Below are 115,343 nucleotides of genomic sequence, written 5' to 3'. Positions count from 1 at the left end.
CGACGTAAGCGGGGTAATCATAGTCGATAAATGTTAAAAATACTAAAGCGAATTGTACAAGATGTAACTACGGCAAATCATCTGAATGAAGCATTGGCTATTTTGGTACAGCGAGTGCGCAAAGCTGTTGATGCCGAATCAGTATCCGTTTACCTCATTGATAACAAACACGCCGAGTATGTTTTAATAGCCACCGATGGTTTAAATAAACAAGCCGAGTTTAGAGTTCGTATCGGGCTTGATCATGGCCTAATTGGCTTAATTGGACGTCGTGAAGAACCAATCAATATTGAAGATGCCCCCTCTCATCCCGATTTTTATGAAAATCCTTTATTAGGTGAAGAGCGCCTAAAAGGTTTTTTAGGGGTTCCCGTTATTCAGCATCGCAAGCTCTATGGGGTAATCACCGCACAGCGACTGGATGAATGTTGTTTTGATGATGCGGAAGAAGCGTTTTTAATCACGCTCGCTGCTCAATTAGGCGGTATTATTGCTCATGCCGAAGCTACCGGCGAGCTTGCTTTACTAACACAACCGAAGCCCCTGGGCGCCAACAAACTTGAGGTTACGTCAACCGCTCTTACCGGTGTAGGCAGTGTTCCAGGTGTTGGTATTGGGACTGCCGTAGTTGTTTATCCTCCTGCAGATATTGATTCTGTCCCAAGACATACTGTGGATAATGTTGAAGAAGAGATTGCTATCTTTTTAGAAGCTTTGCAAGCAGCACGTGAAGATATGCAGCGGTTGAGTCGTCGTATGAAATCAACAGTTGCTGAAGACGAACATGCCCTATTTGATGTTTATCTTCGAATTCTTGATAAGGATAGTTTAGGCGCAGAGGTTGAAGAGGTGATTCGCGAAGAACAACTTAGTGCTCAAGCTGCGTTATCGACGGTAATAAAAAAGCACGTTCAACAATTTGAGAATATGGAAGATGACTATCTACGAGAGCGTGCTAGTGATTTCCGCGATTTAGGCCGTCGAGTGTTGGCGGAATTACAATTGTCGCAACGGGAGGAAATTGCCTATCCGCGACGAACAATTTTAATTGGTGAAGAGATTACTGCATCGGCGCTTGCTGAGGTGCCTGAGGGTTGTTTAGCTGCTGTCGTTTCGGCAAAGGGTGCCAATAATTCACATGTAGCTATTTTGGCACGTGCCTTGGGTGTGCCCACTGTGATGGGAGTGCGTGGTCTTAAGGTTGAGCATCTATCCCGCCGAGCAGTGATTGTCGATGGTTATTATGGCCACGTCTATATTTCACCATCCAGAACAGTACTTGCCGAGTTTAAAAAGCTTGCGCAAGAGGAAGAAGAACTGAATCAAAGTTTAGTGAGTCTTCGCGATAAACCTGCTGAAACACTTGATAGCTATCGAGTATCCTTGCAAGTTAATACGGGTCTTGCTATGGATGCGGGATTGTCATTAAGTGTAGGGGCAGAGGGGGTCGGACTTTATCGCTCAGAAGTACCCTTTATGAGTCGTGACAGATTTCCTTCGGAAGACGAGCAATACATTATTTACCGTCAAATACTTAAAGCCTTTGCACCAAGGTTTGTAACCATGCGTACCCTGGATATTGGCGGTGATAAAATCTTGCCTTATTTTCCCGTTGAGGAAGATAACCCTTACCTGGGTTGGCGGGGAATTCGGGTAACACTTGATCATCCCGAAGTGTTTTTGATGCAGGTACGCGCTATGATGCGAGCCAGTGAAGAACTAAATAACTTGCGTATTATGTTACCCATGGTGACGACCTTAAGCGAGGTTGAAGAGGCCGCTTTTCTGCTGGAGCAAGCATTTAAAGAATTACTGGAAGAAGGTTGTCTTATTGAAAAGCCAAAATTGGGCGTTATGATAGAAGTGCCGGCTGCCGTTTACCTTGCTCGAGAATTGGCAAAGCGTGTTGATTTTATTTCCGTAGGCAGCAATGATTTGACGCAATATTTACTGGCAGTTGATCGTAATAATGCGCGGGTAGCAGGTCTTTATGATGCATTTCATCCAGCGATGTTACGAACTTTAATGAAGGTTGTTGAAGGAGGACATGCCGCCGGAGTAGAAGTAAGTATTTGCGGCGAAATGGCAAGTGACCCACTGGCGGTCATTCTTTTATTAGCAATGGGTTTTGATACGTTAAGTATGAACTCTACCAGCTTACCACGAGTCAAATGGGTTATTCGCAATGTTTCCATGGCAAATGCTCGTAAAGTATTAGCTGATGTACTTGAACTTGAACATCCTGCTGAAATTCGCATGTATTTGCAAAAAGCACTAGAAGAAGAAGGTCTAGGTGGCTTAATTCGAGCTGGCAAATCGTGATCTTAACAGCAATGGCCATCAGCGGTGGTATCTATGCTTTAGCAGGTACTTTTGCTGGGTTGCTTTCCGGAGTATTAGGTATTGGTGGTGGCATAATTGTTGTGCCTTGCTTATTGTTTATTTTTTATCATAATCCAGCTTTTCCACCCGAGTTAACGATGCGCATGGCCGCAGGCACTTCGTTGGCGGTGATGGTTTTTACGACCTATGCTTCTTTACGAACACATGCCAAAGAATGTGTTATTCAATGGGAAATTTACCACCAATTATGTCCTGGCATTATTATTGGTACGGTATGTGGTGCCTTGCTTGCTGCGCAATTACCCACCGCCTGGCTCAAAACATTCCTGGCTTTATTTTTATTGAGTATCGCAATAAAGATGCTCTTTGATCTTAAATTTATCCCTAATCAACGTGATTTTAAATTGCGACATACCAAGGTAATAAGTTTTTGTATTGGTTTAAATTCAGGCTTATTGGGTGTGGGTGGCGGAACCCTCATCATTCCCTATCTTAGTTACTGTGGTTTAGAATTACGTAAAATTATTCCTATCGCAGCGCTTTGCACTATGACAGTGGCTTTATTAGGGTCACTAACCTTTATAATGGCTGGGAGCAAAGAGGTGATGTTGCCACTTTATAGTACGGGCTATATTTATTGGCCGGCAGTAATTTGCTTGGCGACTCTAAGCAGTATTTTCGCGCCAATAGGCGCAAAAATAACTTATGCAGTTCCTGTTAAGCAATTAAAGTATGGGTTTATTTTTATTTTATTAATATCAACAATTAATTTATTAATGAAATGATTCGACTATTCGCATCTCATTAAAGATTTTATTAGTTGTTCAGGATGAAGAAATAAATTTGTATCTAACTTGACGTGCGAATGCTAACTTAATACCAGGATACGTCCTGGGAATTTTTAAATGTGCTGAGGCAAGTAAATGTTAATATTTCCTAATATAGATCCTGTTGCTTTCTCGATAGGGCCCGTACAGGTACATTGGTATGGTCTAATGTATTTATTTGGTTTTATTAGTGCTTGGGCTTTAGCTCATTGGCGAGTAAAACATTACCATTTAAATTGGACTTCCGAACAAATAGGCGATTTGATTTTTTATGCTGCCTTGGGTGTGATTATTGGCGGCAGGCTTGGCTATATGCTTTTCTATAATACAGAGCAATTATTTACCAAGCCTTGGATATTATTCAAAGTATGGGAAGGTGGTATGTCCTTCCACGGCGGGTTATTGGGAGTTGCTATTGCCTTGTTGTTATTTGCATATAAAGCAAAAAAACCGTTTCTGGAAGTTGGTGATTTCATTGCGCCTTTGGTTCCTTTAGGGCTTGCAGCAGGGCGCGCAGGAAATTTTATTAATGGTGAGTTATGGGGGCGAGTGACTGATGTGCCTTGGGCGATGGTATTTCCTAATTCAGACGGTGAACCACGTCACCCATCACAATTATATGAATTAGGATTAGAAGGTATTCTTTTATTCGTTGTTGTCTGGTGGTATGCGTCCAAGCCACGTCCTGCAGGTTGCGTATCGGCAGTTTTTTTAACGGGTTATGCCATTTGCCGTTTAATTGCTGAGTGTTTTCGTCAACCTGATGTGCAACTCGGATTTATTGCCTTTGATTGGCTGACTATGGGACAATTATTATCTATTCCAATGCTGATAGCTGGTATATGGTTATGGTGGGCTAAACGATGAAAGCATATTTAAAACTTTTAGAACATATTCTTGAACAAGGCGTTGAAAAAACAGATAGAACAGGTACGGGAACGCGTTCAGTTTTTGGTTATCAAATGCGATTTAAGTTGGATGAAGGCTTTCCTTTAGTAACAACAAAAAAACTGCACACACGTAGTATTATTCATGAATTATTATGGTTTCTGCGTGGTGATACAAACATTGCCTATCTTAATGAAAATGGTGTCACAATTTGGGATGAGTGGGCTGATAGTAATGGTGATTTAGGACCTGTTTATGGACGTCAATGGCGTTCCTGGCCAACCGCTGACGGCAGAACAATTGATCAGCTTTCTGAGATATTGGAACAAATTAAAACGAATCCCGACTCGCGCCGGTTACTCGTCAGCGCCTGGAATGTTGGGGAGCTTGATAAAATGGCATTAATGCCTTGTCATGCTTTATTTCAGTTTTATGTTGCTGACAAACGCCTTTCTTGCCAACTATACCAACGCTCTGCAGATGTTTTTTTAGGCGTTCCCTTTAATATTGCTTCTTATGCCCTATTGACCCATATGGTGGCGCAGCAATGTAATTTGAATGTTGGCGATTTCATTTGGACTGGTGGGGATTGTCACTTATATTCAAATCATATAGTGCAGGCTAAAACCCAGTTAGAACGCAGCCCCTTACCTTTACCGCAGTTAAAAATTAAGCGTAAACCTGCCTCATTGTTTGCTTATGAGTTTGCCGATTTTGAATTTCTTAATTACCAGTCACATCCGTCAATCAAGGCACCTATTGCTGTTTAATACAGTATTAACAATGAATATTAGTTGAGGGAAGCATGAAAATTTTAAAAAATCCTGGTCTCTGGATTGGCTCAATGCTGTTATCTTTTTCAGCGGTTACTATTGTAGAAGCGGCTAATGCCCAATCTGAATCTGATGCAGCACGAATTTTCATGCTAGAAAAAGCATTAGCACCGAAAACTCCTGGTGATGTTGCATCTAAATTTGCTCAAGCAAATAAAGATCGTAACGGGGCTGTGCAATTTATGTTGTTTTCTGATCAATTAAAAAAACAATATAAGGAGAATTGGCCTTCCTGGGTATCGGGAACTTCAAGTCCGTGGATCACCTCCTATACCATTAAAAAAATGACCCAGAGTAAAAATTCTGCCAAATTTGTAATTATTTATCAATGGGCTACGTCTTCTGGTCCATTTGAACCACCATTAACTCAAGCGATAGTTGTAGAGCCTGTCCCTACAACCGTTAATTCTTCACAGCAGTGGTGGATAACTCAATTAAGTGAGCGTTAATCAACAGCACTTCTTCTAATTGTAGATAGCCTAAAGGGAATTTAAGTTTAGGGAAGACAAGAAATTGAGGGAAAAAAAATTACATCTATTAGGGGAACAGCTTCTCAAGGCAGGATGCAATGCGGTTAATAAAATTGCGCAGCCATTATTTGAATCATTTGATTTAACGTTTTTTTCCTACAAATTATCGATTGATGATCAATTTATATTTTTAACAAATAATTATGATTGGCTTAAAAATTGTATTGATAAAAATTATGTGGACTATCTTTCTTCATTTCAACCGGAGCACGATACTATTCTTTGGGATGCAATAAATAAAGATAGTCAAGTGATGGTTGTCTATGAGGATGCGCGCCTTAATTATAATATCGATCACGGTTTTACCATAATTAAAAGCTCTGAAACAATGGAAGAGCATTTCAACTTTGCAACCACAAGAAATAATTATCAAATCAATGATTTTTACTTACATCATCAAGATATACTTGAGCGTTTTATTCTTTATTTTAAAGACAAGGCAAAAAAAATTATTGAGGTTGCTTTAAACCATGCTATTAACTTAAAGGACTTAGGCTTAATTAGGAATTCATTAGCGAAAGAAGAATTTTACAGGGAGATTGATTATTTTATAGAAAATACTCAAATTAAAACGATTCAAATTCCAGTTAATCAAACAAACATTGATATTAATTATACTCTTGCCCATACGGCTTATTATTATCTACAGGGATTAAGCTATAAAAAAATTGCCCGCGCTATGTATGTTTCTGTTAAAACAGTGGAAGCACGAATGGCAAAATTAAGAAAAGTGACAGAAACAAAAAGTAAAGCTGATTTAATCCATTTATTACAAAATCCAGAAATAAAAAATATCCTTGATTTAGCTTTATTTGATAAAACAAGGCATAAACGCATCAAGCGTGGCTGGATACGACGACTTTTTTAGTCAAGGTAGACGTCGTTATTCTAAATTTTTTTACAGACCCTATTTATTTTGGAATAGGGATTTTCACCTAAAATCCCTACCTATTCGCCTGAATTGCCATCCCACTTAAAGCCATTGTTATCCTGAGAATGTGTCTTACATATAGTCACGACCAGGAGATTATCATGAATAAATTTGCTGAATTTTGTTTTGCTAATTGGAAAGAGGCATATCAATTCAAACAAAGTGCGAATTTAAAACTTAAAATGTGCCTACAAGAATCCAATGCATCACAATCTAATCGAAATGATAGTTCGACTAAAATTGCTGAATCGCTCAATAGGCTTGATAAATTATTTGTAGCCTATGAAGAATCTGAGAAAGCAGATAGAGAATATTCTGCAGCAACGGAGCAACTCGCCAAATTAAGTACCAAAAGTCTTTGTGAAATGTCAGTTTCTTTAAAAGAAAACGATCCAATGCACGAGGAATTTTGCACACCATTTTCATCAAGAATAAAGAGAGGTTCGCCTAGTGCACAAGCTAGTTTCCATGTCCGAAGGAACGAGGCTGCAAGATTAAAATTTGAGTATGAACAATTAACAGGAATGTATCAGGTTCAATGCAATAAGAAAGTAAACAAAACAAATGAATTGCAAAATTTAAATAGCGATCCCGAAAGAAGTAGACAACTGAGAGAGTATAAAAACGCGCAACAAGAATACGAAAATCTTTTATCAGAAAAGAAAAGATTTGAAAAAAAGATTCGTGAGCTTAAAGCGCGACAGGAAAAAGATAAAGACCAAATAGCAGTAGCTGATACCACTACTTCAACTAATGAAATGACAAAAAAATCCAATGAACAGATAACAACATTTGAAAATAAAATTACAAGATTAAATCCACAAATTCTAAACGCAGAGAAAAAGGCAATCCAACTTAAAAATCAAATTAAACCTTTAGCAGATAATAGTAATAAGAAACAAGCGATTAATCTTGAAATAGAAGAAATTAATGAGAATATAGAAGCACTAAAGTTTAATAGAGAGGAAATTGCAGCAAATATTTATAGCTTAATGAAATGGTCACCTGAACCAATTTCATATGGGAAAAAGGCTGTCATTAATTCAGATAAAAACTTATTAGATGCGGAGTTTAAACAGAAAAAAATAGATCCTTCTACGTTTGATTTGGCAAGAGACATTCAAAGCAAAATAAAAGATTCTAAAAAATCTGATTCCTTCAAGATTGATAAAAAAGAGTATTTACTTCCTTGTTCATTTTATTCAATCAAAGGCAAGTTATATGCTTCTTCAGAAGAATTTTATTTCGGAAAGGGTGGTGGAGGAAAAGTAAAGATACTACAGGCAGAGGATGGTAAAAATGTCGCTTTAAAAAGAATAGAAGCAACGGGCTCCCATCCAGATACTGTCCCTGAGTTAGAGAAGATATCAAAACGAGAAGTTACGGCCCTTCAAGCACTTAATAAATTACAGGGTACATTCTTCTCTAAGAGTGCAATTGACTTAAAAACAGTCAATGAACCTCCTTCAATCTATGTGGGAAGTAATATGAGAATCCAACATCGACAAGGGAAAATGGCAGAACAAAGAGAATATATTGCAATGGATGTGGAAGAGGGCATTTCTTTACAGCAATTTTTGCAGCAACATGGAAACGCTTTAACTCTTAAGCAAAAAATCTCTTTGGCCATACAGTGCGTTCAACAATTAGAACAATTGCATCAACGAGGTATCATTCATGGCGATGTTAAACCAGAAAATTTTCAAATAAGTCAGAATAAAATTAAAATAATTGACTTTGGGACAGCCACTTTTGTTGGTTCGCAACATTCTGCTGACTATTATGAAGATATCAAGTTTTTACATAGCGCCTGCACAGAAGCTTATGCGCCTAATACTAAGGAAGCAGACTATTCATTTGACATTTACTGCTTAGGAAAAACTTTTTCACTAGCTCCACCAGGTGGGTTTGGACTAAATTTAGGAGCTTGTCAGATCTCAGAGATGTTAACTACTACAGGAATGACACTTAATACAGTGAAACAGAAATTAGAAGGTTTACTACTGGAAAAAGAAAGCACTCATTCGTATAAAAAGGGACTTCAAAATATTAAAACTGACGATGACACTGACATTGATGATTTTGATGTTCCAAGACTAATGGGTTGCGGTAGTTAATTGAATACGACAGCTTGTGGTGAAAATCTTATGGACCCGCCCCAACCTATTTTGATTGGGGCATTTATTATAGGTTATCAAACTCAGATATTTCTACACTTGCTTCATGATTAGGAAAGCCAGATTATTTTCCTTCATAAGCTTTCTTGAGGGCTGCGATATCAAATTTTTTCATCGGCAAAAACGCTTGTGTCACGCGATCAATTTGATCAGGGGAGCCATTTTTCATCATTTCTTCCATAATTACAGGAACAATTTGCCATGAAAGGCCGTATTTGTCCTTAAGCCAGCCACACTGCTCCGCTTCAGGTACGAAGGAGAGTTTCTCCCAGTAGTAATTTATTTCCTCCTGCGATTCACAGTTCACCATGAATGAGATAGCTTCATTGAAAGCAAAATGATGCATTTGAGCGCTATCCATCGCAGCGAACCATTGTCCTGAAAGCATAAAGTCCGCAAACATGAGGGTTCCTTCTTTATCTGGAGCTTGCTTGGCCCCGTAGCGGGCAATAAAGCCTTGTTTGGAATTTTTGAATATGGAGGTATAGAAATTAATCGCCTCTTCAGCTTTGCCGCAAACGTCGCCAACAAACAGAAGTGACGGCATGATGAATGGTTTTTCCTCACCAGTGGGATTTGTGAGAATGAGTTGCCATGAAAGACCGTATTTGTCTTGTATCCAGCCATAGTGTTTACTGAACGGATATTCCTGCAGTGGCATAAGCACTGTGCCTTTGTGGCTCAACTTGCCCCACAGCATGTCGAGTTGTTCTCTCGCATTTTTTTTCTGTGATGGATCGAAATTCACAATAAACGAAATGGAGGGATTGAATTTAAAAAAAGGTCCCGCGCTAATCGCCATAAACGATTTATTGCCTAGTTCAAAAGAAACAATGTCACAATCTCCTGAAGGTGTATCGTGGATTGTTGTGAGATTCGTAATTTTCGAGTCAGGAAATAAAGAAGTATAAAATTCTGCAGCTTCCTTTGCTTCTTTATCGAACCATAGATGTGGTGTGATTTTTTGCATGTATAATCTTCCTGTTAACGGGTTAATTTTCAAGAATTTATTCTTCAGCTTGAGTGCTTTTATTACTTACGTTGAATAATTCCTGCAACTAACAGAGATTGCGCCAGGTAATAACTAAAAATAACAAGAATGTTGGCGATATTGCTGTTCTCCTGAAAAACAAATTGGGTCATCGCAAAAATAAAATCAGACAACAAAAATAAGCAAGCACCGCTAATTATAAATAGAGGATGCTGGAGAACTTGAAAGGAGCAAAAGACCATTAAGGTGAGAAAGCCTAAGTAAATGGTTACTGGAATTGCCATCTCTCCAAAGTAGGGAAGCATGTATGAATAACTTAAAATAATGAACAGGAATACCGGTAGAAAGTAAAACAAGCGTTTTGTTTGAAATTGTGCGTCTTTAAGATAAAGAGTGATATATGCACCATGGGCCAGCATAAATGAAATGATCCCACCCATGAGTGCTTTATCACCAGGTAAGGTGAGAATAATATCTCCTATAAGCGACAATACTAAGGCAAAAATCAATAAAATCTTTATTTGTGGGCGTGCAGAAGATTGTAAGCTAATAATAAGTAATAAAAAAATAGGAATTGGTTTTATTACACTCGAAAATGGATAATGAATAAAAGATAAAAGCCCAAGATAACATGCTGCACTTAAAATGAAGAGAGTGATAGATAATTTTGGTAACTTTCCTGTCATCGCTAATTCCTTTGTTATTAAATTTTCGCTATATGTTTACTTTGATTCAGCAACAGAGAATAGGGGGTTTTCTCTCCCAAACTTGGTAATTTGTTAAACTTGTGGTTTAATATTGCCCTTACTGCGTTATTTTGGATCGAAGTATGAAAAAAGTGATTATTCTCCTTATTGCGGCAATGTTTCTTTCCGTAGGCTATGCCAGCAAGCTTAGTAAATTTTTGAATAAGATGGAAGCGGAAGATAAAGCACGTCAGGAACAAGAATGGCAGCAAGACATGGATTTTAAAGATTTTGCATTTCGCCTGGATAAGCGCTATGTCGATGATCGTGGTCAAAAATGTCGTGATTATATTTTTAGAGCTCGCTCTAACCCATACCGTCATGGTTATTACACAGTTTGTGATGAGCGTTAAACGGAATTCATGTTGTATATAAGAAATAAGCGAGGATTACGCGCTTATTTCTTATAAGCTACCACCGTTGGAAACATTTTTCCTTTGTCATAAAAAAATTCAATTTCGGTGAAACCGACTGTCGCTAATTGATTGCGAGTCTGTTCTGTGGATCGATAGCATTGAAATTTGGCATTGAGAACATCAACAAAAACCATTTTTTGTAGTAATAGATCCTGAGGGACAATAACAGACATATCCCATTCGCAATGCGCAGTTAAGTTAGGGGGCGGCGTTAAGAAACTCGTCACCAATTTCCCTTGTGGCTTTAACGCATTATAAAAACCTTGAAATAAAGCGATAACCCGTTCATCACTTGGTTCATAGATGGTTAAACCATTGCTCGAAATCAAGTCAAATTCATCATGAATATTTAAATGCCAAGCATCAGCATGATGAAGCTTCAACTTATCAGTAAGTTGTTTTTTTTCTGCTAAATGGCGAGCGTCGTTTAAAGTTTCCAAATCGTAGTCAATGCCCACAAGACTAATATCTGTGTAAGATGTTAGATCGAGGTAAAGTAGTTCACTCATCATCCCACACGGAATACACGCCAGTTTTGCCCCATTCCGCGCCGCTTTTTGATTTTCTCGTAAGAATATTTCAAAACGTTCTTGCGTTCCTAACATGGTGGGGGCTTTATCGAGGATAAAACGCTCTAATGCGGAGAAGGGTTTGCCACGATTGTTTTTACCTGTCATTCGCCCGTGCAAAGGATGGGTGACCATATAATGGGTCCAATAACCATTAATGCCACGATTTTGTAATAGAAAACGACCAAAATCAAACTCTTGTAACTGAGCAAGAATAGTCAATTGCTGCTTAAGAATGTCGTGAGGTTTTTCCTCTTGTTGCAATCTGGTACTAATTTTCTGCACGCAGACTTCTAGTGGTTCTTTGATATCTTCATGCGAAATGAGTTGCTCTTCAGTAAACTGAGTCATGAATAAGTCTCGCAATAGCAATGTCCCCTATTGTGTGGCAAACAATTTACGAATAACGTCAGGAATAGGAACTGATTTGTTTTCTATATAATTAACCCAAACAATTTTACTCGTTCCTTGAGTCATTAAAATATCATTTTGATAGATTTCATGATCCATCATAATGCTGGAATTACCAAGACTATGAACGCTGCTAACCAGGCTAAGCATAGCGGGATAAATAATTGGTTTTAAAAAGGTGCAAGCCACATGGATAACGACCGGGCCAATCGGTTGATTCATATCTAAATGAAGGCTTTCTAACCATTCAATGCGTGATTGCTGAAAATAGTCAAAATAACGACCATTATTGACATGACCCAAGGCATCCATATCGCCCCATTCAATGGCAAAAATTCGTTTATGAACGGCTATTTTTTGTTCAGTCATGATAAATCCATCGGATCAACGTCCACATTCCAGCGAACCAGGGTGTTTAGTTTGTTTATTGTTAACCACTCCCTAAGTTGCGTCAATCTTATTTGTAGCATTTTACGAGAAGGGGATTTAAGTAGTAATTGCATTCGATGTTGATTGGCTTTACGAGCAAGTGGTGCAGGCGCTGGTCCTAACGTAGTGAGACCATTTATCAATAATTGTTCTTTTAATACATGAAGAAAATGCAGAACTTTCGATGGTGATTTATCTTGCGCACGGATTAATGCTAAAAAATGAAAAGGTGGAAATTCAGTTTGTTGTCTTAAATTTAATAAGGCTTGTGCAAAGGGATCATAGCCTTGTTGGATAAGCAAATTCAGTAGAGGATTATGGGGTAAATGTGTTTGAATAATGACTTGGCCTGCATTTTCGGCGCGTCCAGCACGGCCGGAAACTTGCGTTAGTAATTGCCCCAAGCGTTCAAGTGCACGGAAATCCTGATTATAAAAACCTGCGTCGGCATCGAGGATAACAACTAACGTTAATTTTGGGAAATGATGTCCTTTGGCTAACATCTGGGTACCAATAATTAATTGTGCTTCTCCTCGCTGAATAGTTTCCAAATGATTGACGAGTGCATTTTTTTTCTGCACCTCGTCGCGATCAATGCGTAATAATTTTGTATTAGGAAAACACTGTCCTAAATATTCATGGATACGCTGAGTTCCGGCGCCAATGGGTAACAATTCTTTATTCTGACAAGCTTTGCAATACGGAGGTATCTTTTCAATGCGACCACAGTGGTGACAAATGAGACGACCTGATTGGCGATGCAAGGTAAGATGACAATCACATGTAGCGCAATCGGCCATCCAACCACACTGGTGGCAGAGTAGCACAGGAGCAAAGCCGCGACGGTTAATAAACACCATCACTTGATTGTTTTGTTGGAGATGCTTGGCAATAATCGCCAGTGTTTGCGCCGCTAAACCATGTTGTAATGCGGCATTACGAATATCAATAATTTGATAATGCAGAGGGGAAGTGCTTAAGGCTCTACGGCTAAGTCGTAAAAGCGTGTATTTATTTTGGCTGCAGTTATGCAGGCTTTCAAGACTTGGGGTGGCAGAACCTAAAATAATAGGAATCCCACTTGCGTGCGCCCGCATCAAAGCGGTATCGCGAGCAGAATAACGCACACCCTCCATTTGTTTGAGTGAACTGTCATGTTCTTCATCAATCACAATTAAACCAAGTGCTGGCATTGGTGTGAATATCGCTGTACGCGTTCCAATCACCAGCTTCACTATATTATCTTTGGCAAGTTGCCAGGCCACCTGTCGCTCTGTTTCATTTAAATTGGAATGAATGACAACCATCGGTTCAACAAACCGTTCTGTAAAGCGAGCCAGGAGTTGTGGTGTTAATCCAATCTCAGGAACAAGTACCAGCACTTGTTTATTCTGTGCTAAAACCTGGGCAATAACTTGCAGGTAAACTTCTGTTTTACCACTCCCAGTAACACCCTCTAACAAAAAGCAGTGGTAATTATGCAAATGCTTATAAATAGTGTCTACGGCAATTTTTTGTTCGTCATTTAAGGTGAGAGGGAGGGTAACGGTATTATTACTTTGATAAGGCAAAATAATTTCTTGCGTTAACTTAAGAATTTTGAGCGCTAAGAGATTAGCTAATTGAGTTTGGGTAAATCCTTCCTGCAACAGTAATTTTTTGCTAACGGCTTGCTTTTTTTGCTGAAGAAAATCGATAAGCGCACGTTGCTTGTGAGCTCTTGCCCCAATTAATTGATAGGCTTCTTCCACAGGTAGAGCGAGTTGCAGATAATCACCCAGCGGCAATTGGCATGGTTTTCCCAAACGATAGGCTTTAGGTAAGGCCAAGGGAATAACTTCCGATAAAGGTGTTTGATAATAATTGGCGACCCATTGACATAAAGCCAGCATGGAGGTAGTTAATATCGGCTCCTCATCAATGAAGGAAATAACCGATTTAAGTTCCCCGTGTTGAGGCTGGGTTTGTTTAGCGATGACAAAACCTAAACGCGTTTGTTTACGAAAAGGGACCCATACCCTTGCGCCAATACTCGGGATATGGGAAGAAATTTGATAGTCAAAAAAGTCGCGGTAAGTATGAGGAATGCATATTTTATAGACTGTATCCATAACACTCCCGTGGCTAAAGAAGTTGCAAAGTCATTGTTGGCGTTGCCACTCATGACTTGCAGATTGCCCAGGGGCTGAAAAAACTTTTACCACTACTTTTTCAATGCGATGTCTGTCAAGCTCAGCGGTATCTTTAATTAGTTCCTGGACAAACCAGCGCGATAACTCTTCGACGGTTATGTTAGTTAGAGGCATGAGTGTGACGTCTTCCTTTAAAAAAGGCATCTTTTTATTATTGAAAGTAAAATAATAGTACTCATCGTCTTCGGCAAATTGCAGAAAAGGAGAAAATTGTGGCATTAAAAAGGTTTGATTTAAAAAGCGACATAATTTGTGAATACGCTCTTTATAATAGCGATAGTCGAAGGTCATGCCGTTTTCTTCAACCCAGGTTGTTAACGCTAAATACACGCCATACATATGACCATGCAACGGTTCACGCTTAGTGGCAGAAAAAATGGTTGTATGACCTGCGGAAAATTTCATGGATTCTTTTTGCAGTTCTACTGTCGTTAAATATTTCTTCATCATAAACTCGCTCGTTTATCCTGCAATTGAAAACCAAGTAATGGTAATTCTATATTTTTACTAAGGGCGATGACCTTGAATAATTCGCCCATCTCGCTAGGCTGTAGCAATTGTTTGGCTGCCTGCTGGGATTTAATGCGAAACGATTCGTTATTAATTTCAGCTAATAAGCTTAACAAACCATTCGCAAGCAAAAAAGAGGCTTGATTAGTATAACCTGCCACATGCAAACCCGCATTATGTCCGGCTTCTGCAACATGAGTAAAATCAACATGCGCTGTGATATCCTGTTCGCCAAGGTGAGTGAAAGGATTGGTATGCGCATGATGGCGATAATGACACATGAGTGTGCCTGTATTCCTGTCAGGATGATAATATTCATGTCTCGGGAAACCATAATCAATAAAGAACATGACTCCTTGCTCAAGCATGGTTGCGCATTGTTTAATCCAATCATCAATAAATAAATTAACTTCTGATTGATAAGGAAAAAAATCTTTGGGCAAAACCTGCTGCACGTGTTTTATCAAGCGTTGATTGGTGCAGGGTTTAAATGTTTCTGCTAACTCATTGTTAATATTAATAGTGACATAACTTTCCAACAACGCGTTCTCTGTTTGCAGGAAGCGATGAACAGGCATGGCGTCAAGCACTTCATTGGCAATAATAATTCCTTTAAATGCTTTTTGTGGCCACTGTGAAAGCCAATGAATGCGCGTCGCTAAATGAGGAATTTTTTCCTGAATTAATGCTTGTTGGCGTTGTTTTAAATTACCACTAACTTCCAGAATATAATAAGCATGTGGTAGTGTTTGCAACTGCTCTAAATGCGTTAAGATATCTACACATAATCGGCCCGAGCCCGCACCAAATTCAAAGACGATAGGTTCATCTAAAACACCCAGTACCTGTTGGCATTGATTGGCCAGTGTTTGGCCAAATAACGGCGTTAATTCCGGGGCTGTAATAAAATCGCCATGGGGCCCAAATTTTTGCAATCCGGCACTATAATAGCCAAATTGCGGGGTATATAAAGCATGTTGCATAAAATCAACAAAAGGAATATCGCCTCGTTGTTGAATCTGCTCACGTATTAGAGAGAATAGGTCCATAGCTAAAAATAGTAAAAATGGGGAACATACCTTGAATCAAGCCAACAAACAAGCCGCAAAAGTGGCTTTAGTCACAGGATCTGCAAGACGAATTGGCGCTGCTATTGTTAATAAATTGCATCAAGCTAATTTTAAAGTAGTTATTCATTGTCATCAATCCTTAACCGAAGCGGAAGTGCTTGCCACAACGCTCAATAAACAACGTCCCGACAGTGCCTATGTGGTGTGCAGTAATTTAAATAGTATAAAAGCAGTCGAAGAAATTTTGACGAAGACTCTGAATTGGGCAAAGCGTTTAGATGTGTTGGTCAATAATGCTTCCGTTTTTAACCGCACGGATTTAACAATTGTCGATGAGCAAGAATGGAACAATTTGTTCGATATAAACGTAAAATTTCCTTTCTTTTTAAGCCTTGCCGCGCGTTCACAATTGGCAAAAAATCATGGTGCCATTATTAATATCACTGATATTCATGGAAGGATGCCACTTAAAGGATATGCTGTTTATTCTCAAACGAAGGCTGCCCTTGCTATGCAAACCAAAGCCTTGGCGAGAGAGTTTGCACCGGAGGTACGTGTTAATGCTATTGCCCCTGGAGCCATTGCCTGGCCAGAGCATGACAATGTTCTAAATATAGAAACACAACAAAAAATTATTGCAAAAACCCCGTTGAAACGTCATGGCTCTCCAGAGTTCGTTGCTCAAGCTCTGCTCGGGTTAGTTGAAAATCCATTTATTACTGGGCAAATTTTGAACGTTGATGGTGGGCGCAGTATCATGTCCTAAGAGCAGTGTTGATAAATCTTTATCAAATAGTTAACGTCATTCAGCCTCAATAGTTTTACGGTCTATACACACATTTATCCACAGATTTTGTGGATAAATAAAGAGGGTAAGAAAAAGAAAAAAATAGCTCTAACCTTATGTATATAAGGATTCATTCGACTTAATGGAGCAAGAAGGAAACATGGGAATAGTAAGTTTGAAAAACTTATCCACAGAACGGATTGGATTAAAGAATCCTACTGGGTTTGTCATAATAGCTAAATAAATTTTAAAAAAATAGTCTTGACAGGTGAGTTTTTAGAGTTTTTCAAACCTTTACCAATTGTTTTAAAGAAGCTTTTGCTTTTTGCCAAAGCAGAAAAGTTCGCTTAAAAAAGTTATGGTATCGAGAACTTATTTTAATCAGGAGAAATACATGTGGAGTAAGGATTTGTTTATTGATATCCCTGCGCGAGACAATGCACCGGAAACTAGATTACATATACGAATAGTTTGTGAAAATGAGGACAATCTCGACAAGTTACCTTATGTTTTTATGCTTCCAGGCGGTCCGGGCGCCAATCATTCTCACTACAAGGATTATGAATGTCTAGCTACAACAGGCAATATTGTATTTATTGATCCTAGAGGATGTGGATTAAGCGATAAAAAAGAACCCTCATCATACACAATGCAAAATTACATTCAGGATGTGGATGAAATTCGTAAATCACTCGATCTGGAAAAAATAGTTTTATTGGGTAAGTCTTATGGGGCAATGTGTGCATTAGGATATACCCTTTCCTATCCACAATATGTTTCCAGTCTTGTCCTGGCTGCAGGTTCTCCAAGCTATAAAAACATTGAGACAGCCCGCCTGAATGTTAAAAAAAGAGGCACCTTGGAGCAACAACAAGCCTGTGAACAATTATGGGACGGAAGTTTTAAAAATGTTGAAGAGGTAAATAAATTTTTTGATGTCATGGATACTATGTATTCCTGGAGAAAAAGACATAATCTGTCTGTAGAACGACCCGGCGCGGAATATCCTTTTGCTTATGAACCTTTAAACCAAGGATTTGGGGGATTTTTAAGAACCTTTAATTATGAAGATCGCTTGCATAAAGTAAGATGCAAAACACTCATTCTTGTGGGCGAAGAAGACTGGATTACAGATAAAAAACATTCCGAATTCATGGCGAGCAAGATACCGGATAATCAATTAATCGTGTTTCCTCATGCAGATCATTCCATGGAGTCTGATGTCCCGGAAGCATTTTTTTCAAGCATCCGAGACTTTGTGAAAAGCCAGTATGAAAAAAGGAATCCTCATCACTTTTTTAAAGAAAGTGAGGATACTGGAAGGGGAAAGCCTAATTTAATTGCTGATGGAATTAAAATTACTTTTAATTAGGTTAATCTGAATAAGTAATTTTTCACTTAATAAATTGTACCCAATAGATTTTCTGAGATCCGATTATTGAGTAATCAGATCTCATTCAATGACAGAATTAAGTGTTTTAAGTGATGATACTAACTTTTATAACGAATCATTGACTCTATGAAAAGAAGCATTCAAGCTCAACAACTCATCGGGCTTTTAAAAGTTTATTATGGAATTGATGCTCGTGCAGCACAGCTCCTCTCGGGTGGCGCTGATATGAATGCATTTGCCTATAAAATAGATGCACAATCTAAGTCTTATTTCGTAAAGTTAAAATACGGCGATTATAATGAAATTAACTTCTCAATTATCCGTCTTTTATATGATTCTGGAATAAAAGAAGTTATTTTTCCTATCCACACACTCGAAGCAAAATTATTTCAGCAATTGGATCATTTTAAATTAGTTGTGTATCCATTTATTCATGCACCCGATGGCTTTACTCAAAATTTAACAGAGAAACAATGGAAACTATTTGGAAAAATACTAAGAAAAATTCATGAAACATCCCTTCCCACCTCGATTCAACAACAATTAAGAATAGAGATGTATACAACCAAATGGCGTGAAATAGTCAGGTCTTTTTATAGTAAAATTGGATTTGATAGTTCAGATGATAAAATTACTGCGGATTTCAAGACTTTTTTTAAGAAAAATAGCAACTCAATTCGGCAACTTGTTGACTCTGCAGAAGAATTATCAAAAAAAATTCAACCAGATTTAGATCACTATGTGCTATGTCATTCTGATATACATGCGGGCAATGTGCTGGTCGTTAATGAGGATTCTATTTATATCATTGATTGGGATGAACCCATGTTAGCACCGAAGGAACGTGATTTAATGTTTATTGGCGGTGGCGTGGGTAATGTATGGAATAAGCCCCGTGAAGTTCCCTATTTTTATGAAGGTTACGGCAAGGCAATCGTCGATAAAACAATTTTAGCTTATTATAGACATGAGCGAATTGTCGAAGATATAGCCATGTATGGACAAGACTTGCTTTTACATGATCAAAACGATCAATCCAGACTTGAAAGTTTTAAACATTTTAAAGCGATGTTTGAACCAAACAACGTTGTTGAAATTGCTTTCGCTACAAATCAGTGAATATAGGAATAATCTATAATAAAATTAATAACCAAGTCCTAGTTTTATACGATTACAGGGATCGTTCAATATGAATTTCAGTCATTGGTTTCAGCTTGATAAAATTCCAAGCAATGCAATTTATGGATACTATGATATAGGCTTAGTGATTCTTTCTTATGTAGTTGCTGTTTTGGCTTCTTACGTTGCCTTGGATCTAGTAGGTAGTCTACGGGCTGAACGTCGAAAAAGAGCTAGAATCTTTTGGTTAATCGGCGGTGCTATTGCCATGGGTGCAGGTATTTGGTCTATGCATTTCGTGGGTATGTTAGCTTTTATTATGCCGATGCCAATGCAATTTGAATTTACCTGGACAGCTGCTTCTTTACTGGTTGCTATACTTGCTTCCGCCCTGGCTCTTTTTATATTGCAGAAGAAGGACTATTCATTAATTCATTTAAGTTTCGGCGGTATTATAATAGGTTTAGCAATAGCTACCATGCATTACATGGGCATGGAAGGGATGAAAACCCATGTTAATATCCACTACTTACCGGGTTTATTCATACTGTCAATTATTATAGCAATTGCTGCTGCCGAAGCAGCACTTTGGTTAGCACTACGCAGCAATAGAGGGACTAATCGACAGCAATTTTATTTTAAGCTGGTAAGCGCACTCATAATGGGAGTTGCTATCTGTGGCATGCATTATACTGGCATGGAGGCATCTGTCTTTACCCCTCTTGCTACACACCATACTTCCTCAAAGATGCAAATAATTACGTCTGATTATTTACCTTTTTTTGTTGCTGGCACAACAATTTTAATTTTAATTTTGGCTTTAACAACCAATACTTATAAGAAAATGATTAATAATGAAAAAGAGTTTTTAAAAGCCATGTTAAACAATTTGGAAGACGGTATTATAGCTTGCAACGCTTTGGGAAAAATAACCGTGGTAAATGATGTTCTTCAGAGAAAAATAGCTTCCAATATCAAAGGAAAACACGTCGACGATCTTCCTAACTATTTTAGTATTTTTTCAGTCAATAATGATAAGATTTTAGATGAAAAATCACCCCTAAAAAGAGTGCTAAATGGCGAAAAAATTCAAAAATTACCCTTGCTGATGAAATTTAAGAATAATTTAGTCAATGATGTTGTAATTGATGGCCAAGAAATTCTTAATGCTAGCGGTAAAAAGCTGGGGGCTTTAACTGTTATTCATGATGTGACTGAATTAAAAAGAACAGAGAAATTAAAAAAAGAATTTGTTTCTATTGTTAGTCATGAATTACGTACGCCACTTACCTCTATACGAGGCTCACTGGGACTATTAGTCAGTGGTGTTATGGGGAACTTTACTGATAAAGCGAAAAAATTACTGGAAATTGCAAATAATAACAGTGAGCGATTACTTTTATTAATCAATGATATTCTTGATATAGAAAAAATTGAAGCCGGAAAAATGGAGTTTCAACTAGTCGAAACAGATTTACAAAGCTTGGTAAAGGAAGCCATTGAAAGCAACAAAATGTATGCTGAAAAATATGGAGTGGAAATTAAACTCATTGACTCTGAAGAACTATTTAAAGTCAAAGTTGATCCTGACCGATTAATCCAGGTATTAAATAATTTAATTTCTAATGCTTGTAAATTTTCTGATAAAGAAAAGGAGATTGTAATTTCAATTCAAAAACAAGGCACAATGGTGCGCGTTTCAGTCCTTAACCATGGACCTGAAATTCCCATGGAATTTAGACCACGTATTTTTCAAAAATTCTCTCAGGCAGATGCTTCAAATACTCGTGGAAAAAGTGGTACAGGATTAGGTCTGAACATAAGTAAAGCAATTATAGAAAAACTAGAAGGGAAGATAAATTTTTCAAGCTCTCCCCAGGGCACTACTTTTTATTTTGATCTTCCGTTTCTTGCAGATCAAACTTTAAAAGTATCTCTTAACCAGGAGGAGACCTTTCCTAATTTGGATAAAAAATTATTAATTTGTGAAGATGATGAAGATCAAGCTAATTATTTAAAAGCTCTTTTAGAGTCTGCAGGGTATGTGGCTGATGTAGCGCATACCGTTAAAGAGGCAAAAAAATTTTTAATGCTTAATCAGTATAGGGCCTTGCTATTAGATTTGGTTTTACCAGATCAAGATGGGGTATCTTTTATTCGCGAGCTACGTGCAAATTCAGAGACTAAAGATATCCACATTATTGTTCTTTCAGTCATGGCTGAAACAGGACGTACCTTATTAAATGGTGATGCAATCAGTGTAATTGACTGGTTAGACAAGCCTATTGATTTAAAAAAACTATTAACTGCAATTAATAGAATTAAAAACGTCGATAGCATTCATAAGCCAAATATTCTGCATATTGAAGATAACCCGGATCAACAACACGTTATGGCAGTTTTATTAAATAAACACGCCAATGTAGCTACTGCAGCGAATTTACGGGAAGCCAAAGAAATGTTGCAGCAAAGAAGATACGACTTAGTTATTTTAGATTTGTTATTACCAGATGGTAATGGAATAGACATTTTACCTTGGTTAGCCAAGTATCACTTTCCAGTATTAGTGTTGTCAAATCTGGAGTTAAGTCAAGACTATGCTAAATATGTTAGCGAAGCATTAGTTAAATCAAAGTCTTCTAATGAAGTATTGCTTAAAACAATAACTAATCTTTTATAGAAAAATTTTTAGAGCGTCATCTATTGAATAGAGGATAGAGTTTATGACAAAGAAACTTACAAATATTTTATATGCTGAGGATGAAGAGGATATTAGATCAATTGCACAAATTGCATTAGAAGACATCGGTGGATTTTCAGTAAAATATTGCACCAATGGTGAGGAAGTTTTGTCTGTAGCTCAAACGTTCATTCCTGACTTAATACTTCTTGATGTAATGATGCCTGTCAAAGACGGGCCAACTACACTGTGCGAGTTAAGACAGATAAAGGGATTTTCTTTAATTCCAGCTGTTTTTATGACTGCTAAAATACAAGCTAAAGAGATTGAAGAGTACAAAGCACTGGGCGTTGTTGACATTATTGCTAAGCCATTTGACCCAATAATGCTAGCGGATGAACTTAATAAAATATGGATTCAATGTCATGGAAAAAGTAGAGAATAAATTACAAGCGCTTTTTATAAGTTACTCGAAAAACTTGCCTAATAAGATTGAGCAGATAGCACAGGCTTGGCAAGAGCAAATTGCTTGCTTTGATAAGGAAAAATTTAAGGTTTTTCATCGCAATGTACATAGTTTATGTGGCTCCGCAGGAACCTATGGGTATACAGAATTAAGTAAGGTGGCACGAGAATTAGAGATTTATTTAAAAAATTTATTAGATAATTCCAGCTTGAGTGAAGAAGAACAGCAAACCATATCCCATTTATTAATTAAGTTAGAAGAACAGTTAAAATTAGCTCCCTCTAAAAGCATGTTTTCATCAACCTTGGAAACAAAAATAATAGAAAATAAAGTAATCTACATTTTAGAGCAGGACGCAGCGTTAGCAAAAGAGCTCATGAGTGGGCTTAACCAAGCTGGTTATTCTTCAGAATTGCTATTAGATTTAAGTGAGTTAGAAGCCAAGGTTGAACAAAATCAACCTGTAGCTTTATTGGCCGACACCTATTATTTAATGACTAGTCAGAATCAAATGTCGCTGGGAAATCTTCTTAAAAAACAAAATGCTTCCATACACTTATTTTGTATTGTACCTAACTCTGAATTGACGCCACGTTTAATCGCTGTACGAGCAGGCTGCAGCGCATTTTTCCAAAAACCAGTAGATGTATTTCATGTGATGCAAGTAATTAATCAGAAATGTAGCTTTGCGACAAATATTCCATTTCGAATTTTGATAGTTGATGATTCTGAATCACTTGGCGAATATTATTCTTTAATTTTGAAAAAAGCAGGCATGGTTGCTGAAGCAATTAACAATCCTATGGATATTTTTAGCCACCTTGAAAATTTCCGACCCGATTTAATTTTAATGGATATTTATATGCCTGAATGCACGGGAATTGAGCTTGCTTTAGTACTACGTAAAGAAAATAAATATAATAAAATACCCATTATCTTTCTTTCAACCGAGCATGATAAGCGTAAGCAAATGACAGCCTTAAGTGTGGGCGGTGATGATTTCCTAATTAAGCCCATAACGCCTACTCATCTCGTCTCTGCTGTAAGAACACGTTCGCAAAGAGCTGGGGTATTAAATTACTATATGTCCACCGATAGCTTAACGGGATTATTAAATCACTCAAGCTTTTTAAAGCGCTTGGAACTCGAGTTAAACTATTCTAGACAAAGCAACTTTCTCTTATCCTTAATTATGATTGATATTGATCACTTTAAAAAAGTGAACGATACCTACGGTCATCCTTTTGGCGATATAGTTATTAAAAAATTGGCAACGCTATTAACGCTGCGTTTACGAAATCAAGATATTGTTGGCAGGTATGGTGGTGAAGAGTTTGCTATTCTACTACCTAAAACCAATGCACAGGAAAGTAAAAAAATAATCGAAGATATAAGACAGCAATTCTCGCAAGACTATTTTCCAAATACTAGCTTTTCCGCAACATTTAGTGCGGGTATTGCGCAAATGAGTCAAGATAGCAATATGAAGGAACTAGTTAATCAAGCAGATCAGGCACTTTATGAAGCGAAGCATTTGGGTCGTAATCAAATAGTGATTTTTAAAGATATAAAATAAAATTTTTTAAAGCCGCCAATTCATTTTGTAGTCAAGAGAGTATGCAAGAGAGCGTTGAGACTAGTATTACTCACAGTTTGTTATCGCATTCGGTCGCCACTTGCTTGAATGTATTAAATTAATAACGTGGCGAATTAGTGCGTTCTCATTTCCAAGAACTATATACCCATGCAAATATTCAAATACTAACAAGAGATTAACACATGATTGAAAAAGTTGTTTCAGGAGGGCAAACAGGTGTAGATCAGGCTGGACTGTTGATAGCAAATGAGATGGGAATGACTGTTGGCGGCTGGTGCCCAAAGGGGGGGATGGATGAGAATAGTGAAAGTATTTTAAAGAAATATCCGTCTTTAAAAGAAACTACAACGGAGAATTCTGATGAAAGAACTAAACTCAACATTCGTGATTCTGATGGGACCCTAATCATTGTTCCTCGCTGGCCTCTTTCTGAAAATATCAAAGATGGCACTCGATTGACAATTGAAGAGGCTGAGAGACAAAAAAAGCCATATTTAATTATTAGCCTGGATATAAAAAAGGATGCTTCTGTGATGATAAAAGCTTGGGTCAATGAGCATAACATTAGTGTATTAAATATAGCGGGTCCTAGAGAATCTAATAGCCCAGGTATACATGCAGAGGCGTGTAACTTTTTTCGAGAACTATTTTGTGGTTTAAGTGCAAAAAAACTTTAGAAACATTGCCGTTGCTACTTAAGAGATGCGTGGTATTAAATCAAGTGCTGTTACATGATTTTCAATGTCATTTAAATTTCTGAGAGCATAAAATTCTTGTAGCTGCTGTGTATTAATGCGATTTTTAAAATAATAGCGAAACAGGGATTTGCTTTGTAGCATGGCTTTAAAATCATCTTCTAACTTGGCAAGTCCCATTAAATGATTCATAAACAAAAACTTAAGTTGATTATTATCAAGAAAAATTTCATTTCCGCTTAATAAACTTTCATAAAGCCAGGGTTTTCCAGTACCTGCACGGCTTATCATATAACCGTCGCAGCCACTGATGTTGATGGCTTGTGATAACGTTTGTTTGTCAAAGATGTCGCCATTGGCAATGACGGGAATAGTGATGGCTTGTTTTATGGATGCTATTTGTTGCAGATTACATGGTTGCTCATAATCGACGGACCAGTGCCTGCCATGCACAATAATGGCATTAGCTCCCGCTTCTTCAATTCGCTTTACCAAATCAATATCTGCAGCATTTCCTTGAATACGAATTTTTACAGTTAAGGGAATAGTGATGTTTTGACGAACGGCAGTAATGATGTCAATCAGGCGTTGTGGTTCTTCAAGTAGAGCACTACCAGCTCCCTTTTTACGAATTTTAGTTTTGGGGCAGCCGCAATTGATATCAATTAAATCGGCGCCGATGCCTTCAAGATGAGCGGAAGCTTGGGCCATGGTGGTTACATCATTACCAGCAATTTGATAACAAAGAAGCTTTTCTTCAGGTGAACGAAAAAGATAACGCGAATGCAGTTTATGTTTGTATAATAGGTCATGTGCAGAGATCATTTCGCTGACGCAGTAAGCCGGGGGCGTATAAGTTGAAAACAATTCGCGAAAGGGAGCACAACTAAAACCGGCTAGAGGACCTTGAATTAAGCGATGCTCTAAACGTAACGAACCGATGGTTAGAGGGCTATTAAGAAAACTCTGCATATAATATGTGAGACGCACTTCATTTGAGGTAGATTCATATTATACCTCAATTTGTGTTGTTTATTTTGTAATAATTTCTTTGCATCGTGCTGTTTCATAGGCAAAGAAGTTGAATTTAATTTGTGAGAGCATAAGAATAACTATGGATAAAAAAGATCTTTCTCCTATAGAGCTAATAGAAGTTGCCACACAACATGCTTATTGTGCACAACACTTGTTAGATAATAATGGGGAAGTAGCGGGTATGGGGTATAGAACCATCGATGCATTGATTCCAATTACATCTCTGATGTATACGGCTTTTGAACTGACCTTGAAGGCCTATCTTCTTCATGAGCACAAAAAAATTAACCAACCATTAAGATTAATGGAGTTGGTTGAATTAAATAGCGATTTAGAATTATCTAGCCAAGATAGGCAATTAATTAAGCATTTGGCGCAATCGCAAGCTTTTCGCAAAGGTCTTGACTATGAGCTTTGGGAAGATAGACAAGATTTACAAAAGTATTGCGCACAAATGCTTATTGTTTTTGAGCGCTTGCAAGAAGTAATGCCAATAGAGTTACACCCTAGTTATCATCAATAATGGCAATGATTAAATTACCCGATGAATTGTAAACTTGCCGTTATTATCCCATGCCAGGTTTAGTTCACAATTGCTCAGTGCCGAGGCTGGATAAAAAATACGGTTGGGCATAAAGAAGTAACTTAAAGGCATAGTAATTTGATAGCTAGGTTTAGGTGGATTGACAAGGCACACGGACCAAGATTTGTTTTTTAACTGTGCCTTCGCACTGTCTACCAGGTTGTAAATCTGATAGAGCTCATTAGGTTGATAAAATTTTCTCATGCGTTCAATTTTTCCGCCTACTAAAAGTGCTGTGGCGAGCAAGACAATAATCATTGGTGCTGGTTTAAACAAGGACGCGTAAGCAGTGGTCTTACTTGCATCAAGGGCTATAAAAATAATTAAACAAAACCAGGGTAGAAAAAGCATATTATAATAGCGATGGAAACCAAGAATTTCTTTATTTTCATGGCCTACAGCAAATACAATAGCTTGTAAGCAATATAACATCACGAGATATAACAAAGCGAAAGTTGCAAAAACCCCCATGGTTTTATTTAATCTGGTTTTATCGATGGGAGATTTTTTTAATAATCCACACCACAATCCACCAATAAACAGGTAGATCACGATATACGGGATCTTGATTAGATAATCGAAGCTAGCAAGAAAGATTTCTTTCACATAAAGGAATTGTACTTTTTGATAGTATTGGTTGAAAGGATTCAGTGCTGAAGCGGCTGATTTAAGAGAAATGCCTTGCGAAAAACTATGAAAACCATAAGTACTAACATGCAATTTCCAGAGTAACTTTGTCGCCAATACCGCAATGAATATTCCGAAACATTGGAATAGAATTTTGCGATTTTTAGACTCGAGCAAAGCTAGCAAAATAAGAGAAAGCACCGAAAAAGCTAAGCCAATTTCCTTAATCACAGAGAGAAAAATGATAGGAAAAAAGAGACATTGTGGTTTGTTACCTTTCTTGTAAATGAGCCAGGTTATTGCAAAGAGATAAGCTGCGACATAAGCATCAACTTCCATTCGCGCAAATATGGTTCCGTAAGCCAAGGTGAACAAAATCAGCCATAAGCCTAAAAAAACAAGCGAGCGCAAACTATTTTTGGCATCAAAAAAAACTACCATGGCCGAGATTAAAACTAAACCTTGAGCAAAATATCCTAATAGCTGCGAATATTGGTTTGCCAGGCTATATAAAAGATAATGAAAGCTGGCCATGCCAGGGATGTAAGTAAGATAACTAGGATTAATATAATCACTATTAACCGGCAAACTATGAAAGATAAACAAATATTTACTAATGGTTCCCCAGAAAGAATAGTCATCAATGCTGCGAAACTTTAGGCCGTAAGCGATAAAAAAACATAAGCAACATAATGCTAAATAAACGCAAATAGTACGGAGATTTTCCCTAACATCAGGTAGTTTATGGCGATTTTTTACTTCATGAAGGATAAAAAAAATAAAAAGAAAACCACCAAAACCAAGAAGCATTAGGCTCATTATTTGTGGGATTGAAAATAAAAAGCCATAAAATATTAGTAAACCAGAAAATGCTGTGGCATTCAGCAATCCCTCTGCCAGGTTAGTTTTAAATAAGCGATTAAATAAAAATCCCCAACCAATTAGGACAAAACTGAATAAAGCGCAAAAAACAAATAGCATAATATTTCTCTGCCAAGTAATTCGTGTTACCAGATTGAACTATTTTCTGAAATTTGCTAGCTTATGACACGCTCTAGCTAGCTGAAATTCTGTTAAAATATCAATCTGTGGTGGTTCTCTATATTCTACTTGGAAAGTTAAAAAGTAAATATAGAAATTGATTATCAATGCTTGTGAAATCATCCGCTAATTAACGGTAATTTCAATCACAGCTGATTCAGGAAGTCCTATTTATGTTGCTTAAAAATTTTCCAGTTTTGATTATCCCGGCCTATAATCCTGATGAGCGACTCATTGAACTATTAAAAGAACATAAAGCACTTTTTAGTGAGCAGGCATGTATTATTGTTAATGATGGTTCCCATCCACATACCTTGGCAATTTTTAATCAATTGGAAGCTCAGGGCTATACGGTTTTACATCATGAGCGAAATCAAGGCAAGGGCGCGGCGCTTAAAACAGCCATGAATCACTACTTAGCTATTTTCTCAGAAACGACGCCGGGAGTCATTACTGCCGATGCGGATGGTCAGCACAGTGTGCGCGATATTATTAGCCTAAGCAAAAAATTCTGTGATAAGCCTGATAAACTATATCTTGGCGTGCGCCAAATCGCGAGAGGAGATATTCCCTTGCGTAGTCGTGTTGGTAATATCCTCACGAAATGTCTTTTTAACTTACTTACTCGAAGTCGAATTAAAGATACGCAAACAGGACTTAGAGCTATTCCGACGGAATTGCTAAGAACATTGGTTATGACGTCAACAACACGTTACGAATTTGAATTTGAAATGTTTTTTGTCGCTAAGAAAAAGCATTTTCAAATTGAACAAATTCCTATTCAAACGATTTATATTGATAATAATAAGAGCTCGCATTTTAATCCCTTAATCGACTCATTGCGTATCTATTTTATCTTTTTACGGTTTTGCTCGGTGGCTATCTTTTCTTTTTTACTGGATTTTAGTTTATTTTCCATTTTTTATCTGGGCTCTAATCAAGTGGCCTTGTCTGTCTTTGCGGCAAGAATGATTTCAGCCCCAGTTAATTTTATTCTTAATAAGAATGTCTCTTTTAAATCACAAAAGAAAATTCTGTTATCCGCCTTACAATATGCTATTCTGGTGACGATAATGGGGATATCTTCCTTTTATGTAATGAATTTTATTCACTATACGGGGTTAAATATTTATTACAGTAAAATAGTGGCGGAATTTTTAATATTCGTCGCCAATTTTTTAATCCAATATCTGGTAATTTTTACCAAACGCTCTAACCTGATAGGTATTAATTCATAATGGAACAGTTTACTTCCCGTATTCTAAAGTAGAGAAAATGCTTTCTACTGTTTGCTGACTTTGTGGGGTATCAAAAGCAAAAAAGCGATGTTGAAGTAGAGGGTTACCGTCTTCGTTAGAGGTTAAATCATTATTCCATTGGCGAATATTTTCCCTGTAGGCGCTTATTGTACAAGGCTGTCGTTCCAATTTATTGCCCAGTTCGCGAAAATAGGCTTGTTTCTCTTTCCGGCTATCGGTAAACCAGGAAAAATGACCTTTATGCTTTATTTCGACATCAACTTGTTTTTTAATTTTTTGACAAATAAAAAATTCATGCAGGGCTTGTTGAGGGTTAGGTTGTGTGGCGAAGCCAATTAACCATTTTGAATAATTAAGTAAGCTACTCATATGCCCATGCACGTTAAGTGGTTGCAGGGCGTGTTCCATCTCATGTATCAAACCCAGCAACTTCTCTGTATCTGAGCAAGTTTGTATTTTCTCCATAAAATCCTCCAGATTTAGCTGAGAGTGACTACGGGAGAATCGCGCATGCCAAGGTTTGTTGTAGGTCTTTAATAGACTAATGACCAAGTCATTGAGATTAAAGTTACTGGCACTGACATTACTAAAAAATGCGTTGCTCAAGGCATCATACTCAACCAAAGCACGTTTGTTTAAAATCAGATTACGATAATTAACTTGTTGAGTTGGAGTTGGTGTTGAATTGACTAATTCTTGCCTTTCTCCTATTTTAGGAACGACAACAGAAGTAGTAATAATATCAATGATATCTTGGGAAGAAAGCGTTTGTTCTCCGTCAAAGATCATTTGCTTAATCAATTGCTCGATGCCGTTAAAGACCTCCAGCTCGTAACTACGCAAATGCAAATTTCTCCAGGCTGCATCTTCTTTAAAAGCAGCAATAAGACGATTGCGACTATAAAAGGTATCTCGTAAACGTAAATTGCCTAATTTGAATGTTGCAGTATGGTTATAAATGGTTTTAACCGTTTTTGCCTGCAGAAGAAAAGCGTGGATATCTTTTTCTTCCGCGCGTAATTTTTTATAGTTTGCGAAAAGGATTTTAAAATGCATTAAAATAGCATCGGCAGAAGATTGATGTGTTGATTTCATATCCTCTCTGACGTCGTCTGGACCACCAGGTTGAATGGAGGTTTTAATGTTAAAAACTTCAGTAACCGGTTCAAAGGTTTTGTCTGCCATTAAAGCGGTATCGCCAGCAAAATAAATATCACCGTTAAGCGTTGGTGCTTCAAAAACATAGCCATTAAATGCGGAGTGATGAGCATCACATAGTCCGCGTCCTGACCAGTGCTTGGTTGGTACAGCAGTCATGTTGAGAATTTTGTTATTTTCGTGATGAATGGCAATTTCTTCCCACCATTTTAATTCAACGATGTTATTAAATCCTAAATCGGCAAATAATTGATAGTCACCTTCTGGAATGACCATGAGTGGTTGTTGTTCTATCAATTTTTGTAGTGTCGCTATGTCGACATGGTCGCGGTGATTATGAGATATGACGACTATATCAATTTTAGGTAACATAGGTCTTTGAGAGCCATCGATCTTATTAGCCTCTTGGGTCATGCGTGGATAAAGCAAGGCGTTTAAATGACCCTCAACAGGATCGGTTAAAATATGTAAAGGACCGTGCGCAGTGGGGATTTTAATTAAATTGGTTGCATGTCCCACCCAAAAATGACTGCCATTTTCATCATTAAAAGGATCAACACCTAAATCATCGGCGTAAATCTCTGTATATAAATAATCATGCTCTTCGTAAGAGGCCTTTTCAAAAATGTAAATGCCAAGTTTTGCAAACCAATAATTGATAAAACTTTTAAAACGCTCAATTTGTGTTGAGAAAAAAATTCGTTGAGCTTCTTTGCCATGTCGATGAGCCATTTCATCATCTGGTGAGGTATACAACCCCGTTTTAGAGTCGTGGTTTATAAGCGTCAGATCTTGCCGGTGATAAAAGCGATTTTCCGGCGCAGAAAGAGGATGTTTCGTAACGGAAAAACTGCGAAATAAATTTTCGGGCAGACGCAAATTTAAATCCTTAAGGAATTTTGGCTTAAGCTGCAAGAGCTTTTGGAAACTTAATTGGAGTTGCGGGAATTGTTTTGTAACTTGCGCTTCTTGAAGGTCATCGATTAAATCTTGTAAATAATTTTTTACCAGTTCTCTAGTTTTTGTTTTTAAAAAACGATTAGCAGAAATTTGATGAGCAGTAGATAATTCAAGATACGCGGCGTCAGTATAGCTATGATGAAGTAAAAAATGGATATTGTCTTGAGCTAATTTAATTGCAGCTTTGCTTGTCAGAATTTTAGGCATTTTTCAAAGTATATGAATAAACTAATGCCATTATAGCTGCGTTTTATTAATACAGTATTAAAAATTAAAAGGAAAAAGTCGAGTTTCAGGGTTATTTTTTCTTGATCTGCTAATTCCTTATAAGTTAGGATTTTGTTCGCAGTTACGTTCTCTTGCAAGAAAAAAAACGGAAAATTCGAGTGTTTTTGAGTCTTTCTCTTAATAAAATAACCAAACTATTATAAGAAAAATTCTTCATATTTTATCCTCTTAATTTTTGCTCGAATTTTTGGATAAAATTTAAAAAAAAGATTATATGAAAATATTTTTCGAAATAATCTGGGTGTGAAAAACATAAAAAAACTGATCCAGAATTCCAGATATCTTCTGGATAAAGGATGGAGAAATTTTTATGATTAAATTTTTGGCTAAAGCCGTGATACATATAAAAAAGGCCAGTGTTTACTCTAGCCATGGATTACAAGTAGCTTTTAAAGAGGAACTGGCTTTTCGTCTTGAGATACTCTGTCTCATGGTTGCCTTACCCACTGCTATTTTGCTAGGTCATTCAGCATTAGAAAGAGTAGCATTAATCAGTTCTGTATTATTAGTTCCTATAATGGAGCTTCTAAATTCAGCCATTGAAATTACTTTAGACAGAATTGACTTGGCTTGGCATCCTCTCACTAAAAAGGCAAAAGATATGGGGTCGGCAGCCATCTTGTTGGCCGTTGTAAATGCAGTTATTGTTTGGTCCATCATTATAGTATCTTATTTTTAAATAACTCCATAAAAATATCCGGTTTTTGACTTAATTGGCACATTCAGAAGTGGAAACTATGTCTGCAATTTATTCTGAAATTTTTTATTGTTGAAGTTATGCGAAGTGATAAAAATTTTCTGTGAGTTTTAGTTGCGGAAATTGCAGAAATTATTATTTTAATAAATGAATATTTCATGAGTTTTTAAAGAAGTAATTTGTTTGAATTTATATGGTATAATTATGCCATTTTTTTGAGTTGTTTCTTAATTTTTAAAGTAAGTCAAATTGATTGTCTGGTTGGTTTTTTCTTGTTGTATTCAAGCAAATATCTAAGTCCAAGATAAATAAGCCATTCTTATTAAATGGGTATAACTTTAGTTTTTTACATTTTGTGATTGTATTTTCTAAGAGATTTCCTGGAGGACATTGGTAATGGGTGCTCGTGATATATTTGTTTTAGATAGTAGTGATTTAGCAATGCCTTATGCAAAGTTGGATCAGATCTATCCAGATTTTATGAAATTAACAGCCGGTGAATATGTAACGCGTATTGGGGGTACCAATATGCCCTGGGAAACATTAAATGGCCGCGAATTACCAAAAAAATTTCCTGATACCAAGACTTTTGCTGAATTTCATTCTAGCTTTGCTGATTCTCAAAAGGACTCTCCCTGGAAAATTCATTTAAGTATTCATCCACATGATCTGGCTAAAGCATGGGATATCATTTATCCCGTATTGGTTGCAAACAAGCTGCCGAAATTTAAGGTTGCAAGAATGGCTGTATCACGGATGCTTTTTGATGCGATGAAAAACATTAGTGATGATTTTCTGGCTAAACGTAATATATCACAGCAAGACAAGGAGCAAGCGCTTCAAGACTTTTTGCGTGTTTTTAACGGCATGCAGGTGACAATTTATATTCCTGAAGAAAAAGAAAAGGAATATAACAAACTTTTAGACGTAATTGAGCCTTTGTTGTACAAGGCGGGAATTAGACCAGGGGTTATTGATAAAAGTGATCGCGCCATTGGCCTTTACAGTTCTGTTCGTCATGTCGGCAAAGGATATGTTTCTCATGATGTGGCTACTGGTTATAAAGCTGTTCATGAGATGGATAAGTTTAAGGCCGTCAAGCTTAAGTGGGATGAAATTCAAATTAAATGGAATGGTCTTGACTATGCAAATCATATCTTCAAAGCAAAAACTACCCTACAGCAAGTGATTGATGCCAAGAGAATGTATGACAAGGGTTTGAGTGATAAACGTGTGTTTGTCCAAGTGTACGAAGTCGCCTTAGAATATTTTTCACGCTGGCATAAATTACTAAAAAATTCTGAGCTTGCGGGATTATCAATTAAGGATCAGAAAGCATTTACAGAGTTAAAACAATGGATTGATGATGGCTATAAGTTATTGCCTACGTTAAGAGAACATCATGCAGAAAAAACGAAAGAAGATGAATATCGTGCAGATTTACCATTACACATTGAACCTTTACCTGTGGTTCTGCCGCCACCCCCATTAAAAAGAACAAAAGGACGCCGCAACTTAAATTGGCAAGGTCAAACTGCAGGCTCAGAGAATAATCATAATCCTACTGAGCCGGAAGGTGTGGATACTAAAGAAATTCTTCAAAAATTGTATGAGCACCGAAGAAGTTCATTTAAAGATTTACAAAATAGAGCCGTTAAAACCAAGTCCGAAGGTTTTTTAGACATGCTGGATAAACATTTTGGTAAATTATGTGGAGGATTAACCGGGGCATCCGGTGGTGCTTTAATTGCGGGTCTTTTCCTTGGTTCATGGATATCAGGTGGTTTGTTTTTGCTCTTGTTATTATCAGCAGGTGCAGCAACAGGAATTGCTGGCTACTTTGCTGGTGATATTTTATTTGATAAACCAGCTTTGGCACATGAGCAGAATGAAAGTAATTCCCTGGCGATAAATGAGACTCTTGCGGTTGAGAGGAAAAGTAGAGCTATCTCAAAGGAGCAAGCGTCTGTGCCTCTGTCATGGATGTATGGGACAACAAGTTCGCCAATGCCTTTGGAAAAACCAACCGTTGATGAAGAGCACACTGCTGTACCAAGTATGTAGGATTCCTCGATAAATTAATGGAGCGCATCAGATTAATGCGCTTCATCCCAATCATGACCTATACCAATAGAAACTTGTAAAGGCACGGATAATTTGACGGCATGCTCCATTAACTCACGAATGGTCTGAGTGGTTGCCTCGACGAAGTCTTGATGTACTTCAAAAATCAATTCGTCATGAACTTGCATGATCATTCTTGAATAAGGCGTGGTTTGAGTTGCTTGCCATTTTGCAATTGCTAACATGGCTTTTTTAATAATATCGGCAGCAGTTCCTTGCATGGGAGCATTAATTGCCATTCGCTCAGCTGCTTTTTGACGTACCATATTGCGGGTGTTAATTTCCGGTAAATGAAGACGACGGCCAAAGAGCGTTTCAACATAGCCCTGTTGATGTGCTTGTTGACGAGTACGCTCCATATATTCAAGAACGCCAGGATAGCGCTTGAAATAAGAATCCATATAATGCTGCGCATCCTGACGTTCAATACCTAATTGTTTCGATAGACCAAAAGCAGACATTCCATAAATCAAGCCAAAGTTAATGGCTTTAGAGCGCCGACGTTGTTCATGACTTACTTCAGCTAATGGTATTTGGAAAATTTCACTGGCCGTTGCTGCGTGAATATCCCAACCCATTGTAAATGCCTGCAATAAATTTTCATCCCGTGATAGGTGCGCCATAATACGAAGTTCAATCTGTGAATAATCGGCTGCAACTAACACATGCTCTGATGGTGCAATAAACGCTTTACGGATAAGACGTCCCTCTTCATTGCGAATAGGAATATTTTGCAGATTCGGATCACTTGATGATAAGCGGCCAGTTGCTGCCACTGCCTGGTTATAGCAAGTATGGACACGATGGGTTACTGGGTTGATGCATTTGGGAAGTGCATCAATATAGGTACTTACCAGTTTACTTAAGCTACGATATTCAAGAATAACTGCTGGTAAGCGATAATCAAAGGCCAGTTCTTGTAAAACTGATTCTGCAGTAGATGGTTGACCAGTCGGGGTTTTACTAAATACCGGCAATTTTAATTCATCAAAAAGAATTTCCTGTAATTGCTTGGGCGAGTTTAAATTAAATGGCTTGCCGGCCAGTGTTACGGCTTCTCGCTCAAGTTCAATCATACGGGCCTTTAAACGTTCCCCATGCTTCTCTAGCGTTTTTTCATCAATGAGAACGCCTTTAAATTCCATATCAGCAAGAACAGGTAACAAGGGAATTTCAATTTCTTGCAATACCTTTTTTAAAGGCTCATCCAGCATTGCATAAAGTTTATTATGCAACTTTAAAGAGACATCTGCAGCGCCGGCGGCAAAAGGGGCAGCTTGTGCTACGCTAATCTTATCAAATGCTATTTGTTTAGCACCTTTACCAACGACCTCTTCATAACTGATGGCTTTATGACCCAGATACTTTAACGAGAGCGAATCTCTGTCATGTTTACTTGCATTACTATTTAAAACATAGGATTCCAGCATAATATCGAAGGTTGTACCTTTTAGCTGGATATGGTGCTTTTTTAAAATGTTGAAATCGTATTTTAAATTTTGCCCTATTTTATTGATATCTGCATTTTCAAAAATGGGCTTTAATGCCTCTAAAACACGTTCTCGTGGTAATTGGATGCTACCATCTTGATGGGCTAAGGGAATATAGAAGGCCTGCTCTTCTTTAATGGCAAGACCAAAGCCAATAATAGCGGCATCTAAGGAATTTTTATTGTTGGTCTCGGTAGTGAGAGAAAATGAATGACAGGTTGTTAATTCAGTCACTAGTTCAAGCAATTGGGCTTCTGTATTAATAATTGAAAAGTTAGTTTTTACTGAAGGCGCTATAACCTCTGCTGCTCCATTTTCTTGTTCCTCCAAAAGTTCCTTTAACCAGGTTTTAAATTCCATGTCGCGGGTTAAAAAAATAAGTTGCTCGCGATTTGCTTGTTTAGTTCTTAAGTCAGATAAAGTAAGTGGTAGCTTCACATCCGTTTTAATGGTAACCAAGCGTTTGGATAGCGGAAGATGGGCCAAACTATCTCGCAAGTACTCACCAATTTTACCACTGATGTTATCTGCACTTGTCAGCAAATTGTCGAGAGTTTGGTATTCCAGGAGCCATTTCGCTGCAGTTTTGGGACCACATTTAGTAACGCCTGGAATATTGTCGACACTATCGCCAATCAACGTCAGATAATCAATCATTTGTGTTGGACTGACCCCGAATTTATTTTTTACCCCTTCAATGTCGAGCACTTGACCGGTCATGGTATTCACCAAAGTGACATGTTCATTGACTAGCTGGGCCATGTCTTTATCACTTGTGGAAATTAAGACGGATTGTCCTTGTTCTGTAGCCTGGTAAGCGAGTGTGCCAATCACATCATCGGCCTCAACCCCTTCGATAATGAGGATAGGTAAGCCCATGGCATCTAATAACGTCATTAAAGGTTGAAATTGACAGCTTAAATCATCTGGCATCGGGGCGCGATGAGCTTTGTATTCTGGATACCAATCATCACGGAATGTTTTCCCTTTTGCATCAAAAACGACAGCAATTTGTTCGGGAGAATAATCTTTAATGAGTTTTTTAACCATGTTAGCAACCCCGTATACAGCGCCAGTGGGCTGACCTTTTGAGGTAGTAAGAGGGGGAAGCGCATGAAAAGCACGAAAAAAATAAGAAGAACCATCGATTAAAATCAGTGGTGCGGTCATTAGTCAGTCTCTTGTTGGGCTAAACGTTGACTAAGTTCATCAACCTTTTCGCTTAAATTTTTTAAATTTTTACGCATCAACGGGATACGTGTTACAGCTAACTCCTGTTCGATGGCCTTATCCTTAGGGCGAGCAGGACTACCTAAATAAACATTTCCTTGTTTTAAGTGTTTTTTGGGCGGTACACCGGCGCGGGCAGCTAAAATAACACCGTCATCGATACGAACATGATCACTAACGCCCACATTTGCGGCAAAGATTACATGATTTCCACTGGTGGTGCTTCCTGCAATGCCTGTAAAGGCACAAAGGATATTATGCTTACCTAGTTTGACCGAGTGAGCGATTTGTACCAAATTGTCTATTTTTGTACCTTGTCCAATTCTTGTCGCCCCTAGTGTGGCTCTGTCAATAGCGGTATTCGCGCCAATTTCCACGTCATCTTCAATAATCACATGGCCAATATGAGGAACCTTCATATGGTGATTATCTATAAAAGTATAGCCAAAACCATCCGAACCGATTACGGTTGAGGCATGAATAGAAACCCGTGAACCAATCTGACATTGTTCATAGATGGTTACATGAGGGTGAAGGGTGGTATCGGAGCCGATAGTTACATTTTCACCAATATGCACGTGGCTTTTTATCACACAGTTGTCACCAATTTTTACACCCGATTCAATGTTGACATAGGGACCAATGGTAACGTTTTTACCAAGAATGGCATTTTCAGCGATAACGGCAGTTGGGTGAATTCCAGCTATAGCCTTTTTGACTGGATGAAAATGATGGAGCAATTGGATAAACGCTTTAAAGGGATTAGCAACCTGAATGACCGGTTTTACGGTACTGGTAATGGAATTGCTAACCAGGATAGCCATGGCAGGAGAATTCTCCGCCAATTGCAGATTGTCAGCGCCATCAGCAAAAACCAATGACCCAGGAATAATATTATCGATCGGTGCCAGGGAAGAAATGTGCGTTTTTTCATCACCTAGCGCAACCCCGTCGACTAATTTGGCTATCTCATACAGCGAAACATTCATCAATGTACCTTTATAATCGTGCAAAATATGCGATTATAACTCGAGGCTGCCTCAGTTGTGAATCTTTATACCCGGCGCAGCAATAAAGCGGCATTAGCTCCACCAAAAGCAAAATGATTTGACAAGGCAATATCAATTGGTTGTTGACGAGCATAATTAGCAACATAATCCAGATCACAGACAGGGTCAGGCTCATGCAGGTTGATGGTAGGCAGTAGTAAATCATGCTGCAAACTTAAGGCTGTAGCAATGATCTCCATTGCGCCGGCAGCGCCAATTGCATGGCCAGTCATGGCTTTTTGCGCAGTAATAGGTATTTCATAAGCGCGTTTGCCAAATACCGCTTTGATTGTTTCTGTTTCAGTTACATCATTTAACTGGGTTCCAGTGCCATGCGCATTAATGTATTGCACATCGCCAATAGATAACTTCGCATCATCTAAAGCTGCATGAATAGCTCGTACCTGACCCTCCATATGCGGTGCTGTCACATGATAGGCATCACAACTGGCGCCAAAACCGATAATTTCGGCATAAATCTTAGCACCGCGGGCCTTAGCATGCTGTAATTCTTCAAGAATTAAAATACCTGCTCCGTCAGCCATAACCAAGCCATCACGATTTTTATCGAAAGGGCGGCTTGCCAGGTGGGGGTTTTCATTTTGGGTAGACATTACACGTAATTTACACCATGCGGCCATGATTGTTTCCCAAAGCAATGATTCGGTACCACCACATAAGGCGAGGGGTAGTTGACCATGGGCAATTTGCTGATAAGCACAGCCTATTGCTTCTGCTGAAGAAACACAGGCATTGGAAATGGTTGAGTTGGGTCCGCCCAAACCAAAAGCAATGGCAATGTGATTGGCTATTGAATTAGGCATACCGCGTATGACACTAAGTGGGGGAATTTTTTTCCAACTTTGAGTGAAAAAAACGTTATAGGCTGCTTCAAGTTCAGGTGCACCACCCAGACTAGTGCCAATGTAGGTTCCGGCCTGGCTCAATTCAGCAGCAGTCAGACCTGCACGCTCAATGGCATGATGTGCACAGTAAAGTGCATATTGAGCAACACGTGGGTAGCGTTTCGATTTATCAAATTCTGGCAAATGGGTTAAGGATAAATTTCTAATTTCACCCGCTATTTGCGTGGGATAAGGTGTGGGGTCATAAGCTTGAATACGCTCAATACCGCATTGGCCGTTAATTGCTGCTTGCCAGAAGGCTTCAAGCCCATTACCGATGGAAGATACTATTTCCATTCCTGTGATAACAACTCTTTTTTTCATTCCATCCCCTCTGGCGGCGTTCCTGTCGCAATAAAAAAGCAAATACTAAAGGCCCTTAGGAAAATCTGTCAAGCTGATTTCTCTGTGTGCTATGTTTCAATCTCATTCTTTCCGCAGATTAGCATTTCATCCTTTGTCAGGAGATGATTATAAAGGCTTAACACCAATTCACGAGAGTGATCATTTTCTTCGTTAGTAGCACTGTTCAATAAGGCGCTAATGATGACCTGATTACAAGGAACATAGATGTAAAGAGCACGATAACCTAGCGTTTCGCCCTTATAAAACCAATAACGTCCTATCTTTTGATCGTAACCTTGGCTAATACCAAGACCAAATCCTAATGGATCCTTAGCGCTTGTTATTGGCAGGGGTAATCCGGAAGAAAGAGAAATTAACTGCTGCATTTTTTCTTTTTGAGCATCGCTAAGGAGCTTGTTTTCAATAAATAAGTCATTAATCCAATGAATCACATCTTCACTATTAGCAACTACAGCACCGGCTGCACCTGCCCAGCTTAAATTATTTTGAGTGACATCCTGTCCTAATAACTCAGGATTGTCATAAACATTGTAGGAATATCCTCGTGCCAATCGAGCCAGAACTGGCGCTGGATAATCAGGTATTGGGTAATAAGTATTTTTTAAATTTAGAGGTTTTATGATTTTTTCTACAATTAAATTCTGGAAAGGCATTTCATAAGCCTTTGTTAAAATTTTATCCATTAACACATAACCTGTATTACTATAGAAAAAACCTGCTTTTCTTGGTGGATTATAGTCTTTGAAATAAACGAGATTAATCAAATCATCTTGACTCCAATAGTGGCGTAACTCTTTACTTGCAAGGTAGTTAAATGTAGGCGTATTGGAATAATTTGGAATACCAGTGCTCATATTGAACAGGCTTGTTAAAGTCAGTTCGCCCCAGTGCGGATAGTCTGGTAAATAATTACTTAAGGGGTCTGTTAATTTAATTTTGCCCTCACTTTCTGCAAGAAGTGCAATGGCTGCAGTAAAAGATTTTGTAATACTTCCAATGTTAAAAAGAGTATTAGCATCCATGGGAGCGCTTCCGGGCGTATGCGCGCGGTAGCCAACAGTATAAGTATTTATTTTATCTTTTGCTTTAATCGAAACTTGAATGCCTGAAAATAATTCCTCCGCCCCATATTTTTTTAAATGCTGTTGCAAAATTTGATTGATAGCATTGTTGGATGTTGTAGCCACTGCAACAGCAGCAAAACAGGTGAAAAAAACAGATAAAATTATCTTCATAATCAATGGGGCCTAACAAATGCTGGGAAACCTGTCAGCGGTTAATGATGGGATTGGTTAAGCTAACATGATTGCAAGAAACAGCGCAACTGTTGACATTACAGAAAAAGAAAGGGGCACTATCGCCCCTTCTTAAGTTAATTATTGTCTTAGGCTGCGGACGGTGCAACGATAATTCGAGCATCGTCAGCTTCAGTGTCTGATTTTTGCACCCAGGTTGTCAGTTCGGCTTTCCTATCAGTAGGCATACTGCTGAAAAAGAAAGTTTTATCAGAAAGAACGCGAGCGCCGCCAATAAAAAGTCCTAAACCTGCAAACAACACACTAATCATCATGAGAACGTCTGCTATTAAACGACGCGTGCTATGACGAGGTCTAAATTCCTTTTCTGCGGCATTAACGATGGCGCCTGCCTGCTCTTTAATGGGGGCATCAGATAAACGAATCGTTAATGCTTGCTGATAGAAGTTATCGACTGAGGTAGAGTAGTCTTCACCAAAACCCTTATCGTGATTAAGAGCTTGTTTAGCATCGCGAAACTTTTTTAACTCCAGCATGTCAGCTATCACCTCAGCAGAAAGAGCGCTTTTCTTGGTTTCTGCAAGAGCACCCCAGAGAATTTTATCGTTTATAGCATTTTCCATGAAGGTTTCTCGAGTTGATGCCTCGATTGTAGCTGGTAAAAGTGCGTCTAATTTATTTAATGCTTGATTGACTTCAGCCATTGTCGTATCACCAGGCAAAAGCTCATTAACAGCAATCTGGGCTAAGACTTGATGACTCTTTAGAATTTCAAGATGAAGATCTCGCATAGAGACATTATCTTGTATGTCTTTAGCGGCACTTGTTAGTTTTGCATACCCCTCAACTTTTTTAGCTAAAGTTGGTAATTTGATATAACTATTAATCCCTTGATAAAACACATGAATCTTCTTTCTTTGATCAAATGCTTCTTGATATTTTGTTGCAAAAACTTCAGGGAATTTAGTAAAGAAGTCTTGCATTGCTGTAAATTCTTGTATTTTATCTTCAAGTTTTTCTGCGCTTAGCTCGGTAACTACACTATCGAATCTCGCGATATGACACAACCAGACGCGTTCTATTGCGTCGTGATATTCAGGCACATAAGCTGTTTTCAAAGAAAGAGGGAGTGCTTGATAAGCTTCTGCCAAAGACGAAAATGCAGTAATTTTGTCGCCAGATTCTTCAAATAGAATCTTCTTGGATTTGTAATTATTATCGAGCGTTTTTAATTTACTTAGCTCTAATTCTGCTTCAGCTACACTGTCGCTGATTGCCGAAAACTTGCGGCTGAATTTACTCGCTACCTCTTGCATTGCTTTGAAAGCTATTTCTTTGGCAGCAATATTTGTCGAATCAGTGCCTTGAAATTCTAATTCCTTAGCAAAAAACTCTATAACATTAGCGCGTAATTCCCGCAATTCCCCGATTTTGTCTTTGGCATTATCTACCCGTGCAAGGAACACGTTCTCTTGCTGTGTAAAAGCCTTTTCCATAAGCTCCCACTGGGAAGTATTTTTAATGATGCGAAATAGCAAAGCACTAGGTTCAACATCGTTTAATTCTTCCAGGCAAATCGTAGCCAGCTGCGCTCCGTTCATCTCTGCTAATTCTTGCTCACTAATGGCATAGAAGAAATTACTTTCAAAAGTCAAAGGCGAGCCTGGCAATGAGCGTTCGAAAAAAGTGCCTAGATTTATACTATATTCGTTAAATTTAGCAATTGCATCTCGCAAACCTGCTACTGCATGCACCATTTCTTGCGCAAGGTCCGTTTCTTTGAATTCTGTAGAAGTTTGTAATTTTTGAATTGAGCGAATGTGACCAATAATTGCGCTGCCTGCAGTTGAAACTTCTTCTACCGCTGTCCATAGAGACGGTACATTATTCTGTTTTCGGTATTCGGACACAGCACTTTCATAAGGGGTAAAACGATAAGCTCCCGTTTTGTCAAGGTTTAGAGTAAATAAGCGACGCAAGATGGTGCCTTCGCGATATTGAGGGACAAAGGCATGTCCATTTTGTAGCTCTGTATTTCCCTTATAGAAAGGCACCAATTGGTTATGATTGCTTTTTTCCTGATGCGCCCAAAAATTATTTACCTCCGTCTGGTGAGCGATAAGATCCAGGTGGCGATTAAATTGACTAGCTAATTGCTTTAAGTCCAATTTACTAAAATCAAGTAAACGGGGATTTGTCCAGATTGTTTTCTCGTCCAAGAATGTAATCACATCAGGAAAAGCAACATCTTCGCTTATGGACAGCACTTCTGCCTTGGTTTGAAAAGTACTTTGAAAGAGAGTGTCATCTGCTTTGGGAGTATATCGTTCTTTTAGTTCAGTAATTTTGCTTAATCTGGAATCGAGAGTTTGGGTAAATTTGTTAGCAACAGCGGCATAATTACCCTCCGCTCCAAAAGTAACCGTAGCAAACTCAGGAATATCAAGATAAGTGGCCAGCTCTTTTTTGGTTTCATCATCCAATAAGTCACTTGGTATCTGGCTAAGGGCACTGTTAACCATCTCAAGTAACAGGATAGCTGTTTTGCCTTCAGGGGCGAGTTCTTGCATTTTCTTTTGGATGTCTTTTCCCTTCCCAGCTATTGCCGTGAAAAGACCCATGATATTACGATAATTCTCAATATAGCCTTTCGTAAATTTTTTGAAATTCAAAAATCCGTCATACTCGGCAGGGGACAGAATGTCTTTATTGTTTTCAGGTGATGCGAAATGTCGGAAAGCATCCCCCCAATCAATACGGGCAAATTGTTTGATAGACTTCTCTAAAGGATGAGCATTTGCAGGTGTTAAATACACCATGTTACCACTGTGCACGCTGTAAGCACCAAACCACAGAGAGAACATCAAGGAGATGGATAGACCAAAATATTGGCCGCCCTGCGTAAGAAGAGGATAGGCTGAAGGGCCGTTTAACATTTCAAAAAATGGATCGCGATCAGAACCATCTTTATAACCAGTACCAATCAAGCGAAATAATTCAACGAAAGAAACGAACGGTTGAATTAAGGCATAAGAACCATCTTCCAGTTGGATGAGGTCGGCAAAAATGAGTGAGTCAGCATAGCCTTTGGGAAAAACTTCTGCCGCAATGAGAGGTTCTATAATGCGTTGCTTAAATTCCTTTAATAAAAGACCGGCAAATAATTCGGTGAATATTTCTTTTTTCTCAGCCCCTTTGGGTTGTTTAATAAAGAATTTCTCGCCGGTTTCCGTGGTGTAGAAGCCGTTAATATCACCCTTTGTTTTGCCACCGGTTTTATCGCCGACTTTAGTTAACTGTTTTCCTTGATAGATTGGCATGGCTAGAACTCAAAAAAATAATTGAAATGATATAATAATGAACAAAGATTAAGATAGTATTAAGAATGGGTCGCATTTTTTGCAGGGAAGATGATTACAACCCGCCAAAATAGGTAGTGTAGATTGCCAAATAAGAGCCGTCTTGTTCAGTTGCCTGAATCTGCTGATTAATCTGTTGAATTAATGCCCCATTTTGTAAAGAAGTCATGATACCCATACCATCACCAACAATAGAAGGCTGGCCAAGCACCCTAAACTGATTACCGCCATTTTGTTCCCAATAAAGAGCCGTGGATTCGTGAATAAAAGCAGCGCCGATGGCTTTACTACTGAGGGCTGTAATAAGATCTTCAATATCATCAAACTCAACTGATTGGAAAATACCGGGGTAGTTGTTGTTTAGATAATTTACATACACATTACCATCCTGCCCTCCCTTGATGACACCAATTTTTTGATTTTCCAGGTCCTGAATAGTGTTTGCATTATTGCTCTGTAATACTAAAAATTGCCCGCGGCTTAACATATAAGGCAAGGAAAAAAGGTGCCATTTTTCGCGGAATGGCGATATAACGATGCCACCAATAGCAAGGTCAATTTCCCCATTATCCAGAGCTGAGAATAATTTACTAAAATCCATGGGAGTAAAAGAGCAATTGGTCTTCATTCTTTGACAAAGAAGTCTCATAAATTCAATATCAAAGCCTTGATCTAAGGATACAACGAATGGGGGGTATAAAAATACAGTGCCAACCTTAAGATCTGCCTGAGCCGGCAGGATATAGATCGACAGAAGTAATGAAAGTAGCAAGGCTTTTATTGTTTTCATTCTATCATCCGTGGCTAGTAATGCTCGCAATAGGGACTGCTATTAGTTATAAGTGTAGTTGATGTGTGACAATTTTCTCGTCAACTTTAGCCGACAAGACTAAACGGTTTAATCAGGTGTAATAACCAGATTAATATCATAAGAATAACAATTTGCAGAATAAGCGACGGTTGTTTTTTATTAGTGAAAAGTCGATAAAGATAAGTTAAAAAATTATTCAAAATTAACAACAATAGCCAGGTAAAAGATAAAATAATCAAAGCGAGGTTAAAACAAGACCAATTAAAATAAAAAGGAACAAATTGTGTGTGAACTCCGCCTCCCCTGCGATAGCAAAGTGAGAAAAAATAATGTCTATCAAGCGTTGCTAAAATAATTAAACTATAAAATTGCAAAGCATAGGGATGATAAAAAAATTTTTTCATAAAATCATAAAACTATGGTTTGAGAAATAATTAGATGCCCCAATCATAGGCTAAATTTCGAAGTGGGATCATCCAATAATCGCTAATATTAACTGTTTTAAAACCATGGCGAGTATAAAGACTAAGCGCATTGCGATTTGACGTTTCAACATCGAGTGCCAGATGATTTTTACCAGCACTTAACGCATGGTTGATACAATAAGTTAGCAGCTCACCTCCCAACCCTTGTTTCTGAAATTTTGGCAAGACAGCAATGTCAGAAAAAATGACCCTTGAGCCTTGCCAATGGATATGGGCTTTACCGACAACTTCTTTTTTATAATAAGCGATTAATAAAGTGTAATTACTATCATTGAACAATATATTAAAGCGGATAGTCATGTTTTCCTGCTGGCCCGGAAAGCAGGCTGCGTCGATACTGCATAGAGTGGGTATATCATCAATAGTCGCTTTGCGTATATCTAATTTTTGACTAGGCATGAGAAAGGGCTCATAGCTATTTCGTTGCATATGGTATTCGCTATTACGGTAAGTAAATCCGAGCCTGGTCAACCAGCTCTCATTAACAGCAGCAGGACTGGAGAAAATTAGTTTGTCCATTTCCTTAGCGATTAAAAGAGGAAAAATCGTATGGAGCAGCTGTTTGGCAATTCCTTGACGACGGTATTTAGGGGCAACCATAAGACTGACTTCACAAGCATCTTCGTAAAAGAAGTAAACGCTTAAAAAAGCAATTAACTGTCCCTCTTGAAAATAAAGGACATTATTCTCCGTAGGGCGTTTTTGCAAGAGTAGATGATTGTAGAATGTGGGTGTTCCACCGTCATGTTCACGGCATTGTGCAGCCAGGTCAAGAACAGCTTGTAACTGCGCATCATCTAATTGGCTATTACAAATAATCATGATTTTTTCTTCTTAAATAAAATAAGTATTGCATAGTTTGAGCGTAAATTTTGCAAAAAATGACCCCGTCATATTAAATATATTTACAAAGATTAATGGATAGAAAAAAACACTATAAATAGTAAGCTTAAAACAAATAATAATGGATTAATTTGCTGACGTGTAATTAGCTTTAGCAATGTATAAAGAATAATCCCAGCACCGATACCATCAGCAATTGAAGATGTAAAGGGAATCATCATAATGGTTATCATGCAAGGGGCAGTTTCTGTGAAGTCAGTTAATTGCAAATCCACTAGATGTTTCATCATGCAGCAAGCAACGTATAAGAGTGCCGGTCCCACTGCATAACCAGGGATCATTTGAGCCAGAGGAAAGAAAAATAACATTAAAAGAAAGCCAACTGCAATGATTAATGCGGTCAAGCCACTACGTCCACCTGCTTCAATTCCCGCAGCTGATTCAATATAAGGAGAGGTACTGGCAGAACCTAACAATCCAGCAAGTGTTGAGGCTGCGGCATCGGCAGTAAGGCTTTTGCTTAAGCGTTGCTGGTAATCTTCTTGAGCTTTAAAAATAGATTGATTGAGTAAACCAATCAACGTACCTGTAGCATCAAACACGGCGATGAGAAAAAAAGTAAAAATAGCTTTGAGGGCGGAGATACTGCTAAGTCCAGAAAAATCGAGCTGCAAAAATGTAGCTTCTATTGGTGGCGGTAGCGCAATTAATCCCCGCCAAGGAGTTAAACCAAGCAAAAGACTAAAAATACTGATAGTTAAAATTCCGATGATAATGGCTGCAGGAATGCGGTAATAATCTAAAATTAAAATCAATAAAAAACCGAGGATAAATAAGCCGCTTGGCAATGAAGTTAAATTGCCAAGGCTCATTAGGGTGTGTGGATTACTCACAATAAGTTGATTAGTTCGTAAGGCAATTAACGCAATCAATAAACTAATCCCAATAAGAATACCGATTTGCAAGTTGTGTGGCATGGACTCAATTAGTAATCGTCTTAAACGCGTAACACTGAGTAATAAAAAAAGAATGCCCGAAATAAAAACCATTGCCAAGGCATGTTGCCAATCAATGCCCATCCCTTGCACTACACCATAGGTAAAATAAATATTTAGTGCCATCCCAGGCGCTACACCAATGGGGGTATTCGCGAAAACGCCTGTAAATGCGCAAGCAAAAGCAGTTACTAGGCAGGTGGCAGTAAATACTGCACCAGGTTCCATTCCTGCATCATGTAAGATACTAGGATTAACAAAGGCAATATAAGCCATTGTTAAAAAAGTAGTTATACCGGCCAAAATCTCCGTTTTTAAAGAAGATTGACTTAAAAAACGGGCATGTAAGCGGTTCATAGGCGTTGTTCACGGGTAAAAGTTGATACTACAAAAGTTAAAGGCCACTTGCAAATAGAAGCGTTTTGGTAAGGGGATATTCCATTAAAAAATACAGTATTCATTGAGAAAAAATAAACTGCTATTCTGAGAAATAACTTATTCGAAAAACATCGTCATTCTGAGCGTAGCGAGGAATCTTCTACAACTGGCACAATGCCAAACTCCATGGGATTTAATCAAGACATTAACAAAGATCATTGGTAAACGCAGGATATTCCTCGCTACGCTCAGAATGACGGTGTTTTTTTGAGGCTAATAGTTTATTTAGCGGGTAGCGAAGCTTTGGAAGCTAGGGGATACCTACCTAGCTAAACAAAGTTTACTAAAAATGAATATTGAGTAAAGCCATAATAATTTCTATGGCGATTAATACAATAATAATAATTTCCAGGCTATGTGAGTGTCGGGTTTCCAGATAACTATTAAACATATCAAAGATTTCATTAAGCGTGTCTAAACGATGATTAATGGCGTTAACTCGACGTTGAATATGTAAATAACGTTCCATCATCGTATAATATTCTTCAAGTGTTGGGTGCTGCCAAAAATATTTGGGATGATACAAAAAGTTACTGATTAAGTTCATTTCACTTTTTGCACCTAAAATTTCGCCAATGACTTGCCGGATTTGATTACGAGTAACAGGCATTTCTCCTTTGCTGGAGAGACTTTGAATCATTGGATTATATTTTTCAATCAGCGCCTCAATGATTGTTTCAAAATACTGTAGTTTTGCTGACTGCGAAAAACCATAAGACAAACTTAGCTTTAATTCATCGCTATCCGCGTCAATGGTTAGACAATCGACATCAAAAAAATCATGAGGTTCAATAGCCGTTTTGTCTCCAAGTTGATAACTAAACTCATCGCGAACCAAAAAGGTGACAAGCTTATCACCAAAAGGTCGAATGATATCGAGATAGGTACCAATTTGATGTCGCTTCACTCCCCAGGATACGACAGTTCCGTTTTTAAAAACGAAAACTAAAGTATTACTTGCGTCACAATGACTTAGCTTTAATACGTCACGTGAGCGAACAGAGCTGTAGCCAATTAAAGTATTTTTAAAATGTGTATCTAGACGTGTTAAATCTATTGAGCTGGCAATGCAATAACTTAAGCATTCCATGATTCATGACCTTTGATAATTTTTATTGCCACTCGTGATATTTCAAATATCACGAGTATTCTATCATGAGTATTATAGCTTAATTACTACAAAAGACTACACGCTTTCTATAGTTTCTCGTCCTGGATAAGCTTTTTTTCTATCAGTTGCCCCACCCAACCACTGAGGACAAACTTCTAATACCTCTGCTATTTTATCCAACTGCTCTGGCGATGGCAGCAAATGACCAAAAATCATAGCATTGGCTAAATGTCGCGTAACACCAAAGACCTTGGAAACGGCTTTAGTTTTCTCTGCTAATTCTTCTGGAAAACCTAACAAAGATAACTCACGATTAAATCGTTGTGAAAATACTTTACTATTCACTTTTCACTCCATGAAAAAAAATCCACTATCAGCTTTCATGCTGACCCCTCTAACCCGTCAATCCTTGATACAGGTTAGTTCTGTTATAACTTATTTTTACATTGACGCAAAGTATTTTCTATTTTTTTTAAAAACAATTAGTTATCGCCTTATTATTGATAGGGAATGATGAATAATTAAAGACTATTGAATAATGCAATTAGCCCATTATTTTTAAACCTGATTTTTTATTTTGGGTGAGAATCATCGTTAGGCTTTGAAAAGAAAGCTATGACAGGAATAAAAGAACAGCATCGCTCTCTTATTCCTGACGGGAAGAGTTATTCGTGGTGACTAAAATAATTTAAATCCAACTCTCTTGCAGCTTTGACATCATCTAAGCGTTTCACGGGTAAACTGTAAGGTGCCTCTTTCAACAGATTAGGATTTGTTTCTGCTTCATGGCGAATGGCTTGCATGGCACTAATAAAACCATCTAGTTCCTCTTTAGCCTCTGTTTCAGTCGGTTCAATAAGTAAACATTCTGGAACTAATAACGGGAAATAAGTCGTCGGTGCATGAAATCCATAATCTAATAAGCGTTTGGCTAAATCCATGGCGGTAATACCGTAGAGTTTTTTCTCCTGGCTTAGTGTAAGAATAAACTCATGCGTAGCTCGTCTTTCTGGATAGGCAGGTTTGAAGCCAGCATTTTTTAGCTCTGCAAGTAAATAATTGGCATTCAACGTTGCAAATTCGGAAACGCGAAGTAAACCTTCCTTACCTAACACACGTATATAAAAATAAGCGCGCAGTAAAATACCCGCATTACCCATAAAACAGGATAATCGTCCAATACTTTGTGGGTAGTCTGTGCGTGTGGCCCAACGATAATTATTCTCTTCTTTAACAACTACAGGCAAGGGCAAATAAGGTAATAGGCGTTTGCCCACAGCAACTGGACCTGCTCCTGGGCCGCCGCCGCCGTGTGGAGTCGCAAAGGTTTTGTGTAAGTTTAAATGCATGACATCAAAACCCATGTCGCCAGGTCGAACTTTACCTAAAATGGCATTTAAATTGGCGCCGTCATAATAAAGGAGTCCGCCTGCCTGATGAACAATTTCAGCAACCTCTTTAATTTGACGCATGAATAACCCGAGTGTTGAGGGGTTAGTTAGCATAATGCCTGCTGTTTTAGGACCTACTTTGCTGCGTAGTTCTTCTAAATCGATATCACCATCGCTTGCTGTTGTGAGTTCAATGACTTTAAAACCACACATCACCGCAGAAGCAGGGTTAGTCCCGTGTGCTGCATCCGGGATTAGGATTTCATCACGGAGTGTATCGCCTCTGGATTGATGATAAGCCTTAATCATAGCAACCCCTGCAAATTCACCTTGAGAGCCAGCCATGGGCGTCAGCGAAACACCGGGCATGCCCGTAATCTCAGCTAGATAAGTTTGCAACTCATGCAGAATTTGTAGATAGCCTTGACTTGCCTTTTCTGGTGCCAGTGGATGGCGATTTATAAATCCAACTTTTGACGCGGCATTATGGACACCTCTGGGGTTATATTTCATAGTACATGAACCCAGAGGGTAAAAGTTGGTATCGATAGCAAAATTAAGTTGTGATAATCCAGTAAAATGGCGAACCACTTGTAATTCGGAACAGGCTGGCAATCGTGGTGGTGTTTTACGTAAAAAATGGGCGGGGATAGCCAATTGCTCCATCACTTTTCCAGGCATTTGCGCTGTGGCTTTTCGTGTTCGCTTTGAACGGTTAAAAATTAACATAATTTGCCTTCCGTTTTCTGAATTAGATCCTTAAGTTCACTGCAATGCTTTACGGGGGTAAACTCAATGATCTGGTAATCAGCAATTTCAGCAAGATAATAGGGATCTTGCTTGAGGACTGATTCCAAATGTTCCCTATCACTGGTCGCCGCAATAATAATACCGCCGGTTCTTGGTTTCATTGGACCTGAGGCAAGCAGTAACCCTTGTTTGTAGTAATAATCAAGATATTCACGATGTGCTTGTAAATATTTATCCACTTCGCTAAGTGGCGTTTTAAACGTTAACTGCACAATAAACATCAATCTCCTCGCTTAGTCATAATAGATTTGAGTGAATTGGCGTAATGGTTAATTTCTTCAAGGGTGCGCATTTCTGTTGCGCACACAAGAAACGTGTTTGCCAATTGTGGATAATGTGATTCGATAGCATAACCACCGTTAATACCTGCCGCACGTAATTGAGTCAAAACCTCATCAACAGGGCGATTTAACTTAAGTAGTGCTTCATGAAAATAAGGTGCTGAAAATACGGTATCTACGCCATCGATTTTTGTTAATTCAGTCACCAGATTTTGCGTGTTAATGTGACATTGAGATGCGACCTGTTGTAAACCGTCAGCACCAAGCAAACTCATATGAATCGTGGCTGCTGTTACAAGCAAACCCTGATTGGTACAGATATTTGAAGTTGCTTTCCCACGGCGAATATGCTGTTCGCGGGCTTGTAACGTTAAAGTGAATCCTGTTTTCCCATCTTTATCAACGGTGCGTCCAATTAAACGACCAGGCATTTGTCGAACATGCTCTATACGCGTGCTGAAAAAACCAAAATAGGGGCCGCCTGAAGCCATGGGAGAGCCTAAGGGCTGTCCTTCGCCACAAACGATATCAACGCCATGCTGTCCCCATTGTCCAGGAGGTTGCAAAAGACCTAGCGAAACAGGATTTACCTGTGCAATGCTGATGCTACCGTTAGCATGGGCCCAATCGGCAAGCTCATCAACTAATTCAAGGCAACCAAAAAAATTGGGCTGAGCTATTACCAGAGCAGTGATATCTTCGCCGCGATATTTATCTAATACTGAAAGAGCAGTAATGCCTTGCTTCTCATCAAAAGGCAGGGTGATGATTTCAATATGCTGAGTGCGAACAATGGTTTCCAAGGTTTCGCGGTAAAGAGGATGAATCGTCCCGGCAACTAAAATGCGATTGCTTTTACTACGCTTGTTGAGGCGAACCGCCATTAAAATAGCTTCCGCAAGTGCCGATGCGCCATCATACATAGATGCATTGGCAACATCCATCCCGGTTAATTCTGCAATCATGGTTTGGAATTCATAAAGCAATTGCAGTGTGCCTTGGCTAGCTTCCGCCTGATAAGGTGTATAAGCAGTTAAAAATTCGCCGCGTGATGTAATATCCCACACAGCTGCAGGAATATGATGTTCATAGCTGCCTGCTCCCATAAAACATAGGCCATTATGGTTCTTATTCGCTAAATGTTGTGCTTCTTTTAGCATGGCCATTTCGGAAAGACCCTCGGGAATATTTTTCAACTCACCGTAAAGTAGGGCTGCGGGTATTTCATCAAATAACTCTTGCGTCTTTTTAATGCCGATGCTTGCCAACATCGCCTCGACATCTTCCTGAGTATGTGGAATATAAGGCATTGTTAATGACCCTCGTTAATTTCGTTTTGATATTGTTCAGCATTTAACAAACTATCGACCTCGGTTTTATTAAGCGCTCTCATTTTTACTAGCCAACCAGCGCCGTAAGGATCTTTGTTAACCAAGGCTGGATTGTCACTTACCTCTTGGTTAACGGCGACAATAACACCACTAATCGGAGCATAAAAATCAGAAGCTGCCTTCACTGATTCAACGACGCCAATTTCATCACCAGCATTAAATTCATCACCTTCTTCAGGTAGTTCAACAAACACCATGTCACCTAACAATTCTTGCGCATGCTCTGTAATACCCACTGTAAAATCATCGTTATCTGCGCGGAGCCATTCATGAGTTTTGGTAAATTTCAAATCAGTCATTTTTTTCTCTCTTATTATTTTTTTAATTCAATGAGCTGCCAATTCAATTTGTTGTTATAAGATTTTTCCTCGTTTAACAAAACGTGGTTTGCTAACTTTAGCTGGAATCAATTTGCCACGAATATCAACAAATACATTTTCTCCGGTTGCTGACGGCACTCTTGCTAAAGCAATGGATTCACCACGCGTTGGAGAGTAAGTGCCACTGGTAATAATGCCATCTGGACTACCTTCAACAACGACTCGTTGTCCTGTGCGCATAACGCCTTTGTCTTGTAAAATCAAGCCTACTAATTTGCGTTTAATGCCTTGTTGCTTTTGCGAAAGCAATGCACCCATCCCAATGAAATCTCTATCTTCTGGTTGCCATTTTACAGCCCATTCCAATCCTGATTCCAGAGGGGTGGTTGACTCATCCATATCTTGACCATAGAGAAGCATGCCTGCCTCAAGACGTAAAGTATCTCTTGCCCCCAGGCCGCAAGGCTTGATGCCGATTTCTAACAAAGAAGACCAGAATTGAACAATTTCTTCTTTAGGTAAAATAATTTCGAAACCATCTTCACCAGTATAACCTGTACGAGCAAAAAAACGGTGCTCCACATCAACGCATTCAAAATTAGTTAAAGTCGATACCGCATCAATTTGGGCAGGTGTCAGAGTTGCCATTGTTTTGCTAATGGCTTCCGGTCCCTGGACTGCTATCATGGCTAAATCATTCCTTTCCTGCAGGCCAACAGAAAAGCCTTCGCTTTTAGCGCGAATCCATGCCAAATCACGTTGCCGAGTTGCAGAGTTGACTACCATGCGATAGTTATCTGGAGCACGTTGGTAAACGATTAAATCATCAATGATGCCACCGTGCGCATTGCACATGCAGCTATAAAGCGCACGCCCTGTATGCTCCAATTGATCAACATCATTGGTTAGCAGTTTGCGTAAAAATTGTCGTCCTCCTGCTCCCAGGATATCAACAATCGTCATGTGTGAAACGTCAAACATTCCCGCATGCTGACGTACTTGATTGTGTTCATCCAGTTGTGAGCCATAATGTAGTGGCATCTCCCAGCCATGAAAATCGACCATTTTGGCGCCTAGTGCTACATGAGTAGCATTTAGTGGTGTTTTTGCGAGCATTTTATTCCCTCATTTCGCGCGTTGGTTGCGAAAGATTATACCGGTATGAGTGGCCGCGACAAGAGCGATCATAAGCTCTTATTTTTTAAAGAACAGATTTTTCTTAGCAGCAATAGCCCCACGTATCTTTCGTGGCATGGGGCTGCCTTCTTTTTAAGTATAGAAGCCGCAAATTTAAGTAGAGATGCCTGATGAAAATTTTTTTTAGGGCTTTTGCTCATAAAGCCCTAGTATTTTCTTGTAAAGCATACTGTTGAAAAAGAGCCATTAATTGATTTGCAGAGGGACCGATTGTTTCTGGATTGTGATGCACCAGGTAAAGTGGGTAGGTACGAATGTTGTTTTGCTTTAGCTTGAGGGGTTTAATGGGCAAGTTGCGGTTTGCTATTAATTGCGTTGGTAACCAGGAAAAACCAATACCTTGTGCAACACATTGAATCTTCATTTCCATAGAGCTTACTTTCCAATGAAATTCTGAACCTAACCAACCTTCGTTCCGTTTGTTTTTAGTTCCTGAGTCTTGCGCAATAATATAACGTTCATCATGGAGATCCTCTAAGCTAAGTTCCTTGGCGTGCAGAGGACTATCAATATGCGCATAGGGAAGAGATTGAATATCGAGTAATTTCTCTCCAAGGTAGCCTTCAGGAATTCTTGATACAATAGCTAATTCGGCATTGCCATTAAGCAATAATTCACCAGGACCAGATAAAAGGCCATGATTAATAATCAAACGTGTATGTTGATTATTGCAACCAAATTGTTGCAGCACTTTAAGCAAGATCCCAGGGGGAAAAATTTCATCGATTGCCAATCGTAAATATTGTTCGTAGTTTAAGCTGAGATTATGCGCTGCATTTTCGACACTTTTGGCAATTCTGGTTATTTGACGAGAGAGGTTTAAAATTCGTTGACCATGCTCTGTTAAGACCGCTTTTCGTCCTGCGATAGAGAATAAAGTTAAACCAAGCATATCCTGTAGCTTCCTAATGGTATAACTAATACTCGATTGACTTTTGTGAAGTTTTAACGCCGCCTTTGCAAAACTTCCCTCATCAACTACCGTTTGTAAAACCCGCCATTGCTCGATGGTTACTTTTGTCATAGTTAGCTCGCTAATCATCAAAAAAGTTGATTGTTAAGTACAGAAAAATGCGCTTTTTTCTTTTTTAGAGCGAATTACAATCAATTTTATTGAATAAAAATGGAGATGAAAATGAAAAAAATGATTTTACCTTTCTTAATGTTTTCTTTGTTATTGGGGGCTAATTTAAGTTTTGCCCAGGAAGACAAGCAAGCTTTTAACAAACGAGTTGTCACTGAGTTTTATCAAAAAGCAATTAATGAAAAAGATTTCGCAGCAGCAGAATGGTATCTTGGGCCTTGGTATATCCAACATAATCCCTTGGCAGCAGATGGTATTGATGGGTTAAAGCAATATATCGATTACCTAAAAGTAACTTATCCGCAATCTCATAGTGAAATTAAACGTGTTTTAGCGGAGGGCGATTATGTAATTTTACATGTTCATTCAATTAAAGAACCAGGAACACAAGGGCAAGCCATCATTGATATTTTTCGTTTAGAACACAATAAAATTGTTGAGCATTGGGATGTAATTCAAAGCATTCCAGTAGAGTCTGCCAATAGTAATGGGATGTTTTAATCAATTATGCATATCCGGGATTTCACGGATGGCAAACAGCTAAATAATCGATTATGCTTCATCCGCACTTACTGATTTGGTGCGGATTAAAGGAGCAGGAAATGCAGTTAAAAAAAATAAGTCGTATAGTCGCTGTGAGTGGATTAATTATGCTTAGCCAGGCAAGCTTTGCAGAAGAAAAGATGGTTTTTAAAAATGGTAAAGGTTCTGTTTTGGAATTATCCAGCACAAAAGAAGGGGCTCTAACAGGTTATTTTACTACGGCCGTTGCTTCTAAAGAATGCCAACAGGTAATTGGTCAAAAGCGTCCTGTTGTGGGGTTTCTAACTGGAAATGCTTTTACAATTAGTATTGACTATCCTGATTGTGGCTCAGCCTTAAGTATTGTTGGTAATTTAGGTAAGGATAACAAAACTCTGGATACCACCTGGGTAGTTGTTCATCAAGCAGCTGTTCAGAGAAAGAAAGATTTGGGTGCCCGTTTTATGGGACATAATACCTACCACCGAATCAGTTAATCATGCTTGGCAAACCAGCGGTAAAGCTGTCTGGTTTGCCCCCTTTCGGCATATTTCTTGCCTTAATCTTCAAAGTTAATTGCATAAGAATTTAAATAAAGATTGGACTATTTAGGTACGTACAGTTGGCAGCTTACCATCAAGGAGTAGGAAAATGGCCGAAGAAATAGTTACTAAATCCTGGGGAAGTCGCATTAAGGATGCTTTTCTCGGTATTTTTTTGGGGATTGGATTAATTATTGCGGCTGTCATTTTAATCTTTTGGAACGAACGCCATGGTCTTCATACTGCACAATCTCTGGTAGAGGCACAGAAAGTTTTAATTCCAGTTTCTAATTCACCCATTGATCCTAAAAATAATCTGCGTGTTATCTATTTAAGTGGTTTGGCAACGACAAAAGATGTGCTAAAAGATCCGATTTTAGGCCTTGCAAAAAATGCTATCGGTTTAAATAGAACAGTGGAAATGTATCAATGGAAACAAAATAAAGAAACTCGCACAGAATCACAAATGGGCGGTTCACAAAAAGAAGTAACCACTTACACTTACACGAAGACCTGGTCAACCAGTTTGCTTGATAGTAGCCAATATAAAGAACAGGCCGGTCACCAGAATCCGGCAATGATGCCGCTTGAGTCATTGCATCAATATGCCAACACGGTGACTGTAGGCGACTTCGTATTACCACCCAATTTAATTGCACAAATTAGTGAAACTCAACCAGTAGACCTTGACAAAGTAAACACCACGGCGCTGCAAAATAAGATCAATATGCCAGTACGTTATATCAACAATCAACTCTATGCTGGTCAAAATTATCAAAGCCCGCAAATTGGTGATCTGCGTATTAGAGTGACAGTAACACCACCGCAAACGGTAAGTATCATTGGGCAGCAGTCAGGCAATACACTGCAAGAATACATGGCTAAAGCGGGACAACCGGTATTACTTTTGGCGTCTGGTCAAGAGTCTTCTGATCAACTGATTCAGGATGCACTTACAGAAAATCGTGTGTTCACCTGGGTATGGCGGGCGGGTACATTACTCATGATGATTGGCGGCTTTTCCTTGATTTTAAAACCAATTGTTATTTTAGCCGATATTCTTCCTATATTGGGTTCTATCGCAGGTTTTAGTATGGGCTTCGTTGCCTTTATCTGTGGCTTTGCTCTTTGGGCTTTGATTACTGCCATCGCTTGGTTTGCGACACGACCTTTATGGTCTATCGGTATATTATTACTGGCTGGGGTGATTATTTATTTCTTGTATAAACAAAGAAAGAACAAGCAAGAAATCGCAGTTAAACCTGAAATGAATAAAAATTAGGGGTTGTTTAAACAACCCCTGATTTTAAACTTCCCGGTTATTGTTGTACCTTCTCAGTAGAGGATGCTTTGGGAGGCGTTTGTTTGGGGACTATGGGCGCTTTGGTGTTGACAGGAGCTAAACCTTTAATAATCGCTTCTCCTTCACCAGCTTTACTTGCGCTATTGGCTCTGCGGCAGCGCTGGGTATCACATTTCATTTTACATACGCCGTCAACGCAACCATAGCAGCCCCAATTAGCCCAACAGCAAGCCCAGTTACCACCTTCGGAGCCTACCCAGCGTCCCCCAGACAGTTCACAAACTCCCTTAAGATCTTCACCACCGCCACCTGATTGACGCGACATCGCGTTGGGGGCAAATGCCCAGGCAATCAACATAACGAAGATGACAAAATATTTAGACATGATCACTTCCTCCATTGAAGTTGCTGTGAGTGGTTAAAAAAAGTCCATTTACCACTTCTCCAAGCATAGTCTTTAACGAGAAACATGGCAAAAATAGACTTCTTTTCGTAATTAATGGAAATAGGTGTCAGTTATTGCAACTCTTAGAATATCTTCGATAGAAATAGCTAAGCATTAACCTGACGAGTTAATGTCGGAAAAGCAAACGACCTGATTTCTTCCACTTGCTTTTGCCTCATATAACGCTTTGTCAGCCAGTTCAATAAGTTCTTCTTTACTCTTGCTATCCCTGGGGAAGATTGCGATTCCAACTGAAATAGTGACCGGTATTACAGGTTGAGCACCAAATTTAATTTGTAGTTTAGAAATGGCTATCCTAAGTTGTTCTGCCCGTTTTTTAGCTTTATCTAAATCAATATTATGGAGCATTAAAAGAAACTCTTCGCCACCATAACGAGCAGCGACATCCCCCTGTCGGACACTATCTTCCAGCACTTTTCCGATTTCTCTTAAGGCCACATCTCCTGCATCATGGCCATAGTTATCATTAATTTTTTTAAAATGATCCACATCTATCATTAGTAGGGCAAAAGAAAATTTACTACGCTCCGCCTGATGAATTTGTTTAAATAAAATATCCTCTAGATAGCGTCTGTTATAAAGACCTGTAAGTGGATCGCGAATGGATTGATAACGTAAATTTTCTCGCAATCGTACATTTGCTAATGCAAGCGCAGTTAATTCGGCGAATGCTGTAATAATTAAACGAGTTTCTTCATTCAAAACAAAATTTGCTTCTGATATTTCAATATAAAGCAGGCCATAAATATCATTTTTAGCCATAAGTGGAACACAAATAATTAATGGCAGTTTAGGATGGGTTTCCTCTGTTGCAATATGTTCACAGATTAAATCTTTTTCTGGATTTTTAATTTGATGCAAGCGGCCAAGCCTTAATGCCCAACACTGATCAGGGGTCATAACCTTGTCTTGTTCATTGGGAGTATTCCAGCTGGCAGCTTTTTCAAGATAATTCCTAGAAGGGTGCATAATAAAAAGATAGCCACTGCTGAAAGCAAGTAATGCTTGAGCATATTTAGCCATCACTTTACTTAATTCTTCTTGAGCGTTAGCCGCTAACATAATATCACTCATGTCCACAAGCAAAGTAATTTGTTCATTTTTAAGTTGCAGTTCTTTTATGCCTTCAGATAATTTCTTATAAGATTCCTGAAGTTTAAAGTGCTCTTGTACCCTGGTTGTAATATCGCGAATGCTATGTACCAAACCCTTGATTTCATTGCGTTCGTTTTTTATTTGACTGGAGTTTAATTCGTAAACGCTTTTACCTTGCCCATGCTTGAATTCCATCACCTGCATTTCTTCATGGGGTTGTAATGATTTTTGCCATATTGACAGAAGATGCTGATTATTTAATACGTTAGACAGTGCTTCATCCATCGTCATGCCAATACTTAGTGAATTGCCAAATAACCGTTTAAATTCTCGTTGATAAGCCTCATTAAAAATTTCAAAGCGCCCCTGATTATCAAGCGCTGCTACCATATCCTGTGTGCTTTCAATGATTTGACGTAAATGGATTCTAGTATTACGATTTTTATGTTCAATAATTTTACGGTTAATTAACTCAATATTGGCCAAGGTAAAGGGGATAATAAGAAAAATAATACTCAAAATACTCCCTATCATTAAGAGAATACTACCTACCTTGGCCTTTTCAATGGTAAGATTATTTCTTTCATTGAGTAAGACTTCTTCAATCGATTTGATCTCGTTCCCTATACTTTTTGCCTCATTTGAAATTTCACTACTACGATTAAATAGTGCTAATCCTTCGGGTGTGTTCAATTTATCATTTTCTTTCAACACAATAATTTGATTTAAATAGGAAAGTCTTTCTTTAATTAATTCATTGTAACGATGAATTTTTGCATTCTGTGTACGATTATCTTTTGTCAGTGATAAAGCTTCCTGTAGGCTATTATCAAGATTAGTTTTAATAAAACTAATTTTTTTTAAGTAATCTTTGCTGCTGGATATTAAGTATGCACGTTGATAAGACTCAATTTCTGAAAGAGAGTAAAGCGAAACGTCAATTTCCCCAATGACATCATAGGTATGATTAACCCATTTATTTGATTTGATAAGGTTTTTTAACTCGGAATAGGATAAATAACTGAGGAAGCCCATAATTATCAGGGCCATGATAAATATAAAATTTAATGTCCATTTATTAAGTTTAATTGGTCTTATTTTTAATGCCATATTTATCCTGAATGGTATCACAATAAAAATATAGCAAAATTAAAAGCAAATTCTTCTAAGCAGAAGATTTTTTGCATGAAAACATAGACAAGCAGAGCGATGATTCCCGTATTAAAGATTACTAATACGGGCTACAAATACTATTGTAGTAGAGTGGTTGGTTGTGGGAGCTGATTATGTAATTTAGTAATAAATTCTCGCACTGTAGTAATTTTAGCGCCAACAATAACATCAGCTTTTCCATCTTTAATAAAACTTCGTAAATTCTTTCCTAAATTGCCATCACGTGCAATCGATAAATGTTTAATAAAATCGTGATCTAGCTCCTCAGAATCACCATCCAAGGCTTTACAAATTGCTGAAACAGTATGTTTTTTCTGAGTATAGCTTTTCTGCAAGCTTTTAAAAAATGGGAAAAAATACTCTTTAATTTCATTTTTATCATCAACAACTTTTTCTCGTTCAGCGAGGTAGTTAGTCAGGATCTCTTTAAGGTCTTGAATAGCTTGGGTCCTCTTTTTATTCTCTTTAGATCCTCTAGTGGATTGTTCTTGAGTAGGTAAGCCATCATCAAGGGGCATATTACCGAATACTGCTTCGTGAAGTATGCTTTGATCAAAACCTGCTCGTGTAACTAAATGCTGATTCGCACGATGAGCGGCTAAAATATCACGAATTACGGCAAGTTTTTGATCGGCATAGCCATTAGGGACTCTCTCTTGCAGCGTGGTATATCCTTCCACGAGGCGCTCAAGATCGGCATCAGGTTTAGTGATAAGTTCTCCACATAAACCACGTATTCCGGCGGCTTCTCTATTACCCCTTTTGGCCAAACTATCAGCTTCTTGTTGAATTTTGCGTAGAGCGACTACAAAGGCGTCATTTAGGTTATTGGTACAGATGGTTGTAGGCATGCTCTTGTCGAGTGCCTTCTGTTTCTCGCTTAGAGCTTGCTGAAAAGGATTTAAGAACTCTTTAATCTTGTTTAGCCTGGCAGTAAAGCTAGCTAAATCACCTTCTAATTCTCTGCCAACCCGGTTTGCCCAGTCTACTCTTGGTTGATATTGTTGTCTCAAAAGTATGTCACTTGCAAAACCATAGTCTAATTCATTGTGTTTATAGGCATTAACCCAGGTATTGATTTGTTGAATGATTAAATCAGGAGTAAGTTCTCCTGTTCTCAGTGCTTTTAAATTACTCGCCATGCGTTTCAACGGATAAGCATCATCGTCTTTGGCATTTAGCATAAAAATCTGCACATTTTTATGAGGATGGTTTTCTACGTGCAGGATAAGATCCTCTAAGGAATTAACTAAATCTTTTTTGGTATGAAGAAGCATGTCATTGAGTTGTTTGCGAGCTTCTTCAACATCGCGTTCTTTCTGTTGAAAATTTTTGAAATTCTGGGCATTAAAGTCAGCAGGTTGGTATCCGGGTGCAGTTCTAAGCTTAGGCATGGATCGTCTTAATTTAATCGCTAATTTTCATAGTATAAATTATGAAACTTAAGGATTTATTAGAAACAACTTGATATTACTGACGTTATTTTTCATAGTGCTCATGTTTCCCAAGAACAATTCCTGCTTCAGTACTATTGGCTATCTACGGTTGATGAATATTGAGTTTTCACTTTAGCAAGCTCTGGGAGCCACTGGCGAATATAACTGCCGCTTGCATCAAATTTTTTACTTTGCAGAACGGGGTTAAAAATACGATAGTAGGGCGCTGCATCAACACCGCAACCGGCAACCACTGCCAACTCGTACTATTATTGGCTAAATCAGTATCAACTAAGGTCTCTAAAAACAAGTTAGCGCCTAAGCGTCAGTCAATTAATAAATCTTTGGTCAAAAAAATGCGACTAGCATTCTTATACGATTGTGCATGTATCCTGTGGTCCAAAGCTCTCGCATACCGGCACCCATGATCGGATATCCAGTTAGGCCCAGTTGCCAACGTCTTAGGGAATACTCATCGATATGCCATGGAAACTTAGCAGATTCTTGACGGAAATTTTCATGATAGAGTAGGGAAATGATACAGCAAATGATAGGAATTCTCGCCATCCAAGTTCTGTCAGGAAATGCTCCGCTGATGATAAATGGCAGGTAGGATCCAATTTAGCCATGAACTAATCTCGCCAAAATGAAGATGGGGTGATAATTTTGAGCAGTAATCACGACGTGGATATTGTGGATTCAGACTTATTTACTATAATAATCTCAGGGTGCTAGAGGGGCAATTCTTAATTCGCTTCTATGCTTAAAAGACCGCCGTGAATTTAAGACTACAATCATGAATAAATCAATTATTATAGGGATTAGTCATTGCCTTTTGGGTATGCCAGTTCGATTCAACGGTGGTCACAAAAAGGATGATTATATTACAGATGTTCTGGCACACTATTTTGATTTTTATCCTATTTGCCCGGAAGTGGAAAGTGGCATGGGCGTCCCTCGTCCTGCTCTTCATTTGGAAGGTGATCCAAAATATCCACGTTTAGTCGAAGCCCTTAATCCTCAGATAGATCACACAGCAAAGTTGCAGCAGTTTTGTCAAAATAGAATAAAGGATTTGCAGCATTTGAGTGGGTTTATATTAAAAAATAAGTCTCCAAGCTGTGGGTGGAAAAATGTAAAGATATACCAATCTGCACCTCTACCGCCAAAAATAGGACAAGGTATTTTTGCAAACTTTCTGGAGAAGTATTATCCCTTTCTCCCTATTGAGGAGGAAGGAAGATTAAGGGATTTTCGGTTGCGAGAAAATTTTATTGAAAGAGTTTTTTGTTATCGCCGATTCCAGGAGCTGACAAAAAATAATTTGAATAAACAAAGCATTGTTGCTTTTCACACAGAGCATAAACTAACCCTGTTAGCTCATAATGAAACGATTTATAGAGAATTAGGGAAAAAAGTAGCAGATTTAAAACACATTGCTACAGAACAATTTGCTCATGAATATTTAGCTTTATTTATGGAAGGCATGAAAAAAATAGCGACTTTAAAGACGCATAGCAATGTACTGCAGCACATACAAGGCTACTTTAAGGAGAAAATTGATGCAGGCGATAAAGCTGAACTCCATGAGACGATAATGGCCTATCAGTCAGGTAAAGTTCCTCTAATTGTGCCAGTCATTTTAATCAAGCATCACTTGAGAAGACATCCAGAATCCTATTTACTAAAACAACGTTACTTATTTCCCTACCCAGAAGAAATGATGTTAAGAAATCATATTTAAATAATTACGCCAACCTATGGAATATTTTGCTTAACAGATTTAATTACTCTAGGATAGACGAATAGCGTGTAAAAGGACTGCTTGTGACTTATTTGATGACATCGTGGCGATGGCTGCTTGATTTGCTTTGGTTAATTTTTTTGTTGGCTTTGTTGCGTTATTTTTGGCGAGAGAGATTGCGCCTTAAAAAAACGGAAAGTTGGTATTTGACTAAAGGACGTATTACCCAATTTTCATGGACACAGGAAGCGCAGCGATTGTGGCCAAAAATTGAATACCAATACCAGGCTTTTGATCAAGATTATCAAGGAGAGCGTCTTTTTCAAGATTCCTCTCATATTAATCTTAATAGTAAACATGCGCGCGCAGTAGCCTATCGCGCGGCAATTGCTTATGAGAAGGATGAGGATATTGACGTGTATTTCAATCCTGAAAATCCACAAGAAGCTGTTCTTGATATCGCGATGCCGCCAAAGCTCACTATTATTCTTGGCTTATTAAGTGCATTAATTCTTATACATCTTGTTATTGTGGGTTTCCGTTTGATGTCGTATCAGCTGGTGTAGATTCCTCTTGCGGTTTACATTCGCAGGGAGGTTGAGTGACCTTGGATTGCAAGCTAACAATAGATAATCCACGAACACCTTGTCCTGCTGGGGCCGGAACAAAATTAATAGTAACCAACAGATTTTGTTTTTGTTGATATTGAGGATTCTTATATAGGACCAGGATAGGCATGATTGCCTGCCACTGTGTCGCATTAATTGTTTTAATTTCTGGAGGCAGGGTTGCCACCGCACTCACAAAATAGGAATTATTCTTTACCGTCTCGGGAAGTTTGGACGCATTAAGTGCTGTACTGTAAGCGGTCCATCCTGCAGCGCTAAAGTATTTGGCGATCTCTTTTTGTCGGGCCAAAAAGTTTTGATAATCAAAAGTGTAAGTCGCAACGATTGCTTCATTTGCCCAAACGGCGAGCTGTGTTTTATCAGGCGCTGCTGCAAAGCTCTGCGCCGAGAAGATAAATAAGAGTAATAAGAAGTAACGTTTGCTTTGCCTAATCATTTTAATTTCCTCTTGCATTTTTTTCATTCTAAACAGGTTTCATAAACAAAAAAACCCCGGTAAAAAATACCGGGGAAATGTTTGTCGCATACTTTAGTATGGACAATTGTTTCGCATAAAGAGGGGAAATGCGAAACAGAGCATTTTTGTTGCTCAATATTTAGACACGAAAGCTGTTAAAAAGTTCACTCATCTTAAAAAAATTATTTTTTTTATACATTTGATGAATATAGAAAAGACTTTTGGCGAGTTCCTACGTCAGCCTGAGCTAGCGAGAGCGCCTGCAATTGGCTTGTGCAGAGGTTTTTAGCTAAAAGACTGACTTTTTATATCGATAAATCAGTATTTATGTTATTTTATGCAGTTTTGGGGTGTTACTACTCAAACAAGGGTGCTTTTAATCCCCGCCCTTTATACTCATCCTTGATGAATCAGTGCTTGGGTATAAGTTTTCAATCAGTTCTATAAAAACAAAAAGGGGAGGATTGTGGTGCGCAACAGTCGTTTTTACTTTGCTAATCGTGAAAATGTCAGCCGTTATATCAATCGCTGGGATCTGTTGCTGCTAATCCTTATTTTTTCCGTTGTTTTTTTTCTAGGCTGGGCTGGCTCGCAAATGGCGAGTCCCTATCAGCTTGGTGAACCACTACCAATTTCGTTAGACCCCGCTAAATTACCGTTTTATGCCTTGCGTACGGTTTTGCGCATGTTTATTGCGCTAGCTTTATCAATGATATTTACCTTTATTGTTGGTGCCTTGGCAGCTAAGCATCGTCGTGCTGAACAAATTATTATTCCTGCTATCGATATTTTACAATCAGTACCGGTTTTAAGTTTTTTGTCAATTACCGTGACAGGTTTTATCCATCTATTTCCCGGAAGTTTATTAGGGCCTGAATGTGCATCAATTTTTGCAATTTTTACCGCGCAGGTATGGAATATTACCTTCGGGTTTTATCAATCATTAAAAACCCTTCCACATGATTTAAAGGAAGCCGCAGCGATGTTTCAGTTATCGGCATGGCAACGCTTCTGGAAGGTTGAAGTGCCATTTTCGATGTCCGGTTTATTGTGGAATATGATGATGTCCATGTCTGCAAGCTGGTTTTTTGTGGTGTTATCGGAAGCAATTGCAGTTGCTCATCAAGACATTCGTTTACCGGGAGTTGGCTCCTACATTGCGCTAGCGATTGAACGCCATGATTTGCATGCGGTAGGCTATGCTATTCTTACAATGGTTATTGTAATTTTCCTCTATGACCAAATTCTTTTTCGTCCGCTCATTGCATGGTCTGAAAAATTTAAAATGGAACCATCCCCTGATGAAGAAGAATATCAATCTTGGCTAATTGATTTAATCCGCGGTAGTGGTTTAGTAAAACGTTTTAGTAAGCGGTTTGCTATTTTGAAGGATCATTTTGTCAATGCGCACTGGTTTAGTCGCAAAAGTCCTAAACCAATTAAGGAAATTGATTATCGTCATCAAAAACATATGGATTGGATATGGAATACCTGCGTATTACTCGCAATAATTGGCGGTGGTTGGCTGTTATTAAAATTCATTTTGGCGCAGCTTAAAGTCAGTGAGATTTTCCATGTGTTTCTTTTGGGGGCGGCAACGGGATCTCGAGTTATTGTCTTGATTATCGCCAGCTCTCTAATTTGGATTCCTGTAGGCGTGTGGATTGGTTTAAGACCAAGATTGGCACAAAAAATTCAGCCTGTTATTCAGTTTGTCGCAGCATTCCCGGCAAATTTGTTTTATCCTTTATTTGTAATTGCCATTGTTCGCTTTAATTTGAGCGTGGAAATTTGGGTTACTCCACTGATGATTCTTGGAACGCAATGGTACATTTTATTTAATGTCATTGCTGGTGCTTCCAATATACCTCGCGATCTTTATTTAGCCGCTGATAATTTTGGGGTCAAAGGATGGCAATGGTGGAAGCGTTTGGCATTGCCAGGTATCTTTCCTTTTTATATTACTGGTGCAATTACTGCTGCCGGCGGGGCCTGGAACGCCAGTATTGTTGCGGAATGGGTTAGCTGGGGTAATACCACGTTACGAGCTACGGGTTTAGGAGAATATATTCAAGCAAGTACTATCGCAGGTGATTTCCCAAAAATAGCATTGGGAACTGCGATGATGTGTACCTATGTGTTGGCATTCAATCATTTAATTTGGCGCCCCCTTTATCGCTTGGCGGAAGAGCGCTTTCACTTCAATTGAGGCATTTATGTCAGAAACAATTATTGCCATTGAAAATTGTCGAAAATCATTCAAAAAATCTTCCGAGCAGGATTTATTAGTTCTTGAGGATGTTAATTTTCAGTTAAAGGAAGGCGAAATAGTCGCCATGTTAGGAAAATCAGGCTCTGGAAAATCAACACTGTTGCGGATTATTGCAGGGTTAGTGCCGCCTTCGGCTGGTAAAATTAGTTACCGTGGTCACGCGGTAATTGGGCCTGTTCCCGGCATTGCCATGGTTTTTCAATCCTTTGCCTTAATGCCTTGGTTAACTGTTCTTGAGAATGTGGAGCTGGGTCTTGAGGCACAGGGCGTAAGTCGTGAGGAGCGACGACGTCGCGCCATTGAGGCGATTGATACTATCGGTCTTGATGGTTTTGAATCCGCTTTCCCTAAAGAATTATCCGGTGGTATGCGTCAACGCGTTGGTTTTGCTAGAGCATTGGTGACAAATCCCGATGTATTACTAATGGACGAACCCTTTTCTGCTCTCGATGTATTGACGGCAGAGAATTTAAAATCAGACTTGTTAGAGTTATGGAAAGAAAAGAAAACAAATACCAACGGTATATTGTTAGTCACACACAATATTGAGGAAGCGGCAACGCTTGCTGATCGTATTGTTATTTTTGGTAGTGATCCCGGCTATATTCGTGCTGAACTGCAGGTAACGCTTCCGCAGCCACGTAATCCAGAAACGCCTGAGTTTCGAGATTTGGTTGATAAAATTTATAAATTAATGACCACTGGTCCAAAAGAAAAAGCAAAGCGCGCGCAGCGAGAACGACAAATTGGTTTAGGGTATCGATTGCCCGATGTGGAGCCTTCTGAATTATCAGGTTTAATTGAAACGATGAAATCCTTTGAGGAGCGTATCGATTTACCTGAGCTGGCTGATGAGCTCATGATGAATATCGATGACTTATTCCCCATTTTAGAAACATTGGAAATTCTTGGTTTCGCTAAGGTTTCTGATGGCGATATTCAGCTTAGTGAATTAGGTAAGCAATTTTCCGAAGCCGATTTACAAGCGCGAAAGCAGGTATTTGCAAAATGTTTGTTAGAAAAGGTGCCGTTAGCTCGTTATATTCGTCGCGTATTGGATGAAAAAATTGGCCATCGTGTCTCCGAGGAACGTTTCTTGAGTAAATTAGAAGATTACTTAAGCGAAAAAGAAGCCGACCGCGTTTTACGTACGATGATCGATTGGGGGCGTTACGCGGAAATATTTGCTTATGATTTTAATACGGGTATTTTAAGTTTGGAAAATCCAGGTGATTTAAATCATGGGTAGTTTTAACTACTAACGGTGATATTCGCATCGCCACGGCTATCACCGTTTTAATAATCTTTTAAAAAGGTGTGGGCAAAAAACAAACGCCGTTACTGCAGTTAACTACATTTCCGCCTGTACAGCTAACGGCACCAAAGCTAATAGTTGCATTGTTGACCGTTATAGGAACAGTACAGGTATTATTTGTAGCAGAGCCTGTCATACTGACAATGGCGCCATTAAAAACCAGATACTGTGGCCAAGGCAGAACACTGTTATCTGTACGATTTTGTGTGGGGACTGTCACGGTCATCGATGCAGTATTTTGCGTTATCGGATTTGTTTGTTGAATTTGTACGGTAAAAGGTGGTTGCGTTGTTGTATTACCAACAACAACTAACAATGCTCCCTGAGTAAAACCTCGGCAACCAGGATTTGTTGCTGTAACAAAACTTGTATTAGGCAGCAAATTAATGCTTTTTAAATTGCAATTACTATCAAAAACACCATAAAAATTTTCAGCATCGTTTGGATTGCCAGGGTCTTTTGCCGGCTCGTCATAGGCTTCAAATACCAAAGCACCACTATTATGTCCGCTATTTCTGACAAAACTATAGAGGGCTGTTAAATAGGTTCCTGCATTACCAACGCCAGGGGCACAGATATTTTGTTGAGCACAAAAATAGCCGGCGTTTGTTCCCTGGGTGGCCCATCCTGTTTCAGCCATGAGAATGGTTCTAGGGGCAACGTAAAAAGATTGACTTTGCGCCTGCGCATAGTCCCAAGCAATGGAGTTAATTAATGTAATATTAGAGACTGCTTGATCAGGCGGTGTAACTCCCCACTGAAAAGGATAGGGGTCAAATGCAAGAGGAGCCCCCGGTGAGTAACTATGGATTAAAGTAGTCATGTCAGAGCTAATTGCAGGACTTGGGGTGACTAAATTACCACTTACCAATGCTGAACCGACTGGCACAGTAATTCCATTGCTGCTCAGGGTGCTTTGCAACTGCGAAACAGCACTGGTTAAATAGTTAATATCTGTGCTGCTGTAGTTTTCATGGCCTGCAAAAACTAGACTAACTGTCTCCTGAAATGTTGTAGCCCCTACAACATTAATAACAGAAGTTAATACACTTAATGCCGTATTAATATTTGCCTGGCTGCCATTTTGCGGAATATCAGCTTCATAAACAACCTTCATGCCTAAGGCTTTTGCCTGTTGAATGATATCTATCCAGGAATAGGGTTCTGTCTGATAGGAGCGAACAGTAGAAAAGCCTGCCGCCTTGAGTTGGGATAATTCTGCATAAACATTACTAATCGGTACATTACTGACATTACCAACATAAAAAACATCATGAAAATTGAATTGATTCCCGTTGGGATAATGATTGGGATTGTAATCGACTCCAATGAGACCTACCCATGAGGAGCTGCTGGATAACGCATCTGTCGTGGTTAGAATAGAAAGAGGAATTGAATTATTACCATAACTTATAGTGATATGTGTCGATTTAGCTCCTGTTGTACGCGCATTTAATCCGATGGATAAGTTGCACCCGCCTCCTGGAGCAAGAGCGACACCATGACAACCATCATTAATAGTAAACTCACCAGCTGGTGCTGATATACGCACCGTATTGTTAAAAGGAGTCCTCATTTGAAAGGGCAGGTTAGAAGTTAAGCGATAAGTAACTAAGTAACTGCCCCCTAAGGAGGTTCTTGTAGGTATTGTTGTTGATGTGATGGTACTTATGGAAATTGGATTAGCGTTAATGGGGGTGGTGGAATCCACTTTCTCTGCTATGGCGGAATGCAAAAAAAACAATGATAATCCTAGCACAGCATTACGCAACTTAATCATCCCTACGCTCTCCTAAGCAGTTTTGTCCAAAAAATAAGTGATAGTAAAAACAATACCGTTATCAGTTAATTGTGTTCTTAATCGCTCGTTTGAATAGGAAGAAATACCAGAATCTGTTTGGGCAGGTCCATAATAACCAAAGTTATAACCTAAACTGAGCCACAGATTATTCAGAGCGATATAATCTAAACCCGCACCCAAGGCATAACTGAAATGTGTTGTTGTTTCGTCTTGAAACTCTGGGCTAAATCTGGGTGTTATTCCAGACAAGGGAGTTTCTTGATATTTATCAATGTGGTTTGCAGAAACGCCTAAGCCAACTAACAGGAAAGGCATGAGGTTGTGGTAACGGTATAGCTCTGCTTTGATAATTCCTAGTAGGGTTTGACGATGTATCTCATAGTGATATTGGTAATTTTCAAATTCAGGCAAGGAGTATTGGAATATGGTGCCGTTAACCTTCATGGGGAAAGCATAAGTGTAACTTGCTCCCAAACTATAAAAAGGCAGGAATTTGCTCTCGTTAAACCAGGTAAATCCCGTTTGAACTGAGACTGCTGCACTCGTTTTTACGTCATGATTAACATACAAGTCATTGGGCCACCCATCGCCGGTGCCAACGCTATGGTTATCATCTATCTCGGGGAAAATGGTTGCTATACTTTCGCTGAAATACCAACTTCCAATTTCGGAATAATTTTGAGCATATAAAGAAGGGTTGAATAATAATACAAAGCAAACAACTAATTTTTTCACACGAATCCCTGTTGCTAGAGTTTAATTCTTCCTGGAAAATCTTCACTGTAGTGAGACTCAGGTCCTCTTCTTTCGTTAGGAAAAGGACCCGTACAATAGCGATGATAGAAATAAAATGCAAGCCAATTCTCAAGATATCAAAGAGTTAGTAAATCAGGGAAGGTTAACTTTTATTGGATGATTTATTAACTAAAAAATCCAGAATTTTAAAAAAGCGTTCTGGAGTCTGGGCCATTTGTAAATCTGTTTTATATTGATTGTTAACCACAATAGCTGGGATGCCATTTACACGAAAGCGAGACATGAGAGCTGCTCCTTCAGCAATTTGCAAATCAATAGTTGTTGAGTTTTCAAATGCACTTTTGGCAGTTGCATTATCGACGCCTTCTGCAGTAAAAAATTCCACCATAGCGTCATTGTTTGTTAAAGAACGCTTGTCAGTTTGAATCGCCTTAAATAAGGCAGGATTAATTTTTTCATCCAAACCAAGAAGATGTGCAGTGTAATAAGCTTTCGCATAAAATTTCCAGTCTTTGTGGAAAATGACAGGAACTCGAGAAAATTGGACTTTCCCATTTTGCTGTTGCAGCCACGACATGAGTGCAGGTTCAATGCGATAGCACCAAGGACAACCATAGCTAAAAAATTCGGTGACGGTTATTTTGTCCGTGCTTGAGGCAGGAGCTCCTCCCGTCATAAGTTCATAATCTTTACCCGCAACAAAATCATCAGCAAAAGCCAAGATTGGCAAAAATAATACAATTAACAACAACCGTCTTAACATGTTTTATCTCTCTATTTAATGTAAACCTTGGATATAGTAAGCAACGGCTTCCATATCTTGCTGATCCATATGAGCACTAATATCTCTCATGATGGAATTTAAATCATTTGAACGTTTATTATCTTTAAAGGCTTGCAACTGCTGGATAGTATAAGCAGCATGTTGTCCTGACAAGACTGGAAAGCCGGCTTGTCCATTTCCTGTGCCTTTAGGTCCATGGCAAGCAATGCATGCAGTTATATGCTTTTTAAAATCCCCCCCACGGTAGAGTTGTTCTCCACGTTTTAAATATTTTTCCGGGGTAACACCTTCCGGTAGCGGTTGTTTAGCATAAAAAGCAGCCAGCTCAGCCATATCGGCCTCATTTAACACGGCAACAATTCCAGTCATTGCCGGTGCATTGCGGGTAGTGCCTTTTTTGAAGTCTTGTAATTGCTTCAACGTATAACTGGCATGTTGCCCTGCAAGGTTAGGCCATATGGGGTTGACACTTACCCCTTGTGGACCATGACAAGCCACACAAGTTGCAGTTTTTCCCGCCTGGGTATTGGATTGTTCTGCGGCATTGCTCGTAAATGTGCAGAACACAACAAGCGCAAACACGATTTTTTTCATTCTTTTTCCGAGGGTTCTATCTCATTTAATGGTACACTGCTTGGCCAAAATCCCAAAATGAAATTGAAAAGAATGTTAATAAATCCTTATGTACGTGCAAGCTTTTTAAAAAGTGCGGCACGTGTGAACCAATTACCACCCGATCAAGGTTTTGAAGTTGCCTTTGCTGGGCGCTCTAATGCAGGTAAATCAAGTGCCTTGAATTGCCTGACAGGTATTAGGCAACTCGCACGAACGAGTAAAACGCCAGGCAGAACGCAGTTGATTAATTTATTTAGTCTGGATGAGTCTCGACGTTTGGTCGATTTACCAGGGTATGGTTACGCGAAAGTAGCACAGGAAGTAAAACAGGATTGGCAGCAGCATTTAGCACATTATTTAGAGGTGCGTCAGTGTTTGCAAGGTTTGGTTCTATTGATGGACTGTCGTCATCCACTGAAAGAACTTGATCAAATGATGATTGACTGGGCTTTATCACGACAATTGCCTGTTCACATTTTGTTGACAAAAGCTGACAAATTAAGTCGTAGTGAAGTAAAAAACACCCTATCAAAAGTAAGAAAACATTATCAACTTATGACGGATTTAATCAGTGTCCAAGCCTTCTCTTCTTTAAAAAAAGAGGGCTTAGAGGAATTAATTATCAAATTAAATCAATGGTTCGCTTGGCCTGCGCCTGAATCAGAATAAAGAGCAATAGCTATTCTGCATCAAGTGAAGGCTGTCCTGAGTTGAAGATCCTTCACGGTGCTGGTTATTTCTTCTGCATTAATTCTTTAACAACTTGAGGATTAGCCAGGGTTGATAAATCGCCTAACTCAGAAAGTTCAGTAACGTGTTTATCGGCAATCTGACGTAATATCCTTCGCATAATTTTTCCAGAACGTGTTTTAGGTAAATCAGAAACCCAGCTAATCACATCAGGTTTAGCAATCGCACCAATTTCCGCTTTGATATTGGAAACCACTTCGTCAAAGAGTTCTTGAGATGACTCTTCGCCATATTGCAAAGTGACAAAAGCATGAATTCCTTGTCCCTTGATTTCATGAGGCATGCCGACAACGGCTGCTTCAGCAACTTTAGGATGAGCAACGATAGCACTTTCAATTTCTGCTGTTCCCAAGCGATGTCCTGAGACATTTAAGACATCGTCAATACGCCCAGTAATCCAATAATCACCATCACTGTCACGTCGGGCACCATCACCGGTAACATAGTATCCATGAATTAAATAGGTTTTGCGATAACGCTCGTGATCGCCGGCAATCGTTCTTGCTATGGCGGGCCAAGGGTACTTTATTGCCAGAGAGCCTTCTCCCTTGCCTTTAACTTCTTTACCATGCTCATCAAGGAGCACAGGAAAGATACCTGGCAAAGGTTGGCTGGCAGCTCCGGGCTTTGCTGCCTCTAAATTCTCTTGAGGGCAAATCATAATGGCCCCTGTTTCTGTTTGCCACCAGGTATCAACAATAGGTATACGGTTATTACCCACCTGTTCCTTATACCATTGCCAGACTTCGGGATTAATGGGTTCACCCACCGTTCCCAGTAATTTTAAAGATTGACGTGTACTTGATTCCAACCATTGATCGCCAGCTCGCTTTAGAGCTCGAATGGCAGTCGGTGCTGTATAAAATACATTAACTTGATGTTTATCAACGATGCTCCAACAGCGTTCAGGGGTTGGCCACGTAGGTATTCCAGCAAAAATTAAGGAGGTAATACCATTGCATAACGGTCCATAAACAACATAGCTATGGCCGGTTATCCATCCCACATCAGCAGTACACCAAAAAACATCAGTATCGGAGCAATTAAAAACGTGGTCATGAGTATAGGCTACTTGCACAAGATAGCCGCCTGTGGTGTGAACGACGCCCTTGGGTTTCCCGGTGCTACCTGAGGTATAAAGAATAAAGAGGGGATCTTCTGCATCCATTGGTTCTGGAGGACAGTTTGCATCGACTTTAGATTTTAATTCATGCCACCAATGGTCGGTTTTACAATTGAAGGAGGTTGATTCGGTGCTATGTTTGATTACTAAAGTTTGTAAACTAAGCTCATGTGTTGCTTCATCTGCTTGGTCTTTAAGGGCAAAATGTTTGCCACCGCGATAATAACCATCTGCAGTAATTAATAATTTACAGGATGCTGCTTCCAAACGTTGTCTTAAAGCAGTGGGCGAAAAACCTGCAAACACGACCGTATGGACTGCGCCAATTCTTGCACAAGCTAACATGGCAATGGCTGCCTCAGGAATCATGGGTAAATAAATACCCACGCGGTCTCCTTTGCGAATACCTAATGATTTTAGCGCATTGGCCATGAGGCAAACGTCTTGATGTAATTCAGCAAAGGTTAATTTTTGTTGTTGTTCTTCCTTGTCTCCCACCCAAATGATCGCCGTTTGTTTGGCTTTCTCTGGTAAATGCTTATCGAGGCAGTTGGCACTGACATTTAATTTACCGCCAGTAAACCATTCGATATTAGCCGTGGTAAAATCACCCTGCGAAACATTATCCCAGGGTTTCATCCAGGTGACATATTTGTGAGCAATATTCGCCCAGAAATCTTCTAATTCTTTTCTATCTTCGACAGGAATGTGCTGCTTAGTCATGAGTTACCTGCTCTTTTGTAATGACTTTAATGATTGCTGAAAAATCAAGATGGCCTAAACCAGCTTCATTGAATTGTTGATAGAGTGCAGTCGCTTTGGCTCCCATGGGCGTTTCTAAGCCGACAGCGGCAGCAGAATTTTGGCTTAAATGAAGATCTTTAAGCATCATCGCCCCGGTAAATCCAGGTTGATAATTGTTATTTGCGGGAGTATTGGGTAAAACATTAGGCACGGGCGCATATTGACTCATCGCCCAGCATTGACCGGAAGAGTTGCTAACAACTTCAAATAATTTTTGCGGAGACAAACCAAGTTGCTCAGCTAAAACAAAGGCCTCTGAAATGGCGATCATTGATATACCCAAGATCATGTTGTTGCAAATTTTTGCTGCTTGCCCACTTCCTGCGGTACCAGTATGGATAATTTTTTTTCCCATCGCTTCTAGAATTGGTTTGGCAGCCAGAAAAGCTTCTTCGTGGCCGCCTACCATAAAAGTCAATGTGCCAGCTGTGGCGCCAGCTACTCCACCTGAAACGGGTGCATCGACAGTAAGTAGTCGCTTTTGGCTAGCTTGTTGTTGAATTTCACGACTGCTAGCGACATCAATCGATGAACAATCAATATGCAGACTATTGGGTGTGGCAACGGCGAAAAGCCCTTCTTTGTCGAGACAAACCTGACGAACCTGCTGTCCTGTTTGCAGCATGGTAATAATGATCTCTTGATTTAATCCAGCTGCTTGCACAGTGTGAGCAATTTTTCCACCTGCCTCTTTTAATTTATTGAGGGCTTGTTGTTGGATATCAAAACCAGTAACTATATGACCCGCCTTGATCAAATTAACAGCCATAGGCAAGCCCATATGCCCCAAACCGACGAAACCAATCCGTGCCATGGTTATCTCCTGAAACTAACAATTGGGAAAATTTGAGTATTGTTGGCATTTGCCTGGCAATACCAACAATCAGTAGTCTTTATTTGTTAACGGGCATGATGAACGCACTTTCATCAAGATCCGTAACAGGCCATTTGCTGGTAACAGTTTTACGACGGGTATAAAAGTTAATACTTTCTTCGCCGTGCATATTCGTATCACCAAAGGATGAGCGCTTCCATCCACCAAAAGGGTGACTTGCAATGGGAACTGGAATAGGGATATTGATACCAACCATTCCGACTTGTACACGCTGACTGAATTCTCGAGCAGTATAGCCATCACGCGTAAAGATAGCGGTACCGTTACCATATTGATGACGATTAATTAAAGCGAGTGCTTCATCAAAATCAGAGACGCGCAGTACGACAAGAACAGGGCCAAAAATTTCATTTTCATAAACGGACATCGATTCTTTGACATGGTCAAAAAGTGATGGCCCCATAAAGTAACCTTCTGGATGGGTTGGATGTTTAAAATGACGACCATCAATGATCAATCGGGCTCCTTCCTCCACACCTTTATTAATGGCATTTAAGACTCGTTGCTTGTGGGCACTGCTAATCAGTGGCCCCATATCGCTGCCGGCAACATTACCAGCATCGATGCGCATTGCATTAACAAGTGGTCCTAATTTTTCGAGTAACTTATCAGCGGTGTGGTCACCTACGGCTACAACGGCAGAAATGGCCATACAACGTTCACCTGCTGAACCATAAGCAGCCCCTACAATTGCATTGGCAGCTTGCTCAAGATCAGCATCTGGCATAACCACACAATGGTTTTTGGCCCCGCCAAAGGTATGTGCTCGTTTGCCTTGTGCCGTTGCTTTGGTATAGATGGCTTCGGCAACAGGTGTTGATGCGACAGCAGTGAAGGCCTGAATATCAGGATGTGTCAGTAATTGATCAACTAATGTTTTATCACCATGAATACAATTGGCAACGCCATCAGGTAAGCCGGCCTCAGTTAACAATTCTAATAAACGAACTGGTGCAGAGGGATCTTGTTCGGAAGGTTTTAAAATGAATGTATTGCCACAAGCAATGGCGGGAATCATCATCCAAACGGGTACCATCACTGGAAAGTTGAAAGGCGAAACACCGGCGCAAACGCCTAAAGGCTGGCGTAAAGTATGACAATCTATATGGTTGGAAACATCAGCTGAAAAATTGCCTTGTAATTGATTAACCAAACCACAATGGAATTCCACCACTTCAATGGCTCGTGCTACAGAACCCTTGGCATCATCAAGCGTTTTGCCATGTTCTTGGGTGACAAGACGAGCTAAGTCCAGTTGATATTTTTCCAGTAATTCTCTGAATTTAAATAAAATTCGCGCTCTCTTCAGCGGCGTAGTTTCGGCCCATGCTGGCCAGGCAGCTTTTGCCGTGGCGACAGCTTTATCGCAGATTGCTTTATCCGCAAAATACACTTGACCAATAGCTTCACCTAATGCGGGATTATAAATAGTATGTGAATTAGAGGACGTTTCTGTCCATGCTTTACCCCCAATATAATGAGGTACCGTGTAACCCATTTTAAACTCCTTTTAGTCGGTAAACGTACTTATTAATACCTGATAATAACGTGTATTTTCCCCAATGTGGGAACTACGGGTTTCAACAACTTCGATGCGTGTATGCTCTCCGGCCTTCGCTAAGGCATTTTGGATTGCTTCAGTAATACCTGAATCGGAGGACCCGGTGTATTCCCCTGTTTTTATCTTCATACCTTCATCCCTTAAAGCTTAAACTATTCAGTGTAACATGAAATCATATTGAATATCTTGTTAAAATGGTTTACAAGAAATTGTGAAGTAGACTGATTTATTTAATAATAAACAACTGATGTGAGCAAGGGATAGTGAAACATGCCAAAAACCATATTACGGTTAACTGAAGAAATTAGGTTTCCGAATGAATTAGGATTAGTAGAGACCAAATTCGCAAAGCTACCGCTTGAAATAGAGACTAATCTCAAAAACATTCTTGGCGAATTTGAAGTCGAATATTACCCCAGAGTTCCTGATTTAAAACGAAGTTATCAACGTCGTATGGCCAGTTTACACAAATCAGTGTTATTTATTCTCGAGACTTTCCCAGAGTTAAAAGAAAAAATGGATTGGGGAAAATATCTTAAATGGTGCCAAGCATATTACACGTTGCCTTCTAATGAACCCATCGAGACTTATCAAGAAATTCTTACAAAATACACTGGCCTGCTCGTAAACGCTTTAGTGGATCATTATCCCTATGAGGACGACTCTGGCGATAAAGTTAAATCAGCAACAGAACTCTTAAACAAAGCAGAGCAATATGTCATTATGAAGGAGGGACGAGCCGATCTTGCTACTCTAATTCCAATGAAAATCAATGAGTCGGCGGAATATGTTTTACGCTTTGAAAAACAATTACCACCCTATTCTGCAGAAACATTTCAAGAATTTAGTGTCATAAAGAAAGCACCATTAACTACCACACCAGACTGGTTTTATGGGCTGTCTCCTTTTTTACAGAGTTATTTGTGTTGCGTTCCTGGCGATTTTAAGGACAAGTCAGACCTGCAAGCCTTAAGTGATATTAAGTATGCCCTAAATCAGTTTTCCATAGCATGGATGACTATTCAATCCCAACGAGGCGCTAAATTACAAAATGATCTTAATGATATTGCAAATAATAAGTTGCCACCATGGTTCTCTACGTTACCGATTGATGGCCAACAGATGATTAAGCTCTTTAGCGAATCAAAAATTTCAGCGGAAAAGATTACAGAGTATTTGAGTCAATTTGAAAAGCAGATACAAATATGGGCGAAAACAGCTGCAAAAAAAGGAAGTAAAAAAGATTTTAATGCGCAAAAATTGAATAGTTTAAGGGCTCTTCCTTATTGGTACTTGGTTTTAGAAGATTTTGAGCAACGATTTTTAAAAGGCGCCTTAGATAGTACAGAACATTTAGAGGAGGCTATTTCTTTTGTGCCTAGCCGCCTTAGACGATTACCCTTAGCTGCCAATTTCTGTGAAAGTAATTTTTTTACTCTAAAGAAAGATGGTGCTGTAGCTAAAAAGTATTCTTCACGAATACGTGCAAGTCATTTGGCATCCCGTGATGTAAAAAAATTGCCACCACAAGTTAGGAAACTTCATGCAAAGCGCAATCTGTCTCTTATTGCAAGTCATGCTGCTCAACAAATCTTTCTCTTCATTCAGACCTTGATTAGTCCAGTTAGATTGCTTGGATCCTTTATTCCTGATTATTATTTAGACCAAGAACGTCTAAACACGGTGGCCGATTTTCAAAAGCAAAATAAACTTCCCATTCTGTCAACTAACCATCCACTTAATATGGCGAAGTACCCTTACTATACGCCCTCAGATTCACCAGCTTCTCTTGCTTTACTGAAGGTTGCTGAAATAATTCTTTTGGTAAGGGAAGTTCCTGAATTAAATGCCTCTTGGGACTTACAAAAAATTGAAACGGTTATTGCAAAGATTTTTTCTGAAGTAGAAGCAACTAAACAAGGATTGAGTACGGTTTCCACAGCACCTGAACTTGATGGAATAGAAGAGTCAGCGATAGGTAAACTGCGAGAACTATTTAATACTAATTATGAGTTGTTTAAGTCACTTGATGGTTGGCAACAAATATTTACTCAACATTTATTTCTTAAAGAAAGTAGTGCTCGATGTGGCCAGGAAGAACTTGGTGCCTATCTGAAAAATTTGCAGGATTTAGAAGATCTCGCTAAAGAATATAGTAATACATTAAATTCATCTTATGGTTCGGCAACCGTCTTTGATTATTATGGCAGGGAATTATTTCTTAGTTCTCAAGAGAATTTGCTGGTTATGCTAGCTCAAGGAAAAAGTGCCGGCTCTTGTGTAAGTGGTAAGGATCGCAAAGAGGTAGAAACGAATCACACTTATGGCATGTGGCTTTATCGGGACAAAACTGGTCATTGGCCTAGTATGAAGCATAGTGGAAGTAAGCGAGAAGAATTTGTGGATATAGTCGCTGAGTTAGAGGTATCAAAGCATGGACGTGAACTGGCAGGTCAAAATGCGCCTGGTTCAGATGGTACCAAGACGCCCGAAAATTATTGGCCAACAGATATCGCTGAAGCTATTCGCAAAAAAGAGTGTGAAAGAGCGTTACTCCATAGCGATATCCTGGCAACCAACAACGAAGTGGGTCGTATAGGCGATTTAAGTCAACTCGTTCGTCCTGGTTTCACAGGCTGTATTAATGCGGCGCAACGCCTATCGGACGAGCAGCTCAAAGAAACGTTAGGTTTATTAGCAATTCTTTGTGGGGAACAAAAATTTTTAAATAGCAAAACCTGGAAACTCCCCATGTTTTCCTCCGATACACCCAAAGGTATGGAGGAAATCAAAAAAATCATGCATAGTCCGGGTACGGATGAAAATAGTAATATTGAAAAAATGGCTCGAGTTTACTTTGAGATTCAGAATAGGCCTAAAGAAAAATGGACGCGAGCACCAGAAATTCAACAGATATACGATACTGTAATGAAGTTATTTTCAGAAGATCCTAAAGTGCAAGCTGCAAAAACAATTGCATGTTTACGAGACATAAAAAACACTGCATTTAGCTCCAATAATCTAACTCCTCAGAGCCCGGTAGTTTATTAACAGGATAGATGATGTGAATGAGTATTTATTGTTTATATTAATAGGCTTCGTAGCTCAATTGATTGATGGTGGTTTAGGCATGGGATATGGGCTTATCAGTATGACGGTACTGTTAGCTATGGGGATTGTTCCCTCTGTTGCGAGTGCCGGAGTTCATGTTGCAGAAATTGTAACAACCGCTATTTCTGGCCTTTCTCATATGATGTTTAAAAATGTTGATCGCACGCTTTTTAAACGTCTGGCAATACCGGGTATCCTGGGTGGGATTGCTGGAGCTCAATTATTAAGTCATGCCCCTATGAAAATTATTAAACCTTTCGTCATGGGATATCTATTCATCATGGGGATTTATGTTCTTTATAAATCTTTCCGTAAAACGGCTCTATCAGAAAAACTTTATAGCTACCTGGTACATACTTTAATGAAACGTGAGAAGCCAGCTCATAAGATTCCGCGCTTAATTACACTTGGCTTTATTGGTGGATTTTTGGATGCTGCTGGAGGAGGAGGCTGGGGAGCTATGGTTAATTCAACATTACTTGCTCAAGGTGAGCCCCCGCGCTACACAATAGGATCCGTAAATTTAGCGGAATTTTTAGTCACTGTTAGCATTGCCACAGCATTTTTTCTGACCATTGAAATTCAGCGTTGGTCAATCATAATTGGACTTATTATTGGTGGTGCAATAGGAGCTCCAATTTCAGCTTATATGGTACGCATTTTACCGGCAAATTTATTGATGAGCCTGGTAGGGATTCTCATTATCGGTCTTAGTCTCCGATCGTTTTGGCTTTTTGTGAGTTAATTCATTATCAATAGGTCGCATTTTTCTGCTTAATCTTCCTGATTGCTGAATGTTCCGGATTTGTATATATTGATGATTCTGAATCCGATAGCTAGCAAAGGAAAGTGCTTTATGCCGTTAGAGAATGAACTTCTTATATCCGAGGAACCACCGTCGTATAATTCTGTATTAGCAGCATTCACCCAAAAAGACGCCGCCAAAGAGAACTGGTTAGAGGAAGAAAATGCGCTCTTAAAAAATGAACTGGAGCTTTTGCGAGAAGAAAGTGCAAATGAAATTGCACGCTTGAGAAAATTCAACAGTCACCTAAGCCAAAAGCAAATTGCGCTAAAGGAGCATATAAGATTACTTGACGAACAGCTACTGTACGCGAAAGAACGTGAGCAAGAAACGAAGACCTGCCTTACTACCTTAAATGAAAATTATGTTTTGTTACAACGTAAAAATGAGAGATTGCTCAATTGGTTAGATTTATTGGTCATAGAAGAGGAGCGCTCTCTTCGCAATTTAGAAACAACCTATTTAGAAGCAGCCGCGTCCTGTGCCATCTCATTAAATGAACACCCTGAAGTTATCGCATTACGTTCCAAGATGCAGGAGCTGGAAAATAATTTACAAAAACAGCAAGGACAAATTTCTACAGAAGTTGAAAAACAGGTCAGTGAAAAAGCCCAGAGTATTCAGGAAAATATTTTAGAGCTATTTAATAAATTAATACATGGCGATGCTTTTACTAAAATAGTCAGCAATCTTGAAGTAAAATTCGCAACAATTATACAGCAAGAACAAGAAGCATTCTCTGCGGAATTTGCAGGCAAAATCCCTGTACCAGATCCGTTGACGCAACAATATTTGGATGAAAAAACAAAAAAACTGGTTGCTCTTGAACAGATTCACAGCGACGAGAAAACAAGCCAATTTTATAATACAAGTTATATGGTTTTATGGGCAAAAATAACAGGTTTTATTTCTGTCTTTAGTCAATTGGTGGAGAAGAAAGCAGGGACTGGGGAAAAATTGGTGGATCTTTCTTCCTCCCTCATCGGTGGATTAATAGGTAGTGTGCCTGTAATTGGTCCATTATTGGATACTATTGCCAGCTTTTCCTTGAAGGAGGTAGGTGGAGCAGTTTTAGAACATTTTGAAGAGAAAAGAAATCAAAATGTTCTAACTATACTTCGCAATCCAGAACATGCAAAAAAAGTAGCTGAGTTATTTGCTCGCTCGCTAACATTCCGTTATCAAGCCGAGATTCAAACCTGGGATTCTGAAACAATTAATCGCGCTGCCACTGCTTATAGCAACCAGGTTTATGAGTTAACACTCGGAAATAAAATAAAAGAGTGTCAAACTGATGAACCAGAGAAAAAGATTGAAATATTTCTTGGTGCACTTAAAGAAATAAGTGAGAAAGATATTTGCTATGAAGTTATTCCTGAAAAGAATAATGGTGCAGGTTTAAGGACACCATCTCCTAGTCCAAAATCCAAGCTTAGGATGAGTGAAAAATCGGTGGAGACTACGGTACACGAGGGAATCAAAACGCTGCGTGATAAAATGGGTAAAACAGCGTACTTGACACAACACACTACAGTGCAATTAAAGGGAGTAAAGCGGCTAAACTCTGATTTACAGCAAGTGGTAGTGAAACAGCAAGAACAAATCAAGCAGCTGCAATCAGAGGTTGTTGAGCTAAAGAAGGACAGAAAGACGCATGATGAAGAAATCGGTTCCTTAAAATCACAACTAAGTGGTTTACAAACCATTGTGGCAGATTGGCTGACTGTACCTATAGATACCTTAGTAAAGTTGCCTGAAAAAAATTCTATAAAAGACAAATTTAAACTCTTTAATCGCAGAGGTTCGGAAGAGCGCGGAGTAAAATTGTCCTCATCGAATGGTGCACAAGGACCAAAATAATAACTGCCTCAGTTACGCCAGCGAAATGCTGGCATTAACTCATATTACAATAAATGCTCTAACCCATAGTAAAGTGAGTCTAGCTGCTGTACTTTCTGACAGGCAAGAACAACTCCTGGCATAAAGGAAACTCTATCAATGCTGTTATGAGTAATCGTTAACGTCTCGCCACTACTGCCAAAAATCACGTCTTGTCGCGCAACAACACCGGGTAAGCGAAGCGAATGAATATTAATCCCATAATGTGAGCCGCCACGTGCACCTTCAATTAGTTCATGCCCTTTTGCGGCAGGTGAGTCATTGAGACGGGCCGCTGCTATCATTTCCGCTGTTTTCATGGCCGTTCCAGACGGCGCATCAAACTTTTGCTGATGATGAGTTTCAACAATTTCAACATGGGGTAACAAACGTGCCGCTTCCGCTGCAAAACGCATCATTAAGACTGCACTAATAGAAAAATTAGGAACAATAATTCCACCTAATCGCTTTTTATCACAGTGGTTTTTTAATGTTTGTATTTGTTCAGCAATTAAACCACTGGTACCAATCACCGGATGAGCGCCACTTTCAATAATGGTAAGACTGTTTTCATAAACGCAATCTGCACGAGTTAGGTCAATCACAATGGCTGCATCTCTCTCAGCGATTGCTTGCCGTAAATTGTCATGATGAGTTAATTCACCAACAAGTTCAAAGTCAGGATTTTTTCTAATTGTTTCGCAAGCGAGAATGCCCATTTTGCCACGAGCACCATTAACAATTACACGAATAGCCATAGCTGCTCCAGAGTTACTCTTTATTATCTTCAGATAATTTTTTGTGCTTTTTGGGAGGAGAATTTTCTTTTACGACGCGTAAGGCCCAAATGCCTGCCGGTATCCAACCAATTACTGTGGCTTGCATGATTAATGCAACAACAGCGCCACCGGGATTATCATCGAGTAATAATATAATCCAGGGGAAAAAGATTGCAATCGCATACCAAAACAATCGACTCAACATTATTGATTACTCTCTATTAAATTAATTAAAAGTATACAATATCGTTACAATTAACAGTATATCCTTCTTTTTGTTCTATTTGGTGTGTTTTGAAATATCTTTCGTGCTGGATTGATTGTAAAGGTTGTGCTTGCAAATAAGTATTAAACGCTGTACATTGTATGCGCATTTCTAGGAGAACCTGTTTTTTCCATATGGCAAGATACATCTCGTATAATTACCCAACATATACTGCAAGACAGTTCGTTTTTACAGTACAGTTATGACTTATCAAAAAAAGGTAACAGAATGAGAAGGCAAGAACTTCATCCCCGCACGGCAGTACTAAACAAAGCCCAGAAGAACAAATCAAAAAAAGCTCGTAATGAAGCATTATTATGGCTTGCAGCAACTTTCCCGCAAGTTTTTGATAATACTTTGCGAATTCGTCCATTAAAAGTAGGCATTATGGATGACATTTTAGCTGTGGCAGATAAAGCGCTTGAGTTTGGTATTTCCAAGAGTAAATTGCGTGAGGCCGTGGTCGTGTTTACTCGACGTATTGATTACCTGGCTTGCCTTAAAGCGCGTGAAATGCGTGTCGATTTAGAGGGAAATCCTGTTAGTGTTGTAACGGAAGATGAAGCAGAAAAAGCCGCAATAAAAATTAAAAAACGTGTTGAAAAAAGTGCCCGTAATGCTCGTAAACTTCTTCCTGCAAAAACTCCTGTGACCAGCGCGAGTGTCAAGTCTTCTGTATCAGTACATCCATCCTCTCAAGAAGCTGCGCCTTATTTTCCCGAACGCGCGCCTGCTTTCAGTGCTCAAAACCCAATAACACCACCTCAACGAGCAGCAGTTGTGGTAAAACATAAACCTTCACGACAATTTGATCCAGATGCTGTTGCACGTTTGAAAGAAAAATTAGGACTATCGCGTAAAACGCAAGAGACAACAGATTAGGATGGCTGTAACCAGATTGATGCTCTTTAATTACGCTCGTATAATTTGCATACAATTAGTGCCACCAGGTTTGCCAATATAAAGTCCTCTTGTTAATAAAACGAAAGAATTTTTTTCAACTAAACCATGCTGTAAAAGAAATTGGATAACTTCTTCATTGAGCGCATTTGCATTTAGCGAATGATAATCCAGCAGGATGGGAAAAACGTTATTAACTAAACTTAGTTTCCCCACGGTACGCGCATTTGCGGTAACTGCATAGATAGGTACGGTACTATGCTGACGAGACATCCAAATTGCTGTAGCACCTGATTCAGTAAGAGCTACAATCGACTTGATGGGAAAATGATTGGCGGTATGTATGGTCGCCATGGCAATGGCCTGATCGGCTCGCAGGTAATGGCAACTTTCATTGTCACTGTTATAGAAAAAATCAGCATGCTTTTCTGCACTCTGACAAATTTTATCAACCATGGTAATTACTTTAACCGGGAAATTTCCTGTAGCCGTTTCTGCTGAGAGCATTACCGCATCGGTACCATCTAAAATTGCATTGGCAACGTCAGACACCTCCGCCCGAGTCGGCTGGGGATGATGGATCATGGATTCCATCATTTGCGTCGCAGTAATTACAACTTTATCTAGCCGTCTGCTTTGCTCAATAATTCGTTTTTGCATTGCTGGAACTTCTGCAGCTCCAATTTCTACGCCAAGATCGCCACGAGCTACGATCACCGCATCAGCAGCATTGATAATTTCTACTAAGTGCTGTAAAGCTTCGGTGCGCTCTATTTTGGCAATGATGGAAATATCCGTTTTATTAAACTGTGCTAATAAGTTGCGTGCTTCCTGAATATCGTGAGCATCCTTAACAAAAGACAGGGTAAGATAATCTACCTCTAAAGCAATGGCAGTTTGCAAATCATTAATGTCTTTTTCAGTGAGTGCTCTGGCAGCTAAACCACCACCTTTGCGATTCAGACCTTTATTGTTGTGTAAGAGGCCACCCTCAATAACTCGACAATAAATGAGAGGAGGTTTCACACGTGTAACTTCGAGTTCAATCAAACCATCATCAAGTAACAGGTGATCTCCGGTTGACAATTCATTACATAGATTGGTGTAGGCAACCGAAACGGAATGTTCATCCCCTAAGTCCTGACTGTCACAATTAAGGAGGAAGTCCTGACCATTCACTAATTTAATTTTATTTTCTTTAAAACGGCCAATACGTAGTTTTGGGCCTTGCAGGTCGGCCATAATAGCAAGCGGACGATTCAGAGTTTTAGCGATTGCTCGTGCTTCAGCAACAATTTTCAAGATACTCTCATCAGCGTGAGAGAAATTTACTCGTAAAACGTCAACACCCGCCGCAAGCATTGCTTGCAGTGTTAAGGGATCACTACAAGCAGGTCCTAAGGTGGCAACAATTTTAGTGCGACGTAACATGAGCGCGCTCTTCCAGAATAGCAACAGCAGGTAATTTTTTGCCTTCAAGGAACTCTAAAAATGCACCACCACCGGTGGAGATATAAGAAATTTGTGGGGTTAAATTATACTGATCAATTGCTGCCAGAGTATCGCCACCTCCTGCAATCGTAAACGCCTCGCTGTCTGCTATAGCAATCGCCAGGGCACGGGTACCGTAAGCAAATTGTGGGAACTCAAAAACCCCCACAGGACCATTCCAAATGATGGTTTTTGCATCATTAATAATGTCAATATAGCGGCCTACTGTATCGGGACCAATGTCCATAATCATGTCATCGGAAGCCACACTGGTTAGGGATTTATTAAAAGCTGGACAGCTATCCGTGAAGGATTTACCAACTACGACATCCGTGGGTAGAGGGATTTCACAGCCTTTTTCCGCTGCCAATGCTAAAATCGCACGCGCTTCATCAACCAAATCAGGTTCATAAAGTGATACACCAATTTCAAAACCTTGAGCTTTAAGAAAGGTGTTAGCGATTCCTCCTCCCGGAATCAGGAAATCAACCCGCTCTATCAATTGGCGAAGTAAGGTTAACTTACTTGATACTTTTGCACCGCCAACGATGGCAACAATGGGCCTTTCAGGTTCTTTCAGTGTATGTTCCAACGCTTCTAATTCATTGACTAAAAGTGGTCCTGCAACAGCAATAGGTGCAAATTTAGCTACGCCATAGGTAGAGGCTTGAGCACGATGAGCTGTTCCAAAGGCATCCATGACGAAGATATCGCAAAGACTGGCAAGTTTTTTTGCTAAGGCTTCGTCATTGGCTTTTTCGCCAACATTAAATCGCACATTTTCACAAATCACGAGTTCGCCAGGATTTGCTTCAACACCGTCTAAGTAGTCGGTCACAAAACGTACTGGATAATCTAAATTGGCAGCCAAATAATCAGCTACTGGCTGTAGAGAAAAACGCTTTTCAAATTTCCCTTCTTCCGGCCTGCCTAAATGAGACAAAACCATCACTGCCGCATTTTCATCAAGGGCTGCTTGCAGTGTGGGTAAGGCAGCTCGCAGACGCTGATCACTTGTGATAATTCCATCTTTAATTGGAACATTTAAATCTTCGCGAATCAGTAATCGTTTGCCGCTTATGCTGATCTCGCTCATTTTAAGTAGATTCATTGTCTTATCCTTAACGACTCATCATATATTGAGCGGTGTCTAGCATGCGATTAGAAAAGCCCCATTCATTGTCATACCATGCAACTACTTTTACCAAATTACCTAACACTTTAGTTTGTGTCGTATCAAAGACTGCTGAAGCAGGGTAATGGTTAAAATCACAAGATACCAGAGGTTCGTCATTAATATGGAGGATATTATTTTGTGCTCGACGCATAATATCATTTACTTCCGCAACGGTCGTCTCACGGCGAGATATAAAAGTTAAATCAACAACAGAAACATTGAGCGTGGGAACCCGCATTGCAAAACCATCCAACTTGCCTGCTAGCTCAGGAAGTACTAAGCCAACAGCAAGGGCTGCTCCTGTTTTTGTTGGAATAATTGATTGAGTTGCAGAACGAGCTCGACGAAGATCACTGTGACTGCCATCCAATAACATTTGATCTTTTGTATAAGCGTGCACGGTATTGACCAAGCCATGTTCAATTCCTAGAGCGTCATGCAGTGGTTTGACTACAGGCGCTAAACAGTTTGTGGTGCATGAGGCATTAGAAACGATTATATCTGTAGCCTGTAACGTGTGGTGATTAACGCCAAATACAACAGTTGCATCGGCATCTTTCCCCGGTGCAGAGATAAGAACTTTTTTAGCTCCGGCATTAATATGTTTCATCGCGGCTTCACGATGAGTAAAATGACCAGTACATTCAAATACCAGGTCAACCTCTAACTCCCGCCAGGGCAAAGCATTGGGATCGCGTTCAGCAATAACTCGAATAGGATGCCCATCGATCACTAAATTATTGCCATCAACCTGTACCTGATCACCAAATCGTCCATGAGTAGAATCATAACGAGTTAAATGGGCTGTTGTTTCTATACCAGCCAAATCGTTAATTGCAACGATGCTAAATTCATTTTGGCGGCCATACTCATAAACGGAACGTAAAATACAACGGCCAATGCGGCCGTAACCATTTATTGCGACTCGTATCGTCATACTACATCTCTCCCAAATACCATGATTCGCTTTTGCAAATCAGTTTAAAATAGTTTTTAAGGTGGAAATTACATGGTCAACAGTAATACCTAAGTAATTAAAAGCATCACCTGCGGGTGCTGATACGCCAAAGCGATTAAGACCAATAACGCTACCATCCAAACCAACAAATCGATACCAATAGTCAGTAGAGGCTGCTTCAATTGCCAGACGTTTACGCACGGAAGTGGGTAAAACATGCTCCTGGTAAGCTGCATCTTGAGCAAGGAAACGTTCGCAGCAGGGCATGGAAACAACGCGAATGGCTTTACCTAACGCTGTCATTTGCTGAGCTGCAGCTACTGCCAACTGCACTTCAGAACCTGTTGCCAATAGAATTGCATCAGGAGTGTCTTGACAATCTTGTAGAATATAACCGCCTTTTTGAATGAGCTCAGCATGACTTTCAGCATGAGATAAGGCCGGTAAATTCTGTCTTGATAAGAGTAAGGCAGAAGGACCATCATGACGTTCAAGTGCTTGTTGCCAGGCAACGGCGGTTTCCATTAAATCCGCCGGACGCCAAACCGCCATATTCGGTGTCATTCGTAACATGGATGCATGTTCAACAGGTTGATGAGTTGGCCCATCTTCGCCCAAGCCAATTGAATCATGGGTTAATACATAAATGACACGTTGATGCATCAGGGCGCTCAGACGGATTGCATTACGAGCATAATCTGCAAATACTAAAAAAGTACCGCCATAAGGAATAATACCACCATGTAATGCCAGTCCATTCATGATAGCTGCCATTGCAAATTCCCGAACACCATAAAAAAGGTAATTTCCTGAAAAATCATTAGCTGTAATCGCTTTGCTACCTGACCAGTCTGTATTATTAGAACCGGTTAAATCGGCAGAGCCACCTAACATTTCCGGTAACAATTTTGCAAAGTGTTCAATGCATTGCTGTGAGCTTTTACGGGTAGCTTGTGCCTTCTCATTAAGGCGACATTGTTCGATAAACATTTGGGTGTTTTTATCCCAGTTATCGGGCAAATCACCCTGGATTCGACGTAAAAACTCATGATAGTCCTGTGGGAACTGCTGTTGATAACCGTGACAGCGGGCTAACCAATCTGTTTCGTCATGCTGTCCCTGCTCAACGTGATTCCATTTTGCATATAACGAATCAGGGATGACGAAAGGAGGGTAAGACCAGTTAAAAGTTTCGCGAACTTTGGCAACACCTTCAGCACCAAGAGGAGCGCCGTGAGATTTTTCACTACCTGCCAGGGGTGAACCATGTCCTATCACAGTTTTACAAATGATCAGGCTGGGTTTTTGGGTTTCCTGGCGAGCTTGCTCAATGGCATTTTCAATCGCGCGAGAATCATGACCATCAATAGGGCCGATAACTTGCCAATTATAACCTTTAAAGCGAATAGCAGTATCGTCTGTAAACCATGAATCCACTTTGCCATCAATGGAGATACCATTGTCGTCATAGAAGACAATTAATTTTCCCAAACCTAATGTGCCCGCTAAAGAGCAAGCTTCATGGGAAATTCCTTCCATCAAACAACCATCACCGACGAAAGTATAGGTATAGTGATTGACCAATTCAAAGCCGGGACGATTGAATTGTGCCGCTAAGACTTTTTCTGCAATGGCCATGCCTACCGAGTTGGCAAGCCCTTGACCTAGCGGTCCTGTAGTCGTTTCAACGCCAGGGGTGTCATGTTCAGGATGACCCGGGGTTTTTGAATGCAGTTGACGAAAATGCTTCAGCTCCTCGAGGCTTAAATTATATCCAGTTAAATGGAGTAGAGAATAAAGCAACATAGAGCCATGACCATTGGATAAAACAAAACGGTCGCGGTTAAACCACTGCGGATTTTTGGGATTGTGTCTTAAAAATTTTGTCCAAAGTACCGTAGCAATCTCTGCCATTCCTAAAGGCATTCCAGGATGGCCCGACTGTGCTTGCTCAACCGCATCGATACTTAAAAAACGAATGGCGTTGGCTAAATCATTGGAAAGACTCATGCGTACTCTTATGCTATCTACCAGGGGGTCTATTGTCGCTCAGAAGCTATTAATCAGCAAGTTGGGCGATATATTTATTGTAATATTACTGGACAAAAAATGCTGAATTTCTGTAAAAATGATCGAGGAAATATTTAAATTTTACTTTTTGTCTATTTTTTGGGATTATTGCACCTTTATTAAATTACTTTTAGGGTTGTATGACAGCAGTTTTGCAAAGATTACAGTCTAAAATTGGCTATAAATTTGAAAGGGAACCAGGGAACAATGCTCCGATATGGGGATTCTCTAATTTTTTAGAAGAAAAACCCACGGCATATTTTGAGTCATTTGTTCGTAGTCATGCCGTTCTTAATTTTGAATACAGTGTATTCTGTAGCAAACTTGCGAATGATTTACTACAAAAAAACAGTGGTGCAAATTCCAGCCTTTGTGATGACGAACTTAATGAGCAAGTGGCTTCTGCTTTGGCGATGTCTGAACTATTGACTTATATTTACCGCCATTATTTGAGCGTGCCAAGAGAGGTTGCTCGCTTAAAAGAAGAACAAGCAATTTTTCGTACCTGGTTGCAAAGCCGCAATTATTATCAATTTGAAGCGAGCAATGTTGTTGCGCAACAAGACACAAAAACAATGTCTTCACCAGGATTTTTTACTCAACAAGTGCGAGATAGAACTGCCTGGTTGAACTGGCCTCGATTGTTTACTGTACGGGGACGTCGAGTTTTAACCACCTTAATTCAAATTCCGCGGATACAAAAAGAAGAATATTTTTGCCGTTTCATTCTTTTTGCCGATCAATTTGCTAATCCTGCATTAACTTATTTTTCCTGGATATTTTATGTTCCGCGCCTTGCAGTGAACATGGTTTTATTATTCAAACATCTTATTCCAGGACCATGGCTTGAAGCCAAAGAGAAAGATCTTTCCTGGTTGACACGTTTACAAGGGCAATTGCTACGGCGCTGGTTTGAATTAGGCAATGATGTGATTTGGCTAACCGGGGGATTATTAAATTGTTTTGTCTTAACCGGGGCTTTGGCGCCAATCGGAATGTATTTAACCATTTCTTTTTTCCTCTTTGATGCGCTATGGGCAGGACTGCGTGCATTCATAGAACTTGGACGGTTGAACAAATTAGAAAAGCAATATGCACTGATGGAGCAAGAGTTTCGCTTAAATTCCCCCGAAAAATTGAAAGAAATTAAAGAATATCAACAGCATTTACAACAACGAATGTCTTTTGAGAGACAACGATTAACTCTAAGTGTGATTACAACTTCTACCTTATTTTTAGGAATGTGCCTGGCAATTCCTGCATTTGCTAATCCAGTGATGGTTTTTATTGGGGCAGTCCTTGTGGTAACCATTACTTTAATCAACTATCTTAAAGTGCAGCAGCTTGAAAAACAAAGGCCGCCTAACAACCTGATGGAATTGGCAAAGCCGCAATACAGGGATTTATTAACAAAAGAAGGTATTTTTAAAACATCTACCCCACAACCACATCTTTCTCCGCTTATCGAGAATAATGACTCCATTCAAATTAAGTGCTAATCCTGCGTAGAATGGAAAATAAAATAATCTGTCACCTGAGTATAGCGAAGAGCCTCCTGCAACAGGCACAATGTCATGCATGGAGCAGTGATTGATTCAATGCTATGCTAGTAAATTTGCATTGGGAGCATTAATTAATGACGTTACCTTCATTCTCAACGATTGATATTGCTAGTTTCGAAAAAAACCTGGAAACAATGTTACAGGCTCATTTAGAAGAAATTAGCAAAATCCTGACCCATCCTAAGCCTTATACCTGGGATAATCTAATGACGCATCTTGAAAAATACGATGATGAATTAGAGCGGTTTTGGTCGCCGCTGTCCCATTTACATGCAGTGGTAAATTCAAAGGCTTTGCGTGATTGTTATCAGGCCTGCTTGCCCAGGTTGTCAGCTTATGAGGCGGCTATTGGTCACAACGAGCAGCTCTATGAAGCCATTAAATCGCTGGATAAAAAAGAATTAAACGATGCACAACAAAAAATAATTGATGATACGCTGCGTGATTTTGAATTATCAGGCGTTGCTCTATCAAAAGAGAAAAAAGAGCGCTTTGAAGCCATTCAAACCCGTTTATCTGCCTTATCGAATCAATTTGAAAATAATGTATTGGATGCCACACAGGCATTTAGTATTCATATTACCGACGAAGAGCGATTAAAAGGCTTACCTGAACACGCAGTGCATACCGCTCGTGAATTAGCTGCAGAAAAAAAAGTGGCAGGTTGGGTGTTTAATCTGGAGTTCCCTTGCTATGTTGCGATTATTACCTATGCAGATGATCGTACTTTACGTGAAGAAATGTATCATGCCTATGTGACTCGTGCTTCGGAGCAAGGGCCAAGTGCTGGCAAATTTGATAATACGCAAGTCATTAATGAAATGCTTGAGCTACGTCATGAAAAGGCGAATTTATTAGGTTTTGCCAATTATGCGGAATTATCTTTAGCGACAAAGATGGCTGAGTCAACTGGGCAAGTGCGAAACTTTCTTAATGATTTATCTTGGCGGGCGCACGGTCAGGCAACCGAAGAATTTAAAAAATTACAAGAATTCGCATCGAAAGAGCATAACATTAGTAAACTGGCACCTTGGGATGTTGCTTATATGTCAGAGAAAAAAAGGCAAGCACGTTATGCCATTTCTCAGGAAGAATTACGTCCTTATTTTCCACTCACTAAAGTCATGCCTGGTCTGTTTGCCATTGTGAAAAAGCTTTATGGGATGACGATGAACGAAGTGAAAGGGGTTGATGTTTGGCATCCCGATGTTAAGTGTTATTGCATCCTCGATGAAGAGAATAATGTTCGTGGACATATTTATGTCGATTTGTTTGCCAGACCCCACAAGCGCGGTGGAGCCTGGATGGACTCTTGCCAAAGCCGTTGGCAATTGGCCGATGGATCTTTGCAATTACCTGTCGCCACGCTGACTTGTAACTTCGCCAAGCCTGCCGCTAACAAGACCGCCACTTTATCTCATGATGAAGTGCTCACATTATTCCATGAGTTTGGCCATTGTTTACACCATGTTCTAACGCAAGTGAACTATTTAAGTGTTTCCGGTATTCATGGTGTTGAATGGGATGCCGTGGAGTTACCTAGCCAATTTTTTGAAAACTGGTGTTGGGAAGAGGAAGCCTTGGCTTTGCTGGCAGAGCATGTGGATACCAAAGAGCCATTACCCAAAAAGCTATTTGAAAAATTACTGGCTGCTAAAAACTTTCAATCGGCGATGGCAATGATGCGGCAATTAGAATTTTCAATTTTTGATTTTCGTATTCACCAAGAGTTTTCCTCTGAGCAAAAAGATTTTGTTGCCAAAACGCTAGCAGAAGTACGTAAACAAACAACGGTTGTGCCGCTTGTTGATTATAATCGCTTCCAACATAGTTTTTCTCACATTTTTGGTGGAGGTTATGCTGCAGGTTACTACAGTTACAAATGGGCAGAAGTACTTTCCAGCGATGCCTATTCTCGTTTTGAAGAAGAAGGTATTTTTTCGCCAAAGGCAGGGCGTGATTTCTTACATACTATCCTGGAAGTTGGTGGTTCTAAAAAAGCAGCTGACGCCTACCAGGCTTTTCGTGGTCGACCCGCTACAGTAGACGCTTTATTGCGACATAACGGCATTAAAAGCTAAAAAAATTAAGGCATAACAGGGTTATGCCTTAAAGTGCACTCTCGGAGTTAACATGTTACTTCGTAAAAAAATTCTATTAATGCTTAGCATTTACTGCGCTTGTTTAAATCTTGCAACTGCGGCTGTTGCGCTTGCTGGTTCTAATCAGTTTTTAAAAGTTTTTGGTGAAAACAAGCTGGTAAAAATTGCTGAAGCAAGGTTACCAAAGCCATTTGATTTTTTATTAACCCAGCCCCTAATGACATTCGGTTTAGAAAAATATTATCAGCGTCAAGCGCAAATCAAGGTAATTTACAAACAAGAAAATGAATTAAATCATACCTATTCGCGCGGTATTTTAATGCTTATGGACAGCAATAAAAAACGTAACAATATTGAAATTGCACGTGCAAAAAAGGAAGCAGTGGTGGTCGAGATTGCGCTAATCACCATGAATTTTAAAGCATTACCGCAAAAAGTAATTACAGGGGTTTTGCATAGCGAGCAACCCTTTGGCAAATTGCTAAGTGCTAATCATGTAAAAACGGTTTCAAGTGGACGGGAGTATTTCTTATTAAATTGTAATGAGAAATTGGCAAATCTTATTCATTGCAAAACGAATAGTAAGCTTTATGGTCGAGTAAATACGCTAAGTCGTGCTGACGATAATCGGTGGTTAGCCAAAGTAATAGAAGTTCTACCCTTGGTAAGTTGCACTGATAGCCAATGTAAAACTCAATAAAAATACAGCGTGAGATCATACCGCTTGACTAGACTTGTGTTATAATTAAAATTGTACAGCAAAGGGGGCGACCTGGCTTCGACGTGGGTTGCGAAACCTGAGGTGCATGCCGAGAATGAGAACTCTCGTAAATCAGACTCATTAAATATAAATGCAAACGATGAAAACTTTGCTGGTGCTATCGCTGCGTAAGCTTTGATAGTTACCAATCGTGCGCTGCCATAAAACCAGCGCCCCGTTGACCGAGCCCGCTTATCGGTATCGAATCAACGGTCATAAGAGATAAGCTCGCATCTTAGCCCGTCCCGAGTTAAGGTGTTAAACTAAGGGAATCGCCGTGTTCGATCCTGCCTGTCGGAGAGGCCACGGTTAACTTAATAGACAAGGCTACGCATGTAGAGCTGACGGCAGAGGATTTGCGGACGCGGGTTCAATTCCCGCCGCCTCCACCAATTATAAAAACCATTCCTGACCACCAATGACCATCATAAACCCTTGTAGATCAACAAGTTAAATCCCATTTTTTGGTTGATAGGGTTGTCTTTCGTGGTTTTCTGCTGGCTCAAAAATCACCCAGAATATGCCCAAAATTTTTGAAAAAGTACCCAATATCTGCCCAAAATTTTAGGAGAATTTAGTCACTTTGGGCTGCCTTGTAGAAAATGTCATTTATTTGATTATATTAGCAAACGACATTTCGACTCGTGCTTTGGACTCGATAATAAGTACTGCTTAGTTTCTTTACTAAACTTTTCCGCCCACTCCTTTGAACTTTTCAACAAACGCGGCGATCTTTTGAAATACACTCTGTTTCTTGGTGAGATATTGCGGATTTAATGGACTCATCTTAGGCAGAATGGCATTAAGTTCTGTGCCTTTGTCACTGGCGTACTCCCGTTTGAGTGAAGAGGCGATATAGCGTCGGGCTTCTTCGGCATTCAGGTTTTCTGCATTTATTAGCTCATCGGCTTCTCGTTGCTGCTCAGCTTGGGCATAGGAAAAAAACGCTTCGATCACGCCGGACTTTTCGCCAATCTGATCCAGGTCGGTTTGATTGATAAAATCCACGATTAAGCTTTCTTTAGCGCGGTTGCCGAGGCTAGCGCGGATCACCCGGCGCACTTCGTCAACCAACTCGGCTTTGTTTTTGGTTTTCTTGTTGTGCTCAAAAATCAGTTCCAGAATATAATCGAGGTTGATCTCTTGGGATTTCAGCAGGTCTATCTCGAACACTACGTCATTCCAGTCAATGGTTGATTTTTCTTTCTCTTCAGCTAATTTTTGTCGGCGCTGCCAATCCCGAATGTCGTTATAGGTAGAACGGTAATCCTGAATCTTTCGCTCAGCTGGCAGGCGTATGGATTGTAACTCAGCCAGTTTTTCATCATCCAAATAATGTTCCGCTTTAAACGCTTCTACCGCCTCTGGGCTATTCAGGTCAAGGGTTTGCAGCGCTCTAAGGCTGGCAAACTCATCATAGTTTTGCAGCACGTTCTCTACATGCAGGTATTCCCCAAAAAGTTTGGCAAAATCTTTTTTATCAGACTCTTTTTCAATGGCACTTGGGTCAGGAAAACGTTGTTCTAGCTCTCTTACCACATCCATAAAACCGCGTCTGGCTTCACCCGTCACCACATCGGTAAAGCCTTCCATGTATTCTTTGTAGCTTTTTTCTAGCACCACATTTTTAGTGTGTTTATCGCCAAATAGGGTAATAGCATCCACGGTTGCCTTTTCCAAGTCTCGAAATGTAACAATATTACCGAACGTTTTGGTGGCATCATAAATGCGATTGGTGCGCGAAAAGGCTTGTATCAAACCATGGTAACGCAGGTTTTTGTCCACAAACAGTGTATTAAGCATAGGGGCATCAAAGCCGGTAAGGAACATTCCCACCACTATCAGCAAATCGATTTCCTTGTTTTTCACCCGCTTGGCTAAATCACGGTAGTAATTCTGGAAGCCTTTACTATCGACACTGAAATTGGTTTTAAAAAAGGTGTTGTAATCGCCTATCGCCGCGTTTAAAAACTCTTTGGCGCTGCTATTCATAGCTGATACATCAAAGCTTTCATCCAGAATTTCACCCAGTGCATCCTGTTCTTCATTGGCAGCAAAGGAAAATATGGTGGCAATTTTCAGCGGTTTGTCCTTGTATTTATACAAAGGATCGGCTTGTAACTTGTTCAGCGACTCATAATAAAGCTTAGCTGCATCCACACTGCTCACAGCGAATATGGCATTAAAGCCTTTGGCGTTCATTTGCAATCGGTGGGTCTTCTGGCGGTAATTGTTCAGAATGTACTGGGAAATTTCGCGAATACGCTCTGGGTGCAACAGCGCCTCTTTGTTTTCAGAGGCAGATAGTTTTTTCTCATCTTGTTCAATTTCAATAGCCTTAAATTTGTGGCGCACATCGTTATAGTCCACCTTGAACTTGAGCACTTTCTCATCGCGTATTGCGTCGGTAATCACATAGGAATGCAATTCACGACCAAAAACGCTGGCGGTGGTTTCCGCACCTAAAGCGTTTTGCGGGAAGATGGGCGTACCGGTAAAGCCAAACTGAAAGAACTTTTTGAACTTCTTGTTCAGGTTTTTCTGGGCTTCACCAAACTGGCTGCGGTGGCATTCATCAAAAATAAACACCACTTGCTTATTGTAGATGGGTAGATCGCCTTCGCTTTTCATCAAGTTGTTGAGCTTCTGGATAGTGGTGACAATGATCTTATTATCATCTTTATCTAGATTACGCTTTAAGCCTGCGGTACTGTCTGAGCCGTTCACGCTATTGGGTGAAAAGCGCTGGTATTCTTTCATGGTCTGGTAGTCAAGGTCTTTTCGGTCAACCACAAAAAACACTTTGTCGACAAATGGCAGTTCTGAAGCCAAACGTGCGGCTTTAAAGCTGGTTAAGGTTTTACCCGAGCCGGTGGTATGCCAGATAAAACCACCACTATTGGGTTTGCTCCAGTTTTTGGCATGATACGAGCTTTCAATCTTCCACAAAATACGCTCGGTGGCAGCGATCTGGTAGGGGCGCATAACGAGTAATGTGTCACTCACATCAAATACGGAATAATGGAGCAACACTTTAAGTAGAGTGTGCTTCTGAAAGAAAGTGGCGGTAAAGTCTTTCAGGTCTTTAATCAAGCTGTTATCTGCTTTAGCCCAGTTCATCGTGAAATCGAAGCTGTTTTTGTTGCGCTGGGTTGTATTCGCAAAATAACGACTATCGGTGCCGTTTGAGATGACAAACAACTGCAAGTACTTATAGAGCGAATTCTCGCTGTTAAAGCTCTCTTTGCTATAACGATGTACCTGGTTAAAGGCTTCACGTATGGCAACACCTCGCTTTTTTATCTCGATTTGTACCAGCGGTAATCCGTTCACCAGAATAGTTACATCATAACGGTTGGCATGGCTACCGGTTTGTTCAAACTGCTTGATCACCTGAACTTTGTTGCGGGTGATGTTATTTTTATCCAGCAGAGAGATATTTTTAATGCGGCCATCATCAAAAACGAAGTCGTGAATATAGTCATCGTGGATTTTTCGGGTTTTATCCACGATGGTGTCACTAGGCTTATCCAGATAAGTCTCCACAAAACGATGCCACTCACCCTCACTAAACACCACGTTATTAAGCGCTTCTAATTGCACCCGAACATTAGCGAGCATGGACTGAGGGTTATTTAAACTAGTCAGATACTCATAGCCTTGATTTTGCAAATCCTGAATCAATTCGCGCTCTAAGGCCTCTTCGCTTTGGTAGCCTTCGCTCACTTTCCATTCTTTTTGATATTTATCCAGAACGATAAAGTGGTTTGATTCTGCGATAGGTTTGTAGTGGGTCATGATTCTTCCTCTAGCCTTCAGCGACATCTTTTAGGTCAGGCTTATAAATTTTATCCAAGTGCTTAATTAAACGACTTAAAACAATTTTCTCTTGTTCGTTAAGTTCTTTCACCTCTTCACCTGCGTACTTTGAATGACTACGCAAGTTCATTATTCTTGCTTCGTAAAGGTTAGCTTCCCCTGTATTCGATTGAGGCAGCAGCTCGCCCCACCGTTTGAATCCAAGAAAAATAGTCGTTTTTTCCAAAATGTTCCGCAGGTAATTGAAATGATATTTACTTAACTGATTGCTATTGAGGGCTTTTTCTAATTCTGATTTTAGGTGCAAGTGATAAGAAAAAGACGAGTCATCAGGTTGTTCTTCAAGCTTTGATAGTCCATCCTCATTCTTTACGAGGCGATATTTCTTGAAATTTTTAGCTTTATAACCTGTATTTTTATCATCACTTCCAAGTTCATTCTGTAATATATTATAAAAAAGTGGGTTGTGGGTTGTGATGATGAACTTAACTTCAGATTGGTTTCTTCTAATAAGCTCAGCCAGATCGACGGCAAGCTCAATCAAATGATTCTCATCCAGTGAACTTGCCGGATCATCAATAAAAACATACTTAAGTTCATCAAATGGCGTAGGCTCGGGATAGTCAAGATCGACTTCGCTAAGCGCTTCAATTATTAGATCAATCAGAGTATAGAAAATACTCCAGATAAAGCTACTTTCTTCACCTTTGGATATTTTCAGGTTGCCCAAGTGTTCATTGTTACCCCGTTCAAAGGAGAAAGTCACTTCTGAAAACGCTTTTACTGTAACCTCTTTTCCATCTTTGTCTTGATTTTTATATTCTTCATTAAAGCGAGGAGTAAGCTTGTCATTTGTATAACGCTGAAAATTGGCAATGATATTTCGATCTTGTCCTTGTTCTTTTAGAATCCAGTCGGTAAATGAGTTGGGCTGAATTTTTAGCTTGGGTTCAGCATCACTTTCTAAATCATTATCCCAATAAAACAAGTCTTCCGTAAAGGCGTTGTAGTAGAGTATTTTATTGCGTGACGACTCAGGTTGATCTATTTCCTCACTTCCCTCCTCGCTATTATTTTTTGGTGCAATTAGTTCCTTAAAGGCTCGCGAAAGGCGTGTTTTACCCGTACCATTAAAAGCATAGATCAACTGCACTTTTTTATTGGCGTTTTTTAGTTGCTGTGCTATTTCCCTTAGTGTCTGGCCCATATCAGTCCGCTGCCTCACACTCCGGTTTCGGGAAACTCAACAACAAATCGCGGTAATATTCATATTGCTTCTGGCGCAATGCAATTTCGCGCGGCAAGCCTTCGCTGATAGAGTTGGTTAGAGCGTCGAATTTATCCAAGGTGGCGACGATGTGTGCTTTTTCTTCAGGTGAAGGATTTGGAATTTTAATGCTGTTTAAGTTCTTCTGATTTAACTTTGGTTGAGCTGCCCCCGAGATGTATGGTGTTAAGTCGATACTATTTAGATAATATTCAACATACCGACGCTCAACATAAGTATTGAATTTTAGTATATGAGCGTGGTTATTTACCCAACTTTTGCCGCTAACACTAAATGCTATTGGCGTACTCCTTGCCAGCAAATTTGCGCCATCTTCTGAAACAAGTAAGAAGTCACCATCAAAAATATAGTCTTTTACATAGTCAACAATTCCAGATGCGCCGTAATATGGAATTTCACCAACTTCTCGTAATCCACTCGTTACTGGTTTCCGCATCGAATCAAGATTCTCCGCCAGTTCCCCTAACGTCTTCCACTCAACTTCCCCTTCATCAAAACTCAATAACTGGTCGCGATAGTAGTTGTATTGTTTTTTGCGGGCATTAAGCTCGGCGGTTAGCTCGGCGGTTAGCTCGGTAAAGGCGTCCAAAATGCGGACTATTTCTGCTTGAATTTCTAGCGATTTTTTGGGGTTTTCTGGGCAGGGGATGGGCACGATTATTTTAGCCAGATCACCGCTAGAAACTCTGCGAACCTTCGCCCCAGATATATATTTTCTTTTCTGGGCTTGAAATCCTTCCGTTAGAAAATAGTGCGCTAAATACTTAACGTTTTGTTCATGTCGAAATAGCATCATATCACCAGAAATTGCGGCTTGCCTTCCCAACCATGCGAGAGGCTTCACAACGTCCTCATCATTTTCTGACGTTGTCGCAAGCAAAAGGTCATTCCTGTTCGCTTTTCTTAATTTTTTCGCTAACTCTTCTGATACATAAGTAAAAGTCTCGTCGGCTGTCAAATTGTATTTAGTATGAATTTGCCCATAATGTATGGCAGGAAATCCAGTTTCAATGAAGTCTTTTTTTTGCAAACCATTACCACGTATGAATTCGCCAACTTCTCCCAGCGCCTTCCACTCCACCTCAACCCCATCGAGCAGTTTTTTTATATAACTCATATCGCTCATGCCCGAACCTCTTCGCCTTCGATTTCTGCAATAATGGCATCAATATCGTTACGTAGCTGGTTGATCTTAGCAACAGTATTTTTAATCTCGGCATTGAGCTGGGTAATGTCCACCACTTCGCGGTTATCTTTAGCCTCCACATAACTGCTCACCGACAGGTTGTAGTCGTTGGCAGCTATGGTTTCAAAAGGTATGGACTGGGCGAAGTGCTCCACATTTGCTTTGCTATCAAATACCTGCATGATTTGTTCGATGTGCTCATGGGTAAGCGTGTTGGTATTGGTTTCTTTTTTAAATAAACCACTGGCGTCAATAAATTGGGTGGAGGTATCAGTTTTATGTTTGGACAACACCAGAATATTCACCGCAATAGTGGTGCCAAAAAACAGGTTGGGTGCGAGTGAAATGATCGTTTCCACATAGTTGTTATCCACCAGATACTGGCGGATTTTTTGTTCGGCACCGCCACGGTAAAAAATACCGGGGAAGCAGACTATGGCGGCACGGCCTTTACTGGATAGGTAACTGAGTGCATGCAGCACAAAGGCAAAGTCAGCTTTGGACTTGGGCGCTAATACACCCGCTGGGGCAAAGCGATCATCGTTAATCAGGGTTGGGTCATCTGAGCCAATCCACTTCACCGAGTAAGGCGGATTAGAGACGATGGCATCAAAGGGTTTGTCATCAAGAAAGTGTGGGTCTATTAAGGTATTGCCCAGCTGTATATTGAACTTATCGTAATTGATGTTGTGCAAAAACATGTTCATCCGTGCCAGGTTATAGGTGGTATGGTTGATTTCCTGACCGAAGAAGCCCTCTTCAATAATATGGGCGTCGAAGTGCTTTTTGGCTTGCAGCAGCAGTGAGCCGGAACCACAGGCAGGGTCATAAATTTTATTGACGCTGGTTTGCTTGTGCATGGCAAGCTGGGCAATCAGCTTGGAAACGTGCTGTGGGGTAAAGAATTCTCCACCGGATTTACCAGCATTTGCGGCATAGTTGGAAATCAGGAATTCGTAAGCATCGCCGAACAAGTCAATCTGGGCGGCATCACTTTTTTCATAAAAATCATGACCAAAATCCAAACCTGCTACGCCTTTCAATACCGCCGCTAAGCGACTGTTTTTGTCTTTAACGGTATTACCGAGTCGGTTACTGGTGGTATCGAAGTCGGCAAACAGACCTTTGATGTCGCCTTCGGAGGGATAGCCATTGGCCGAGGTTTCTATAGCAGAAAAAATCGTGGCCAAATCGGTGTTCAGGTTTTCGTTGCTGTTGGCGTTTTTAGCAACATTGGCAAACAACTGGCTGGGGTAGATGAAGTAGCCCTTAGTTTTTATGGCATCGTCTTTGATGTCTGGCGTGATAACATCATCGCGAAGCTCGGCGTAATGAATATTATCGTCATCTGCTTCAATATAAAGGGCAAAGTTTTCGCTGATGAAGCGATAAAACAGGGTTCCGAGGACATATTGTTTGAAATCCCAGCCGTCTACTGAGCCACGCACCTCGTTGGCAATAGCCCAGATTTGGCGTTGTAGGGCGGCACGTTGTTGATTACCTGTCATTTTATTTTCCCGTGTAAATTCTTTTGCTCGTTGCCGTTAAATATCTTATTGGATGATCATTATCTTTTAACGGGCAACCTGTTTATTTTGAGGTTAGTTCAAGTAGCTCGCCTACTTGGCATTCAAACAGCAGGCACAGCTTCTCCATGGCTTTCAGGTCCATTTTCTGGGCCGTTTCTTTATAAAGCAAAGTTACCCTGGCACGGCTCAAACCCGTTTCTCTGGCAACGTCGGCAATACGCATCTTGCGTTCGCCCATCATGCGAGCGAGATGGCAGCGAATCATGGTTGTGCCTCTAACATTGATATTAAAAATAGTCCCCGAGTATATCACCAAGTAAAAATTTGCTTAGCATTTTGTGAGTTAAAATTGAATTATGTAGGACAAACACTAAAAAGTGGTTTAGTAGAGCTTGACCGCATATGTATAAATACTTTTGCATTAATTTTGAACTATGATTAGAAAGTACTTCCTTTGTTATAGGAAAAAATCATGAAAAAGTCTTCTCACGTTTCAAAAAAATCAACCAAAGAAAAAATGCAGAAAGAACATTTAAAGAATGTTTCTGGAGGAAGTGGAGCGGCTAGGCCTGGCGATTTCCCCCCTGAGACTATACCATCGGCTCCACTAAAGCCTCCGCCAAGAGGATAATCTGGGTCTTTAAATGGCAGGTTGATTAGGCATCTAATCCAGCTTGAAATGCTTAAGAAGTATATTTTATAGGACCTAAATCATGAAAAAACCTTCCAAAAAACCCTCAAAAAATAAAAATAAAGAAACTGTAAAAAACGAGGACTTAAAAAATATTTCTGGTGGCCGTAGAGATCAGGACTCGGATTGGGGGTTGCCCCAACATCCACCTTTTCCAGGTGGAGATCTGCCTTGGTTAGACAAAAAGTAGACTTATAAGCCATGCGAAAGCTCTGATCATCATATTGTGTAATGAGGCGACTTTAACTGTCGCCTCATAGCTTAACGACGCGTATGGTCTTGCGAATATTTTTTCTTTCAATCTATTTCTTAGTGACAATTCCTACCTTAATTAGGCTATCCAAAAATAGATGGGTATTAATAACCCATATAGTGTAAAAATGCGTACGTAACCTCATCCTCACACAAGTTTATTATTGGATAATAATTATGCAGAATTGGGAGGATATAGTATGCAAGCCAGAGAAGAGCGATCTGTTAATTCAGATAGTAACTCCAACAACTTTGTAAAAGGGATATTAGATGCTGCCAGATCTAAAGAAGCTATGGCTTATATTGAGCAAAAATTGAAAGAACAAGGCCAGAGCTTATTACGATTATTATCACGGGTGGATGATAATCATGTAATCAATTCCATGCTAACCAACTCATTTTTATCCGCCCCTTTAAGACAAGCGGTCATCGGCGTATTCGCTAGTGCCTATCGTACCTTAGACCCAGTAGTTGTTAGAGGAAACCAATTACGGCCGATACCTTCTAACGAGGCCAATCAATTTATGGAAAGGGCGATTTTTCTATTGAATAATAATTTAACTTCAGGCGCTAATATTGCAAATCAACTTCAATCTAAAAATCGCAGTTTATTTGAATATTGTTTAAAACTTTCAGATCCTAAAATCATTGCTGCTATGTTTAAATGCTCTCATGTGGGAAAAATGCTTCATCCAACAGAGAGACAAATATTAATTTCGCAATTTAATGAGGTCTATAATAATATTCAAAGCCCGCGGCCTTCACCTGCAGCCAAACCGCAATTAACGCCCAAACAGGCAAATGATTTGTTAGCTGCAATGTTTGCTGAACCTTTGCTTGAAAAAGCCATTGATAAAGTTCAAGAGAAACTTTTGCATCACAACTTATTTGATATCTGCTCAAAAGCCAACGATCCTGCCTTGATTAGAAAAATCTTTCTCCGCGAAAACCAGGCTTTTTGGTCACGGTTAAGCCCACAACAACGATATAGTGTATTCCAGACGCATCGTGATATTTATGAAAAATTAGTTCACGACTACAATCGGCAACAAAGTAGTGCTCCAAACCAGCAGGATATTTCTACACCTCCATTTAACATGGGTGAAGAAACGGACCCTTATGCAATCCTGGGTTTAGATGGGGATGAATTATCTTCTATGAATGCAAACGAGGCAGAGGAAAAAATAAAGTCTGCCTATAAAAAGATGGCATTAAAGCACCATCCTGATAGAAATCTCGGAGACGAAGAGGGCGCAAATGCGCGTATGAAGCTAGTAACCGGTGCAAAAGATTTTCTAGTAAAACCTGAAAATAGAGAAACCTGGAAAAATTGGAAAAACGCTCAACAAAGTGAAAGTCCTAGACCTGGTCCTAGAATGTAAAAGAATCGCCAGTACGATAAATATAATGTGGTTTAAACAATTAAACCACATTACTATTTTGCAAATACTGAAAAAATACAAACTATTAAAGTGACTGCAAGTTAATTTCTACCACGGAAGAACTTTAATCACCGTGGTTTCATAAGCGTAACAATTCCATTCTGTTTTAACGCCACTAAGTAAAAAGTTAACTTGATTAATTTGCTCAAAGACGGCGTTAGTGTGGCGGTCTAAAACACATATTTTATTAATACCATCCATAGTGATGTATAAGGTAATAGCATTGGCTGGGACTATAGGAGGAAGAATATAAACTTCATTTCTATGTTCCAAGGCCATGGGTAGCCCTTTAATGAAAATGACGGCGCCTGAAGATATGAAACTCATGCTCATAAACCATAAAAACAAAATGGTTTTCATAGCCATCCTTTGCAAACCATGGTTGATTATATTATATGCAATATGTGCTAATTTTTCATGGTTCGAATTCCCCGCAAGCTATACTTAAGATAATTACATAAAAAAAGGGACAGTTATGAAAACTTATCAGAATCCTCAACCTCATGCTGTAGAAAGGATTAATAAAACCTTCAATAAGCCTGGCGAGCATCAAACGAGTAAAACTAATAAAAAATCAGCGAAGTTAACCAATAAAGAAATTTATAAAAATGAAGCTGAAGAAAAAGCATGGGAGCATGTTTTAAAAAGAAAATAAAAATTTGTTAATACAGGTGCTAAGTAGCGTGAGTCTTTGTCTTGAAATATCTTTACATTTTTGAACGATTTATTGAATTTTTAATGACCATGTTGTTATATCAGGTTTTATGCCTGCGGGGGCGGGAAGCTCCCCCAGGAGCAACCTTTAGCTTCATTAGATGAATTAGTTCACCAAGACGATGCAAGAAAGAAAAATATTAATGCAACAAAAAGCGGATGCATTCATTGTGATGCCTGAGGTTTAGGTACTTTAGAAGAGGCTTTTGATACCTGGAATGCTATCAAGATGGTGTTTTAGATAAACCCATTGGATTTTTAAATATTAATGGTTATTTTGATGGATTATTTTCATTTATAGAAAGCGCAGAAAATCAAGGATTTCTCTCTGGGATACACGCAAAAATACCTAAAATAAATACCAATCCAGCATTATTAATCTCTGAATTGTTAACCTGCAACTTACTGAAGTCAGAGGTTAATGTTCAATAACGGATTTCTAAATCTACCCCCCCATAACAGAGACAATATCTGTCATTGGTGTTGCAAGGGCAGGGATATAGTCTTGTAATAAAATTTCATGCACCACGGGTCCTCCATCCATGGCATGGAGGCTCAAAAGAGAACTATTATTTGTTCCAGTACCTGTACTAATCGTAGTAATGTCAACAAGGTCTTCTAATTCAGTGGCATTAGGCGAGATACCACCAAAGATGTCTTCAAAAAATAACAGCTTATCTCCTTTCTCAGTATTAAAATCAAGAATGACATCGCGCTCGGGTGTAGCCGTATTTAAAGAACCCTGATCGAAAAGATAATTATTGGCGCCTGATTTACCTATCATGACATCCTCCCCTCTACCGCCATAAATGTTGTTATTAACATTATCCTGGCCAATGAGTAAATCATTACTGACAGAGCCGTTAATAGTGCCGTCTGTGGCTGCCTCAAAGACATATAATGCGGTTATATTTTCATTAGAATTTAAATCAAGTGATCCTAAGTTTTGTAAATCAAGAAGGCTTAAATCAGTATAGTTGGCATTAACGTAATCGAGCACGGTATCTGTTGCGCCGCCATTATCAAGACCGTGGTCTGTGCCATCAAAGTACAAACTAAATTGCCATTGCCCGGTGCTATCTTGTGCGAAACGGTAAATATTATTACCAATTAAATCCAGATCGGTCGGTAAGGCGCTAGCTAAAATATTACTGACTAAATTAGCATCCAATACGGGCGTTAAAATATTATCTGCTGTTACACCTAATTGATTGACAAGAGTTTGTATATCAGTACTCAAATTTAGATCTAAAACAGTCTGGTCATCAAAGAAGGAAGTATCCAGGGTTAGATTTAAATTTAAATCTGGACGTAATTGCTGGGAAAAAGATAGTAAATAATCACCATTATTTAAACGATGCAAGGCATCAATAGAAATATCATACACGGATAAATCATGCGTTGTTCCAACATCCAATTGTGACATTAAATCTGTGGTAAGTGTATCGATTCCCTGGGTAATGGTATCGCTACCGGCGGCAAGCGGTGTCAACACATTTTGAGTTAAGGTCATAGCATCCTGAGTAAGCGTTGAAGCAGCTGCCACACTAATGCCTTCCAGGGCAAATATTGCGGCATTAACAGGATTATTAAGCTCTGTTAAGACACTATTTAAATCAGCATAGATACCGTCGATTACGGGGGTTAAATTATCAGTTAATTCTATCTGTAGTGAAGTGATTAATGTATTTACAGAATTTAGTAGGTCGCCTACCGTCCCCAGTAAGAGGGCAATCACGCCGCCGACTGCGCCATTTGGCTGTAACTCGGTATTTAAATTTCCCAAAATAACTTGTAAAGCCAGTAATTGGGTTTCTAAGGACTCAGCTACTTCAGTGGTTACAGGAGAAAATAAATCATTTATAGAGGTATCGATACTGTTAGATAAATCAGTGTTTATAACAATATGGGCTGAAATATCTTCGATACCGATATTCTCTCCCGCCAATACCAGACTATAGCTGCTTGTATCAGGATTAAATAAAACAATATCCTGATTAGTAAGAATACCGATACCAGGCAATGAACTTTGATTATCAAGTGTCATCAATAAACTGCCTGAATTTAAGTCTCCTTCAGGGATAACAAATAATGATTGTATGCTCGCTGCGGCTGAGAGACCCTGACTTAAGCCATCGAAATAAACGGAAAAAGTCTCTCCATCCCACGCCATAATATTATAAGGTTGCGCGGTGACTGCTCCAGGGAGATTAGCCATCGATACTAATGCAAATAAGACACTACCATTTTCCAGTACATGGAGGGCAGTGATTTCATTGTTGGTTACGGTTCCGTTGGTCAGGGTAGCTAAATTAAAAGACTCATAAAAAGTACCATTATTCACCTGCAATAGAGTTTGTGCATCATAGGAGCCGCCCACTTGTCTTTCATTACCGCCACCGCTTGTGCCGAAGAAAATTGTATCGATTTGGGGAGCATCATGAGAAAGGGAGAATGCATCAACATCCTCAATAATATTATCGGACAAATCTCCCAAGAGACCACTGCTGGAACCTAAACCATAGGCACTACCATCCAAATATAAATCGAAAGTATCGATATTCCATGGGCTTGCAGCACTGTCTCTGCTAATTGTATAAATATCTTCACCCCGTAGAGTTAGTGCGTAAAGAGGGTCGAGAGGATCGGTAATCACACCGGCAAGTAAATCAATTAACTCTACATCTAATAATGAAGCCACGGAAAAATACAATGAATTACCATCGACATCGATAGCATCAATATCAAAAAACTGCAGAACACCCCCACTTCCCAGCAAGGCATTAATCGCATTGGCAAGAGCAGAGCCCGGATCTAAAGCGGCTAAATCCACAAGTGCTTGTTCGAGCAATTCATTACTCCAGCCTAAGTCTTCCGCTCGAAAAAATACATCAGTCGAATCTGATTGCCATGCTCCATTTACTCGTTGAATAGAGTAAATATCGCCACCCTCACCAAAAATTCCTCCAGGAATATCAAGGTTAAGAAGAGTAGTTAAGTCCACATCGGTTAAATTGGATAAAGAAAAATAGAGTGTTCCATTTTGTAGGTTGCCATTATAAGCCAATCCATCAATCATGAATTCTTGAATGATGCCGGGTACATTCAATAAACTATCATCCAAACCCGCATCAGTAAGGCCATTAAGGAATATTTCATAGGTATAATAGCCTCCTTTTTGTCGAGTAGCTAAAATGACATCTTCATTATTAAAAGTTAAATTACCGAACGTATCTGTGGTGGCATCATAAGTAGGTAATTGTCCTCCCGCCGTTGTTGTAAATAATAAATTGCCTGCTCCTAAATCATCCACGGCATTAATGTTATATCCTAAAAGCGCTAATTGAGTGGATACAGGCAATAAGCCAAATAAGGCAGAGGGAGATGCATTCTGATAGCTAATAAAGTTTTCACTGCCGTTAAATGCTCTTTCATAATAGAAATCATTGATTGAGCCATTATCAGTTAAGCGAACCACGTCAGTGTTATAAGCCACGCCTTCTTGTGCAAGAATCAGTGACAAAGCATTCTCAAAACTGTCACCGGCTAATGATCCTCCAGGTGCAATTAAACTGTTAATTAAACCAGTAAGATCGCCCTGAACGGGATTTAATGCACTCAGTCCGTAAGCACCTTCGAAATTAGGAAGAGTAGAGGTTCCTGATGTTGACAATAAAAGCGAATCTCCTGAGCTAGTAAATTCAAGAACATCATTATCGATAATAACTGTCTCAACACTATCGCTTTGCGTATCAACCAAAACTGCTTCAAAACTATTGTTGTTATCGATTACGGAAGAAATAGAAACAGTAAAAGGTTCATCGCTTTCTAGCAAAGTGTCATCTAAGGTTTGAATGGTAAAAATTGTACTGCTGCTACCAGCAGGAATGACGACGGATACCACTCCGGTAAAATCGCTACCGTCTTGAGCCACGCCGCTATAAGTTAAATTTACGGTGATAGAACCACCCGCAGGAACGGTTTGACTTAAACTGACGGTATAATTGGTGGTTACTTCCCCTTCGATGACATTTGCAGGTCCAATAATACTGACCAATACTTGATCTTCAGGCCCAGGAGGATTATCAGAACCAATTTGATCGGTGATGGTGGTTGTGACTTCATCCGCAGCAGGGTTTGCGGTTATTGCTTCGAAACTGTTGCCATTATCAACAATGGAGGCAATGCTTACGGTAAAATTTTCACTGCCTTCGGCTAAGGCATCGTCCAGGGTTTGAATGGTAAAGGTTGCACTACTGCTACCTGCGGGAATGACGACGGATGCTACACCCGTAAAATCACTGCCGTCTTGAGCCACGCCGCTATAAGTTAAATTTACGGTGATAGAACCACCCGCAGGAACAGGATGACTTAAACTGACGGTGTAATTGGTGGTTGCTTCTCCTTCGATGACATTTGCAGGTCCGGCAATACTCACTAATACTTGATCTTCAGACCCAGGAGGATTATCAGAACCAATTTGATCAGTGATGGTGGTCGTGACTTCATCCGCAGCAGGGTTTGCGGTTATTGCTTCGAAACTGTTGCCATTATCAACAATGGAGGCAATGCTTACGGTAAAATTTTCACTGCCTTCGGCTAAGGCATCGTCCAGGGTTTGAATGGTAAAGGTTGCACTACTGCTACCTGCGGGAATGACGACGGATGCTACACCCGTAAAATCACTGCCGTCTTGAGCCACGCCGCTATAAGTTAAATTTACGGTGATAGAACCACCCGCAGGAACAGGATGACTTAAACTAACGGTGTAATTGGTGGTTGCTTCTCCTTCGATGACATTTGCAGGTCCGGCAATACTCACTAATACTTGATCTTCAGACCCAGGAGGATTATCAGAACCAATTTGATCGGTGATGGTGGTTGTGACTTCATCCGCAGCAGGGTTTGCGGTTATTGCTTCGAAACTGTTGCCATTATCAACAATGGAGGCAATGCTTACGGTAAAATTTTCACTGCCTTCGGCTAAGGCATCGTCCAGGGTTTGAATGGTAAAGGTTGCACTACTGCTACCTGCGGGAATGACGACGGATGCTACACCCGTAAAATCACTGCCGTCTTGAGCCACGCCGCTGTAAGTTAAATTTACGGTGATAGAACCACCCGCAGGAACAGGATGACTTAAACTGACGGTGTAATTGGTGGTTGCTTCTCCTTCGATGACATTTGCAGGTCCGGCAATGCTCACTAATACCTGAGATTTAAAATCAATAAGAGTAGGTGAGCCAGTTCGATCGACGATGGGTATACCAAGTGAGGGGTTTAAAAAATTACTTTCAACAAATTTTAAGTCAAAGCTAGATAAAAAAGGAATGTTAAAAAAAGTTGATTCTGGGAGATTATCAATAATTCTTAATTCATAATAGAAGGTAGGGTAGTTGGCAGCTAAAGAACCTTGTGTGTAATAGGGATCGATAATTACAAAGCTAAAACCATCAAGATTTTCAATTTCTTCTGCTTTATTAAAAATATCCGTCCATATTCCTATTGAGGAAGCTTTACTGGGTGCCCAAGTAAAAAAATTACTTTGAACTGTGGTGGTTAAACTGTTTGAGCTTTTAAAAAGGTACGTAGGAAAGGCTTCATTAAAGGTTGAATTATTATAAGCGGGTTTTGAATAGCTCAACCCATAATATACTGGCGGAAAATTTAATAATTTTACATTATTAAATTCCTGTAAATACAGTTGGCCCATAAGTTTCCTTACAAATCAACCTCTTTAAAACATATCCTTGTTTTTGTATTTACGTTTTAAGTATATGACTAGCATGAGAAAACTTCAACATAGTGTCTTCTATTACACCTTAAAGGTTAAATTTTCTGCCATCTTACTCAATTCCGCTTCATCAAGGGGAAAATTAACCGTCCACGGTTTTTGTGGTTTGGGTAGAACAGTTTGCGAGCAGTGTATTTTTAAAGTCTCTGCTGACATGTTAGGTATATCGAATTCCTCAGCCAATATTTGTACTCCTTCCTCAAAAGAGGTTAGGGTTTTGTATATGGATTCAGCACCATCTTGTTTGGAAAATTTCAATTGATTCGATTGAACATCCCAAATTAATGTTTTACGGCCATTTGGAGTGATTACGCCAAAGACTGTTTTCGTGTCGCGAATGGGGATGGGATCTGGATGGAGTTGAAGTTTGAGTAAATTGAATTGTGCAGTTTTTTCACTTATCGGCTCCAAATCCGTTTGCATTAAGCGAAGCCAACCTTGACTGGTTTTTCTTTCAAGCACATGCACACCATCGGTGGGATAAAACTTATATTCATCTTCATTTTGTGTAATGGAATCACTTTTGCCCGTAATGAGTATGGGAAAGCGAGGAGCAGAAGAACCCATGCCGGGGTCGAGAAGAAATTTCTGTTCGTCAATAGTTACGACTAACACTAGATGGGTGGCTGGCAGTGTCATTATTGCCGGTGAATTAATCGGAGCTCCCACGAGAACACGTGCAGCACAAAATACGGTTTCATATCCTAGCTGCTCTAAGGCATCGTTGAGTAAGGCTGCGGTTTGGAAACAATAACCATCGGGTTCAGAAGAGAGCAAATTCTTGTAACTAAAAAAAGACAACTTGGGTCTCTGGATTGGATGTTGTCGAGCAATGCTACGCAATGCAGTGTTGGAATAGGGAAAAGTTTTAACATGCGCAAAATAAATATCTTTTAATAAATTAATTTTTTCTATTGATGATAAATTGGGTAAAGAAGGAATGTTAATATTTGTCTTGTTTAGATAATCCTCTAAGCTAATGTTTTTCATATGAAATTATTTTAGACATTCTTTAGGACATTATACTGAATAATTTTCTCTTAGGTAGTGCACTATCCCATGCTTATCTCTTTAAAAACTGCAGTTCCAAAAAAATAGTTAATAAACGATATACTAATATTATTACCCTTATATCGGGGGCGCTTATGTTTTTTTTAAAGAAGAAAACTAAGGTCACACATAAAGATAAGGAATTCGATATTTTTAACAATAAGATAAACCATATTGGTTATGGGGCGGATAGGAAATTCTCCGAGAGAAATTATGAGGAGCCTTATCTCTGGACTAGCAATCTTACGGCGTGTATAGGCGTTGGTTTAATTTATCGAGAGGACAACAATTCTAAGATTGAATTGTATCATTCCGTTAGTGAGCATTATTTAGAAAATATAGAAATTGAAGATGCATTGGCTAGCGGCACTGAATTCGTTACTATGCTATTTAATTTTTTAAAGCAGTTAACAGAAACACGTGGTCTGATAATTTATATCGCTTTTGATCCAATTCATAATAATATTCCAGACAGGGATAGAACATTGATATGCAATGGTGTGAATCAGTGTATAAAATATATTAATCAAAGCCAGTCCAAATCACTCAAGCTGATTACTCATGCACAAGTTAAAGCAATTGAAGCGGATGCAGGAACCTTTTTTATTACTGCAACGGGTAGAGTTGGAACGATAGTGGAAGCGCTTGCAGACTCACTAGATAAAATAAAGAAATTATTTGCTGCTGAAAACAACTTAGGTAATTCAGAATTATATAAAGAATACATAACTAATTTAGTTTCAAGTGACGAGTCAGATACTTTCGCAACGAAAAAAGCTACATTCGAAAAATTGCAAGAACTTGCTTCCGCATTTTTATCAAAAAAACATTCTTCCAAAAAACAAGCCTTAGAAAAATTAGCCATAAAACTTGTTTCCTGGGACTTATTTCTTGCTAGGCCTAACAGCCAATTATTTAAGGCTTGGCAGAATAAACATGCAGATATTCAATATGAACCACCTTCTCCCTAAATATATCTAAAATCTGTCATGCCCGCACAGGCATGACAAAAGATAACAACTTGCATCGAGAGCTTAACTAAGGGTTGTAGGATATTTGTGGTGTCACTTGATTTACATAATTAGCGAGTAGTTTTAAAACTACTGCTAGAACAAAAATACTGACAGTAAAACCAACCAAAGAGGAATCAGGGAGTTTTGGCTGCTTAATATGCATTTTGCATAAGTCATTATAGATGTTTGTCATGGTTAGATAAATGTCCCCGCACTCCTTAAATATTTGTTCATATTCCATTTCATCCAAAGTAATTTTATCTACGTGATCCATTATATCCTTATAAAGGCTCATGGATGATTTTCCAGTTGAGGAAAAATCATATTGGTGAGTTGTTATTTGATAAGAGGTTAATTGATTACTTGGTAGAATATACTTGGATTTAACAATAGCTCCCCCATGTAGAAAACCGGCAACATGTTCTAAAAAATGTGCAAGTAGAAGTTTGGGTGGCAATTTCTCTATGTCTTCAAGGTATTTTTTAGTGGATTTTGTTTTCTCACCTTCAGAAATTTTATTAGGGTCAATATCTAATTGTTGTAAATCCTTTTCCATACCTGCGGTACGCCATAGATTCTCAAGATAAGTCAAAGCAAAAAATGCACTAATTTCTGATTTATCCTGAGTAGACAACCCTTGTAATCGCTTTTCTAGTGCTTTGATAATTAAAAATTGTTGGATTAATCGAGCTCCGTAGAGATCTTTGGGAATTACTGCATTTTTAAATAGATGCTCTGTTTTAAAAGGATGATATTCCGCTTCTCTATGCTTTTGAGTAAGTTGTCCACCCGGTTTGCCATCTTTATATGTCGCTGCTAATAAGGCTTTGCTATAGAGTCTAAACATAGATACTTCCTTGTGAGAATGAATGCCAGGAGGCTATGCTAAATCATTGCCTATTAACCTGTCGATTTTTTTCTAGAGAGAAGGAGAACATTTCAAAGACTCTAGGTAATCGATGATAATTTTTTGTTAAAAGAAAGTCATTTGAATTTTACATCGATACTTACATTTTGTAAGACGAAGAAACATCCGGCATTTCGATTTCACCACTTTCCAGTTTATCTTGATAATTCTCTAAGGCTTGTTTTAAGGATTTTTCTAATTCAGTTGCCTTGGTGTCTTTAAGCGCAATACAGACAACTACTTCTTCTACTTGCAGTGCAATTTCTTTCGGTGATGTAGAGGCATCATTTAATTTTTTAATCAATGTTAGAAGACCAGGAACTGCGGCAGCTTTATTATCTTTCTCTAATTTACTTAAATTATCTTCTTTGCCAAGGTTAAAAACTTTTTTAAGTTCATTAATCAATATCTGCTTCATTGTTTTATCTCCAGAGGTATGGTTGCTTCTTGTTGTTTTAACGCTCCTAAGACTTCTTCAATATCAGGTCTTTGAGCAGGATCTTTATTTTGCATATTATTTAGCAATTCAATGATTTCTTCTCCAAGTAATTCTGTATAAGGGCTGAAATCATA

Annotated in this window: 97 protein-coding genes, 1 other RNA gene and 1 pseudogene (2 of these 99 only partly in view); 42 read left to right on the top strand and 57 right to left on the bottom strand. The window is 39.4% G+C overall.

Features of this window, described 5'->3' with window-relative positions:
- From PXX05_RS12895 to PXX05_RS12860, 8 genes are all read left to right on the top strand, one after another.
- On the top strand, window positions 1–30 hold the 3' end of the coding sequence (locus PXX05_RS12895; protein WP_275090520.1) for an RNA pyrophosphohydrolase. Its footprint begins 495 nt before the window's first position; 30 of the gene's 525 nt are visible here — the last part of the coding sequence; its start codon lies beyond the left edge, outside the window; the stop codon is at window positions 28–30.
- Window positions 31–2,322 carry a phosphoenolpyruvate--protein phosphotransferase gene (gene ptsP / locus PXX05_RS12890; RefSeq protein ID WP_275088598.1) on the top strand — a complete coding sequence of 764 codons (2,292 nt, stop codon included), beginning with the start codon at window positions 31–33 and terminating at the stop codon, window positions 2,320–2,322.
- The gene (locus PXX05_RS12885; RefSeq protein WP_275088597.1) at window positions 2,319–3,128 is read left to right on the top strand and encodes a sulfite exporter TauE/SafE family protein; all 810 of its coding nucleotides are present in this window, start codon (window positions 2,319–2,321) and stop codon (window positions 3,126–3,128) included. The genes ptsP and PXX05_RS12885 overlap by 4 nt, the downstream gene beginning before the upstream one ends.
- 138 nt (window positions 3,129–3,266) lie before the next feature.
- Window positions 3,267–4,037, top strand: a complete 771-nt coding sequence (gene lgt, locus PXX05_RS12880; RefSeq protein WP_275088596.1) for a prolipoprotein diacylglyceryl transferase — start codon at window positions 3,267–3,269, stop codon at window positions 4,035–4,037.
- Window positions 4,034–4,828, top strand: coding sequence for a thymidylate synthase (gene thyA, locus PXX05_RS12875; RefSeq protein WP_275088595.1), 795 nt, complete (start codon window positions 4,034–4,036; stop codon window positions 4,826–4,828). Before lgt ends, thyA begins: the two co-directional genes overlap by 4 nt.
- A gap of 35 nt (window positions 4,829–4,863) precedes the next feature.
- Entirely contained in the window at window positions 4,864–5,340 is a 477-nt protein-coding gene (locus tag PXX05_RS12870) for a hypothetical protein (protein WP_275088594.1), read from the top strand.
- 64 nt (window positions 5,341–5,404) lie between these two features.
- The gene (locus PXX05_RS12865; RefSeq protein ID WP_275088593.1) at window positions 5,405–6,289 is read left to right on the top strand and encodes a helix-turn-helix transcriptional regulator; all 885 of its coding nucleotides are present in this window, start codon (window positions 5,405–5,407) and stop codon (window positions 6,287–6,289) included.
- Between the two features lie 164 nt (window positions 6,290–6,453).
- Entirely contained in the window at window positions 6,454–8,469 is a 2,016-nt protein-coding gene (locus PXX05_RS12860; RefSeq protein WP_275088592.1) for a protein kinase domain-containing protein, read from the top strand.
- Window positions 8,470–8,593: 124 nt separating this feature from the next.
- Here PXX05_RS12860 and PXX05_RS12855 read toward each other — a convergent pair whose 3' ends face one another.
- Window positions 8,594–9,499: a VOC family protein gene (locus tag PXX05_RS12855; protein WP_275088591.1), complete on the bottom strand. Its 906-nt coding sequence runs from the start codon at window positions 9,497–9,499 to the stop codon at window positions 8,594–8,596.
- Window positions 9,500–9,561: 62 nt separating this feature from the next.
- On the bottom strand, window positions 9,562–10,206 hold the full coding sequence (locus tag PXX05_RS12850) for a lysoplasmalogenase (protein WP_275088590.1): 645 nt from the start codon (window positions 10,204–10,206) through the stop codon (window positions 9,562–9,564).
- Window positions 10,207–10,349: 143 nt separating this feature from the next.
- Here PXX05_RS12850 and PXX05_RS12845 point away from each other — a divergent pair, with 143 nt between their 5' ends.
- Window positions 10,350–10,619 (top strand): hypothetical protein, encoded by a 270-nt coding sequence (locus PXX05_RS12845; protein WP_275088589.1) that lies wholly within the window; start codon window positions 10,350–10,352, stop codon window positions 10,617–10,619.
- Window positions 10,620–10,663: 44 nt separating this feature from the next.
- Here PXX05_RS12845 and PXX05_RS12840 read toward each other — a convergent pair whose 3' ends face one another.
- The 5 genes from PXX05_RS12840 to PXX05_RS12820 are packed head-to-tail and all read right to left on the bottom strand — an operon-like array spanning window position 10,664 to window position 15,842.
- Window positions 10,664–11,602 (bottom strand): SAM-dependent methyltransferase, encoded by a 939-nt coding sequence (locus tag PXX05_RS12840; RefSeq protein ID WP_275088588.1) that lies wholly within the window; start codon window positions 11,600–11,602, stop codon window positions 10,664–10,666.
- A gap of 27 nt (window positions 11,603–11,629) precedes the next feature.
- A complete protein-coding gene (locus PXX05_RS12835; RefSeq protein ID WP_275088587.1) occupies window positions 11,630–12,031 on the bottom strand; it encodes an acyl-CoA thioesterase in 402 nt (133 codons plus the stop codon).
- A complete protein-coding gene (locus PXX05_RS12830; protein ID WP_275088586.1) occupies window positions 12,028–14,202 on the bottom strand; it encodes a primosomal protein N' in 2,175 nt (724 codons plus the stop codon). Before PXX05_RS12830 ends, PXX05_RS12835 begins: the two co-directional genes overlap by 4 nt.
- Before the next feature lie 30 nt (window positions 14,203–14,232).
- On the bottom strand, window positions 14,233–14,730 hold the full coding sequence (locus PXX05_RS12825; protein WP_275090519.1) for a 6-pyruvoyl trahydropterin synthase family protein: 498 nt from the start codon (window positions 14,728–14,730) through the stop codon (window positions 14,233–14,235).
- Window positions 14,730–15,842 carry a class I SAM-dependent methyltransferase gene (locus PXX05_RS12820; protein ID WP_275088585.1) on the bottom strand — a complete coding sequence of 371 codons (1,113 nt, stop codon included), beginning with the start codon at window positions 15,840–15,842 and terminating at the stop codon, window positions 14,730–14,732. The genes PXX05_RS12825 and PXX05_RS12820 overlap by 1 nt, the downstream gene beginning before the upstream one ends.
- A 31-nt stretch (window positions 15,843–15,873) precedes the next feature.
- Between PXX05_RS12820 and PXX05_RS12815 the strand changes: the two genes are divergently transcribed.
- From PXX05_RS12815 to PXX05_RS12785, 7 genes are all read left to right on the top strand, one after another.
- Entirely contained in the window at window positions 15,874–16,629 is a 756-nt protein-coding gene (locus PXX05_RS12815; RefSeq protein ID WP_275088584.1) for a pteridine reductase, read from the top strand.
- A gap of 415 nt (window positions 16,630–17,044) precedes the next feature.
- Window positions 17,045–18,022: an alpha/beta fold hydrolase gene (locus PXX05_RS12810; protein ID WP_275088583.1), complete on the top strand. Its 978-nt coding sequence runs from the start codon at window positions 17,045–17,047 to the stop codon at window positions 18,020–18,022.
- 147 nt (window positions 18,023–18,169) lie between these two features.
- A complete protein-coding gene (locus tag PXX05_RS12805) occupies window positions 18,170–19,162 on the top strand; it encodes a phosphotransferase (protein WP_275088582.1) in 993 nt (330 codons plus the stop codon).
- Window positions 19,163–19,232: 70 nt separating this feature from the next.
- Entirely contained in the window at window positions 19,233–21,842 is a 2,610-nt protein-coding gene (locus PXX05_RS12800) for an MHYT domain-containing protein (protein ID WP_275088581.1), read from the top strand.
- A gap of 43 nt (window positions 21,843–21,885) precedes the next feature.
- Window positions 21,886–22,287 (top strand): response regulator, encoded by a 402-nt coding sequence (locus PXX05_RS12795; RefSeq protein ID WP_275088580.1) that lies wholly within the window; start codon window positions 21,886–21,888, stop codon window positions 22,285–22,287.
- On the top strand, window positions 22,268–23,884 hold the full coding sequence (locus PXX05_RS12790; RefSeq protein ID WP_275088579.1) for a diguanylate cyclase: 1,617 nt from the start codon (window positions 22,268–22,270) through the stop codon (window positions 23,882–23,884). Before PXX05_RS12795 ends, PXX05_RS12790 begins: the two co-directional genes overlap by 20 nt.
- Window positions 23,885–24,087: 203 nt before the next feature.
- Window positions 24,088–24,582 (top strand): putative molybdenum carrier protein, encoded by a 495-nt coding sequence (locus tag PXX05_RS12785; protein WP_275088578.1) that lies wholly within the window; start codon window positions 24,088–24,090, stop codon window positions 24,580–24,582.
- An 18-nt stretch (window positions 24,583–24,600) separates the two neighbouring features.
- Here the strand turns inward: PXX05_RS12785 and PXX05_RS12780 are convergent, their stop codons facing one another.
- Window positions 24,601–25,572, bottom strand: coding sequence for a tRNA-dihydrouridine synthase family protein (locus PXX05_RS12780; RefSeq protein WP_275088577.1), 972 nt, complete (start codon window positions 25,570–25,572; stop codon window positions 24,601–24,603).
- A 142-nt stretch (window positions 25,573–25,714) separates the two neighbouring features.
- Here PXX05_RS12780 and PXX05_RS12775 point away from each other — a divergent pair, with 142 nt between their 5' ends.
- Window positions 25,715–26,158 (top strand): hypothetical protein, encoded by a 444-nt coding sequence (locus tag PXX05_RS12775; protein WP_275088576.1) that lies wholly within the window; start codon window positions 25,715–25,717, stop codon window positions 26,156–26,158.
- A 9-nt stretch (window positions 26,159–26,167) separates the two neighbouring features.
- On the opposite strand, the gene PXX05_RS12770 is transcribed toward PXX05_RS12775, so the two are convergent.
- Window positions 26,168–27,826: a hypothetical protein gene (locus tag PXX05_RS12770; protein ID WP_275088575.1), complete on the bottom strand. Its 1,659-nt coding sequence runs from the start codon at window positions 27,824–27,826 to the stop codon at window positions 26,168–26,170.
- 233 nt (window positions 27,827–28,059) lie between these two features.
- On the opposite strand from PXX05_RS12770, the gene PXX05_RS12765 reads away from it, so the two are divergent.
- Entirely contained in the window at window positions 28,060–29,124 is a 1,065-nt protein-coding gene (locus PXX05_RS12765) for a bifunctional glycosyltransferase family 2/GtrA family protein (protein ID WP_275088574.1), read from the top strand.
- Window positions 29,125–29,133: 9 nt separating this feature from the next.
- Here the strand turns inward: PXX05_RS12765 and PXX05_RS12760 are convergent, their stop codons facing one another.
- Window positions 29,134–31,470 (bottom strand): MBL fold metallo-hydrolase, encoded by a 2,337-nt coding sequence (locus PXX05_RS12760; RefSeq protein WP_275088573.1) that lies wholly within the window; start codon window positions 31,468–31,470, stop codon window positions 29,134–29,136.
- A 391-nt stretch (window positions 31,471–31,861) separates the two neighbouring features.
- Between PXX05_RS12760 and PXX05_RS12755 the strand changes: the two genes are divergently transcribed.
- Together PXX05_RS12755 and PXX05_RS12750 are read left to right on the top strand one after the other, a co-directional pair.
- Entirely contained in the window at window positions 31,862–32,230 is a 369-nt protein-coding gene (locus tag PXX05_RS12755; protein ID WP_275088572.1) for a diacylglycerol kinase, read from the top strand.
- A 414-nt stretch (window positions 32,231–32,644) separates the two neighbouring features.
- The gene (locus tag PXX05_RS12750) at window positions 32,645–34,312 is read left to right on the top strand and encodes a hypothetical protein (protein ID WP_275088571.1); all 1,668 of its coding nucleotides are present in this window, start codon (window positions 32,645–32,647) and stop codon (window positions 34,310–34,312) included.
- Window positions 34,313–34,344: 32 nt separating this feature from the next.
- Here the strand turns inward: PXX05_RS12750 and polA are convergent, their stop codons facing one another.
- The 17 genes from polA to PXX05_RS12665 form a co-directional block, all read right to left on the bottom strand.
- Entirely contained in the window at window positions 34,345–37,032 is a 2,688-nt protein-coding gene (polA, locus tag PXX05_RS12745) for a DNA polymerase I (RefSeq protein ID WP_275088570.1), read from the bottom strand.
- Window positions 37,032–38,081, bottom strand: a complete 1,050-nt coding sequence (lpxD, locus tag PXX05_RS12740; RefSeq protein ID WP_275088569.1) for a UDP-3-O-(3-hydroxymyristoyl)glucosamine N-acyltransferase — start codon at window positions 38,079–38,081, stop codon at window positions 37,032–37,034. The genes polA and lpxD overlap by 1 nt, the downstream gene beginning before the upstream one ends.
- Before the next feature lie 65 nt (window positions 38,082–38,146).
- Complete coding sequence (locus PXX05_RS12735; RefSeq protein ID WP_275088568.1) at window positions 38,147–39,370, bottom strand: beta-ketoacyl-[acyl-carrier-protein] synthase family protein; 1,224 nt, start codon at window positions 39,368–39,370, stop codon at window positions 38,147–38,149.
- An 89-nt stretch (window positions 39,371–39,459) separates the two neighbouring features.
- Window positions 39,460–40,647: a serine hydrolase domain-containing protein gene (locus tag PXX05_RS12730; RefSeq protein ID WP_275088567.1), complete on the bottom strand. Its 1,188-nt coding sequence runs from the start codon at window positions 40,645–40,647 to the stop codon at window positions 39,460–39,462.
- A gap of 149 nt (window positions 40,648–40,796) precedes the next feature.
- Window positions 40,797–43,988 (bottom strand): LepB GTPase-activating domain-containing protein, encoded by a 3,192-nt coding sequence (locus tag PXX05_RS12725; protein ID WP_275088566.1) that lies wholly within the window; start codon window positions 43,986–43,988, stop codon window positions 40,797–40,799.
- Between the two features lie 94 nt (window positions 43,989–44,082).
- A complete protein-coding gene (locus PXX05_RS12720) occupies window positions 44,083–44,817 on the bottom strand; it encodes a transporter substrate-binding domain-containing protein (protein ID WP_275088565.1) in 735 nt (244 codons plus the stop codon).
- 86 nt (window positions 44,818–44,903) lie between these two features.
- Window positions 44,904–45,242 (bottom strand): hypothetical protein, encoded by a 339-nt coding sequence (locus tag PXX05_RS12715; protein WP_275088564.1) that lies wholly within the window; start codon window positions 45,240–45,242, stop codon window positions 44,904–44,906.
- A gap of 30 nt (window positions 45,243–45,272) precedes the next feature.
- The gene (locus tag PXX05_RS12710; RefSeq protein WP_275088563.1) at window positions 45,273–46,145 is read right to left on the bottom strand and encodes a GNAT family N-acetyltransferase; all 873 of its coding nucleotides are present in this window, start codon (window positions 46,143–46,145) and stop codon (window positions 45,273–45,275) included.
- Window positions 46,146–46,237: 92 nt separating this feature from the next.
- Window positions 46,238–47,518 carry an NCS2 family permease gene (locus PXX05_RS12705; RefSeq protein WP_275088562.1) on the bottom strand — a complete coding sequence of 427 codons (1,281 nt, stop codon included), beginning with the start codon at window positions 47,516–47,518 and terminating at the stop codon, window positions 46,238–46,240.
- A 364-nt stretch (window positions 47,519–47,882) separates the two neighbouring features.
- Window positions 47,883–48,689, bottom strand: coding sequence for an RMD1 family protein (locus PXX05_RS12700; protein ID WP_275088561.1), 807 nt, complete (start codon window positions 48,687–48,689; stop codon window positions 47,883–47,885).
- A gap of 96 nt (window positions 48,690–48,785) precedes the next feature.
- Entirely contained in the window at window positions 48,786–49,055 is a 270-nt protein-coding gene (locus tag PXX05_RS12695; RefSeq protein ID WP_275088560.1) for a hypothetical protein, read from the bottom strand.
- Between the two features lie 320 nt (window positions 49,056–49,375).
- Complete coding sequence (gene gcvPB, locus PXX05_RS12690) at window positions 49,376–50,830, bottom strand: aminomethyl-transferring glycine dehydrogenase subunit GcvPB (RefSeq protein ID WP_275088559.1); 1,455 nt, start codon at window positions 50,828–50,830, stop codon at window positions 49,376–49,378.
- Entirely contained in the window at window positions 50,824–51,132 is a 309-nt protein-coding gene (locus PXX05_RS12685) for a YciI family protein (protein ID WP_275088558.1), read from the bottom strand. Before PXX05_RS12685 ends, gcvPB begins: the two co-directional genes overlap by 7 nt.
- Window positions 51,132–52,502 (bottom strand): aminomethyl-transferring glycine dehydrogenase subunit GcvPA, encoded by a 1,371-nt coding sequence (gene gcvPA / locus PXX05_RS12680; RefSeq protein ID WP_275088557.1) that lies wholly within the window; start codon window positions 52,500–52,502, stop codon window positions 51,132–51,134. Before gcvPA ends, PXX05_RS12685 begins: the two co-directional genes overlap by 1 nt.
- A gap of 2 nt (window positions 52,503–52,504) precedes the next feature.
- Window positions 52,505–52,882 carry a glycine cleavage system protein GcvH gene (gene gcvH / locus PXX05_RS12675; protein ID WP_275088556.1) on the bottom strand — a complete coding sequence of 126 codons (378 nt, stop codon included), beginning with the start codon at window positions 52,880–52,882 and terminating at the stop codon, window positions 52,505–52,507.
- 54 nt (window positions 52,883–52,936) lie between these two features.
- Window positions 52,937–54,019, bottom strand: a complete 1,083-nt coding sequence (gene gcvT / locus PXX05_RS12670) for a glycine cleavage system aminomethyltransferase GcvT (protein WP_275088555.1) — start codon at window positions 54,017–54,019, stop codon at window positions 52,937–52,939.
- 217 nt (window positions 54,020–54,236) lie between these two features.
- On the bottom strand, window positions 54,237–55,124 hold the full coding sequence (locus PXX05_RS12665) for a LysR family transcriptional regulator (protein WP_275088554.1): 888 nt from the start codon (window positions 55,122–55,124) through the stop codon (window positions 54,237–54,239).
- 111 nt (window positions 55,125–55,235) lie between these two features.
- Between PXX05_RS12665 and PXX05_RS12660 the strand changes: the two genes are divergently transcribed.
- The 3 genes from PXX05_RS12660 (at window position 55,236) to PXX05_RS12650 (ending at window position 57,530) form a co-directional block, all read left to right on the top strand.
- Entirely contained in the window at window positions 55,236–55,685 is a 450-nt protein-coding gene (locus tag PXX05_RS12660) for a nuclear transport factor 2 family protein (protein WP_275088553.1), read from the top strand.
- 101 nt (window positions 55,686–55,786) lie between these two features.
- A complete protein-coding gene (locus tag PXX05_RS12655; protein WP_275088552.1) occupies window positions 55,787–56,203 on the top strand; it encodes an avidin/streptavidin family protein in 417 nt (138 codons plus the stop codon).
- Window positions 56,204–56,357: 154 nt separating this feature from the next.
- Entirely contained in the window at window positions 56,358–57,530 is a 1,173-nt protein-coding gene (locus PXX05_RS12650) for a TMEM43 family protein (protein WP_275088551.1), read from the top strand.
- A 37-nt stretch (window positions 57,531–57,567) separates the two neighbouring features.
- Here the strand turns inward: PXX05_RS12650 and PXX05_RS12645 are convergent, their stop codons facing one another.
- From PXX05_RS12645 to PXX05_RS12630, 4 genes and pseudogenes are all read right to left on the bottom strand, one after another.
- Window positions 57,568–57,936: an acetyltransferase gene (locus PXX05_RS12645; protein ID WP_275088550.1), complete on the bottom strand. Its 369-nt coding sequence runs from the start codon at window positions 57,934–57,936 to the stop codon at window positions 57,568–57,570.
- A gap of 174 nt (window positions 57,937–58,110) precedes the next feature.
- The gene (locus PXX05_RS12640; protein ID WP_275088549.1) at window positions 58,111–60,222 is read right to left on the bottom strand and encodes a sensor domain-containing diguanylate cyclase; all 2,112 of its coding nucleotides are present in this window, start codon (window positions 60,220–60,222) and stop codon (window positions 58,111–58,113) included.
- 140 nt (window positions 60,223–60,362) lie between these two features.
- Complete coding sequence (locus PXX05_RS12635; protein WP_275088548.1) at window positions 60,363–61,679, bottom strand: hypothetical protein; 1,317 nt, start codon at window positions 61,677–61,679, stop codon at window positions 60,363–60,365.
- 148 nt (window positions 61,680–61,827) lie between these two features.
- Window positions 61,828–62,412: pseudogene (locus PXX05_RS12630) on the bottom strand (FAD-binding domain-containing protein); the annotation flags it as partial.
- A 105-nt stretch (window positions 62,413–62,517) separates the two neighbouring features.
- Here PXX05_RS12630 and PXX05_RS12625 point away from each other — a divergent pair.
- Both PXX05_RS12625 and PXX05_RS12620 read left to right on the top strand, forming a co-directional pair.
- Entirely contained in the window at window positions 62,518–63,465 is a 948-nt protein-coding gene (locus tag PXX05_RS12625) for a YbgA family protein (RefSeq protein WP_275088547.1), read from the top strand.
- An 83-nt stretch (window positions 63,466–63,548) separates the two neighbouring features.
- Entirely contained in the window at window positions 63,549–64,031 is a 483-nt protein-coding gene (locus PXX05_RS12620; RefSeq protein ID WP_275088546.1) for a DUF3592 domain-containing protein, read from the top strand.
- Here PXX05_RS12620 and PXX05_RS12615 read toward each other — a convergent pair.
- Window positions 63,991–64,530 (bottom strand): DotI/IcmL family type IV secretion protein, encoded by a 540-nt coding sequence (locus PXX05_RS12615; protein ID WP_275088545.1) that lies wholly within the window; start codon window positions 64,528–64,530, stop codon window positions 63,991–63,993. The two genes, PXX05_RS12620 and PXX05_RS12615, sit on opposite strands and share 41 nt — an antisense overlap.
- A 490-nt stretch (window positions 64,531–65,020) precedes the next feature.
- On the opposite strand from PXX05_RS12615, the gene PXX05_RS12610 reads away from it, so the two are divergent.
- On the top strand, window positions 65,021–66,760 hold the full coding sequence (locus PXX05_RS12610; protein ID WP_275088544.1) for an ABC transporter permease: 1,740 nt from the start codon (window positions 65,021–65,023) through the stop codon (window positions 66,758–66,760).
- A 7-nt stretch (window positions 66,761–66,767) separates the two neighbouring features.
- Window positions 66,768–68,072 carry an ABC transporter ATP-binding protein gene (locus PXX05_RS12605; RefSeq protein WP_275088543.1) on the top strand — a complete coding sequence of 435 codons (1,305 nt, stop codon included), beginning with the start codon at window positions 66,768–66,770 and terminating at the stop codon, window positions 68,070–68,072.
- 58 nt (window positions 68,073–68,130) lie between these two features.
- Here the strand turns inward: PXX05_RS12605 and PXX05_RS12600 are convergent, their stop codons facing one another.
- From PXX05_RS12600 to PXX05_RS12585, 4 genes are all read right to left on the bottom strand, one after another.
- Window positions 68,131–69,918: a glycoside hydrolase family 17 protein gene (locus PXX05_RS12600; RefSeq protein ID WP_275088542.1), complete on the bottom strand. Its 1,788-nt coding sequence runs from the start codon at window positions 69,916–69,918 to the stop codon at window positions 68,131–68,133.
- 12 nt (window positions 69,919–69,930) lie between these two features.
- Window positions 69,931–70,674, bottom strand: coding sequence for an outer membrane protein (locus PXX05_RS12595; protein ID WP_275088541.1), 744 nt, complete (start codon window positions 70,672–70,674; stop codon window positions 69,931–69,933).
- Between the two features lie 163 nt (window positions 70,675–70,837).
- Entirely contained in the window at window positions 70,838–71,458 is a 621-nt protein-coding gene (locus tag PXX05_RS12590) for a thiol:disulfide interchange protein DsbA/DsbL (RefSeq protein WP_275088540.1), read from the bottom strand.
- A 15-nt stretch (window positions 71,459–71,473) separates the two neighbouring features.
- Window positions 71,474–72,073 carry a c-type cytochrome gene (locus PXX05_RS12585; protein WP_275088539.1) on the bottom strand — a complete coding sequence of 200 codons (600 nt, stop codon included), beginning with the start codon at window positions 72,071–72,073 and terminating at the stop codon, window positions 71,474–71,476.
- Between the two features lie 72 nt (window positions 72,074–72,145).
- On the opposite strand from PXX05_RS12585, the gene yihA reads away from it, so the two are divergent.
- Window positions 72,146–72,763, top strand: coding sequence for a ribosome biogenesis GTP-binding protein YihA/YsxC (gene yihA, locus PXX05_RS12580; protein WP_275090518.1), 618 nt, complete (start codon window positions 72,146–72,148; stop codon window positions 72,761–72,763).
- A 64-nt stretch (window positions 72,764–72,827) separates the two neighbouring features.
- On the opposite strand, the gene acs is transcribed toward yihA, so the two are convergent.
- The 4 genes from acs to PXX05_RS12560 form a co-directional block, all read right to left on the bottom strand.
- Complete coding sequence (gene acs / locus PXX05_RS12575) at window positions 72,828–74,690, bottom strand: acetate--CoA ligase (RefSeq protein ID WP_275088538.1); 1,863 nt, start codon at window positions 74,688–74,690, stop codon at window positions 72,828–72,830.
- Window positions 74,683–75,585, bottom strand: coding sequence for a 3-hydroxyisobutyrate dehydrogenase (gene mmsB, locus PXX05_RS12570; protein WP_275088537.1), 903 nt, complete (start codon window positions 75,583–75,585; stop codon window positions 74,683–74,685). Before mmsB ends, acs begins: the two co-directional genes overlap by 8 nt.
- 79 nt (window positions 75,586–75,664) lie before the next feature.
- The gene (locus PXX05_RS12565) at window positions 75,665–77,164 is read right to left on the bottom strand and encodes a CoA-acylating methylmalonate-semialdehyde dehydrogenase (protein WP_275088536.1); all 1,500 of its coding nucleotides are present in this window, start codon (window positions 77,162–77,164) and stop codon (window positions 75,665–75,667) included.
- Between the two features lie 12 nt (window positions 77,165–77,176).
- Window positions 77,177–77,356 carry a dodecin domain-containing protein gene (locus PXX05_RS12560; protein WP_275088535.1) on the bottom strand — a complete coding sequence of 60 codons (180 nt, stop codon included), beginning with the start codon at window positions 77,354–77,356 and terminating at the stop codon, window positions 77,177–77,179.
- A 141-nt stretch (window positions 77,357–77,497) separates the two neighbouring features.
- Between PXX05_RS12560 and sidP the strand changes: the two genes are divergently transcribed.
- The 3 genes from sidP to PXX05_RS12545 all read left to right on the top strand — a co-directional run bounded on the left by sidP (window position 77,498) and on the right by PXX05_RS12545 (window position 83,003).
- Window positions 77,498–80,278 (top strand): Dot/Icm T4SS effector PI-3-phosphatase SidP, encoded by a 2,781-nt coding sequence (gene sidP, locus PXX05_RS12555; RefSeq protein WP_275088534.1) that lies wholly within the window; start codon window positions 77,498–77,500, stop codon window positions 80,276–80,278.
- A 13-nt stretch (window positions 80,279–80,291) separates the two neighbouring features.
- Window positions 80,292–81,083, top strand: coding sequence for a sulfite exporter TauE/SafE family protein (locus PXX05_RS12550; RefSeq protein ID WP_275088533.1), 792 nt, complete (start codon window positions 80,292–80,294; stop codon window positions 81,081–81,083).
- Between the two features lie 111 nt (window positions 81,084–81,194).
- Window positions 81,195–83,003 carry a GumC domain-containing protein gene (locus tag PXX05_RS12545; protein WP_275088532.1) on the top strand — a complete coding sequence of 603 codons (1,809 nt, stop codon included), beginning with the start codon at window positions 81,195–81,197 and terminating at the stop codon, window positions 83,001–83,003.
- A 44-nt stretch (window positions 83,004–83,047) separates the two neighbouring features.
- Here PXX05_RS12545 and dapB read toward each other — a convergent pair whose 3' ends face one another.
- Both dapB and PXX05_RS12535 read right to left on the bottom strand, forming a co-directional pair.
- Window positions 83,048–83,779 (bottom strand): 4-hydroxy-tetrahydrodipicolinate reductase, encoded by a 732-nt coding sequence (gene dapB / locus PXX05_RS12540; protein ID WP_275088531.1) that lies wholly within the window; start codon window positions 83,777–83,779, stop codon window positions 83,048–83,050.
- A 13-nt stretch (window positions 83,780–83,792) separates the two neighbouring features.
- The gene (locus tag PXX05_RS12535) at window positions 83,793–84,005 is read right to left on the bottom strand and encodes a hypothetical protein (RefSeq protein WP_275088530.1); all 213 of its coding nucleotides are present in this window, start codon (window positions 84,003–84,005) and stop codon (window positions 83,793–83,795) included.
- Window positions 84,006–84,293: 288 nt separating this feature from the next.
- On the opposite strand from PXX05_RS12535, the gene PXX05_RS12530 reads away from it, so the two are divergent.
- A complete protein-coding gene (locus PXX05_RS12530) occupies window positions 84,294–84,947 on the top strand; it encodes a ProQ/FinO family protein (protein WP_275088529.1) in 654 nt (217 codons plus the stop codon).
- Between the two features lie 30 nt (window positions 84,948–84,977).
- On the opposite strand, the gene pyk is transcribed toward PXX05_RS12530, so the two are convergent.
- From pyk to tkt, 4 genes are read right to left on the bottom strand one after another with little or no spacing between them, the layout of a single operon-like run.
- The gene (pyk, locus tag PXX05_RS12525; RefSeq protein ID WP_275088528.1) at window positions 84,978–86,396 is read right to left on the bottom strand and encodes a pyruvate kinase; all 1,419 of its coding nucleotides are present in this window, start codon (window positions 86,394–86,396) and stop codon (window positions 84,978–84,980) included.
- Window positions 86,380–87,567: a phosphoglycerate kinase gene (locus tag PXX05_RS12520; RefSeq protein ID WP_275088527.1), complete on the bottom strand. Its 1,188-nt coding sequence runs from the start codon at window positions 87,565–87,567 to the stop codon at window positions 86,380–86,382. Before PXX05_RS12520 ends, pyk begins: the two co-directional genes overlap by 17 nt.
- A 10-nt stretch (window positions 87,568–87,577) precedes the next feature.
- Window positions 87,578–88,570, bottom strand: coding sequence for a type I glyceraldehyde-3-phosphate dehydrogenase (gene gap / locus PXX05_RS12515; protein ID WP_275088526.1), 993 nt, complete (start codon window positions 88,568–88,570; stop codon window positions 87,578–87,580).
- Window positions 88,571–88,609: 39 nt separating this feature from the next.
- Window positions 88,610–90,601, bottom strand: a complete 1,992-nt coding sequence (gene tkt / locus PXX05_RS12510) for a transketolase (protein WP_275088525.1) — start codon at window positions 90,599–90,601, stop codon at window positions 88,610–88,612.
- A gap of 200 nt (window positions 90,602–90,801) precedes the next feature.
- Between tkt and PXX05_RS12505 the strand changes: the two genes are divergently transcribed.
- The 4 genes from PXX05_RS12505 to ssrA all read left to right on the top strand — a co-directional run bounded on the left by PXX05_RS12505 (window position 90,802) and on the right by ssrA (window position 95,477).
- On the top strand, window positions 90,802–92,160 hold the full coding sequence (locus tag PXX05_RS12505) for a hypothetical protein (RefSeq protein ID WP_275088524.1): 1,359 nt from the start codon (window positions 90,802–90,804) through the stop codon (window positions 92,158–92,160).
- A 137-nt stretch (window positions 92,161–92,297) separates the two neighbouring features.
- Complete coding sequence (locus PXX05_RS12500) at window positions 92,298–94,304, top strand: M3 family metallopeptidase (RefSeq protein WP_275088523.1); 2,007 nt, start codon at window positions 92,298–92,300, stop codon at window positions 94,302–94,304.
- 52 nt (window positions 94,305–94,356) lie between these two features.
- Window positions 94,357–95,025, top strand: coding sequence for a hypothetical protein (locus tag PXX05_RS12495; protein ID WP_275088522.1), 669 nt, complete (start codon window positions 94,357–94,359; stop codon window positions 95,023–95,025).
- Between the two features lie 63 nt (window positions 95,026–95,088).
- Window positions 95,089–95,477: a transfer-messenger RNA gene (gene ssrA, locus PXX05_RS12490) on the top strand.
- A gap of 292 nt (window positions 95,478–95,769) precedes the next feature.
- Here the strand turns inward: ssrA and PXX05_RS12485 are convergent.
- The 5 genes from PXX05_RS12485 to PXX05_RS12465 form a co-directional block, all read right to left on the bottom strand.
- Entirely contained in the window at window positions 95,770–98,883 is a 3,114-nt protein-coding gene (locus tag PXX05_RS12485; protein WP_275088521.1) for a type I restriction endonuclease subunit R, read from the bottom strand.
- A 10-nt stretch (window positions 98,884–98,893) separates the two neighbouring features.
- Window positions 98,894–100,111: an AAA family ATPase gene (locus PXX05_RS12480; protein WP_275088520.1), complete on the bottom strand. Its 1,218-nt coding sequence runs from the start codon at window positions 100,109–100,111 to the stop codon at window positions 98,894–98,896.
- Between the two features lies 1 nt (window position 100,112).
- Window positions 100,113–101,318, bottom strand: a complete 1,206-nt coding sequence (locus PXX05_RS12475) for a restriction endonuclease subunit S (RefSeq protein ID WP_275088519.1) — start codon at window positions 101,316–101,318, stop codon at window positions 100,113–100,115.
- A complete protein-coding gene (locus PXX05_RS12470) occupies window positions 101,315–102,886 on the bottom strand; it encodes a type I restriction-modification system subunit M (RefSeq protein ID WP_275088518.1) in 1,572 nt (523 codons plus the stop codon). The genes PXX05_RS12475 and PXX05_RS12470 overlap by 4 nt, the downstream gene beginning before the upstream one ends.
- 82 nt (window positions 102,887–102,968) lie before the next feature.
- A complete protein-coding gene (locus PXX05_RS12465; protein WP_275090517.1) occupies window positions 102,969–103,220 on the bottom strand; it encodes a helix-turn-helix domain-containing protein in 252 nt (83 codons plus the stop codon).
- A 159-nt stretch (window positions 103,221–103,379) separates the two neighbouring features.
- Here PXX05_RS12465 and PXX05_RS12460 point away from each other — a divergent pair, with 159 nt between their 5' ends.
- The 3 genes from PXX05_RS12460 (at window position 103,380) to PXX05_RS12450 (ending at window position 105,232) form a co-directional block, all read left to right on the top strand.
- Window positions 103,380–103,538: a hypothetical protein gene (locus tag PXX05_RS12460; RefSeq protein ID WP_275088517.1), complete on the top strand. Its 159-nt coding sequence runs from the start codon at window positions 103,380–103,382 to the stop codon at window positions 103,536–103,538.
- Between the two features lie 82 nt (window positions 103,539–103,620).
- A complete protein-coding gene (locus tag PXX05_RS12455) occupies window positions 103,621–103,788 on the top strand; it encodes a hypothetical protein (protein WP_275088516.1) in 168 nt (55 codons plus the stop codon).
- Between the two features lie 262 nt (window positions 103,789–104,050).
- The gene (locus PXX05_RS12450) at window positions 104,051–105,232 is read left to right on the top strand and encodes a J domain-containing protein (RefSeq protein ID WP_275088515.1); all 1,182 of its coding nucleotides are present in this window, start codon (window positions 104,051–104,053) and stop codon (window positions 105,230–105,232) included.
- A 108-nt stretch (window positions 105,233–105,340) separates the two neighbouring features.
- Here the strand turns inward: PXX05_RS12450 and PXX05_RS12445 are convergent, their stop codons facing one another.
- Complete coding sequence (locus PXX05_RS12445; protein WP_275088514.1) at window positions 105,341–105,652, bottom strand: hypothetical protein; 312 nt, start codon at window positions 105,650–105,652, stop codon at window positions 105,341–105,343.
- A 115-nt stretch (window positions 105,653–105,767) separates the two neighbouring features.
- Between PXX05_RS12445 and PXX05_RS12440 the strand changes: the two genes are divergently transcribed.
- Window positions 105,768–105,947 carry a hypothetical protein gene (locus PXX05_RS12440; protein WP_275088513.1) on the top strand — a complete coding sequence of 60 codons (180 nt, stop codon included), beginning with the start codon at window positions 105,768–105,770 and terminating at the stop codon, window positions 105,945–105,947.
- Between the two features lie 272 nt (window positions 105,948–106,219).
- A complete protein-coding gene (locus PXX05_RS15100; RefSeq protein WP_338034442.1) occupies window positions 106,220–106,438 on the top strand; it encodes an LOG family protein in 219 nt (72 codons plus the stop codon).
- Window positions 106,439–106,451: 13 nt separating this feature from the next.
- Here the strand turns inward: PXX05_RS15100 and PXX05_RS12430 are convergent, their stop codons facing one another.
- On the bottom strand, window positions 106,452–111,719 hold the full coding sequence (locus PXX05_RS12430) for a beta strand repeat-containing protein (RefSeq protein ID WP_275088512.1): 5,268 nt from the start codon (window positions 111,717–111,719) through the stop codon (window positions 106,452–106,454).
- A 102-nt stretch (window positions 111,720–111,821) separates the two neighbouring features.
- Window positions 111,822–112,790: an arylamine N-acetyltransferase gene (locus tag PXX05_RS12425; RefSeq protein WP_275088511.1), complete on the bottom strand. Its 969-nt coding sequence runs from the start codon at window positions 112,788–112,790 to the stop codon at window positions 111,822–111,824.
- 155 nt (window positions 112,791–112,945) lie between these two features.
- On the opposite strand from PXX05_RS12425, the gene PXX05_RS12420 reads away from it, so the two are divergent.
- Window positions 112,946–113,821 (top strand): hypothetical protein, encoded by an 876-nt coding sequence (locus PXX05_RS12420; protein WP_275088510.1) that lies wholly within the window; start codon window positions 112,946–112,948, stop codon window positions 113,819–113,821.
- Window positions 113,822–113,888: 67 nt separating this feature from the next.
- Here the strand turns inward: PXX05_RS12420 and PXX05_RS12415 are convergent, their stop codons facing one another.
- From PXX05_RS12415 to PXX05_RS12405, 3 genes are all read right to left on the bottom strand, one after another.
- Window positions 113,889–114,710: a biliverdin-producing heme oxygenase gene (locus tag PXX05_RS12415; protein ID WP_275088509.1), complete on the bottom strand. Its 822-nt coding sequence runs from the start codon at window positions 114,708–114,710 to the stop codon at window positions 113,889–113,891.
- 160 nt (window positions 114,711–114,870) lie between these two features.
- Window positions 114,871–115,188, bottom strand: a complete 318-nt coding sequence (locus tag PXX05_RS12410; RefSeq protein WP_275088508.1) for a hypothetical protein — start codon at window positions 115,186–115,188, stop codon at window positions 114,871–114,873.
- On the bottom strand, window positions 115,185–115,343 hold the final stretch of the coding sequence (locus tag PXX05_RS12405; protein WP_275088507.1) for a protein kinase domain-containing protein. It continues 2,805 nt past the right edge of the window; only the last 159 of its 2,964 coding nucleotides appear in the window; the start codon falls outside the window, past its right edge; its stop codon occupies window positions 115,185–115,187. Before PXX05_RS12405 ends, PXX05_RS12410 begins: the two co-directional genes overlap by 4 nt.

Source organism: Legionella cardiaca (assembly GCF_029026145.1).
GTDB classification, from domain to species: Bacteria; Pseudomonadota; Gammaproteobacteria; order Legionellales; family Legionellaceae; genus Tatlockia; species Tatlockia cardiaca.
This window is presented reverse-complemented; position numbering and strand designations above follow the sequence as displayed.

What these genes read in the sequence shown, in the direction of transcription:
- PXX05_RS12545 (WP_275088532.1), top strand. Translation starts at nt 81,195, where the DNA reads ATGCCGTTAGAGAATGAACTTCTTATATCCGAGGAACCACCGTCGTAT.
- PXX05_RS12420 (WP_275088510.1), top strand. Translation starts at nt 112,946, where the DNA reads ATGTTTTTTTTAAAGAAGAAAACTAAGGTCACACATAAAGATAAGGAA.
- PXX05_RS12455 (WP_275088516.1), top strand. Translation starts at nt 103,621, where the DNA reads ATGAAAAAACCTTCCAAAAAACCCTCAAAAAATAAAAATAAAGAAACT.
- PXX05_RS12480 (WP_275088520.1), bottom strand. Translation starts at nt 100,111, where the DNA reads ATGGGCCAGACACTAAGGGAAATAGCACAGCAACTAAAAAACGCCAAT.
- PXX05_RS12755 (WP_275088572.1), top strand. Translation starts at nt 31,862, where the DNA reads ATGATTAAATTTTTGGCTAAAGCCGTGATACATATAAAAAAGGCCAGT.
- acs (WP_275088538.1), bottom strand. Translation starts at nt 74,690, where the DNA reads ATGACTAAGCAGCACATTCCTGTCGAAGATAGAAAAGAATTAGAAGAT.
- PXX05_RS12500 (WP_275088523.1), top strand. Translation starts at nt 92,298, where the DNA reads ATGACGTTACCTTCATTCTCAACGATTGATATTGCTAGTTTCGAAAAA.
- PXX05_RS12795 (WP_275088580.1), top strand. Translation starts at nt 21,886, where the DNA reads ATGACAAAGAAACTTACAAATATTTTATATGCTGAGGATGAAGAGGAT.
- PXX05_RS12410 (WP_275088508.1), bottom strand. Translation starts at nt 115,188, where the DNA reads ATGAAGCAGATATTGATTAATGAACTTAAAAAAGTTTTTAACCTTGGC.
- PXX05_RS12705 (WP_275088562.1), bottom strand. Translation starts at nt 47,518, where the DNA reads ATGAACCGCTTACATGCCCGTTTTTTAAGTCAATCTTCTTTAAAAACG.
- PXX05_RS12715 (WP_275088564.1), bottom strand. Translation starts at nt 45,242, where the DNA reads ATGAAAAAATTTTTTTATCATCCCTATGCTTTGCAATTTTATAGTTTA.
- PXX05_RS12810 (WP_275088583.1), top strand. Translation starts at nt 17,045, where the DNA reads ATGTGGAGTAAGGATTTGTTTATTGATATCCCTGCGCGAGACAATGCA.
- gcvH (WP_275088556.1), bottom strand. Translation starts at nt 52,882, where the DNA reads ATGACTGATTTGAAATTTACCAAAACTCATGAATGGCTCCGCGCAGAT.
- PXX05_RS12790 (WP_275088579.1), top strand. Translation starts at nt 22,268, where the DNA reads ATGGAAAAAGTAGAGAATAAATTACAAGCGCTTTTTATAAGTTACTCG.
- PXX05_RS12415 (WP_275088509.1), bottom strand. Translation starts at nt 114,710, where the DNA reads ATGTTTAGACTCTATAGCAAAGCCTTATTAGCAGCGACATATAAAGAT.
- gcvPA (WP_275088557.1), bottom strand. Translation starts at nt 52,502, where the DNA reads ATGCCTTATATTCCACATACTCAGGAAGATGTCGAGGCGATGTTGGCA.
- yihA (WP_275090518.1), top strand. Translation starts at nt 72,146, where the DNA reads ATGTTAATAAATCCTTATGTACGTGCAAGCTTTTTAAAAAGTGCGGCA.
- PXX05_RS12470 (WP_275088518.1), bottom strand. Translation starts at nt 102,886, where the DNA reads ATGACAGGTAATCAACAACGTGCCGCCCTACAACGCCAAATCTGGGCT.
- gap (WP_275088526.1), bottom strand. Translation starts at nt 88,570, where the DNA reads ATGACGATACGAGTCGCAATAAATGGTTACGGCCGCATTGGCCGTTGT.
- PXX05_RS12585 (WP_275088539.1), bottom strand. Translation starts at nt 72,073, where the DNA reads ATGAAAAAAATCGTGTTTGCGCTTGTTGTGTTCTGCACATTTACGAGC.
- PXX05_RS12485 (WP_275088521.1), bottom strand. Translation starts at nt 98,883, where the DNA reads ATGACCCACTACAAACCTATCGCAGAATCAAACCACTTTATCGTTCTG.
- PXX05_RS12855 (WP_275088591.1), bottom strand. Translation starts at nt 9,499, where the DNA reads ATGCAAAAAATCACACCACATCTATGGTTCGATAAAGAAGCAAAGGAA.
- PXX05_RS12765 (WP_275088574.1), top strand. Translation starts at nt 28,060, where the DNA reads ATGTTGCTTAAAAATTTTCCAGTTTTGATTATCCCGGCCTATAATCCT.
- PXX05_RS12850 (WP_275088590.1), bottom strand. Translation starts at nt 10,206, where the DNA reads ATGACAGGAAAGTTACCAAAATTATCTATCACTCTCTTCATTTTAAGT.
- PXX05_RS12655 (WP_275088552.1), top strand. Translation starts at nt 55,787, where the DNA reads ATGCAGTTAAAAAAAATAAGTCGTATAGTCGCTGTGAGTGGATTAATT.
- PXX05_RS12840 (WP_275088588.1), bottom strand. Translation starts at nt 11,602, where the DNA reads ATGACTCAGTTTACTGAAGAGCAACTCATTTCGCATGAAGATATCAAA.
- PXX05_RS12430 (WP_275088512.1), bottom strand. Translation starts at nt 111,719, where the DNA reads ATGGGCCAACTGTATTTACAGGAATTTAATAATGTAAAATTATTAAAT.
- PXX05_RS12650 (WP_275088551.1), top strand. Translation starts at nt 56,358, where the DNA reads ATGGCCGAAGAAATAGTTACTAAATCCTGGGGAAGTCGCATTAAGGAT.
- PXX05_RS12730 (WP_275088567.1), bottom strand. Translation starts at nt 40,647, where the DNA reads ATGAAGATAATTTTATCTGTTTTTTTCACCTGTTTTGCTGCTGTTGCA.
- PXX05_RS12820 (WP_275088585.1), bottom strand. Translation starts at nt 15,842, where the DNA reads ATGGACCTATTCTCTCTAATACGTGAGCAGATTCAACAACGAGGCGAT.
- PXX05_RS12800 (WP_275088581.1), top strand. Translation starts at nt 19,233, where the DNA reads ATGAATTTCAGTCATTGGTTTCAGCTTGATAAAATTCCAAGCAATGCA.
- PXX05_RS12775 (WP_275088576.1), top strand. Translation starts at nt 25,715, where the DNA reads ATGGATAAAAAAGATCTTTCTCCTATAGAGCTAATAGAAGTTGCCACA.
- pyk (WP_275088528.1), bottom strand. Translation starts at nt 86,396, where the DNA reads ATGTTACGTCGCACTAAAATTGTTGCCACCTTAGGACCTGCTTGTAGT.
- mmsB (WP_275088537.1), bottom strand. Translation starts at nt 75,585, where the DNA reads ATGGCACGGATTGGTTTCGTCGGTTTGGGGCATATGGGCTTGCCTATG.
- PXX05_RS12870 (WP_275088594.1), top strand. Translation starts at nt 4,864, where the DNA reads ATGAAAATTTTAAAAAATCCTGGTCTCTGGATTGGCTCAATGCTGTTA.
- lgt (WP_275088596.1), top strand. Translation starts at nt 3,267, where the DNA reads ATGTTAATATTTCCTAATATAGATCCTGTTGCTTTCTCGATAGGGCCC.
- PXX05_RS12835 (WP_275088587.1), bottom strand. Translation starts at nt 12,031, where the DNA reads ATGACTGAACAAAAAATAGCCGTTCATAAACGAATTTTTGCCATTGAA.
- PXX05_RS12590 (WP_275088540.1), bottom strand. Translation starts at nt 71,458, where the DNA reads ATGTTAAGACGGTTGTTGTTAATTGTATTATTTTTGCCAATCTTGGCT.
- PXX05_RS12565 (WP_275088536.1), bottom strand. Translation starts at nt 77,164, where the DNA reads ATGGGTTACACGGTACCTCATTATATTGGGGGTAAAGCATGGACAGAA.
- PXX05_RS12860 (WP_275088592.1), top strand. Translation starts at nt 6,454, where the DNA reads ATGAATAAATTTGCTGAATTTTGTTTTGCTAATTGGAAAGAGGCATAT.
- PXX05_RS12720 (WP_275088565.1), bottom strand. Translation starts at nt 44,817, where the DNA reads ATGAAAACAATAAAAGCCTTGCTACTTTCATTACTTCTGTCGATCTAT.
- PXX05_RS12505 (WP_275088524.1), top strand. Translation starts at nt 90,802, where the DNA reads ATGACAGCAGTTTTGCAAAGATTACAGTCTAAAATTGGCTATAAATTT.
- PXX05_RS12845 (WP_275088589.1), top strand. Translation starts at nt 10,350, where the DNA reads ATGAAAAAAGTGATTATTCTCCTTATTGCGGCAATGTTTCTTTCCGTA.
- PXX05_RS12665 (WP_275088554.1), bottom strand. Translation starts at nt 55,124, where the DNA reads ATGACAAAAGTAACCATCGAGCAATGGCGGGTTTTACAAACGGTAGTT.
- PXX05_RS12785 (WP_275088578.1), top strand. Translation starts at nt 24,088, where the DNA reads ATGATTGAAAAAGTTGTTTCAGGAGGGCAAACAGGTGTAGATCAGGCT.
- polA (WP_275088570.1), bottom strand. Translation starts at nt 37,032, where the DNA reads ATGACCGCACCACTGATTTTAATCGATGGTTCTTCTTATTTTTTTCGT.
- PXX05_RS12475 (WP_275088519.1), bottom strand. Translation starts at nt 101,318, where the DNA reads ATGAGCGATATGAGTTATATAAAAAAACTGCTCGATGGGGTTGAGGTG.
- ptsP (WP_275088598.1), top strand. Translation starts at nt 31, where the DNA reads ATGTTAAAAATACTAAAGCGAATTGTACAAGATGTAACTACGGCAAAT.
- PXX05_RS12520 (WP_275088527.1), bottom strand. Translation starts at nt 87,567, where the DNA reads ATGAATCTACTTAAAATGAGCGAGATCAGCATAAGCGGCAAACGATTA.
- PXX05_RS12625 (WP_275088547.1), top strand. Translation starts at nt 62,518, where the DNA reads ATGAATAAATCAATTATTATAGGGATTAGTCATTGCCTTTTGGGTATG.
- PXX05_RS12445 (WP_275088514.1), bottom strand. Translation starts at nt 105,652, where the DNA reads ATGAAAACCATTTTGTTTTTATGGTTTATGAGCATGAGTTTCATATCT.
- PXX05_RS12825 (WP_275090519.1), bottom strand. Translation starts at nt 14,730, where the DNA reads ATGAAGAAATATTTAACGACAGTAGAACTGCAAAAAGAATCCATGAAA.
- PXX05_RS12600 (WP_275088542.1), bottom strand. Translation starts at nt 69,918, where the DNA reads ATGATTAAGTTGCGTAATGCTGTGCTAGGATTATCATTGTTTTTTTTG.
- PXX05_RS12770 (WP_275088575.1), bottom strand. Translation starts at nt 27,826, where the DNA reads ATGCTATTTGTTTTTTGCGCTTTATTCAGTTTTGTCCTAATTGGTTGG.
- PXX05_RS12440 (WP_275088513.1), top strand. Translation starts at nt 105,768, where the DNA reads ATGAAAACTTATCAGAATCCTCAACCTCATGCTGTAGAAAGGATTAAT.
- gcvPB (WP_275088559.1), bottom strand. Translation starts at nt 50,830, where the DNA reads ATGTTAATTTTTAACCGTTCAAAGCGAACACGAAAAGCCACAGCGCAA.
- PXX05_RS12450 (WP_275088515.1), top strand. Translation starts at nt 104,051, where the DNA reads ATGCAAGCCAGAGAAGAGCGATCTGTTAATTCAGATAGTAACTCCAAC.
- PXX05_RS12560 (WP_275088535.1), bottom strand. Translation starts at nt 77,356, where the DNA reads ATGAAGATAAAAACAGGGGAATACACCGGGTCCTCCGATTCAGGTATT.
- PXX05_RS12735 (WP_275088568.1), bottom strand. Translation starts at nt 39,370, where the DNA reads ATGAAAAAAAGAGTTGTTATCACAGGAATGGAAATAGTATCTTCCATC.
- PXX05_RS12635 (WP_275088548.1), bottom strand. Translation starts at nt 61,679, where the DNA reads ATGCCTAAGCTTAGAACTGCACCCGGATACCAACCTGCTGACTTTAAT.
- tkt (WP_275088525.1), bottom strand. Translation starts at nt 90,601, where the DNA reads ATGAGTCTTTCCAATGATTTAGCCAACGCCATTCGTTTTTTAAGTATC.
- PXX05_RS12725 (WP_275088566.1), bottom strand. Translation starts at nt 43,988, where the DNA reads ATGCCAATCTATCAAGGAAAACAGTTAACTAAAGTCGGCGATAAAACC.
- PXX05_RS12645 (WP_275088550.1), bottom strand. Translation starts at nt 57,936, where the DNA reads ATGTCTAAATATTTTGTCATCTTCGTTATGTTGATTGCCTGGGCATTT.
- PXX05_RS12605 (WP_275088543.1), top strand. Translation starts at nt 66,768, where the DNA reads ATGTCAGAAACAATTATTGCCATTGAAAATTGTCGAAAATCATTCAAA.
- gcvT (WP_275088555.1), bottom strand. Translation starts at nt 54,019, where the DNA reads ATGCTCGCAAAAACACCACTAAATGCTACTCATGTAGCACTAGGCGCC.
- PXX05_RS12530 (WP_275088529.1), top strand. Translation starts at nt 84,294, where the DNA reads ATGAGAAGGCAAGAACTTCATCCCCGCACGGCAGTACTAAACAAAGCC.
- PXX05_RS12750 (WP_275088571.1), top strand. Translation starts at nt 32,645, where the DNA reads ATGGGTGCTCGTGATATATTTGTTTTAGATAGTAGTGATTTAGCAATG.
- sidP (WP_275088534.1), top strand. Translation starts at nt 77,498, where the DNA reads ATGCCAAAAACCATATTACGGTTAACTGAAGAAATTAGGTTTCCGAAT.
- PXX05_RS12535 (WP_275088530.1), bottom strand. Translation starts at nt 84,005, where the DNA reads ATGTTGAGTCGATTGTTTTGGTATGCGATTGCAATCTTTTTCCCCTGG.
- PXX05_RS12615 (WP_275088545.1), bottom strand. Translation starts at nt 64,530, where the DNA reads ATGATTAGGCAAAGCAAACGTTACTTCTTATTACTCTTATTTATCTTC.
- PXX05_RS12425 (WP_275088511.1), bottom strand. Translation starts at nt 112,790, where the DNA reads ATGAAAAACATTAGCTTAGAGGATTATCTAAACAAGACAAATATTAAC.
- PXX05_RS12660 (WP_275088553.1), top strand. Translation starts at nt 55,236, where the DNA reads ATGAAAAAAATGATTTTACCTTTCTTAATGTTTTCTTTGTTATTGGGG.
- PXX05_RS12460 (WP_275088517.1), top strand. Translation starts at nt 103,380, where the DNA reads ATGAAAAAGTCTTCTCACGTTTCAAAAAAATCAACCAAAGAAAAAATG.
- thyA (WP_275088595.1), top strand. Translation starts at nt 4,034, where the DNA reads ATGAAAGCATATTTAAAACTTTTAGAACATATTCTTGAACAAGGCGTT.
- PXX05_RS12495 (WP_275088522.1), top strand. Translation starts at nt 94,357, where the DNA reads ATGTTACTTCGTAAAAAAATTCTATTAATGCTTAGCATTTACTGCGCT.
- PXX05_RS12640 (WP_275088549.1), bottom strand. Translation starts at nt 60,222, where the DNA reads ATGGCATTAAAAATAAGACCAATTAAACTTAATAAATGGACATTAAAT.
- PXX05_RS12760 (WP_275088573.1), bottom strand. Translation starts at nt 31,470, where the DNA reads ATGCCTAAAATTCTGACAAGCAAAGCTGCAATTAAATTAGCTCAAGAC.
- PXX05_RS12685 (WP_275088558.1), bottom strand. Translation starts at nt 51,132, where the DNA reads ATGTTTATTGTGCAGTTAACGTTTAAAACGCCACTTAGCGAAGTGGAT.
- PXX05_RS12700 (WP_275088561.1), bottom strand. Translation starts at nt 48,689, where the DNA reads ATGGAATGCTTAAGTTATTGCATTGCCAGCTCAATAGATTTAACACGT.
- lpxD (WP_275088569.1), bottom strand. Translation starts at nt 38,081, where the DNA reads ATGAATGTTTCGCTGTATGAGATAGCCAAATTAGTCGACGGGGTTGCG.
- PXX05_RS12805 (WP_275088582.1), top strand. Translation starts at nt 18,170, where the DNA reads ATGAAAAGAAGCATTCAAGCTCAACAACTCATCGGGCTTTTAAAAGTT.
- PXX05_RS12710 (WP_275088563.1), bottom strand. Translation starts at nt 46,145, where the DNA reads ATGATTATTTGTAATAGCCAATTAGATGATGCGCAGTTACAAGCTGTT.
- PXX05_RS12830 (WP_275088586.1), bottom strand. Translation starts at nt 14,202, where the DNA reads ATGGATACAGTCTATAAAATATGCATTCCTCATACTTACCGCGACTTT.
- PXX05_RS12780 (WP_275088577.1), bottom strand. Translation starts at nt 25,572, where the DNA reads ATGCAGAGTTTTCTTAATAGCCCTCTAACCATCGGTTCGTTACGTTTA.
- dapB (WP_275088531.1), bottom strand. Translation starts at nt 83,779, where the DNA reads ATGGCTATTCGTGTAATTGTTAATGGTGCTCGTGGCAAAATGGGCATT.